This window comes from Streptomyces sp. NPDC028722, assembly GCF_040637655.1.
In the GTDB taxonomy this organism is placed as follows: Bacteria; Actinomycetota; Actinomycetes; order Streptomycetales; family Streptomycetaceae; genus Streptomyces.
This window is the reverse complement of sequence record NZ_JBEZWU010000007.1, coordinates 168,501-280,791: the sequence shown is the minus strand read 5'-3', so window position 1 is coordinate 280,791 and position 112,291 is coordinate 168,501. Positions and strand designations below refer to the sequence as shown.

106 protein-coding genes, 5 tRNA genes and 1 riboswitch (1 of these 112 running past the window's edge) are annotated in these 112,291 nt (G+C 72.6%); of the genes, 67 read left to right on the top strand and 44 right to left on the bottom strand.

Going from position 1 to position 112,291, the window contains the following annotated elements:
- Both AB0F03_RS14605 and AB0F03_RS14600 read right to left on the bottom strand, forming a co-directional pair.
- A protein-coding gene (locus tag AB0F03_RS14605) for a nitrate/nitrite transporter (protein WP_361990679.1) crosses the window boundary here: on the bottom strand, positions 1 to 1,185 show its 5' portion. Its footprint begins 189 nt before the window's first position; only the first 1,185 of its 1,374 coding nucleotides appear in the window; its start codon is at positions 1,183 to 1,185; the stop codon falls past the left edge of the window.
- 159 nt (positions 1,186 to 1,344) lie between these two features.
- Entirely contained in the window at positions 1,345 to 2,172 is an 828-nt protein-coding gene (locus AB0F03_RS14600) for a putative immunity protein (protein ID WP_361990676.1), read from the bottom strand.
- 189 nt (positions 2,173 to 2,361) lie between these two features.
- On the opposite strand from AB0F03_RS14600, the gene AB0F03_RS14595 reads away from it, so the two are divergent.
- From AB0F03_RS14595 to AB0F03_RS14570, 6 genes are all read left to right on the top strand, one after another.
- Positions 2,362 to 2,955, top strand: coding sequence for an ABATE domain-containing protein (locus tag AB0F03_RS14595; protein WP_361990673.1), 594 nt, complete (start codon positions 2,362 to 2,364; stop codon positions 2,953 to 2,955).
- 248 nt (positions 2,956 to 3,203) lie between these two features.
- On the top strand, positions 3,204 to 3,788 hold the full coding sequence (locus AB0F03_RS14590) for a sigma-70 family RNA polymerase sigma factor (protein ID WP_030167252.1): 585 nt from the start codon (positions 3,204 to 3,206) through the stop codon (positions 3,786 to 3,788).
- A gap of 62 nt (positions 3,789 to 3,850) precedes the next feature.
- Entirely contained in the window at positions 3,851 to 4,618 is a 768-nt protein-coding gene (locus AB0F03_RS14585; RefSeq protein WP_361990670.1) for a zf-HC2 domain-containing protein, read from the top strand.
- 138 nt (positions 4,619 to 4,756) lie between these two features.
- A complete protein-coding gene (locus AB0F03_RS14580; RefSeq protein ID WP_361990667.1) occupies positions 4,757 to 7,138 on the top strand; it encodes a UvrD-helicase domain-containing protein in 2,382 nt (793 codons plus the stop codon).
- Positions 7,139 to 7,512: 374 nt separating this feature from the next.
- Positions 7,513 to 8,928 (top strand): NAD-dependent malic enzyme, encoded by a 1,416-nt coding sequence (locus AB0F03_RS14575; protein WP_361990664.1) that lies wholly within the window; start codon positions 7,513 to 7,515, stop codon positions 8,926 to 8,928.
- 293 nt (positions 8,929 to 9,221) lie between these two features.
- Positions 9,222 to 9,503, top strand: a complete 282-nt coding sequence (locus tag AB0F03_RS14570; protein ID WP_023550134.1) for an HU family DNA-binding protein — start codon at positions 9,222 to 9,224, stop codon at positions 9,501 to 9,503.
- A 171-nt stretch (positions 9,504 to 9,674) separates the two neighbouring features.
- Here AB0F03_RS14570 and murA read toward each other — a convergent pair whose 3' ends face one another.
- A complete protein-coding gene (murA, locus tag AB0F03_RS14565) occupies positions 9,675 to 11,015 on the bottom strand; it encodes a UDP-N-acetylglucosamine 1-carboxyvinyltransferase (RefSeq protein ID WP_361990661.1) in 1,341 nt (446 codons plus the stop codon).
- 266 nt (positions 11,016 to 11,281) lie between these two features.
- Between murA and AB0F03_RS14560 the strand changes: the two genes are divergently transcribed.
- The 10 genes from AB0F03_RS14560 to AB0F03_RS14515 all read left to right on the top strand — a co-directional run bounded on the left by AB0F03_RS14560 (position 11,282) and on the right by AB0F03_RS14515 (position 22,283).
- Complete coding sequence (locus AB0F03_RS14560) at positions 11,282 to 11,854, top strand: YqgE/AlgH family protein (RefSeq protein ID WP_361990658.1); 573 nt, start codon at positions 11,282 to 11,284, stop codon at positions 11,852 to 11,854.
- 29 nt (positions 11,855 to 11,883) lie between these two features.
- Positions 11,884 to 12,177, top strand: a complete 294-nt coding sequence (locus AB0F03_RS14555; protein WP_121791220.1) for a DUF3039 domain-containing protein — start codon at positions 11,884 to 11,886, stop codon at positions 12,175 to 12,177.
- A 197-nt stretch (positions 12,178 to 12,374) separates the two neighbouring features.
- Complete coding sequence (locus tag AB0F03_RS14550) at positions 12,375 to 14,012, top strand: beta-N-acetylhexosaminidase (RefSeq protein WP_361990655.1); 1,638 nt, start codon at positions 12,375 to 12,377, stop codon at positions 14,010 to 14,012.
- Between the two features lie 224 nt (positions 14,013 to 14,236).
- Complete coding sequence (locus AB0F03_RS14545; RefSeq protein WP_361990652.1) at positions 14,237 to 15,130, top strand: FAD binding domain-containing protein; 894 nt, start codon at positions 14,237 to 14,239, stop codon at positions 15,128 to 15,130.
- On the top strand, positions 15,127 to 17,379 hold the full coding sequence (locus AB0F03_RS14540) for a 2Fe-2S iron-sulfur cluster-binding protein (RefSeq protein WP_361990649.1): 2,253 nt from the start codon (positions 15,127 to 15,129) through the stop codon (positions 17,377 to 17,379). The genes AB0F03_RS14545 and AB0F03_RS14540 overlap by 4 nt, the downstream gene beginning before the upstream one ends.
- On the top strand, positions 17,376 to 19,685 hold the full coding sequence (locus AB0F03_RS14535; RefSeq protein WP_361990646.1) for a molybdopterin cofactor-binding domain-containing protein: 2,310 nt from the start codon (positions 17,376 to 17,378) through the stop codon (positions 19,683 to 19,685). The genes AB0F03_RS14540 and AB0F03_RS14535 overlap by 4 nt, the downstream gene beginning before the upstream one ends.
- The gene (locus AB0F03_RS14530; RefSeq protein WP_356946018.1) at positions 19,682 to 19,807 is read left to right on the top strand and encodes a hypothetical protein; all 126 of its coding nucleotides are present in this window, start codon (positions 19,682 to 19,684) and stop codon (positions 19,805 to 19,807) included. Before AB0F03_RS14535 ends, AB0F03_RS14530 begins: the two co-directional genes overlap by 4 nt.
- 131 nt (positions 19,808 to 19,938) lie before the next feature.
- Entirely contained in the window at positions 19,939 to 21,096 is a 1,158-nt protein-coding gene (locus tag AB0F03_RS14525) for an SUKH-4 family immunity protein (RefSeq protein WP_361990643.1), read from the top strand.
- Between the two features lie 108 nt (positions 21,097 to 21,204).
- Complete coding sequence (locus tag AB0F03_RS14520) at positions 21,205 to 22,080, top strand: helix-turn-helix transcriptional regulator (protein ID WP_361990640.1); 876 nt, start codon at positions 21,205 to 21,207, stop codon at positions 22,078 to 22,080.
- A complete protein-coding gene (locus AB0F03_RS14515; protein ID WP_361990637.1) occupies positions 22,077 to 22,283 on the top strand; it encodes a DUF397 domain-containing protein in 207 nt (68 codons plus the stop codon). Before AB0F03_RS14520 ends, AB0F03_RS14515 begins: the two co-directional genes overlap by 4 nt.
- Positions 22,284 to 22,354: 71 nt before the next feature.
- On the opposite strand, the gene AB0F03_RS14510 is transcribed toward AB0F03_RS14515, so the two are convergent.
- A tRNA-Cys gene (locus tag AB0F03_RS14510) sits at positions 22,355 to 22,426 on the bottom strand.
- A gap of 177 nt (positions 22,427 to 22,603) precedes the next feature.
- Here AB0F03_RS14510 and AB0F03_RS14505 point away from each other — a divergent pair.
- From AB0F03_RS14505 to AB0F03_RS14490, 4 genes are all read left to right on the top strand, one after another.
- On the top strand, positions 22,604 to 24,046 hold the full coding sequence (locus tag AB0F03_RS14505) for an MFS transporter (RefSeq protein ID WP_361990634.1): 1,443 nt from the start codon (positions 22,604 to 22,606) through the stop codon (positions 24,044 to 24,046).
- A gap of 257 nt (positions 24,047 to 24,303) precedes the next feature.
- A complete protein-coding gene (locus AB0F03_RS14500) occupies positions 24,304 to 26,103 on the top strand; it encodes a DEAD/DEAH box helicase (RefSeq protein ID WP_361990631.1) in 1,800 nt (599 codons plus the stop codon).
- A gap of 336 nt (positions 26,104 to 26,439) precedes the next feature.
- On the top strand, positions 26,440 to 27,081 hold the full coding sequence (locus tag AB0F03_RS14495) for a helix-turn-helix domain-containing protein (RefSeq protein ID WP_361990629.1): 642 nt from the start codon (positions 26,440 to 26,442) through the stop codon (positions 27,079 to 27,081).
- A 601-nt stretch (positions 27,082 to 27,682) separates the two neighbouring features.
- The gene (locus tag AB0F03_RS14490) at positions 27,683 to 28,474 is read left to right on the top strand and encodes a S16 family serine protease (RefSeq protein WP_361990626.1); all 792 of its coding nucleotides are present in this window, start codon (positions 27,683 to 27,685) and stop codon (positions 28,472 to 28,474) included.
- A gap of 128 nt (positions 28,475 to 28,602) precedes the next feature.
- Here the strand turns inward: AB0F03_RS14490 and AB0F03_RS14485 are convergent, their stop codons facing one another.
- Entirely contained in the window at positions 28,603 to 29,073 is a 471-nt protein-coding gene (locus AB0F03_RS14485; protein ID WP_356823882.1) for an Lrp/AsnC family transcriptional regulator, read from the bottom strand.
- A 122-nt stretch (positions 29,074 to 29,195) separates the two neighbouring features.
- Between AB0F03_RS14485 and hppD the strand changes: the two genes are divergently transcribed.
- Positions 29,196 to 30,344 carry a 4-hydroxyphenylpyruvate dioxygenase gene (gene hppD, locus AB0F03_RS14480; protein WP_361990622.1) on the top strand — a complete coding sequence of 383 codons (1,149 nt, stop codon included), beginning with the start codon at positions 29,196 to 29,198 and terminating at the stop codon, positions 30,342 to 30,344.
- A gap of 35 nt (positions 30,345 to 30,379) precedes the next feature.
- On the top strand, positions 30,380 to 31,228 hold the full coding sequence (locus AB0F03_RS14475) for a Teichoic acid biosynthesis protein C (Precursor) (protein ID WP_361990619.1): 849 nt from the start codon (positions 30,380 to 30,382) through the stop codon (positions 31,226 to 31,228).
- Between the two features lie 28 nt (positions 31,229 to 31,256).
- Here the strand turns inward: AB0F03_RS14475 and AB0F03_RS14470 are convergent, their stop codons facing one another.
- Positions 31,257 to 32,726: a tetratricopeptide repeat protein gene (locus AB0F03_RS14470; RefSeq protein ID WP_361990616.1), complete on the bottom strand. Its 1,470-nt coding sequence runs from the start codon at positions 32,724 to 32,726 to the stop codon at positions 31,257 to 31,259.
- Positions 32,727 to 32,818: 92 nt separating this feature from the next.
- Between AB0F03_RS14470 and AB0F03_RS14465 the strand changes: the two genes are divergently transcribed.
- A complete protein-coding gene (locus AB0F03_RS14465) occupies positions 32,819 to 34,225 on the top strand; it encodes an FAD-linked oxidase C-terminal domain-containing protein (RefSeq protein ID WP_361990853.1) in 1,407 nt (468 codons plus the stop codon).
- 14 nt (positions 34,226 to 34,239) lie between these two features.
- Here AB0F03_RS14465 and AB0F03_RS14460 read toward each other — a convergent pair whose 3' ends face one another.
- Positions 34,240 to 34,653, bottom strand: a complete 414-nt coding sequence (locus AB0F03_RS14460; protein WP_361990614.1) for an SsgA family sporulation/cell division regulator — start codon at positions 34,651 to 34,653, stop codon at positions 34,240 to 34,242.
- A 233-nt stretch (positions 34,654 to 34,886) separates the two neighbouring features.
- On the opposite strand from AB0F03_RS14460, the gene AB0F03_RS14455 reads away from it, so the two are divergent.
- Both AB0F03_RS14455 and AB0F03_RS14450 read left to right on the top strand, forming a co-directional pair.
- A complete protein-coding gene (locus tag AB0F03_RS14455) occupies positions 34,887 to 36,884 on the top strand; it encodes an RDD family protein (protein ID WP_361990611.1) in 1,998 nt (665 codons plus the stop codon).
- 75 nt (positions 36,885 to 36,959) lie between these two features.
- Positions 36,960 to 37,538 carry an RDD family protein gene (locus AB0F03_RS14450; protein WP_361990608.1) on the top strand — a complete coding sequence of 193 codons (579 nt, stop codon included), beginning with the start codon at positions 36,960 to 36,962 and terminating at the stop codon, positions 37,536 to 37,538.
- A 70-nt stretch (positions 37,539 to 37,608) separates the two neighbouring features.
- On the opposite strand, the gene AB0F03_RS14445 is transcribed toward AB0F03_RS14450, so the two are convergent.
- Positions 37,609 to 37,845: a hypothetical protein gene (locus AB0F03_RS14445; RefSeq protein WP_361990605.1), complete on the bottom strand. Its 237-nt coding sequence runs from the start codon at positions 37,843 to 37,845 to the stop codon at positions 37,609 to 37,611.
- A gap of 360 nt (positions 37,846 to 38,205) precedes the next feature.
- On the opposite strand from AB0F03_RS14445, the gene AB0F03_RS14440 reads away from it, so the two are divergent.
- Both AB0F03_RS14440 and AB0F03_RS14435 read left to right on the top strand, forming a co-directional pair.
- On the top strand, positions 38,206 to 40,563 hold the full coding sequence (locus tag AB0F03_RS14440) for an immune inhibitor A domain-containing protein (protein ID WP_361990602.1): 2,358 nt from the start codon (positions 38,206 to 38,208) through the stop codon (positions 40,561 to 40,563).
- 121 nt (positions 40,564 to 40,684) lie between these two features.
- Positions 40,685 to 41,011, top strand: a complete 327-nt coding sequence (locus tag AB0F03_RS14435; protein WP_361990600.1) for a hypothetical protein — start codon at positions 40,685 to 40,687, stop codon at positions 41,009 to 41,011.
- A 13-nt stretch (positions 41,012 to 41,024) separates the two neighbouring features.
- On the opposite strand, the gene AB0F03_RS14430 is transcribed toward AB0F03_RS14435, so the two are convergent.
- Complete coding sequence (locus AB0F03_RS14430; protein WP_361990597.1) at positions 41,025 to 41,612, bottom strand: nicotinamidase; 588 nt, start codon at positions 41,610 to 41,612, stop codon at positions 41,025 to 41,027.
- 101 nt (positions 41,613 to 41,713) lie between these two features.
- Entirely contained in the window at positions 41,714 to 43,060 is a 1,347-nt protein-coding gene (locus tag AB0F03_RS14425; protein WP_361990594.1) for a nicotinate phosphoribosyltransferase, read from the bottom strand.
- A gap of 55 nt (positions 43,061 to 43,115) precedes the next feature.
- Between AB0F03_RS14425 and clpS the strand changes: the two genes are divergently transcribed.
- The 8 genes from clpS (at position 43,116) to AB0F03_RS14385 (ending at position 48,480) form a co-directional block, all read left to right on the top strand.
- On the top strand, positions 43,116 to 43,433 hold the full coding sequence (clpS, locus tag AB0F03_RS14420; protein ID WP_301973997.1) for an ATP-dependent Clp protease adapter ClpS: 318 nt from the start codon (positions 43,116 to 43,118) through the stop codon (positions 43,431 to 43,433).
- Positions 43,434 to 43,446: 13 nt separating this feature from the next.
- Positions 43,447 to 44,052 (top strand): DUF2017 domain-containing protein, encoded by a 606-nt coding sequence (locus AB0F03_RS14415; protein ID WP_361990590.1) that lies wholly within the window; start codon positions 43,447 to 43,449, stop codon positions 44,050 to 44,052.
- A gap of 327 nt (positions 44,053 to 44,379) precedes the next feature.
- The gene (locus AB0F03_RS14410) at positions 44,380 to 45,816 is read left to right on the top strand and encodes an amino acid permease (protein WP_361990588.1); all 1,437 of its coding nucleotides are present in this window, start codon (positions 44,380 to 44,382) and stop codon (positions 45,814 to 45,816) included.
- Between the two features lie 155 nt (positions 45,817 to 45,971).
- Entirely contained in the window at positions 45,972 to 46,403 is a 432-nt protein-coding gene (locus tag AB0F03_RS14405) for a M67 family metallopeptidase (protein WP_361990585.1), read from the top strand.
- A gap of 95 nt (positions 46,404 to 46,498) precedes the next feature.
- Positions 46,499 to 46,594 (top strand): putative leader peptide, encoded by a 96-nt coding sequence (locus AB0F03_RS14400; RefSeq protein WP_328363763.1) that lies wholly within the window; start codon positions 46,499 to 46,501, stop codon positions 46,592 to 46,594.
- A 119-nt stretch (positions 46,595 to 46,713) separates the two neighbouring features.
- Positions 46,714 to 46,992, top strand: a complete 279-nt coding sequence (locus AB0F03_RS14395; RefSeq protein ID WP_356823868.1) for a MoaD/ThiS family protein — start codon at positions 46,714 to 46,716, stop codon at positions 46,990 to 46,992.
- 17 nt (positions 46,993 to 47,009) lie between these two features.
- Complete coding sequence (locus tag AB0F03_RS14390; RefSeq protein ID WP_361990581.1) at positions 47,010 to 47,960, top strand: cysteine synthase; 951 nt, start codon at positions 47,010 to 47,012, stop codon at positions 47,958 to 47,960.
- Positions 47,961 to 48,030: 70 nt separating this feature from the next.
- On the top strand, positions 48,031 to 48,480 hold the full coding sequence (locus AB0F03_RS14385) for a hypothetical protein (protein ID WP_361990579.1): 450 nt from the start codon (positions 48,031 to 48,033) through the stop codon (positions 48,478 to 48,480).
- A 9-nt stretch (positions 48,481 to 48,489) separates the two neighbouring features.
- On the opposite strand, the gene AB0F03_RS14380 is transcribed toward AB0F03_RS14385, so the two are convergent.
- Complete coding sequence (locus AB0F03_RS14380; RefSeq protein ID WP_361990577.1) at positions 48,490 to 48,948, bottom strand: type II toxin-antitoxin system PemK/MazF family toxin; 459 nt, start codon at positions 48,946 to 48,948, stop codon at positions 48,490 to 48,492.
- A 236-nt stretch (positions 48,949 to 49,184) separates the two neighbouring features.
- On the opposite strand from AB0F03_RS14380, the gene AB0F03_RS14375 reads away from it, so the two are divergent.
- Entirely contained in the window at positions 49,185 to 49,937 is a 753-nt protein-coding gene (locus AB0F03_RS14375; protein WP_361990574.1) for an MBL fold metallo-hydrolase, read from the top strand.
- Between the two features lie 69 nt (positions 49,938 to 50,006).
- Here the strand turns inward: AB0F03_RS14375 and AB0F03_RS14370 are convergent, their stop codons facing one another.
- On the bottom strand, positions 50,007 to 51,275 hold the full coding sequence (locus AB0F03_RS14370) for a PTS transporter subunit EIIC (RefSeq protein ID WP_361990571.1): 1,269 nt from the start codon (positions 51,273 to 51,275) through the stop codon (positions 50,007 to 50,009).
- 180 nt (positions 51,276 to 51,455) lie between these two features.
- Positions 51,456 to 52,766: a PTS transporter subunit EIIC gene (locus AB0F03_RS14365; RefSeq protein WP_361990568.1), complete on the bottom strand. Its 1,311-nt coding sequence runs from the start codon at positions 52,764 to 52,766 to the stop codon at positions 51,456 to 51,458.
- Between the two features lie 186 nt (positions 52,767 to 52,952).
- Here AB0F03_RS14365 and AB0F03_RS14360 point away from each other — a divergent pair, with 186 nt between their 5' ends.
- The 3 genes from AB0F03_RS14360 to AB0F03_RS14350 all read left to right on the top strand — a co-directional run bounded on the left by AB0F03_RS14360 (position 52,953) and on the right by AB0F03_RS14350 (position 54,761).
- Positions 52,953 to 53,186, top strand: coding sequence for a PTS glucose/sucrose transporter subunit IIB (locus AB0F03_RS14360; RefSeq protein WP_356823861.1), 234 nt, complete (start codon positions 52,953 to 52,955; stop codon positions 53,184 to 53,186).
- 94 nt (positions 53,187 to 53,280) lie between these two features.
- On the top strand, positions 53,281 to 54,018 hold the full coding sequence (gene rph, locus AB0F03_RS14355) for a ribonuclease PH (RefSeq protein ID WP_361990565.1): 738 nt from the start codon (positions 53,281 to 53,283) through the stop codon (positions 54,016 to 54,018).
- Positions 54,019 to 54,353: 335 nt separating this feature from the next.
- Positions 54,354 to 54,761, top strand: a complete 408-nt coding sequence (locus AB0F03_RS14350) for a hypothetical protein (protein ID WP_361990562.1) — start codon at positions 54,354 to 54,356, stop codon at positions 54,759 to 54,761.
- Between the two features lie 44 nt (positions 54,762 to 54,805).
- On the opposite strand, the gene AB0F03_RS14345 is transcribed toward AB0F03_RS14350, so the two are convergent.
- From AB0F03_RS14345 to AB0F03_RS14330, 4 genes are read right to left on the bottom strand one after another with little or no spacing between them, the layout of a single operon-like run.
- On the bottom strand, positions 54,806 to 55,597 hold the full coding sequence (locus AB0F03_RS14345; protein ID WP_361990559.1) for a DUF1707 domain-containing protein: 792 nt from the start codon (positions 55,595 to 55,597) through the stop codon (positions 54,806 to 54,808).
- A gap of 9 nt (positions 55,598 to 55,606) precedes the next feature.
- Complete coding sequence (locus tag AB0F03_RS14340) at positions 55,607 to 56,569, bottom strand: ABC transporter ATP-binding protein (protein ID WP_361990556.1); 963 nt, start codon at positions 56,567 to 56,569, stop codon at positions 55,607 to 55,609.
- A 1-nt stretch (position 56,570) separates the two neighbouring features.
- On the bottom strand, positions 56,571 to 57,416 hold the full coding sequence (locus AB0F03_RS14335) for an ABC transporter permease (protein ID WP_361990553.1): 846 nt from the start codon (positions 57,414 to 57,416) through the stop codon (positions 56,571 to 56,573).
- On the bottom strand, positions 57,409 to 58,209 hold the full coding sequence (locus AB0F03_RS14330) for an ABC-2 family transporter protein (protein ID WP_361990550.1): 801 nt from the start codon (positions 58,207 to 58,209) through the stop codon (positions 57,409 to 57,411). The genes AB0F03_RS14335 and AB0F03_RS14330 overlap by 8 nt, the downstream gene beginning before the upstream one ends.
- Positions 58,210 to 59,313: 1,104 nt before the next feature.
- Between AB0F03_RS14330 and AB0F03_RS14325 the strand changes: the two genes are divergently transcribed.
- Positions 59,314 to 62,112 carry a transglycosylase domain-containing protein gene (locus tag AB0F03_RS14325; protein WP_361990850.1) on the top strand — a complete coding sequence of 933 codons (2,799 nt, stop codon included), beginning with the start codon at positions 59,314 to 59,316 and terminating at the stop codon, positions 62,110 to 62,112.
- Positions 62,113 to 62,114: 2 nt separating this feature from the next.
- Here AB0F03_RS14325 and AB0F03_RS14320 read toward each other — a convergent pair whose 3' ends face one another.
- The 3 genes from AB0F03_RS14320 to AB0F03_RS14310 all read right to left on the bottom strand — a co-directional run bounded on the left by AB0F03_RS14320 (position 62,115) and on the right by AB0F03_RS14310 (position 63,343).
- Positions 62,115 to 62,435 (bottom strand): SMR family transporter, encoded by a 321-nt coding sequence (locus tag AB0F03_RS14320; protein ID WP_361990547.1) that lies wholly within the window; start codon positions 62,433 to 62,435, stop codon positions 62,115 to 62,117.
- 37 nt (positions 62,436 to 62,472) lie between these two features.
- A riboswitch (guanidine-III (ykkC-III) riboswitch) is annotated at positions 62,473 to 62,540 on the bottom strand.
- 58 nt (positions 62,541 to 62,598) lie between these two features.
- Positions 62,599 to 62,958: a co-chaperone GroES gene (locus AB0F03_RS14315; RefSeq protein WP_361990544.1), complete on the bottom strand. Its 360-nt coding sequence runs from the start codon at positions 62,956 to 62,958 to the stop codon at positions 62,599 to 62,601.
- Positions 62,959 to 63,013: 55 nt separating this feature from the next.
- Positions 63,014 to 63,343 (bottom strand): DUF3618 domain-containing protein, encoded by a 330-nt coding sequence (locus AB0F03_RS14310; RefSeq protein ID WP_361990541.1) that lies wholly within the window; start codon positions 63,341 to 63,343, stop codon positions 63,014 to 63,016.
- A gap of 93 nt (positions 63,344 to 63,436) precedes the next feature.
- Between AB0F03_RS14310 and bcp the strand changes: the two genes are divergently transcribed.
- Entirely contained in the window at positions 63,437 to 63,904 is a 468-nt protein-coding gene (gene bcp / locus AB0F03_RS14305) for a thioredoxin-dependent thiol peroxidase (protein ID WP_361990538.1), read from the top strand.
- A 116-nt stretch (positions 63,905 to 64,020) separates the two neighbouring features.
- Positions 64,021 to 64,104, top strand: a tRNA-Leu gene (locus AB0F03_RS14300).
- A 56-nt stretch (positions 64,105 to 64,160) separates the two neighbouring features.
- Here AB0F03_RS14300 and rdgB read toward each other — a convergent pair.
- Positions 64,161 to 64,763, bottom strand: coding sequence for an RdgB/HAM1 family non-canonical purine NTP pyrophosphatase (gene rdgB / locus AB0F03_RS14295; RefSeq protein WP_361990536.1), 603 nt, complete (start codon positions 64,761 to 64,763; stop codon positions 64,161 to 64,163).
- Between the two features lie 26 nt (positions 64,764 to 64,789).
- Positions 64,790 to 66,133, bottom strand: a complete 1,344-nt coding sequence (locus AB0F03_RS14290) for an SGNH/GDSL hydrolase family protein (RefSeq protein ID WP_361990533.1) — start codon at positions 66,131 to 66,133, stop codon at positions 64,790 to 64,792.
- 196 nt (positions 66,134 to 66,329) lie between these two features.
- On the opposite strand from AB0F03_RS14290, the gene AB0F03_RS14285 reads away from it, so the two are divergent.
- Together AB0F03_RS14285 and AB0F03_RS14280 are read left to right on the top strand one after the other, a co-directional pair.
- Positions 66,330 to 67,643 carry a DUF445 domain-containing protein gene (locus tag AB0F03_RS14285; RefSeq protein WP_361990531.1) on the top strand — a complete coding sequence of 438 codons (1,314 nt, stop codon included), beginning with the start codon at positions 66,330 to 66,332 and terminating at the stop codon, positions 67,641 to 67,643.
- Between the two features lie 317 nt (positions 67,644 to 67,960).
- The gene (locus AB0F03_RS14280) at positions 67,961 to 69,436 is read left to right on the top strand and encodes an MFS transporter (RefSeq protein WP_361990528.1); all 1,476 of its coding nucleotides are present in this window, start codon (positions 67,961 to 67,963) and stop codon (positions 69,434 to 69,436) included.
- Positions 69,437 to 69,479: 43 nt separating this feature from the next.
- Here AB0F03_RS14280 and AB0F03_RS14275 read toward each other — a convergent pair whose 3' ends face one another.
- Positions 69,480 to 70,034 (bottom strand): hypothetical protein, encoded by a 555-nt coding sequence (locus tag AB0F03_RS14275; protein ID WP_361990525.1) that lies wholly within the window; start codon positions 70,032 to 70,034, stop codon positions 69,480 to 69,482.
- 152 nt (positions 70,035 to 70,186) lie between these two features.
- On the opposite strand from AB0F03_RS14275, the gene AB0F03_RS14270 reads away from it, so the two are divergent.
- A complete protein-coding gene (locus AB0F03_RS14270; protein WP_361990522.1) occupies positions 70,187 to 71,143 on the top strand; it encodes a helix-turn-helix domain-containing protein in 957 nt (318 codons plus the stop codon).
- 64 nt (positions 71,144 to 71,207) lie between these two features.
- Here the strand turns inward: AB0F03_RS14270 and AB0F03_RS14265 are convergent, their stop codons facing one another.
- Entirely contained in the window at positions 71,208 to 71,510 is a 303-nt protein-coding gene (locus AB0F03_RS14265) for a hypothetical protein (RefSeq protein WP_361990519.1), read from the bottom strand.
- 171 nt (positions 71,511 to 71,681) lie between these two features.
- Here AB0F03_RS14265 and AB0F03_RS14260 point away from each other — a divergent pair, with 171 nt between their 5' ends.
- On the top strand, positions 71,682 to 72,107 hold the full coding sequence (locus AB0F03_RS14260) for an Hsp20/alpha crystallin family protein (RefSeq protein ID WP_361990848.1): 426 nt from the start codon (positions 71,682 to 71,684) through the stop codon (positions 72,105 to 72,107).
- A 355-nt stretch (positions 72,108 to 72,462) separates the two neighbouring features.
- The gene (locus tag AB0F03_RS14255; RefSeq protein ID WP_361990517.1) at positions 72,463 to 72,954 is read left to right on the top strand and encodes a DUF2267 domain-containing protein; all 492 of its coding nucleotides are present in this window, start codon (positions 72,463 to 72,465) and stop codon (positions 72,952 to 72,954) included.
- Between the two features lie 64 nt (positions 72,955 to 73,018).
- Here the strand turns inward: AB0F03_RS14255 and AB0F03_RS14250 are convergent, their stop codons facing one another.
- The gene (locus tag AB0F03_RS14250) at positions 73,019 to 73,546 is read right to left on the bottom strand and encodes a Scr1 family TA system antitoxin-like transcriptional regulator (protein WP_361990514.1); all 528 of its coding nucleotides are present in this window, start codon (positions 73,544 to 73,546) and stop codon (positions 73,019 to 73,021) included.
- Positions 73,547 to 73,620: 74 nt separating this feature from the next.
- A complete protein-coding gene (locus AB0F03_RS14245; protein WP_361990511.1) occupies positions 73,621 to 74,625 on the bottom strand; it encodes a hypothetical protein in 1,005 nt (334 codons plus the stop codon).
- Between the two features lie 357 nt (positions 74,626 to 74,982).
- Here AB0F03_RS14245 and AB0F03_RS14240 point away from each other — a divergent pair, with 357 nt between their 5' ends.
- The 4 genes from AB0F03_RS14240 to dcm all read left to right on the top strand — a co-directional run bounded on the left by AB0F03_RS14240 (position 74,983) and on the right by dcm (position 80,560).
- Positions 74,983 to 75,681 carry a hypothetical protein gene (locus AB0F03_RS14240; protein ID WP_361990508.1) on the top strand — a complete coding sequence of 233 codons (699 nt, stop codon included), beginning with the start codon at positions 74,983 to 74,985 and terminating at the stop codon, positions 75,679 to 75,681.
- 128 nt (positions 75,682 to 75,809) lie between these two features.
- Positions 75,810 to 77,171, top strand: a complete 1,362-nt coding sequence (locus AB0F03_RS14235) for a hypothetical protein (protein ID WP_361990505.1) — start codon at positions 75,810 to 75,812, stop codon at positions 77,169 to 77,171.
- Positions 77,168 to 78,973, top strand: a complete 1,806-nt coding sequence (locus AB0F03_RS14230) for a DEAD/DEAH box helicase (protein WP_361990502.1) — start codon at positions 77,168 to 77,170, stop codon at positions 78,971 to 78,973. Before AB0F03_RS14235 ends, AB0F03_RS14230 begins: the two co-directional genes overlap by 4 nt.
- Before the next feature lie 231 nt (positions 78,974 to 79,204).
- Positions 79,205 to 80,560, top strand: a complete 1,356-nt coding sequence (dcm, locus tag AB0F03_RS14225) for a DNA (cytosine-5-)-methyltransferase (protein ID WP_361990499.1) — start codon at positions 79,205 to 79,207, stop codon at positions 80,558 to 80,560.
- On the opposite strand, the gene AB0F03_RS14220 is transcribed toward dcm, so the two are convergent.
- The 3 genes from AB0F03_RS14220 to AB0F03_RS14210 form a co-directional block, all read right to left on the bottom strand.
- Positions 80,486 to 80,953, bottom strand: coding sequence for a very short patch repair endonuclease (locus AB0F03_RS14220; RefSeq protein WP_361990496.1), 468 nt, complete (start codon positions 80,951 to 80,953; stop codon positions 80,486 to 80,488). The two genes, dcm and AB0F03_RS14220, sit on opposite strands and share 75 nt — an antisense overlap.
- Before the next feature lie 24 nt (positions 80,954 to 80,977).
- The gene (locus AB0F03_RS14215; RefSeq protein WP_361990493.1) at positions 80,978 to 81,988 is read right to left on the bottom strand and encodes an SEC-C metal-binding domain-containing protein; all 1,011 of its coding nucleotides are present in this window, start codon (positions 81,986 to 81,988) and stop codon (positions 80,978 to 80,980) included.
- Positions 81,989 to 82,150: 162 nt separating this feature from the next.
- On the bottom strand, positions 82,151 to 83,455 hold the full coding sequence (locus tag AB0F03_RS14210; RefSeq protein WP_361990845.1) for an MFS transporter: 1,305 nt from the start codon (positions 83,453 to 83,455) through the stop codon (positions 82,151 to 82,153).
- Between the two features lie 288 nt (positions 83,456 to 83,743).
- Between AB0F03_RS14210 and AB0F03_RS14205 the strand changes: the two genes are divergently transcribed.
- The 4 genes from AB0F03_RS14205 to AB0F03_RS14190 all read left to right on the top strand — a co-directional run bounded on the left by AB0F03_RS14205 (position 83,744) and on the right by AB0F03_RS14190 (position 86,485).
- Positions 83,744 to 84,283 carry a helix-turn-helix domain-containing protein gene (locus AB0F03_RS14205; RefSeq protein ID WP_361990490.1) on the top strand — a complete coding sequence of 180 codons (540 nt, stop codon included), beginning with the start codon at positions 83,744 to 83,746 and terminating at the stop codon, positions 84,281 to 84,283.
- A 37-nt stretch (positions 84,284 to 84,320) separates the two neighbouring features.
- Positions 84,321 to 84,644, top strand: coding sequence for a DUF6412 domain-containing protein (locus AB0F03_RS14200; RefSeq protein ID WP_361990487.1), 324 nt, complete (start codon positions 84,321 to 84,323; stop codon positions 84,642 to 84,644).
- 97 nt (positions 84,645 to 84,741) lie between these two features.
- The gene (yidC, locus tag AB0F03_RS14195) at positions 84,742 to 85,452 is read left to right on the top strand and encodes a membrane protein insertase YidC (RefSeq protein ID WP_361990484.1); all 711 of its coding nucleotides are present in this window, start codon (positions 84,742 to 84,744) and stop codon (positions 85,450 to 85,452) included.
- A gap of 175 nt (positions 85,453 to 85,627) precedes the next feature.
- Positions 85,628 to 86,485, top strand: coding sequence for a fumarylacetoacetate hydrolase family protein (locus AB0F03_RS14190; RefSeq protein ID WP_361990482.1), 858 nt, complete (start codon positions 85,628 to 85,630; stop codon positions 86,483 to 86,485).
- A 10-nt stretch (positions 86,486 to 86,495) separates the two neighbouring features.
- Here AB0F03_RS14190 and AB0F03_RS14185 read toward each other — a convergent pair whose 3' ends face one another.
- Positions 86,496 to 86,984 carry a heme-degrading domain-containing protein gene (locus AB0F03_RS14185; RefSeq protein WP_361990479.1) on the bottom strand — a complete coding sequence of 163 codons (489 nt, stop codon included), beginning with the start codon at positions 86,982 to 86,984 and terminating at the stop codon, positions 86,496 to 86,498.
- Complete coding sequence (locus tag AB0F03_RS14180; RefSeq protein ID WP_361990476.1) at positions 86,984 to 88,057, bottom strand: Gfo/Idh/MocA family oxidoreductase; 1,074 nt, start codon at positions 88,055 to 88,057, stop codon at positions 86,984 to 86,986. The genes AB0F03_RS14185 and AB0F03_RS14180 overlap by 1 nt, the downstream gene beginning before the upstream one ends.
- A gap of 57 nt (positions 88,058 to 88,114) precedes the next feature.
- Here AB0F03_RS14180 and AB0F03_RS14175 point away from each other — a divergent pair, with 57 nt between their 5' ends.
- The 5 genes from AB0F03_RS14175 to AB0F03_RS14155 all read left to right on the top strand — a co-directional run bounded on the left by AB0F03_RS14175 (position 88,115) and on the right by AB0F03_RS14155 (position 93,289).
- On the top strand, positions 88,115 to 89,272 hold the full coding sequence (locus tag AB0F03_RS14175) for an ROK family transcriptional regulator (protein WP_361990473.1): 1,158 nt from the start codon (positions 88,115 to 88,117) through the stop codon (positions 89,270 to 89,272).
- A gap of 455 nt (positions 89,273 to 89,727) precedes the next feature.
- Positions 89,728 to 90,765, top strand: coding sequence for a hypothetical protein (locus AB0F03_RS14170; RefSeq protein ID WP_361990470.1), 1,038 nt, complete (start codon positions 89,728 to 89,730; stop codon positions 90,763 to 90,765).
- A 369-nt stretch (positions 90,766 to 91,134) separates the two neighbouring features.
- Entirely contained in the window at positions 91,135 to 91,914 is a 780-nt protein-coding gene (locus AB0F03_RS14165; protein WP_361990467.1) for an HAD-IIA family hydrolase, read from the top strand.
- A gap of 140 nt (positions 91,915 to 92,054) precedes the next feature.
- On the top strand, positions 92,055 to 92,609 hold the full coding sequence (locus AB0F03_RS14160) for a hypothetical protein (protein ID WP_361990464.1): 555 nt from the start codon (positions 92,055 to 92,057) through the stop codon (positions 92,607 to 92,609).
- 8 nt (positions 92,610 to 92,617) lie between these two features.
- On the top strand, positions 92,618 to 93,289 hold the full coding sequence (locus AB0F03_RS14155; RefSeq protein ID WP_361990462.1) for a class F sortase: 672 nt from the start codon (positions 92,618 to 92,620) through the stop codon (positions 93,287 to 93,289).
- An 8-nt stretch (positions 93,290 to 93,297) separates the two neighbouring features.
- Here the strand turns inward: AB0F03_RS14155 and AB0F03_RS14150 are convergent, their stop codons facing one another.
- Both AB0F03_RS14150 and AB0F03_RS14145 read right to left on the bottom strand, forming a co-directional pair.
- The gene (locus tag AB0F03_RS14150; protein WP_361990460.1) at positions 93,298 to 93,987 is read right to left on the bottom strand and encodes a FadR/GntR family transcriptional regulator; all 690 of its coding nucleotides are present in this window, start codon (positions 93,985 to 93,987) and stop codon (positions 93,298 to 93,300) included.
- A 72-nt stretch (positions 93,988 to 94,059) separates the two neighbouring features.
- Positions 94,060 to 94,133, bottom strand: a tRNA-Lys gene (locus AB0F03_RS14145).
- A gap of 184 nt (positions 94,134 to 94,317) precedes the next feature.
- Here AB0F03_RS14145 and AB0F03_RS14140 point away from each other — a divergent pair.
- From AB0F03_RS14140 to AB0F03_RS14125, 4 genes are all read left to right on the top strand, one after another.
- Positions 94,318 to 95,592: a peptidoglycan-binding protein gene (locus AB0F03_RS14140; RefSeq protein ID WP_361990457.1), complete on the top strand. Its 1,275-nt coding sequence runs from the start codon at positions 94,318 to 94,320 to the stop codon at positions 95,590 to 95,592.
- Between the two features lie 93 nt (positions 95,593 to 95,685).
- Positions 95,686 to 96,822 carry an SPFH domain-containing protein gene (locus tag AB0F03_RS14135; RefSeq protein WP_361990454.1) on the top strand — a complete coding sequence of 379 codons (1,137 nt, stop codon included), beginning with the start codon at positions 95,686 to 95,688 and terminating at the stop codon, positions 96,820 to 96,822.
- A 114-nt stretch (positions 96,823 to 96,936) separates the two neighbouring features.
- Positions 96,937 to 97,542, top strand: a complete 606-nt coding sequence (locus AB0F03_RS14130) for a lytic polysaccharide monooxygenase (RefSeq protein ID WP_361990451.1) — start codon at positions 96,937 to 96,939, stop codon at positions 97,540 to 97,542.
- A gap of 118 nt (positions 97,543 to 97,660) precedes the next feature.
- Complete coding sequence (locus tag AB0F03_RS14125; protein ID WP_361990449.1) at positions 97,661 to 98,125, top strand: DUF3592 domain-containing protein; 465 nt, start codon at positions 97,661 to 97,663, stop codon at positions 98,123 to 98,125.
- Between the two features lie 64 nt (positions 98,126 to 98,189).
- On the opposite strand, the gene AB0F03_RS14120 is transcribed toward AB0F03_RS14125, so the two are convergent.
- The 3 genes from AB0F03_RS14120 to AB0F03_RS14110 all read right to left on the bottom strand — a co-directional run bounded on the left by AB0F03_RS14120 (position 98,190) and on the right by AB0F03_RS14110 (position 100,394).
- A tRNA-Lys gene (locus tag AB0F03_RS14120) sits at positions 98,190 to 98,263 on the bottom strand.
- Positions 98,264 to 98,363: 100 nt separating this feature from the next.
- Positions 98,364 to 99,116 (bottom strand): IclR family transcriptional regulator C-terminal domain-containing protein, encoded by a 753-nt coding sequence (locus AB0F03_RS14115; RefSeq protein ID WP_361990446.1) that lies wholly within the window; start codon positions 99,114 to 99,116, stop codon positions 98,364 to 98,366.
- A gap of 333 nt (positions 99,117 to 99,449) precedes the next feature.
- Positions 99,450 to 100,394: a D-2-hydroxyacid dehydrogenase gene (locus AB0F03_RS14110; protein WP_361990443.1), complete on the bottom strand. Its 945-nt coding sequence runs from the start codon at positions 100,392 to 100,394 to the stop codon at positions 99,450 to 99,452.
- A gap of 238 nt (positions 100,395 to 100,632) precedes the next feature.
- On the opposite strand from AB0F03_RS14110, the gene AB0F03_RS14105 reads away from it, so the two are divergent.
- Together AB0F03_RS14105 and AB0F03_RS14100 are read left to right on the top strand one after the other, a co-directional pair.
- On the top strand, positions 100,633 to 101,364 hold the full coding sequence (locus AB0F03_RS14105; RefSeq protein ID WP_361990441.1) for a decarboxylase: 732 nt from the start codon (positions 100,633 to 100,635) through the stop codon (positions 101,362 to 101,364).
- Positions 101,365 to 101,490: 126 nt separating this feature from the next.
- Positions 101,491 to 102,588 (top strand): LLM class flavin-dependent oxidoreductase, encoded by a 1,098-nt coding sequence (locus AB0F03_RS14100; protein WP_361990438.1) that lies wholly within the window; start codon positions 101,491 to 101,493, stop codon positions 102,586 to 102,588.
- On the opposite strand, the gene AB0F03_RS14095 is transcribed toward AB0F03_RS14100, so the two are convergent.
- Positions 102,567 to 104,372: an EAL domain-containing protein gene (locus AB0F03_RS14095; RefSeq protein WP_361990436.1), complete on the bottom strand. Its 1,806-nt coding sequence runs from the start codon at positions 104,370 to 104,372 to the stop codon at positions 102,567 to 102,569. The two genes, AB0F03_RS14100 and AB0F03_RS14095, sit on opposite strands and share 22 nt — an antisense overlap.
- 320 nt (positions 104,373 to 104,692) lie before the next feature.
- Here AB0F03_RS14095 and AB0F03_RS14090 point away from each other — a divergent pair, with 320 nt between their 5' ends.
- Positions 104,693 to 105,952: a M6 family metalloprotease domain-containing protein gene (locus AB0F03_RS14090; protein ID WP_361990433.1), complete on the top strand. Its 1,260-nt coding sequence runs from the start codon at positions 104,693 to 104,695 to the stop codon at positions 105,950 to 105,952.
- A 75-nt stretch (positions 105,953 to 106,027) separates the two neighbouring features.
- Here the strand turns inward: AB0F03_RS14090 and AB0F03_RS14085 are convergent.
- The 7 genes from AB0F03_RS14085 to AB0F03_RS14055 form a co-directional block, all read right to left on the bottom strand.
- Positions 106,028 to 106,101: transfer RNA gene (locus tag AB0F03_RS14085), tRNA-Lys, on the bottom strand.
- On the bottom strand, positions 106,092 to 106,667 hold the full coding sequence (locus tag AB0F03_RS14080; RefSeq protein WP_361990430.1) for a bifunctional DNA primase/polymerase: 576 nt from the start codon (positions 106,665 to 106,667) through the stop codon (positions 106,092 to 106,094). Before AB0F03_RS14080 ends, AB0F03_RS14085 begins: the two co-directional genes overlap by 10 nt.
- Before the next feature lie 136 nt (positions 106,668 to 106,803).
- A complete protein-coding gene (locus tag AB0F03_RS14075; RefSeq protein ID WP_356823818.1) occupies positions 106,804 to 107,172 on the bottom strand; it encodes a hypothetical protein in 369 nt (122 codons plus the stop codon).
- Between the two features lie 134 nt (positions 107,173 to 107,306).
- Positions 107,307 to 108,668, bottom strand: coding sequence for an AAA family ATPase (locus tag AB0F03_RS14070; RefSeq protein WP_361990427.1), 1,362 nt, complete (start codon positions 108,666 to 108,668; stop codon positions 107,307 to 107,309).
- The gene (locus AB0F03_RS14065; protein WP_361990424.1) at positions 108,665 to 110,254 is read right to left on the bottom strand and encodes a hypothetical protein; all 1,590 of its coding nucleotides are present in this window, start codon (positions 110,252 to 110,254) and stop codon (positions 108,665 to 108,667) included. The genes AB0F03_RS14070 and AB0F03_RS14065 overlap by 4 nt, the downstream gene beginning before the upstream one ends.
- Positions 110,245 to 111,327 carry a hypothetical protein gene (locus AB0F03_RS14060; protein ID WP_361990842.1) on the bottom strand — a complete coding sequence of 361 codons (1,083 nt, stop codon included), beginning with the start codon at positions 111,325 to 111,327 and terminating at the stop codon, positions 110,245 to 110,247. Before AB0F03_RS14060 ends, AB0F03_RS14065 begins: the two co-directional genes overlap by 10 nt.
- Position 111,328: 1 nt before the next feature.
- Positions 111,329 to 112,273: a phosphatase PAP2 family protein gene (locus tag AB0F03_RS14055; RefSeq protein ID WP_361990421.1), complete on the bottom strand. Its 945-nt coding sequence runs from the start codon at positions 112,271 to 112,273 to the stop codon at positions 111,329 to 111,331.
- Between the last annotated feature and the right edge of the window lie 18 nt (positions 112,274 to 112,291).

The following is a 112,291-nucleotide window of genomic DNA, read 5'->3' as shown; positions in this document are numbered from 1 at the left end:
GATGCCGACTCCGCCGAGCGCGCCGACCGCGCCGATCAGGCCCATGGAGGCGCCGGACAGCCGCCGGCCCTCGGCGACGGCCGCCTCGCCCTCCAGGCCCTGGGCCAGGGCCTTGGCCTGGAAGATGCCCGGGATCATCTTGTACGTCGACCCGTTCCCGAGGCCGCTGAGCACGAACAGGACGACGAACACGGACACGAACAGCGGCAGCGACTGCCGCATGCTGGCGGCCACGAGGACGGCGGTGGCGGCGGCCATGCCGACGTAGTTCCACAGGGTGATGCGGGCGCCGCCGTACCGGTCGGCGAGCCGGCCGCCGACGGGGCGCACGAGGGAGCCGAGCAGCGGTCCGACGAACGTGAGGTACGCCGCCTGGAGCGGGGTCCGGCCGAACTGGATCGTCAGCACCTGGCCGAACGCGAAGCTGTAGCCGATGAACGAGCCGAACGTGCCGACGTACAGGAACGCCATGATCCAGGTGTGGGCGTCCTTCGCCGCGTCCCTGGCCGCGCCGGTGTCGTTGCGCACCGACGCCAGGTTGTCCATGAACAGCGCGGCGAGCACGGCGGCCACGACGATCAGCGGGATGTAGATCCCGAGCAGCACGCGCGGGCCGCCGCTCGCGCCGATGACGGCGAGCGCCACGAGCTGGATGACGGGCACGCCGATGTTGCCGCCGCCGGCGTTCAGGCCCAGCGCCCAGCCCTTCTTCCTGAGCGGGAAGAAGGCGTTGATGTTGGTCATCGAGGAGGCGAAGTTGCCGCCGCCGATGCCGGTCAGCAGGCCCACCAGGAGGAAGGTGGAGAAGGACGTCCCCGGTTCCATCACCCAGAACGCGGCGACCGTCGGGACGAGCAGGAGAGCGGCCGAGATCACCGTCCAGTTCCGGCCGCCGAAGACGGCGACGGCGAAGGTGTACGGCACGCGGGCGACCGCGCCCACCAGGGTGACCATCGAGGTCAGCAGGAACTTGTCGGCGGGAGTGAGCCCGTACTCGGGCCCCATGAACAGCACCAGCACCGACCACAGGGTCCACACGGAGAACCCGATGTGCTCGCAGAGCACGGAGAACCACAGGTTGCGGCGCGCGATCCGCTCCCCGGTCGCCGCCCAGAATCCCTCGTCCTCCGGATCCCAGCGATCGATCCAGCGGCCACTGCGACGGGTTGGGACTGGGGCTGTCATCGCGCCTCCACGGTGCTCCGGCTGCTCGGTCTGCCGACCACTGACTGAGCCCGAAGGTAGGGAGGCCGGGTTTCCGGCCTGTGGCTGTGGGTGACCGGAAGGGAACGTTGCTCTCACTCGCCCGCCCGGCGGTCCGTGAGGCGGCCGGTCCGGGCGCCCTCAGCCGCGGAGGGCGGCGTCGAGGTCGCGCATGATCGCACCCACGCGTCCGCCACCGGCCGGCGCACCGGGCAACCGGCCGAGCACCACGGCAACGGCAGCGGGCACCCCCCGCCCCACCGAACCCCGGCCGTCCGCGACGGGTCCTGCGGCGCGGGCGACAGGGAGGTCGTCCGTGGCTGCCGGTCCTGCGGCGCGTACGTCCGGGCGGTCGGCGGCCACCGGTTCCACGGCGCGTGCGTCCCGGGCGTCAGTGGCTGTGGCGTCTGCGGCGCCGATGCGTGCGTCCGCGCTGTCCGCGGCTGCCGGTTCCCGGGCGCCGAGGCGTGCGGTGGGGGCGTTCGCGGCTGCCGCCTCTGCGGTGCCGGCGCGGGTGTTCCGGCCGGTGGTGGCTGTCGCTCCCGGGGCGCCGGCGCGGGCGTTCGCGGCGTCCGTGGCTGCCAGTTCTTCCGCCCGGATCGCGTGCGCCGCCGCGCCCAGTATGTGGCGGACCTGGTGAGCGCTTGCCCTGGGGTGCAGGAAGGCGGCGCCGGCCGCGTGGCTCGCCGCCCGTGCCGCCTCGGCCGCCGCGGGCGAGGCGGCCTCCCGCGCGGCCCGGTACGCCGCCCAAGCGCTCTGCCGCAGCGCCGCCGTGCGCCGGCCGCCCGCCGCGAAGGCGCGGGCCGCGTCGATGGCCTCGCGAGGACGCGGATCGCCCGGGACGCTCTCCTCGAAGAGCGCCAGGACGCCGAACGCGCAGTCCGCGGCGTAACCCGCGATCTCCCGCAGCTCGCGTGCGCTCAGCTCGATCGTGGCCGGTCCGGCCGGTCCGTTCGGTTCCGTGGACATGGCCCGATCCTGCCGCGGCCCGCCAGCCCGGCGCCAGGACGGAATCGGGGCGCCGGCGGTGACGCGAACCGGACGCGGGGGGTTCCGGCGCCCCCCGCGGGCGGGCACTGTGTGAGGAGGGGACGGAACGGTCCCCCAGCATGCTCGCGCATGGCTCCGCGCGGTTCCTGCCTAGGCGGTGACTGGCACATGGCACTCGGTGGCGCCACGCCCCCGTACGAGCTGCGGTTCGACGCCGGGCGGGTGTGTCTGGACCTCCTCGCCACCACGCATCCGGTCGAACGGCTGGACGGGACGGGCCCGTTGTGCGCGTGGATCATCGGCGTGGGGATCGTGCCGGCCGGTACGGCGCTGGACCACGCCGACGCCTCCTGGCCGACCGGGTTCCGGGAACTGCGCGGGAGCATAGGGACGTTGGTGCGGGAGCCGCAGGCCGGGGGCACGGCGTCGTACGGGCGTGCGCTGCGGCGGGTGAACGAGGCCGCAGGGGTCGCGGTCCCGGTCGTCGTCGCCGTACGGGGGAGGGACGGCGGCCTCGTACGGGAGCTGGCCGCGCCGCCCGGCTGTGCCGCGCTGCTCGCCGTCGTGGCCCGGGACGCCGTCGAGCTGCTCACCGACCCCGTGGCGAGAGCCGCCGTGCGCGAGTGCGAGGGGGACACCTGCCCCCTGGTGTACCTCGACACCTCCCGTGGGCGCCGTCGCCGCTGGTGCTCCAGCGAGGTGTGCGGGAACCGGGAGCGGGTGGCCCGGCACCGGCGGCGGACGGCGCCGGCGCGGACCTGAGGGGCCGGACGCGCCCCGGACCTGGAGTGATTTGCGCAACACCAGGTTTTAGTTGCCGTATACACGGTCATCCTCGGGCCGTTTCGGCGATGTGCCGTAAATGTAAAGATCAGCTGGTGGGAATGTGCACCCATGTCCCGCTCGTCACGTCACTCCAGGGAAATCTGTCACTCCGGTTTGAACACCGGGCCGCCCCTGTCCGTACGGGTGGGCGAGCGACCGACTGGGGGAACCCCCGGACACCGGAGGTGGGCGTGCGCAAGGATGCGGCCGTGGCCAATGAACGTGGATCGAGGGCCCGACATCGCATGTCCTCACAGCCCTCGGAACCTGACGAGGAGCTGATGCGTGCCCTGTACCGGGAGCACGCCGGACCTCTCCTCGCGTACGTCCTGCGACTGGTCGCCGGCGATCGGCAGCGTGCCGAGGACGTCGTGCAGGAGACGCTCATCCGTGCCTGGAAGAACGCCGGTCAGCTCAATCGGGCGACCGGTTCGGTACGCCCCTGGCTGGTGACGGTCGCGCGCCGCATCGTCATCGACGGCCATCGCAGCCGGCAGGCCCGGCCGCAGGAGGTCGATCCGTCGCCGCTGGAGGTCATCCCCGCGGAGGACGAGATCGACAAGGCGCTGTGGCTGATGACGTTGTCGGACGCGCTCGACGACCTGACCCCGGCCCACCGGGAGGTCCTCGTCGAGACGTACTTCAAGGGGCGTACGGTCAACGAGGCGGCCGAGACACTGGGCATTCCGAGCGGCACGGTCCGCTCCCGGGTGTTCTACGCCCTGCGGTCGATGAAGCTGGCACTGGAGGAGCGGGGGGTGACGGCGTGATGAGCAACGGCTACGGGGGAATGCCAGGATTCGGACCGGGTGGTCCGGGTATGTCTGGCCCCATGAACCCCAGGCAGGGATCTTCGGTGCCGAGCGAGCACGAGACCGTCGGCGCCTACGCCCTCGGGATTCTCGACGACGTCGAGGCAACCGCTTTCGAGGCGCATCTCGCCGGCTGCGAGTGGTGCGCCCAGCAGCTCGACGAGCTGGCCGGGATGGAACCGATGCTGGCCGCGCTCGCGGACCTGCCCGGCTCCGGCAGCACGCCCGCGATCGGTGAGTCGCTGTCCGCCCGGCCCAGCCCGCGGCTGGCGGAGAAGCTGGTGGACGAGGTCGCCGAGCGGCGCGCCCAGAAGCGCCGGCGCAGCTTCTACATGGTCGCGGCGGCGGCCGCGCTGATCATCGCCGGACCGCTGGCCGCCGTGGCCGTGAACGGCGGCTCGGACAGCGGCCGGCAGGTCACCGCGACGCCCGCCCAGGCGACCTTCGAGACCATGTCCGACAAGAAGTCGGCCACGGACCCGTCGACCTCGGTCAGCGCGACCGTCGGCATGGCCCGCAAGGACTGGGGCACGCAGGCGGTCCTGGAGCTGAAGAACGTCAAGGGCCCGCTGAAGTGCTCCCTGGTGCTCGTCGCCAAGAACGGGCAGCGCGTGACCATGTCGTCGTGGTCGGTCCCGAACTGGGGGTACGGCATCCCGGGCGCGAAGACCGAGGAGTCCAAGAAGCCGCTCTACATCGGCGGGGCCGCGGCCTTCCAGCCGAACGAGATCGACCACTTCGAGATCGTGACCTTCGAGGGCAAGAAGCTCGTGCAGGTCGACGCCTAGGCGTCGCGGCGGGCTCGGTGAGCCCCTTCTTTCCGGCGTTCCCGGGTGATCCGGGGGCGCCGGACCGACGTGCCGTAGCCTGCGCCCGCTCCCTTCGCGTACGGTTGACGGCTGCCCAGCACGTCAGAAGGGGGCCCGGTGGCCGCTCAGGTTCAGCAGTCCGCGGTCGGCTCGGTACAGGACGCACGCGATTCCGTCCGCGACCGGGAGATCAGCGTCGAACAGGAACACCTGGACCGGGTGTACCGGCGGCTCGAGGAGAAGATCCACGAGGCCGAGTTCCTGATGCACGACGCGGCCCAGCGGGGCCAGGTCGGCACGCCCGGCGCGCTCGCCGAGCGCGACGCGCAGGTGTTCCGGGCCGGTGTCCATCTCAACCGGCTCAACAACGAGTTCGAGGACTTCCTCTTCGGCCGCATCGACCTGCTGCCCGGCAGGGACGGAAAGAAGGGGCCCGACGGCGCGTACACCGCGGTGGAGCCCGCCGAGGGCGCGGTGCGCGAGGACAACACCGCCGACATCGCCGAGACCCTGCACATCGGGCGCATCGGTGTGCTGGACGCGGACTACTCCCCGCTGGTCATCGACTGGCGCGCACCCGCCGCCGCGCCCTTCTACCGGGCCACCCCCGTGGAGCCGGGACGGGTCGTGCGGCGCCGGGTCATCCGGTCCAGGGGGCGCCGGGTGCTGGGGGTCGAGGACGACCTCATGCGCCCGGAGCTGACGGCGTACCTGGGCGGTGACGAGCTGCCCGTCATCGGGGACGGCGCCCTCATGGCCGCCCTCGGCCAGGCCCGCGGCCACACCATGCGGGACATCGTCTCCTCCATCCAGGCCGAGCAGGACCTGGTCATCCGCGCCCCCGCCGCCTCCGTCACCTACGTCGAGGGCGGGCCGGGCACCGGGAAGACCGCCGTCGCCCTGCACCGCGCCGCCTACCTGCTCTACCAGGACCGGCGCCGGTACGCGGGCGGCATCCTGATCGTCTCGCCGACCCCGCTGCTCGTCGCCTACACCGAGGGCGTGCTGCCCTCGCTCGGCGAGGAGGGCCAGGTCGCCGTCCGTGCGATCGGTTCACTGGTCGACGGCGCGGAGGCCACGCTGTACGACTCCCCGGCCGTGGCCCGCGCCAAGGGCTCGTACCGGATGCTGAAGGTGCTGCGGAAGGCGGCCCGGGGCGCCCTGGAGCTGGGGTCCGGCGCCCCGGCGGGGCAGCTCGCCCTGGACGACGACGCCGACGACGCCGGGAGTGCCGGGGCGGGCCCGGCCGGCGGTCCGCCCACCCGTCTGCGGGTGGTCGCCTTCGGGCGCCGGATCGAGCTGGAGGCCGGCGAGCTGGACCGCATCCGCCGTACCGTTCTCGGTGGCACCGCGCCCGTCAACCTGCTCCGTCCGCGCGCCCGCAGACTGCTCCTGGACGCCCTGTGGGCGAGATCCGGCGCCGCCGGCCGGCACGCCGACCCCGAACTGGCCGCCGAACTGCGCTCCTCCTTCGACGAGGACGTCAGCACGGAGGACAGCTTCCTCGGCTTCCTCGACGCCTGGTGGCCCGAGCTGACCCCGAAGGCCGTGCTCGCCGCCATGGCCGACGAGAAGCGGCTCGGCCGCTGGGCCCGGCGGATCCTCAACCCCGGCGAGGTCCGCAAGGTCGCCCGCGCCCTGCGGCGCGACGGCCACTCGGTGCACGACATCGCCCTGCTCGACGAGCTCCAGGCGATCCTCGGCGCGCCGGCCCGGCCGCGCAGGAAGCGCGAGCTGGACCCGCTGGACCAGCTCACCGGCCTGGAGGAGCTGATGCCGGTGCGTGCGGAGTCGCAGTGGGAGCGCGCCGAGCGCCTGGCGCAGGAGCGCACCGAGTACGCGCACGTCATCGTGGACGAGGCGCAGGACCTCACGCCGATGCAGTGGCGCATGGTCGGCCGCCGCGGCCGGCACGCCACCTGGACGGTGGTCGGGGATCCGGCTCAGTCGTCCTGGTCCGACCCGGACGAGGCGGCCGAGGCCCGCGACGAGGCCCTGGGCACCCGGCCCCGGCGCCGTTTCCAGCTCACGGTGAACTACCGCAACCCGGCGGAGATCGCCGAGCTGGCGGCCAGGGTGCTGGCCCTGGCCATGCCGGGTGCCGAGGCGCCGACCGCCGTGCGGTCCACCGGCGTCGAGCCCCGCTTCACCGTCGTACGCGACTCCCTCGAGCGGACCGTGCGGGCCGAGGCGGAACGGTTGCTCGCGCTGGTGGACGGCACGGTCGGCGTGGTCGTCGCGATGAACCGGCGCGAGGAGGCCCGGCGCTGGCTGGCCGGGCTCGGCGACCGGGTGGTGGCGCTGGGCAGCCTGGAGGCCAAGGGCCTGGAGTACGACGCGACGGTGGTCGTCTCGCCCGCGGAGATCGCCGACGAGTCGCCGGCGGGACTGCGTGTGCTGTACGTGGCGCTGACCAGGGCCACCCAGCAGCTGACGGTGGTGTCGGGGGAGCGGGACGAGCCGGACGGGGCGGGGGTCCCGGACCTCCTCAGGGACTGAGCGGAGAGGTTTTCCGGTGAACTCGGCGCAGCAGGAATGGTCCCGGGCAACTCTTTGTTAGCCTTGACGTGGCACCGGCCCGATCCAAGCCCCCGGGCCCAACCTTCGTCGCTACGAGCGACCACTTGCCGCGAGGCGAGCATGGCGGGTCGGTGTCATGAACGTGGGAGGCCCACGTCACGGAAGTGACGTGGGCCTCTTTCCTTGCCCGAGTAACTCTCGTATGGTGGAAGTCGTTTTCCGAAAACGAGCAGCTGTCGATCGGGTCCGTGAACACAACGTCCGCAATCCAGGGCGACTACCACGTACTGATCGGTAGGTGCGACGATCGGACGGCACAACTAGCGACACGGTGAAAGCAGAGGAAGTCGGCCATGGCAACGGCGCCCAGCGTCTCCTACTCGATGACGATCCGGCTGGAGGTGCCCGCGAGCGGAACCGCCGTCTCGCAGCTCACCAACGTCGTGGAGTCCTCCGGAGGCTCGGTGACCGGCCTCGACGTCACCGCGTCCGGTCACGAGAAGCTCCGTATCGACGTCACCATCGCGGCCACCTCCACGGCCCACGCGGAGGAGATCGTCGAGAAGCTGCGGGGCATCGAGGGCGTCACGCTGGGCAAGGTCTCGGACCGTACGTTCCTCATGCACCTCGGCGGCAAGATCGAGATGGCGTCGAAGCACCCCATCCGCAACCGTGACGACCTGTCCATGGTCTACACGCCGGGTGTCGCCCGCGTCTGCATGGCCATCGCCGAGAACCCCGAGGACGCCCGCCGTCTCACCATCAAGCGCAACTCCGTTGCGGTCGTGACGGACGGCTCCGCCGTGCTCGGCCTCGGCAACATCGGCCCCATGGCCGCGCTGCCCGTCATGGAGGGCAAGGCGGCCCTCTTCAAGCGCTTCGCCGGTATCGACGCCTGGCCGATCTGCCTGGACACCCAGGACTCCGACGCCATCGTGGAGATCGTCAAGGCGATCGCCCCCGGCTTCGCCGGCATCAACCTCGAGGACATCTCCGCCCCCCGCTGCTTCGAGATCGAGGCCCGGCTGCGCGAGGCCCTGGACATCCCCGTCTTCCACGACGACCAGCACGGCACCGCCATCGTCGTCCTCGCCGCCCTGACCAACGCACTGCGCGTCACGGACAAGGCCATCGGGAGCATCCGGGTGGTCATGTCCGGCGCCGGCGCGGCCGGTACGGCGATCCTCAAGCTGCTGATCGCCGCCGGCGTGAAGAACGCCGTCGTCGCCGACATCCACGGTGTCGTCCACGCGGGCCGCGAGGACCTGGTGGACGCCCCGGCCGACTCGCCGCTGCGCTGGATCGCCGACAACACCAACCCCGAGGGCCTCACCGGCACCCTGAAGGAGGCCGTGCGCGGCGCCGACGTCTTCATCGGCGTCTCCGCCCCGAACGTCCTGGACGGCGACGACGTGGCCGCCATGGCCGACGGCGCCATCGTGTTCGCGCTCGCGAACCCGGATCCCGAGGTGGAGCCCGCGATCGCCCGCCAGACGGCCGCCGTCGTGGCCACCGGCCGCTCCGACTTCCCCAACCAGATCAACAACGTGCTGGTCTTCCCGGGTGTCTTCCGCGGCCTGCTGGACGCGCAGTCCCGTACGGTGAACACCGAGATGATGCTGGCCGCCGCGAAGGCGCTGGCCGACGTCGTCAGCGAGGACGAGCTGAACCCGAACTACATCGTCCCCAGCGTCTTCAACGACAAGGTCGCGGGCGCCGTCGCCGGCGCGGTCCGCGAGGCCGCCAAGGCGGCCGGCGCAACGGCCTAGACACGGCGCACGGCTCGGTGCGCGGGGCTGTGAGCATCACCACGGCGGCCCCCCGCACCGGCGCGTCGTGGAACCGACCGATGCCGGGCGCACTCTAGGGTGACGGCCGAGCAGGCGCTTTTCGTGTGACTCCCCAGGGTGTTCTCACGACTCCTACGGGTGCCGGATTGGCTTTCCCGCCGCAGGTAGGGGCAGGATGCGTCCCTGGGCGCGAGCGCATCGGCATCGCAGTGCCTCGGGCGACGGCGCCGCGTGGCACACCCCAACGGCAAGAAATACACGGGAGTAACAACATGAACCGCAGTGAGCTGGTGGCCGCGCTGGCCGACCGCGCCGAGGTGACCCGCAAGGACGCCGACGCCGTGCTGGCCGCGTTCGCCGAGACTGTCGGCGAGATCGTCGCCAAGGGCGACGAGAAGGTCACCATCCCCGGCTTCCTGACCTTCGAGCGCACCCACCGTGCCGCTCGCACCGCGCGGAACCCGCAGACCGGCGAGCCCATCAACATTCCGGCCGGCTACAGCGTGAAGGTGACCGCGGGCAGCAAGCTCAAGGAAGCCGCCAAGGGCAAGTAAGCGTAAGCGCTCCGCTCTGAGCGCCGTCCCACGTGAGTGTCGTGGGCGACTGCGGGTCCGATGTGGCTGGTCGCGCAGTTCCCCGCGCTCCTCCGGGGCGCCTCAGCCGAAGACGCCGAAAAGGGCGGCCCCCTCCCATCGAGGGTGCCGCCCTTTCGCCGTGGGTGGGGCCTAGCCGAGGGCCTTGCCCGGCAGCTCCACCTTCGCGCCGAGTTCGACGAGCTTCTCCATGAAGTTCTCGTAGCCGCGGTTGATGAGGTCGATGCCGTGGACGCGGGAGGTGCCCTCGGCGGCCAGGGCCGCGATCAGGTACGAGAAACCGCCGCGCAGGTCGGGGATGACCAGGTCGGCACCCTGGAGGCGGGTGGGGCCGGACACGACCGCGGAGTGCAGGAAGTTGCGCTGGCCGAAACGGCAGTCCGAGCCGCCCAGGCACTCGCGGTAGAGCTGGATGTGCGCGCCCATCTGGTTCAGGGCGGAGGTGAAGCCGAGGCGGGACTCGTACACCGTCTCGTGGATGATCGACAGGCCCGTGGCCTGGGTGAGCGCCACCACCAGCGGCTGCTGCCAGTCCGTCTGGAAGCCGGGGTGCACGTCCGTCTCCAGGGCGATGGACTTCAGCTGGCCGCCGGGGTGCCAGAACCGGATGCCCTCGTCGTCGATCCGGAAGGCACCGCCCACCTTGCGGTAGGTGTTCAGGAACGTCATCATCGAGCGCTGCTGGGCGCCGCGGACGTAGATGTTGCCGTTGGTGGCGAGCGCCGCCGACGCCCAGGACGCGGCCTCCAGCCGGTCGGCGAGGGCGCGGTGGTCGTAACCGCCGAGCTTGTCCACACCGGTGATGCGGATCGTCCGGTCCGTGTCCATCGCGATGATCGCGCCCATCTTCTGCAACACGCAGATGAGGTCCTCGATCTCCGGCTCGACGGCCGCGTTGGACAGCTCGGTGACGCCCTCCGCGAGCACGGCCGTCAGCAGCACCTGCTCGGTCGCGCCGACCGACGGGTACGGCAGCCGGATCTTGGTGCCGCGCAGCCGCTGCGGCGCCTCCAGGTACTGGCCGTCCGCCCGCTTCTCGATGGTCGCGCCGAACTGCCGCAGCACGTCGAAGTGGAAGTCGATGGGCCGGCCGCCGATGTCGCAGCCGCCCAGGCCCGGGATGAACGCGTGGCCGAGACGGTGCAGCAGCGGGCCGCAGAAGAGGATCGGAATACGGCTGGAACCCGCGTGGGCATCGATGTCGGCCACGTTGGCGCTCTCGACGCGCGTCGGGTCGAGCACCAGCTCGCCGGGCTCCTCACCCGGGCGGACCGTCACCCCGTGCAGCTGGAGCAGGCCGCGGACGACCCGCACGTCACGGATGTCCGGAACATTGCGCAGTCGGCTCGGCTCACTGCCCAGCAGGGCGGCGACCATGGCCTTCGGCACGAGGTTCTTCGCACCGCGGACACGGATCTCGCCCTCCAGCGGGGTTCCGCCGTGGACAAGCAGGACATCGTCGTTGACGGTCATGAATCTCGCGTTCCGATGAGTTGGTCAGGGGCCGGCCGATCACTGTGCGCAGGGGCCGGGAAGACAGGGTAATCGCCGATCACCCCTCGCCCGTAAGCCCGAGGACCGCCCGGTCGGGTCATGACCGTGTCACAACACGAACGGTTCCCCTCCGGGCACTGCGGGTCACCGAGCCGCCGTACGCGCCGGGGTGGCTCCCCGTGCCCTGAGCTGCGTCCACCTGATTGGCTCCCCACGCGAGGGGAAGATGCGGGATCATGTCTGGCATGACCGAGGTGTCCTCGCTCACAGGGCGGCTGCTCGTGGCCACGCCCGCCCTGGCGGACCCGAACTTCGACCGTGCGGTGGTGCTCCTTCTCGACCACGACGAGGAGGGCTCCCTCGGTGTCGTGCTCAACCGCCCCACACCGGTGGACGTGGGCGACATCCTGGAGGGCTGGGCCGGCCTCGCCGGCGAGCCCGGCGTCGTCTTCCAGGGCGGTCCCGTCTCGCTGGACTCGGCGCTCGGCATCGCGGTGATCCCCGGCGACGCGGACGGCGACGACGCCCCGCTGGGCTGGCGCCGGGTGCACGGTGCGATCGGGCTGGTCGACCTGGAGGCCCCGCCGGAACTGCTCGCCTCCGCGGTCGGCTCGCTGCGCATCTTCGCCGGCTACGCGGGCTGGGGCCCGGGTCAGCTGGAGGACGAGGTGGTGGAGGGCGCCTGGTACGTCGTGGAGTCCGAGCCGGGTGATGTCTCCTCGCCGGCCCCGGAGCGGCTGTGGCGCGAGGTGCTGCGCCGGCAGCGCAACGAGCTGGCGATGGTGGCCACCTATCCGGACGACCCTTCGCTCAACTGATGCGTGTGAGCTTCAGTACCCTGGGCGGTATGAGCACTCTCGAGCCCGAGCGCGGGACTGGTACGGGGACCCTCGTAGAGCCGACGCCACAGGTGTCCCACGGCGACGGTGACCACGAGCGCTACGCCCACTACGTCCAGAAGGACAAGATCATGGCGAGCGCCCTCGACGGCACGCCCGTCGTGGCGCTGTGCGGCAAGGTCTGGGTGCCGGGCCGCGACCCGAAGAAGTACCCCGTGTGTCCCATGTGCAAGGAGATCTACGAATCCATGGGCAGCGGCGGCGACGACAAGGGCAAGGGCGGCAAGGGCGGCGACAAGTAGGCCCGGCCGGCAGTTGGGCGGTGAGATCCCCGGGACGCGCGTGAGGCGCGTCCCGGGGATCTCCGCGTTTCCGCGCAGTTGACTGGTCCAGACCTCTTGTGGGGGTGCCGCCGCAGTCCCTAGCCTTCGATGCGTTGTGCGCAGAGAAACCGCCGTTGCGCAGAGCGCAACGCGCCACTGGGTGAGGGGTTGAGGTCGTGGAACTGATTCCGGCGCCGCGCGCCGTCGAGGAGCCGGCGGACGGCGGCGTGCCGCTCGGCCCCGCCACCACACTGTGGGCCGGCCCGGGCACGGAACGCACCGAACGCTGGCTGCGCGCGACGCTCGGCGCCGCCCTGGGCCTGCCGCTGCGCCCCGGACCCCGGGACGCCCCCGACGGCGTACGGCTGCTCGTGGACGGCACCCTGGAGCCGGAGGCGTACCGGCTCGGCGCCGTCGCCGGCCAGGGCGTCGAGATCCGCGGCGGCGGGCCCGCCGGAGTGTTCTGGGGCGCGCAGACGCTGCGTCAGCTGCTCGGCCCCGACGCCTTCCGGCGTGCCCCCGTACGGCCGGACGCCGCCCTCGGCGTCCCCTGCCGGACCGTCGAGGACGCCCCCCGGTTCCGCTGGCGCGGCCTCCTCCTCGACGTCGCCCGGCACTTCATGCCCAAGGACGGCGTGCTGCGTTACCTGGACCTGATGGCCGCGCACAAACTCAACGTCCTGCACCTCCACCTGACGGACGACCAGGGCTGGCGCATCGAGATCAAGCGCTATCCGAAACTGACCGAAAAAGCCTCTTGGCGGCCACGGACGAAGTTCGGCCACCGCGCCTCACCGCTCTGGGACGAGAAACCGCACGGGGGTTACTACACCCAGGACGACATCCGGGAGATCGTCGCCTACGCCGCCGAACGGCACATCACCGTCGTCCCGGAGATCGACGTACCGGGCCACTCGCAGGCCGCCATCGCCGCCTATCCCGAACTCGGCAACACCGACGTCGTCGACACCACCGCCCTCGCCGTCTGGGACACCTGGGGCATCTCCGCCAACGTGCTGGCCCCCACCGACACCACCCTGCGCTTCTACGAAGGCGTCCTCGAGGAGGTCCTGGAGCTGTTCCCCGCGGACGCCGCCGGCTTCTCGGAGTTCGTCCACATCGGCGGCGACGAGTGCCCCAAGGGGCAGTGGGCCGAGTCCGTGACCGCCAAGACCCGCATCACGGACCTCGGCCTCGACGGCGAGGCCGGCCTGCAGTCCTGGTTCATCGGGCACTTCGACGCCTGGCTCGCCGCGCGCGGACGCCGCCTCATCGGCTGGGACGAGATCCTGGAGGGCGGGCTCGCCCCGGGCGCGGCGGTCTCCTCCTGGCGGGGCTACGCGGGCGGGGCCGCCGCCGCCCGGGCCGGCCACGACGTGGTGATGTGCCCGGAGCAGTACGTGTACCTGGACCACCGGCAGGCCCCCGGCGCGGACGAGCCGGTGCCGCTCGGCTTCGTACGCACCCTGGAGGACGTCTACCGCTTCGAACCCGTGCCGGCCGGGCTCACCGGCCAGGAGGCGCGGCACGTGCTGGGCACTCAGGCCAACGTGTGGACCGAGGCGTTGGAGGACTCCGCCCGTGTGGACTACCAGGCGTTCCCCCGGCTCGCGGCCTTCGCCGAGGTCGCCTGGAGCCGGCTGCCCGCCCCGGCGGAGCGGGACTACGCCGACTTCGAACGCCGGATGACCGCGCACTACCGGCGGCTTGACGCGCTCGGCGTCGGCTACCGGCCACCCGCCGGCCCCCGGCCGTGGCAGCGCCGCCCCGGCGTGCTCGGCCGCCCGATCGAGGGACCGCCCCCGAACAGGTAACGGAAAAACCCCGGCAGCATCACCGAAGAGTGGCAATCCGCGCGCACCGGTGATGCCGCCCGAAACCGGACCATCTCCCCAGTGAGATGGGCGAATGCCTCCTAGCGGACCCCCGCGTTCGAGCCTTGCGAAGATGTGCCAGAGTTGCGTCGTCCGCCCTGTCAGCACGTACCGTACGGCAGCACAGGCGGGACCAGGTGGGGCAGCGGGAAGGGGCAGCCGGTTTGACCACGCACGCACCGCAGGCGGCGCAGGCCGTCACGCTGCCCACGACACTGGACGAGGCGGTGGCGGCCCTCGCCGCCCTGCCCGCCGCCGTCCCCGTCGCGGGCGGCACCGACCTGATGGCCGCCGTCAACTCCGGCCAGCTCAGGCCCGCCGCCCTGGTGGGCCTCGGCCGGATCAGCGAGATCCGCGGCTGGCAGTACCAGGACGGCCACGCCCTGCTCGGCGCGGGCCTCACCCACGCCCGCATGGGCCGTCCGGACTTCGCGGCCCTGATCCCGGCGCTCGCCGCCGCGGCGCGCGCCGCCGGCCCGCCGCACATCCGCAACGCGGGCACCCTGGGCGGCAACATCGCCACCGCCGCCCCCACCGGGGACGCCCTGCCGGTGCTCGCCGCCCTGGAAGCGACCCTGATCATCGCGGGCCCGGGCGGAGCCCGCCGGGAGATCCCGGTGTCGCACCTGCTCGCCGGCATGGAGCTGCTGCGCGGCGGCGAACTCATCGGCTACGTGCGCGTGCCGCTGCTGCACGCCCCGCAGGTCTTCGTGAAGGCCACCGGGCGCACCGGCCCCGGCCGCGCGCTGGCCTCCGTCGCCCTCGTCCTCGACCCCGCCCGGCGCGGCGTGCGCTGTGCCGTCGGGGCCATAGCGCCGATGCCGCTGCGGCCCCTGGAGGCCGAGCAGTGGGTGGCGCAGCTCATCGACTGGGACAACGACCGCGCCCTCGTACCGGAGGCCCTGCGCGCCTTCGGCGAGTACGTCGCCGCGGCCTGCATCCCCGACCCGGTGCCCGAGCCCGACGGCTCGGTGACCCCGCTTCCGCCCGCCGTACTGCACCTGCGGCGCACCGTCGCCGCGCTGGCCCGACGAGCACTGGGGAGGGCGCTGTCGTGACCGACGACCAGCACGGAGAGGGCGCGCCCCGCAGCGGCGGCCGCTGGGACCCGCTGCCCCAGGGCGACTACGACGACGGCGCCACCGCCTTCGTCAGGCTCCCCGAGGGCGGCATCGACGCCCTGCTGTCCGGCGACAGCCCGCTGGCCGCGCCCGGACACGGCTATGTACCGCCGCGGATCACGGCCACGAACCCCGACGGCACCCCGGACGACTGGCCCGCGCCCGAGGGCGGCGCCCACTGGCCCGACCCGAACGCCGCGCCGGCCCCGCCGCAGGCCACGGACGACCGTTTCGCGTACCGGCCCGGTGCCACCCAGCACTGGACCTTCGAGGAGCCCGCGGCACCGGCCGCCCCGGGGCACGACGTCACCGGGCAGTGGTCCATCCCCGTCGCGGGCGGCGACCTGCCGGACGAGTCGGGCGAGTTCACGACGTCCTCGCTGGTCGAGCAGTGGGGCGGCACCCCGCCGGCCACCCTGCCCGGCGGCGCGGCCGCGCCCTGGGCGACGGACGGCGCGGGCCACCCCTGGGACGGCCCCCCGGCCCAGCCGGCGGCCCCCGGCCACCCCGGCCCGCCCGACCACACCGGCACCCACCCGGCCGGCGCCGCCACGGCGCCCGCCCCGGAGGCGTACGTCCCGGAGGACGGGTTCGCACGGGAGGACGGGTACGTCCCGGACGACGGGTACGTCCCCGAGGACGGGTACGTGCCGGAGAACGGATACATCCGGCAGGACGGGCACGTCCGGCAGGACGGGTACGGGCAGGGCCCGGCCGGTCACGCGGAGGACGGCCGGGACGGGACCGGTCACGACGACTTCGGTCCCGCCGGAGCGGCTCCCGCCGGGAGCGCGTTCGAGGACTTCGACCACGCCGACACCGGTCATGGCGACCCCGGTCCCACGGAGGCCGGTCACGCCGGGAACGGTCACGCGGACGGTGCCCGGGGAGACGGCGGTCACCGCGACCCCGGTCACCCGGACGGCGCTCCGGCCGAGCCCGGCCGCACGGACGCCGGTGTGGACGACGACCCGCACGCACAGCCCGCTGCCGCCCCGGAGGCGGAGGCCCACGGCCTCGCCGAGGCCCCTGAACGCCCCGGTGACGCTCCGGCGGGCCACGAGGAGCCCGCGGACCCGGCGACCGCCCCCGGGCCCGCGACAGCGGCGGCCACGGCCGCCCCCGCGGACTCGGACGCCCCCGCGGAGCAGTACCCCGCGGACGCGGACGACCCCGCGACCCCGCGGCCCGCCGACGCGCCCGACCCGGCCGGCCCCGAGGACTCCGCCCAGGACGCCACAGAGGCCCAAGAGGCCACGGACGCCCAGGACATACAGGACGCCCCGGACTCCGCCACAGACGACACCGGGGAACCGGCCGCCGTACCCCTCCCGCCGCACGACGACCACCCTCTGGCCTCCTTCGTGCTGCGCGTCAACGGCGCCGACCGCCCGGTCACCGACGCCTGGATCGGCGAGTCGCTGCTGTACGTGCTGCGCGAACGGCTCGGCCTCGCCGGTGCCAAGGACGGCTGCTCGCAGGGCGAGTGCGGGGCGTGCAACGTGCAGGTCGACGGCCGGCTCGTGGCCTCGTGCCTGGTCCCGGCGGTCACCGCGGCCGGCAGCGAGGTCCGTACGGTCGAGGGCCTGGCCGCCGACGGGGAGCCCTCCGACGTCCAGCGCGCCCTCGCCCGCTGCGGCGCCGTGCAGTGCGGCTTCTGCGTGCCCGGCATCGCGATGACCCTGCACGACCTGCTGGAGGGCAACCCGGCGCCCACCGAGCTGGAGACCCGGCAGGCCCTGTGCGGCAACCTGTGCCGCTGCTCCGGCTACCGCGGCGTGCTGGAGGCCGTCCAGGAGGTCGTCGCCGAGCGCGAGGCGTCCCAGGCCGGTCCCGGCACGGACGGGGACGAGGCACGCATCCCGCACCAGGCGGGCCCCGGCTCCGGCGGCATCCACCCGTCGGCGTTCGAGTCACCGGGAGCGTTCGGCACGCCGCGCGCCCACCACGCGCCGCCCGCCTTCGACGCCACCCCCGACGGGTACGGCGACGCGCGGGACGCGTACGGCGACGCCCCGGACGCGTACGGCGACGCCCCGGACGCGTACGGCGACGCCCCGGACGGGTACGGCGCCACCGCCGACGGCTACGGCGACGCGCAGGACGCGTACGGCGATGCCCCGGACGCGTACGGCGCGCCCGGACCGCAGGACCAGCACTACGGGCAGGACGGAGGCCAGGCGTGAGCAACGAGGCCGGCATCGCGACCACCGCGGCGGAACCCGTTCCCGAGGCCGAACCGTCGCCGCACGGCCTCGGCGTCTCCCTGCCGCACGCCGACGCCCGCGCGAAGACCGAGGGCACCTTCCCCTACGCGGCCGACCTGTGGGCCGAGGGCCTGCTGTGGGCGGCCGTGCTGCGCTCCCCGCACGCGCACGCGCGCATCGTGTCCATCGACACCACCCACGCGCGTGAGATGCCCGGCGTCCGCGCCGTCATCACCCACGAGGACGTGCCCGGCACGCCGCGCCACGGCCGGGGCACGCCCGACCGGCCGGTGTTCGCCTCCGAGGTCGTACGCCACCACGGCGAGCCCATCGCCGCGGTCGCCGCCGACCACCCGGACACCGCGCGGATGGCCGCCGCCGCCGTCATCGTCGAGTACGAGGTGCTGGACCCGGTCACCGACCCGGAACAGGCCTTCGAGGCCGAGCCGCTGCACCCCGACGGCAACCTGATCCGGCACATCCCGCTGCACCACGGGGACCCGGAGGCGGCCGGCGAGATCGTGGTCGAGGGCCTGTACCGCATCGGCCGCCAGGACCCGGCCCCCATCGGCGCCGAGGCCGGCCTCGCCGTGCCCCGCCCCGACGGCGGCGTCGAGCTGTACCTGGCCTCCACCGACCCGCACAGCGACCGCAACACGGCCGCCGCCTGCTACGGCCTGTCCCCCGACCGGGTGAAGATCGTGGTCACGGGGGTGCCCGGCGCCACGGCGGACCGTGAGGACCAGGGCTTCCAGCTCCCGCTCGGCCTGCTCGCGCTCCGGACCGGCTGCCCGGTGAAACTCACCGCGACGCGCGAGGAGTCCTTCCTCGGCCACGTCCACCGCCACCCCACCCTGCTGCGCTACCGCCACCACGCCGACGCCGAGGGCCGGCTGGTCAAGGTCGAGGCGCAGATCCTGCTGGACGCGGGCGCGTACGCCGACACCTCCGCGGAGGCCCTGGCCGCCGCCGTCTCCTTCGCGTGCGGCCCGTACGTGGTACCGAACGCCTTCATCGAGGGCTGGGCCGTCCGCACCAACAACCCGCCCTCCGGCCACGTACGCGGCGAGGGCGCCCTCCAGGTGTGCGCCGCCTACGAGGCGCAGATGGACAAGCTGGCGAAGAAACTCGGCCTGGACCCGGCCGAGCTGCGCCTGCGCAACGTCCTCGCCACCGGTGACGTGCTGCCGATCGGGCAGACCGTGACCTGCCCCGCGCCGGTCGCCGAACTCCTCCAGGCCGTCCGGGACGCCCCGCTGCCCGCGCTGCCCAAGGACATGCCCGAGGAGGACTGGCTGCTGCCCGGCGGCCCCGAGGGCGCGGGCGAACCCGGCGCGGTGCGCCGGGGCGTCGGCTACGGCCTGGGCATGGTGCACATGCTGGGCGCGGAGGGCGCCGACGAGGTGTCCACGGCGACGGTCAAGGTCCACGACGGCATCGCGACCGTGCTGTGCGCGGCCGTGGAGACCGGACAGGGCTTCACCACCCTCGCCCGGCAGATCGTGCAGGAGACCCTCGGCATCGAGGACGTCCACGTCGCCCCGGTCGACACCGACCAGCCGCCGGCCGGCGCGGGCTGCCGGAGCCGGCACACCTGGGTGTCGGGCGGCGCGGTGGAGCGGGCGGCGAAGATGGTCCGCACCCAGCTGCTCCAGCCCCTCGCCCACAAGTTCGGCATGTCCACCGAGCTGCTCCAGATCACCGACGGCAAGATCACGTCGTACGACGGTGTGCTGTCCACGACGGTCACCGAGGCGCTGGACGGCAAGGAGCTGTGGGCGACGGCCCAGTGCCGCCCGCACCCCACCGAGCCGCTGAACGCCGCCGGCCAGGGCGACGCCTTCGTCGGACTCGCCTTCTGCGCGATCCGCGCGGTGGTCGACGTCGACATCGAGCTGGGCTCGGTCCGGGTGGTGGAGCTGGCGGTGGCCCAGGACGTCGGCAGGATCCTCAACCCGGCCCAGCTGACGGCCCGGATCGAGGCCGGCGTGACGCAGGGCGTCGGCATCGCGCTCACCGAGAACCTCCGCACCCCGCGCGGCCTGGTCCGCCACCCCGACCTGACCGGCTACGCCCTGCCGACCGCCCTGGACGCCCCGGACATCCGCATCGTCAGACTGGTCGAGGAACGGGACGTGGTCGCCCCCTTCGGCGCCAAGTCGGTCAGCGCGGTCCCGGTGGTGACGGCCCCGGCGGCGATCGCCTCCGCCGTCCGCGCGGCCACCGGCCGCCCCGTCAACCGCCTCCCGATCCGCCCCCAGGCGGCCGTGGTCACGGACCGGTGAGTACTCCCGGGCAGGAGCCCCGCTACGAACCCCCGCCCAGCGCGGGCAAGCTGATCCTCTGGATCCTGCTGTTCGCCGCGGCGGCCGTGGCCGTCGTGCTGGGCGGGATCTACCTGACCTGAGGCGTCCTTCCTGGTGAGGGCCGTTGTCAGTGGGGCGGCGTAGTGTGCGGAGCAGTCGGGGCACCTGACCGGGGGCCGCGTACGACGGGGTACGCACGCCTGTCACGCACAGGGGAGATCGCGGGGGAGCGATGAGCACGACCGAGGCCGGGATGCCGGCGATCACACTGACCGAGGCGGAGCTGGACCGCTACGTCACCCACGCACCGACGCGCGGCCTGCTCGCCGGCCCCGGCCTGCCCGCGGACACCGGCCTGCTGACCTTCTCCCCGCTGCGCACATACGGCCTGCGCACGCTCGCCGACGCCACGGACGGCCCCCTCGGCCTGGCGGAGGAGCTGCGTAGCCGCCTGGTCATAGGCGAACTGCTCACCCCGGCCGGCATGGCACGCGAGTCGATCCTGCTCGACGGCGTCACGGGCGAGCTGACGACGGCCCACCTGGTCGCCCCGTCCGCCCCCCGCCCCTTCGCGCCCTCCCTGCACACACTGCTGCGCTTCGCCGCCGTCACCGAGGAACTCGCGGGCCTGCGCGGCCGGTTCGCCACCCTGGCGGGACGGTACGGCCCCGAGACGGCGACCGAGGCCTCCCGCCGCCTCCTCGCCCTCTTCGAGGAGGGCACGGGCGGCGAGGTCCCGCCGTACTGGAAGGCGGCGGCACTGATCCGCCCCCTCTCCCTCGTCGCCGGCCCCGGCACGGCGTCGGGCCTCACCCTCGACCTTCCCGCTCGCCTCCTGGACCAGCAGTTCGGGTACGGCAGGGTGGCCCGCTTCGAGGAGGTCGACTTCCCGGCGACGCTCACCCACGAACCGACGCGCCGCTTCCTGCGCGGGACGGGGCTGCCGGAGGAGGCGGTCTTCTTCCACGCCGACACGGACGTGCCGCTGCCGACGCTGCGGGAGTACGTCACACAGGAGCACACCGGCTACCCCACGGACCGGCTCCCGGCCCACTGCGACCACCTGATCCGCCTCGGCTGCCTGCCGGAGGAGACCAGCCTGCTGGTCGACGGGCGCACGGGCGCGGTCCTCACCTTCGACGAACCCGAGGCGACGCTCCACCCCCTCAACACCGACGTCTCCACCATGGCGTTCGCCCTGTGGCTCGTCCACCACGAGCGCACCATCGACGCCCACCTCGGCCACGAACTGGCGACCCGCGCCTACGACCACTTGGCCGCCGCCATGATCGAAACCCTCAACACCCTGGACCCCACCGGCACCCTGCCGTCCACCACCTGGCACTACTGGACGGACCTCTTCCAGGACGAGACGAGCGCGGTGTTCTGAGACGCCGGGTTCCGGTGAATTTCCCCGCATCGGCTCACTTGGCCCGCCCCACCCTCCCTACCGTTGCGCGTGACGAGGTCGGCACACACGGTGATGAAGGGGGTACGGATGACGGTCGACGCGGACGTGGAGCCGCTCAAGGACGAGGTGAGCGAACAGGGCTGGGAGGTGGACCCGGACGACGAGTGGGGAGTCGCGGTCATCGCCACGGTCGGCCGACAGCTGAAGCTCAGGCGTGAGGCGGCGGGCATGCGGGCCGGCGACTTCGGCAGGGCCGTCGGCTACGGCAAGGACATGGTCTACAAGATCGAGAGCGGCAAGCGGATCCCCCGCCCCGAGTATCTCGACCGAGCGGACACGCTGTTGGGCGCGGGCGGACTGCTGTCGGCGATGAAGGAGGACGTGGAGAAGGTCCGTTACCCGAAGAAGGTGCGGGAACTGAAGGAACTCGAAGCCAAGGCCGTCGAGATCGGCGTGTACGAGTGCAGCAGCGTCCACGGACTCTTGCAGACCCCGGCGCACGCTCGAACCCTGATCGAGGCAGCGCAGCCGCCGTACTCGCCGGACGATGTGGACCGCATGGTGGCAGCACGTCTGGACAGGCAGTCGGTCTTCTCCGGCATCCCGGCCCCTTCGATCCACTTCGTGCTGGAAGAGGCGGTCCTGCGCCGACCGGTCGGAGGCACAATGGTGTGGCGACAGCAGCTCGAACGCCTGTTGGAAGTAGGGCGGTTGCGGAACGTCACGCTTCAGGTCATGCCGACCGAGACTGATGCCCACCCCGGGCTGGACGGGAAGATCGAGCTGCTGAAGTTCTCGGACGGGAAGGCGGTGGGCCGCTCTGACGGCGCGTTCAACGGGCGCCCGATCGCCGACCCGAAACAGCTGCGCATCCTTGAGTTGCGCTATGGCACGATCCGAGCGCAAGCCCTCCCGCCGCGGGAGTCACAGGCCTTCATCGAGAAACTGCTGGGAGAAACATGATCCCCAAGGTCGCCGAGAGCGCCTCAGGACTGGCGTGGTTCAAGAGCAGCTACAGCAGTGGCACCGACGGCGAGTCCTGCGTCGAGATAGCCACCACTCACGCCACGGTGCACGTCCGCGACTCCAAGCACACCACCGGCCCCCGGCTCACCCTCACCCCGACCGCCTGGTCGGACTTCGTGGCCCACACGTCCCGGAGCTGACGACGGACGGCGAGAAGGGCGGCATCCCCCGCGGGTGCCGCCCTTCTCGCCGTACCTGGTCGGACAGTCAGAGGCCGTGGCGGGAATCGAACCCGCGTAACTCGCTTTGCAGGCGAGTCCCTGAACCACTCGGGCACACGGCCGTGTTCGTGAGACGAACGTACGGGGGTGGGGGTGAGCGGCTCAAGGGGGACGGGCGGGCTGCAACGGGACTGCCATACGGCGTTCATGAGGGGACTCGGGGCGTAGGACCAAGGGCGGAGGGACGGTCGGGCTCCTGACAGGGGCGAAGGTCCGTTGCGGGCCTTACTCTGGCCTTCATGAGTGCCCTCGAATCCCGTGACCCCGCTGTCCTCGAACCACCCGTCGGGCGTGACGACGGCGTGCTGGGCCGGGCCTACCGGGCGCTGAGTGTCGGGATCGTGTCCGTCGTCGTGCTCATCGCGTTCGAGGCGACAGCCGTGGGCACCGCGATGCCCGTCGCGGCGCGGGAACTCGACGGCGTGGCGTTGTACGCGTTCGCCTTCTCCGGGTACTTCACGACCAGCCTGTTCGGGATGGTCCTCGCGGGACAGTGGTCCGATCGGCGTGGCCCCCTGGGTCCGCTGACCGCGGGTATCGGCGCGTTCGCGACGGGCCTGGTCGTCGCCGGGACGGCCCAGGTGATGTGGGTGTTCATCCTGGGTCGGGCCGTGCAGGGGCTGGGGGGCGGGCTGGTGATCGTGGCCCTGTACGTCGTCGTCGGCCGCGCCTATCCCGACCGGCTGCGGCCCGCGATCATGGCGGCCTTCGCGGCCGGCTGGGTCGTACCGTCCATCGTCGGTCCCCTCGCCTCCGGCGCCGTCACCGAGCACCTCGGCTGGCGCTGGGTGTTCCTGGGCATCCCGGCGCTCGTCGTGTTCCCCCTCGCGCTCGCCCTGCCGCAGATACGGCGGCGGGCGTCCGGCGCGGTGGACGAGGAGACCGGGGCGGGCGGTTTCGACCGGCGGCGCATCCGGCTCGCCCTGGGCATCTCCCTGGGCGCCGGGCTGCTCCAGTACGCCGCCCAGGACCTGCGCCCCCTGTCGGTGCTCCCGGGGCTGGCCGGTGCCGCGCTGCTGGTGCCCGCCGTCCGCGGGCTGCTTCCCCGCGGCACCTACCGGGCGGCCCGCGGCCTGCCCTCCGTGGTGCTGCTGCGCGGGCTGTCCGCCGGGTCGTTCATCGCCGCCGAGTCCTTCGTGCCGCTGATGCTCGTCACCCAGCGCGGGCTGTCGCCGACGCTGGCCGGTTTCTCGCTGGCGGCGGGCGGCGTCACGTGGGCGCTGGGCTCGTTCGTGCAGTCGCGGCCGCGCGTGGCGCCGTACCGGGAGCGGCTGATGACGGCGGGGATGGTGATGGTCGCCGCCGCGATCGTGACCGCCCCGAGTGTGCTGGTGCACTCCGTGCCCGTGTGGACGGTCGCCGCCGCCTGGGGGGTGGGCTGCTTCGGGATGGGGCTGGTGATCTCCTCCACGAGCGTGCTGCTGCTCCAGCTGTCCGCCCCGGAGGAGGCCGGCGCGAACTCGGCCGCCCTCCAGATCTCCGACGCGCTGTCGAACGTCGTCCTGCTGGCCGCGACCGGCGCGGCCTTCGCGGCCCTGGGCGGCGGCAGCACGGCGGCCACCACCACCACGGCGACGGCGGCCGGCACCGGTCATCCCGCCGCCTTCGCGGCCGTCTTCCTGCCGACGGCGGTGGTCGCACTGGCCGGTACGTGGGTGACGCGCCGCCTGCGGCAGCGGTGAGGCTGCGGGGCGGGAGCCGGCCGGCGGGCGGGGTGTGACGTACGCCCTGTTCAGCGGCGTACCGTCCGGCAGGAAGCGGAAAGCGGCGGTGACCGTGCGGCTGTGACGTGGGTCCCACCCGGGGCCGGCCCGGCGTCGTCCGGGCGTGGCCGGCCCGGCGGCGCCGGTAGGGTGGCCCGGTTGTCCTGCGTAGCCGAGCCGCCCGCCCGTCACCCACCGCGCGCGGCCCCCTCGATTCGACCTCATTGCCGGAGACCGTGACTACCACCGCCGCTTCCTCCGCCCACTCCCACCACCTGTCGCCCGCGTTCCCGGGCCGGGCCCCCTGGGGCACCGCCGGCAAGCTGCGCGCCTGGCAGCAGGGGGCGATGGAGAAGTACCTCCAGGAGCAGCCGCGTGACTTCCTCGCCGTCGCCACGCCCGGCGCCGGCAAGACCACCTTCGCGCTGACCCTCGCCTCCTGGCTGCTGCACCACCACGTCGTGCAGCAGGTGACCGTGGTCGCGCCCACCGAGCATCTGAAGAAGCAGTGGGCGGAGGCCGCGGCACGGATAGGGATCAAGCTGGACCCCGAGTACAGCGCGGGCCCGCTCGGCCGCGAGTACGACGGGGTGGCCGTCACCTACGCCGGTGTCGGTGTCCGCCCGATGCTGCACCGCAACCGCGCCGAGCAGCGCAAGACCCTCGTCATCCTCGACGAGATCCACCACGCCGGCGACAGCAAGTCGTGGGGCGAGGCCTGTCTGGAGGCGTTCGAGCCCGCCACCCGCCGGCTGGCGCTGACCGGTACGCCGTTCCGGTCCGACACCAACCCCATCCCCTTCGTGACGTACGAGGAGGGCCTGGACGGCATCCGGCGATCCGCCGCGGACTACACGTACGGCTACGGCTCCGCCCTGTCCGACGGGGTCGTCCGGCCGGTCATCTTCCTCTCCTACAGCGGCAACATGCGCTGGCGCACGAAGGCCGGTGACGAGGTCGCCGCCCGGCTCGGCGAGCCGATGACCAAGGACGCGGTCAGCCAGGCCTGGCGTACCGCCCTCGACCCGCGCGGCGACTGGATGCCGAGCGTGCTGCGCGCCGCCGACCAGCGGCTGACCGAGGTCCGCAAGGCGATCCCCGACGCGGGCGCGCTCGTCATCGCCTCCGACCAGGACTCCGCGCGCGCGTACGCCAAGCTGATCCGGGAGATCACCGGTACGAAGGCGACGCTCGTCCTCTCCGACGACGTCGGCGCCTCGAAGCGGATCGACGAGTTCAGCGACGGCGACGACCGGTGGATGGTCGCCGTACGCATGGTGTCCGAGGGCGTCGACGTGCCGCGGCTCGCGGTCGGGGTGTACGCCACCACCATCTCCACCCCGCTGTTCTTCGCGCAGGCCGTCGGGCGTTTCGTGCGGTCCCGGCGGCGCGGCGAGACCGCGTCCGTGTTCCTGCCGACCGTGCCCGACCTGCTGACCTTCGCCAACGAGATGGAGAAGGAACGGGACCACGCCCTCGACAAGCCGAAGAAGGAGGGCGAGGAGGACCCGTACGCCGACTCCGAGAAGGAGATGGAGGAGGCGAACAAGCAGCAGGACGAGGACACCGGCGAGCAGGACATGCTGCCCTTCGAGGCGCTGGAGTCCGACGCCGTCTTCGACCGGGTGCTGTACGACGGCGCCGAGTTCGGCATGCAGGCCCACCCCGGGAGCGAGGAGGAGCAGGACTACCTCGGCATTCCCGGACTGCTGGAGCCGGACCAGGTGCAGATGCTGCTCCAGAAGCGGCAGGCCCGGCAGATCGCGCACAGCCGGAAGAAGCCGGACACCGAGGCCGACCTGCTGGAGGTGCCGGCCGAGCGGCGGCCGGTGGTCACGCACAAGGAGCTGATGGAGCTGCGCAAGCAGCTCAACACGATGGTCAGCGCGTACGTGCACCAGAGCGGCAAGCCGCACGGGGTGATCCACACCGAGCTGCGGCGGGTGTGCGGGGGCCCGCCGAGCGCGGAGGCGACCGCGGGGCAGTTGCGGCAGCGCATTGCGAAGGTGCAGGAGTGGGCCACGCGGATGCGGTGACGTCCCCGCACGAGGTGCAGGAGAGGGCCGGCCGGACGCGGTGACGCCCGCCCACGTCGGGGGCCGTGCGTATCCGGACGAATGCAGGCAGGCCGGCTCCGGGCCTGCCCGGATTCTGGACGAAGCCTTCCGCTCAGCGAACCGGCTTCGCTACTGTCCCGCTACGCACACGCCCCGTGGCAGCGCCGCCGCGGAGCGCAGCCGTGAAGCGACTCGGCCCGCCAGCCGCCGGGCCGTCCTGCCGATCGGCGGCCTCTGAAGCGCGTCGCCGACGGGACTCGACGACGCATCCGCCGCTCAGGGGCCGCCGGCCTCACCACCAAAGGAGTGGGCGTCGTGACCGCGGAGACCTCTCAGACGCTCGACCGGGGACTGCGTGTCCTCAAACTGCTCGCCGACACCGACCACGGACTGACCGTCACCGAGTTGTCCACCAAACTGGGCGTGAACCGGACCGTGGTCTACCGGCTGCTGGCCACCCTGGAACAGCACGCGCTGGTACGGCGGGACCTGGGCGGCCGGGCCCGGGTCGGGCTCGGGGTGCTGCGGCTGGGCAGGCAGGTGCATCCGCTGGTACGGGAGGCCGCGCTGCCCGCGCTGCGCTCGCTCGCCGAGGACATAGGGGCGACCGCGCACCTGACCCTGGTGGACGGCTCCGAGGCGCTGGCCGTGGCGGTGGTGGAGCCGACGTGGACGGACTACCACGTGGCCTACCGGCCCGGATTCCGTCACCCCCTGGACCGGGGCGCGGCCGGCCGGGCCATCCTCGCCGCGCGGCAGTCGCCGTCCGCCGATCCCGGGTACACGCTCACCCACGGTGAGCTGGAGGCGGGGGCGAGCGGGGCGGCGGCGCCGCTGGTCGGGGTCACCGGGGTCGAGGGAAGCGTGGGCGTGGTGATGCTGACGGACTCCGTGCCGGAGCGGGTGGGACCGCGGGTGGTGGAGGCGGCACGCGAGGTCGCGGAGGCCCTGCGCTGATCCCGCCCCGGCCGCCGGCGCCCTTGCCGGCCCGGCCGCCGGCGCCCCTGCCGGGCCGAGCGCCAGCGCTTGCCGGGCCGCGCGCCAGCGCTTGCCGGGCCGCGCGCCGCCCCCGGCCGTATATCGGCCCCACCTCGGGATCGTGCACTGCCCCTCCTCGGGCCCGTGCACCGGCTCCGTCCCGGCTCGCGCACCGGTCATTCCTCGGGCCCGCGTACCGGCCCTGCGCCGGGAGCGCGCACCGGCCCCTCCTCGGCCCCGCGTACGGCCCCGCCCCGGGCCTGCGTACCGGCGCTTGTCGGACCGCGCGCCGCCCCCGGAACCGGCGCGCCGCCCCCCGGACCGCGCGCCGCCCCTCGGGACCGCGTACCGGCCCCGCCTCGGGACCGCGTACCGGCCCCGCGCCGGGACCGCGCGCCGCCCCCCTGGCCGTGTACCGGCCCCGCCCCGGGCCCCCGCCCCGGCCCCGCCCCGGCCCCGCGCCGGTTCCACCCGGACCGCGCGCCGGTCCGGATCGGACCGGTCTGACCGTGCGCCCCGGCCGGTGCGCGTGCGGTCCGTGCCGGGCGGGTCGGGTGGAGGCGCACGTTAGATTGACTCCGTGCTCTCACGTCTCACACGCTCCCAGGCCCTCACCGTCTGCGCGCTGCCCGTCGTGGCCCTGATCGCCACGGCCGTGTTCGCGCCGCTGCCGTTCTCGGTGGCGCAGCCCGGCATGACGGCGAACGTGCTCGGCGAGAACAAGGGCACTCCGGTGATCACCGTCTCCGGCGCGGCGACCCGCAGGACCAGCGGGCAATTGCGCATGACCACGATCGAGGCGACCGGCCCGGATGCCCGGGTGTCCCTCGCCGACGTGCTCGGCAACTGGTTCCGCACCGACCGGGCCGTCATGCCGCGCGGCTCGGTCTACCCGAGCGGTGACACCGTCAAGGAGATCGAGAAGCACAACGCGGCACAGATGCGGCAGTCCCAGGACGCGGCGGCCCAGGCGGCGCTGAAGTACCTGCATCTGAGCGCGGGCAAGGTCAGGGTCTCGCTGAAGCTCGCCGACGTGGGCGGGCCCAGTGCGGGGCTGCTGTTCACCCTGGGCATCGTCGACAAGCTGGACGGTGACGGCGGCGGCGGCGATCTCACGGGGGGCCGCACGATCGCCGGTACGGGCACGATCGACGCCGACGGCAAGGTCGGCGCGGTCGGCGGGGTGGCCCTGAAGACGCGGGCCGCGCGCCGGGACGGGGCCACCGTCTTCCTGGTGCCGAAGGCGGAGTGCGCCGACGCCGGGTCGGAGCTGCCGAAGGGGCTGCGGCTGGTCCCGGTGACCACGCTGAAGGGCGCGGTCGACTCCCTGGTGGCCCTGGAGAAGGGCAAGGGCCCGGTCCCGAGCTGCTGAGTCTCTACGGGGCGTCCACGGCAAGGATGATCCCCACGCCGCGCTGCCGGGCCGCTACTTCACGACTCCCTCCTCCCGCGTCCGGGCCGGCGCCACGGCTGAGGGTCTGCGGGGCGCGCCCCGCCGGCTCACCCACCGAGGGCCGCCTGCTCCACCAGCGGGATGATCCGCAGCGGAACGGGGTTCTCCATGACGATCGTCGTGGACGCCCGGACAATGCCGTCGAAGCCGACGACCCGGTCGATCACCCGCTGGAGATCGGCGTTCGAGCGGGCCACCAGCCGGCACAGCATGTCCCCGTTGCCGGTGGTGGTCAGCAGCTCCAGGACCTCCGGAACGCTCGCCAGGTGGGCCCGTACGTCGGCCCCTTGGCCCTGGCGGATCTCCAGCGTGGCGAACGCGGTGACCGGGTAGCCGAGGGCCGCCGGGTCCACCTGGGGGCCGAATCCGCGGATGACTCCGTTCGACTGAAGCCGGTCCAGGCGCGCCTGCACCGTGCCCCGGGCGACGCCCAGCCGCCGGGACATCTCCAGCACCCCGATGCGCGGCTCCTCGGCGAGCAGCACGATGATGCGGCCGTCCAGATGATCGATCGCCACGGGACCCCCCGAGATGGTCAGCCTGTACAGAAAGTCCGCCGGAACGGGCGTACCACTGGTCTGATTGCCCAGTGAAGACGCGAACTATTGCGCAGCTTGCAGAGCAGCGCGACTCTTCCGCTATGACGCAGACCACAGACCACACTCCCGAGACGACCGCCCGGCAGGCCGACCCCTTCCCGGTCAAGGGAATGGACGCGGTCGTCTTCGCCGTGGGCAACGCCAAGCAGGCGGCGCACTACTACTCCACCGCCTTCGGCATGCGGCTGGTCGCCTACTCCGGACCGGAGAACGGCAGCCGCGAGACCGCGAGCTACGTGCTGGAGAACGGCTCCGCCCGCTTCGTCCTCACCTCGGTGATCAGGCCGGTCACCGACTGGGGCCACTTCCTCGCCCAGCACGTGGCCGAGCACGGCGACGGCGTCGTCGACCTGGCCATCGAGGTCCCCGACGCCCGCCGCGCCCACGCCTACGCCATCGAGCACGGCGCCCGCTCGGTCGCCGAGCCGTACGAGGTGAAGGACGAGCACGGCACGGTCGTCCTCGCCGCCATCGCCACCTACGGCGAGACCCGCCACACCCTGGTCGAGCGCACCGGCTACGACGGCCCCTACCTGCCCGGCTACACCGCCGCCGCGCCGCTCGTCGAGCCGCCCGCCCAGCGCACCTTCCAGGCCGTCGACCACTGCGTCGGCAACGTCGAGCTCGGCCGGATGAACGAGTGGGTGCGGTTCTACAACACGGTCATGGGCTTCACGAACATGAAGGAGTTCGTCGGCGACGACATCGCCACCGAGTACAGCGCGCTGATGTCGAAGGTCGTCGCGGACGGCACCCTGAAGGTGAAGTTCCCGATCAACGAGCCGGCGATCGCCAAGAAGAAGTCCCAGATCGACGAGTACCTGGAGTTCTACGGCGGCGCCGGCGTCCAGCACATCGCGCTCAACACCAACGACATCGTGCAGACGGTCCGCACCATGCGCGCGGCCGGCGTCGAGTTCCTCGACACCCCCGACTCCTACTACGACACCCTCGGCGAGTGGGTCGGCGACACCCGCGTGCCCGTCGACACCCTGCGCGAGCTGAAGATCCTGGCCGACCGTGACGAAGACGGCTACCTGCTCCAGATCTTCACCAAGCCCGTCCAGGACCGGCCGACCGTCTTCTTCGAACTCATCGAGCGGCACGGTTCGATGGGCTTCGGCAAGGGCAACTTCAAGGCACTGTTCGAGGCGATCGAACGCGAGCAGGACAAGCGGGGCAACCTGTAACCGCCGGGCCCCCGCCGGGCCGTCCAGGGGGGACCGTGGAGGAACGCATCGACCTCGCCGCACCGGCCGTCCGCTGGCTGCGGCAGAAGGACACGCTGCGCGAACCCACGGTCCTCCAGTCGTTCGCCTTCGACGAGGTCCACCACCACCTCTACGTCCTCCAGCTCACCCGCGGCGGCCGGGACGCCGGCGACCTGTGCCTCAACCGCCTCGACCTCCAGGGCCGGCGCCTCGGCCACATGTACCTCAGGGGCTTCGGGCACGGCGTGAGCATGGGCGTCCAGCACGACACCGACGGCACGGTGTGGCTCTGGACCGAGGCCGACGCCGCCGGCGGCTACGGCCGGGGCGTCACCCGCTTCCGGTTCGCCGACGGGGCCACCCGCACGGCCGGGGACGTCCGGGTCCGCCACCCGGTCGAGGGCTCGCACGGCAACCAGCCCACGGTCTGCCCGGCCACCGGCCGCCTGGCCGTCCGCTACCGCCTGCGCGGTACCCCCCGCTACCGCGTCTGGGACCTGGCCGCCTTCACGGCCCGCGACTACGGCTCCCCGCTCGCCGACCTCCCCCAGACCGGCGCCCATCCCGACCCGGCCGCCCCCTTCCAGGGGTACGCCCTGCACGGCGACCACCTCTACCAGCTCGCGGGCTCCGCCTACGACCCGCGCACCAATCCGCCCGCCGGGCACGGCGACACCCACCTGTCCTGCCTGGACATCCGCACCGGTGAACTCCTCGCCCGCCACCGCACCGAGGCGGCGTACTCCCTCGACCACCGTGAGCCGGAGGGCCTCGCCGTCCGCCGCACCGGCACCCCGCGCCTGTACCTGGGGTTCGCGTCGGGGCGGGAGGGCGCCCGCAGGTTCTCGATCTACTACAAGTGATCCCTCATCGGCGCGGCTCCCCGCCCTCCTAGCCCTCCCAGCCCTCCTCGCCGGGGGGTTCGCCGGGTGGGGGTTCGCCCAGTGTCCGCAGTGCCCTCCGGGCCGCCGGTACGCCCAGGGGCGAGAAGTACGGATTGATCCGCAGCGCCTCCTCCAGATGCCGCCGCGCGGGCCCGTACCGGTCCAGCTCGCCCTCGATCATGCCCCGGTGGAACGCGTACAGCGCGCTGCGCACCCCGCCGCCCTTGGTCTTGTCCGTCGCCGCGGTCGCGTAGCTCAGCGCCTCCGAGTCCTCCCCGGCCCGGTGCAGCGCCCAGCCCAGCGCGTCGGCCACCTCGGTCCCCGGCTGCCGCCGCCACTCGTCCCGCAACCGTTCCACGGCGTCCGGCGCCTCCCCGTGGTCCGCCTCGAACCGCCCGATCAGCAGCTCCTCGTCGACCCCGCCCGCCACCGCCTGCTCCACCGCCGTCCGCAACCGCGCGTACTGCTCCGCGGCGAGCCGCTCCTGCCCCCGCGACTCGTACAGCTCACCCAGCTCCAGCAGGACCGCCGGGTCCGGCTGCCGGGCGAGGGCCGCGCGGTACCCGCTCAGCGCCTCCGTCGTACGCCCCAGCGCGGCCAGCGTCCGGGCCCGCCCGACCGATGCCGCCGACTGCTCAGGGTCGAGGCGCAGCGCCGCCTCGAAGTGCCGCAGCGCGTCCGGCAGGTCCCCGCGCTCCCAGGCCAGCTGCCCCACCCCGGTCAGCCACGCCGCCCGCTCGGCCGGGGTGCGGGCGGCGGCCGCCGCGTCGGTCAGCTGGGCCACCGCGTCCTCGCGCCAGCCCCGGTCCCGGTACACGGCCGCGGCCCGCGCCATCACGGCCGGCCGCTCCTGAGCGCCGGTGCGCAGCCCCAGCAGCTTGTCCAGGGCCTGCTGGGCCGCCTTGTGGTCACCGAGCCCGGTGTACGCGTCGATCAGCGGCGGATACGCCGACCACCGCTTGGGCGCCGCCTTCAGCGCCTCCTCGCCGTACCGTTTCGCCGCCGGAAAGTCCCGGCGGGCCAGCGCCAGCGCGGCCAGCCCGTCCAGCGCCTCGGTGTTCCGCGTGCCGCGGACCTCCAGCGAGGTCCGCAGCGCCCGGTCGGCCCGCGGATAGTCCGCCGCGTCACCCGTCCGGCGGCCCCGCTCCGCGTACGCCGCCCCGAGCACCGCCCACGCCCGCGCGTCCCGCGGCTGCGCCCGCACCCGCTGCTCCTGCCGGGCCACGAGCGCCGCCAGGCCGGGCAGCGCGGCCGGCACCCCGTAGGTCACCGCCGTCAGCGCCGGTGCCTGCCGGGGCGGGCCCGCGGCGGGGGGCACAGCGGGCTGCGGCCGCTCCTGCGGCAGCAGCATCAGCACCACGCCCGCGGCGGCACCGCCCGCGAGCGTGGCGACCAGCACCCGCCCCAGCGTCCGCCGGAAACGGCGCCGCGGCCCGGCCGGCCGGGACGTACCCGGCTCGCACAGTCGGTCGTTCACAAGGCCTACTGTGCGTCAATATGACGAACACATCCGGGTGGCCCAAGGGCGGCGCGGACGGGGTTCACACCGATGGCCGCGAGTGCGAACCTGTGATCATGAGCCGTATCGAAGCGACGCACGACGCGGAGACGAGCACTCTCACCGACCGGCTCCTGGCCGGCCTGCCGCCCGAGGCCGTCCTGACCGACTCCGACGTCACCGCCTCCTACTCCCACGACATGGCGAGCTTCTGCCCGGCCGGCGCCCCGGCTGTCGTCGTGCTGCCGCGCACGGTCGAGGAGGTGCAGCACGTCATGCGCACCGCCACCGAGCTGCGCGTCCCCGTCGTCCCCCAGGGCGCCCGCACCGGCCTGTCCGGCGGCGCCAACGCCACCGACGGCTGCATCGTGCTCTCCCTCGTGAAGATGGACCGCGTCCTGGAGATCAGCCCCGTCGACCGGATCGCCGTGGTCGAGGCCGGCGTGGTCAACGCGGTCCTGTCCCGCGCGGTGGAGGAACACGGCCTGTACTACCCGCCGGACCCCTCCAGCTGGGAGACGTGCACCATCGGCGGCAACATCGGCACGGCCTCCGGCGGGCTGTGCTGCGTCAAGTACGGCGTGACCGCCGAGTACGTCCTCGGCCTGGACGCCGTCCTCGCCGACGGCCGCCTGCTGTCCACCGGCCGCCGCACCGCCAAGGGCGTCGCCGGCTACGACCTGACCCGCCTCTTCGTCGGCTCCGAGGGCTCCCTCGGCATCGTGGTCCGCGCCGTCCTCGCCCTGAAACCCCGGCCGCCCCGGCAGCTCGTCCTGGCCGCCGAGTTCCCCTCCGCGGCCGCCGCCTGCGACGCCGTCTGCCGCATCATGGCGGGCGGTCACGTCCCCTCCCTCCTCGAACTGATGGACCGTACGACCGTCAAGGCCGTCAACTCCCTCGCCCGCATGGGCCTGCCGGAGACCACCGAGGCGCTGCTGCTGGCCGCCTTCGACAACCCGGACCCCGCCGCCGACCTGGCCGCCGTCGGTGCCCTGTGCGAGGCGGCCGGCGCCACCCAGGTCGTCCCCGCCGAGGACGCCGCCGAGTCCGAACTGCTGCTCCAGGCCCGGCGGCTCGCGCTGACCGCGCTGGAGGCGGTCAAGGGCACGACGATGATCGACGACGTGTGCGTGCCCCGCTCCCGGCTCGGCGCCATGCTGGAGGGCGTCGAGCGGATCGCCGCGGCGTACGGCCTCACCATCGGCGTCTGCGCGCACGCCGGTGACGGCAACACCCACCCCACCGTCTGCTTCGACGCCGGCGACCCCGACGAGTCCCGGCGGGCCCGCGAGTCCTTCGACGAGATCATGGCCCTGGGCCTACAACTGGGCGGCACCATCACCGGCGAACACGGCGTCGGCGTGCTGAAGAAGGAGTGGCTCGCCCGCGAGATCGGCCCCGTCGGCGTGGAGATGCAGCGGGCGGTGAAACAGGTCTTCGACCCGCTCGGCATCCTCAACCCCGGCAAGCTCTTCTGACCGTCGGGCCGCGGTCACCGGGCGAGCAGCTCCTCGAGTGCGCCGTCGATGCCCAGCCGGCCGCCCTCCGTCCCCGGCGGCACCACCCGCAGCGTCCGCTCCAGCCACGCCGACACCTGCGCGACCGGTGCCCGCAGCAGCGCGTCGCCGTCCGGGGAACTCAGCGCCAGCAGGACGACCCGGTGCCCGTCCGCCCTCGCCGGCCACACCCGTACGTCCCCGTCCCCGCACGGCCGGAACACCCCCTCCACCAGCAGCTCGCGGGCGAACGTCCAGCTGACCGGGTCCTCGGAGTCGATGTGGAAGGTGACGTGGACGGCGTAGGGATCATCGGAGCGGTAGTCCAGCCGGGCGGGGACCGGGATACTCCGTTCCGGCGACAGGATGAGCCTCAGCTCCAGCTCCCGTTCCACCACGGTGTGTCGCATGACCTGGGTTCCTCTCCGGTCGGGGCCGCTCGGACCGGGCCCGTACCGGGGGAGAGGCGGCGGAGACCGGGTCATTACGCGGGTTCGGGGGGTTTCTCGGCGCCGTGCCCGGGGGACGGGCACGGCGTTACCCGGAAAGGAGTGGGTCCTGCGGGAGTGGCGGTGGGGGATGCCCGGGTCTGATAGATGTGGAGGCTCCCATCCCACCCCCGAGCAGATACGGGACGACGGACATGAGCGCCCCAACCCCGGCCGCAGGTGACGACAGGCCCCGCGAGGGCTACTACCCGGACCCGTCCATCCCCGGCTACGTCCGGTACTGGAACGGCACCTCCTGGATGCCCGGCACCAGCCGCCCGGCGCCGCGGGACGGCGAACAGCTCATCCCGCCGGCCGGCATCCGCCCCGCGGCCCCGTCCGTCGAGGAGACGGGCCCCCACTTCTTCGACGAGGACCCGGCCGAACCCGTACGGCAGCCGCACTCCGGCCCGACCGGTCCCGCCGCCCCGTGGCCCCACACGGACGACGAACAGGACGCGAAGAGCGCGCAGTGGGGCCGGCCGGCCGATCCGGGCGGGTCGGACGGGCCGGGGACGTTCGGCGCGTCCGCCGGGGGCGGGGCGTTCGGCGGCACCGGTGGGTCCGGTGTGCCCGGTGGGTTCGGTGACACCAGCGGGTCCTTCGCGTCCGGAGCGGGTGGTGCGCCGGGTGGTGCGCCGGGCGCGTCCGGCGTCCCGGGGCCGGGAGAGCAGTGGAGCGGGGGCGGACAGCCGGACGGACCGGCCCAGCCCGGCCACCCGGGCCTCCCGAGTCAGTCCGGCCACCAAGGCCATGCGGGCTTCCCGGGTCAGTCCGGCCACCCAGGTCACGCGGGCCTCCCGGGTCAGTCGAGCCACGAAGGTCACGCGGGCCTCCCGGGTCAGTCCGGCCACCCTGATCACCCCGGCCACCCGGGCCTCCCCAGTCAGTCCAGCCACCACGGCTTCCCCGCCCAGTCCGGCCACGCCGACCATCCAGGCCTCCCCGGCCTCCCGAGTCAGTCCAGCCACGCCGGTCACAGTGCTCACCCCAGCCTCCCCAGTCAGTCCGGGCATCCCGGCATCCAGGGTGACGCCGGGCGGGCCGACGGCTGGGGGGTGGATCCCCGAGTCCCGGCCGGGCCGGCCGATGGCCGGGTCGGCGCCCGTACCGAAGGCGCCGCGACACCCCCGGCGGAGGACGAGGCCCCGGACCCCGGCACCTTCCTCTTCCGGCGCCCGATCCCCGGCCCGGCGGCCCGCACGGACGACGGCACGATGACCTTCCGCCCGGTACCGCCCGGCCCGGCCGGGGCGACCGGCGCGGAGGGCGGCACGTCCGGCGGCCCGGATTCCGGTCCGGCCGGTTTCGGCACCCAGGGCCCGGTCGGCGCACCCCCGCCGACGACCCCCGCCTCCTCGCCCCCGGCCGGCAACCACGGCTTCGGCGCCGGAAAGGCCGCCGCCGCCCGCGCCACCGCCGTCCCGGCGGCCGAGGCCCCGCAGAACGTGCAGGGCGCGCGGCCGGGCCCGGGCGCCCCCGCCGTCACCCCGCCCGTGCCCCCGCAGCCCGGTGCCCCGGCCACCCCGCTGACCAGCGGCGCCGGCGGCGGCCAGTCGTCCTGGGCGCAGCAGGTGCACCGGCTGGCCGGGGGCGGGGACGAGCAGCCGCCGGCGCCGTGGAAGCCTCCGGTGGAAGACGTGTTCCAGGCCGCCGCCCGCCGCCAGGCGGCCGCGCGGCCCGCCGGGCTCGGCAAGCGGTTCGCGGCCCGGCTGATCGACCTGCTGGTGCTGGGGGCCGTGACGGCCGCCGCCGCGGTGCCGCTCGGTCTGCGGGCCGCGGACCACGTGCAGCAGAAGATCGACGCGGCCAAGCTGTCCGGCCGTACCGTCACCGTCTGGCTGCTCGACGGCACGACGGGTACCAGCCTCGGCATCGTCCTCGCCGTCCTGCTCCTCGCCGGAGTCCTCTACGAGGTGCTGCCCACCGCTCGCTGGGGCCGCACCCTCGGCAAGAAGGTGTGCGGCCTCCAGGTGCGGGACATCGAGGGGCACGAGCCCCCGGCGTTCGGCCCGGCGCTGCGCCGCTGGCTGGTGTTCAGCGTGCCGGGGCTGCTCGTCGTCGGTGTCGTGGGCATGCTGTGGTGTCTGTTCGACCGGCCGTGGCACCAGTGCTGGCACGACAAGGCGGCCCACACGTTCGTCGCCGGCTGACGCGGCACGGACGGCCGTAGTCCGTACGGCCGCCCTCCGGATGCGGCGCCGGAAGGGCCGCGGTGCACTCGGGCCATGATCAGCGAACCGCCCTCCGGCTCCGGATATCCGCCCCCGCCGTCCGGCGGCGGCCCGACACCCCCGTACGGCGGCGGCCCGTACGACGGCGGTGGCGGCCCCGGTCACCCCGGCGACCCCCTGGCCGGCATGCCCCCGCTCGCGGACAGCGCCCGGCGGACGCTCGCGAGGATCATCGACATGGTCCTCGTCCTCGTCCTCGTCTGGCTGCTCACCTGGGCCTTCGGACTGCGGGCGTACTCCGTCGACAACGACCGCATGCAGGTCGGCCGGTCCTTCGCCCCGGCCGTCATCATGGCCGTGCTCTACGTCCTCTACGACACCGTCATGATCAGCAGATCGGGGCAGACCCTCGGCAAGAAGTGGCTCGCCCTGCGGGTGGCCGACCTGGCCGACGGCACCACCCCCTCCGTGCGGACCGCGCTGATCCGCTCCCTGGTGCTGTGGCTGCCGTTCGCCTTCTGCTGCTGCTGCCTGTGGACGGCGATCGCGGGCGGATGGAGCTTCTTCGACAAGCCGTACAAGCAGGGTCTGCACGACAAGGCGGCCAGGACGGTGGTGGTCAGCACCGGTTGAGACCGGCCGGCCGGTCGCCGGGAGGGGCGCGCGGACACCGCGGGGGTGAGCGACCGCGCGCGGGGTCGGGTCAGAAGGACGTGGGGACGCGCTCCTCGGCCGGTGCGGTCTCGGCGGGTGCCTGCGCCGGGCGGGACCGCGGGGCGGGGGCCGTCAGGGCGACCAGCAGGCCCAGGGCGAGGGCGGCGAGGGCGATGACGCTGATCCCGACGACCGAACTCGCCTGCGACAGCAGCAGCATGGCGAACGTCGAGAGGATCACGGTGCAGACACCGTAGGCGAGCTGTGCGGCGGTCGGACGAGGCATGGCAATCGGTCCTCGGCGGTTTCGGGGATGGGGTGCCGTGGGGCTCTCTTGGCGTGCATGCCCGAGCGGGACGCCCGGTAAGCGCGGCCTAACCCACGGTACCGGTGCACAGGGGGCGCACGGAGACATCCGTCTCGCCGGACGGGCGGCTCCCTGCGCCGGTCGCCGGGGCGACACGTGTCCGTAAAGCGAACGCCACCTCCGCATAGTGCAGTTGTTCTGCTCAAGTCAAGGTCTGTCTTTTCCGTCAAACCTCTAGTCAAATGTCGTCACTTGATACACGCGTTGATCGAGCGCGCACGGATTCCTCCATGCCCTGGAAACCCCTGTCCGTGCGCGCGGCGCGGGGGAGGAACTCAAGTGACCAGCAGATCCTGGACGTTCAGAGCGGCCGCCATCGGCGTGACGCTCGCGGCGGCCTCCGCCACGTTCGCCACCTTCGCCGTCGCGGAGGCGGGCACGCAGCGCCCGGCCGCGGCCGCCAACCGGCACGACCCGGCTCCGGTGAAGCAGCAGAAGCACGACCTGGACGGCCCCCTGAGCAAGACCCAGGACGCCCAGCGCCAGGAGGCCTTGAAGCAGCTCATATCGGGCAAGGCCACCGCGCAGGACCGTAACGGCTCCAAGGTCGTCAAGCTCAAGAGCAGCAAGAGCCGGAGCAAGTACGTCGAACTGAGCCGCGAGAAGACCGACAAGATCTTCACGATCCTCGTGGAGTTCGGGAACCAGACGGACCCCAAGTACGGGGGCACCGCGGGCCCGCTGCACAACACGATAGCCGCGCCGGACCGCAAGAAGGACAACTCCACGGCCTGGCAGAAGGACTACGACCAGAAGCACTACCGGGACCTCTACTTCGGCACCGGCAAGAAGACCGAGTCGCTGAAGAAGTACTACGAGAAGCAGTCCTCGGGCCGCTACTCGGTCTCCGGTGAGGTCACCGACTGGGTCAAGGTCCCCTACAACGAGGCCCGTTACGGCAACAACGCGTGCGGCCAGACCAACTGCCCGAGCGTGTGGAACGTCGTCAGCGACGGTCTGAAGGCCTGGGTCGCCCAGCAGAAGAAGGCGGGCAAGTCCGACGCCGACATCAAGGCGGACCTGGCCAAGTACGACCAGTGGGACCGCTACGACTACGACGGCGACGGCAACTTCAACGAGCCCGACGGCTACGTCGACCACTTCCAGATCGTGCACGCCGGTGAGGACGAGTCCGCGGGCGGTGGCGCGCAGGGCAAGGACGCCATCTGGGCGCACCGCTGGTACGCCTTCGGCACCGACGCCGGCGCCACCGGCCCCACCAGCAACAAGCTCGGCGGCACGCAGGTCGGCGACACCGGCATCTGGGTCGGCGACTACACCATCCAGCCGGAGAACGGCGGCCTCGGCGTCTACGCCCACGAGTACGGCCACGACCTCGGTCTGCCGGACGAGTACGACACCGCCGGCGGCGACAACTCCACCGGTTTCTGGACCCTGATGTCGTCCGGCTCCTGGCTGGGCACCGGCAAGGAGTCCATCGGCGACCTGCCCGGCGACATGAACGCCTGGGACAAGCTCCAGCTGGGCTGGCTGAACTACGACAGCGCCAAGGCGGGCAAGCAGTCCACACACAAGCTCGGCCCCGCCGAGTACAACACGTGGGACAAGCAGGCCCTCGTGGTGTCCCTGCCGGACAAGGCCGTCACCACCACGATCACCCAGCCCGCCGAGGGCTCGACCCAGTGGTGGAGCGGCAGCGGCAACGACCTGAAGAACACGCTGACCCGGACCGTGGACCTCACCGGCAAGTCGTCGGCGAACCTCAGCCTGGACGGCTGGTGGGCCACCGAGGAGGGCTACGACTACGTCTACACCGAGGTGTCGACGGACGGCGGCGCCAACTGGACGGCCCTGGACGGCACGGCGGACGGCCAGGCCCTCCCGCGTGACGCCAGCGGCAAGCCGGCGCTGACCGGCTTCTCCCAGACGCACAAGAAGCTGTCGTTCCCGCTCGATGCCTACGCGGGCAAGAAGATCGACGTGCGCTTCCGCTACGCCACCGACGGCGGTGTCGCGGAGAACGGCTTCACGGCCGACGAGATCACCGTGACCGCCGACGGCGCCCCGGTCTTCTCGGACAACGCCGAGACCGCGGACGCCGGCTGGACCGCGGCCGGCTTCTCCCGGGTCGGCGCGTCGTTCACCAAGAACTACGCCCAGTACTACATCGCCGAGAACCGCCAGTACGTGTCGTACGACAAGACGCTCAAGAGCGGCCCGTACAACTTCGGCTTCGCGTCGCGCCCCGACTGGGTGGAGCACTACCCCTACCAGAACGGCCTGCTGGTCTGGAAGTGGGACACCTCCCAGGCGGACAACAACACGAACGAGACCAACGGTCACCCGGGCACCGGTCTGATCCTGCCGGTCGACTCGCACCCGAAGGCGCTGAAGTGGGCCGACGGCACGCTGCTGCGCAACCGCGTCCAGGCGTACGACTCCCCGTTCAGCCTCTACGGCACGGACGGCATCACCCTGCACAAGGCCGACGTCGCCCTGAAGATCAAGGCGTCGAAGGGTGTCCCGGTCTTCAACGACCACACCGGCACCTACTACGACGCCTCGAACCCCACCGGTGGCGTCAAGATCACTGACACCAACACCAAGATCGCGATCGTCAAGGAGGCCAAGGACGGCTCCACGATCCAGCTCAAAGTCGGCCCCGCGGTGAAGTAGTCCACATCACCGCAGGTCACAGGCGTATCGGCGGCAACCCCCTGGCGGGTTGCCGCCGGTCGTGTTTAGGTGCGTCCTGTGGACCGCTTATTGACACCGACCCGGACGGGGATGTGACCGCATGGCCGCTGGAGGCTTCTGCAAGCTGCCGGACGCCACGGTGGTGGTGGCACTGAACCTGCCGAGCCCTGCCGGAGTGCCGGCCGGGGTGCGGGTCCTGGTGCACGCCCGGAACCGGGCCCGGGCCCTGACCCGGCTGCGCAACCTGGGGCTGCGGGCGGTGTACCTGCGGGGCAACGCGCTGCCTCCCACACCGGACGAGGTCACGGCGGTGCTGCACCATCCCGACGGCCTGATATGGCGCACGGCCGCGGACAACGGTGTCACCGTGACGGAGCTGTGGCAGCCGATCAGGGCCCTGCTGCGCCGGCCCGCCGCGCGCGCCTGAGCCCGCCGCCCGGTCAGACGGCGGGCTTGCCGGTCAGCTCCACGCCCGCCTCGCGCAGCTCCCGCAGGGCGCGCGCCGTGGTCTCCTCGGCGACGCCCGCGGTCAGGTCCAGCAGCACGTGCGTACGGAAGCCCTCCCGCACGGCGTCCAGCGCGGTGGCGCGCACGCAGTGGTCCGTGGCGATGCCGACGACGTCCACCTCGTCGATCTCCCGGGAACGCAGCCAGTCGGCGAGCCCGACCCCGTTCTCGTCGGTCCCCTCGAACCCGCTGTACGCCGCCGCGTACGCCCCCTTGTCGAACACGGCGTCCACCGCGCCGGAGGCGACGGCGGGGGCGAAGTTCGGGTGGAAGCCGACACCCTCCGTGCCCGCGACGCAGTGCGCGGGCCAGGAGCGGACGTAGTCGGGGTCGTCCGCGAAGTGGCCGCCGGGCGCGATGTGATGGTCCCGGGTGGCGATCACATGGCGGTATCCGGTGCCCGCCGCCTGGCCGATCAGCTCGGTGACGGCGGCGGCCACGTCCGCACCGCCGGACACCGCGAGGCTGCCTCCCTCGCAGAAGTCGTTCTGGACGTCTACGACGATCAGGGCGCGGCGCATGGCGGGTGTCCTTCGAGTGAGGAGGCAGGTGACTGAGACTAGGGACTTACCGGCCGGTGCGGGAGGGGGCGGACGGCGCTCCCGCTCCCGGCCGTGTCGTCCTAGCTACCCGAGCCCCCGTGGACGTACTCCGTCGGAAGGACGGGTTCCCCCCGGGACAGCTGGGTGGCGGACAGCGGCAGCTTCGCGCGGACCGCGATGTGGCGGTCGCGCGGCACGTCCAGCGGCTCGCGGGCGATCACCTCGCCGCCCTTGACCAGCTGGACCTGGAGCTCGCGGCCGGCCAGTCCGGGCGGGACCGGCCCGGTGCCGACGACCTCGGCCTCCGGGACGCCCTCCGCGTCGGTGCGGCGCGCGGCCCACTTGCGTCCGCCGATGGAGGTCTTGCCGCCGCTGGACTTCTTCGCGACCGGCACCAGCGGCGCCTTCGGGTCGGCGGTCTCGGCGCGGGCGACCAGCTTGTAGACCATGGACGCGGTCGGGTGCCCGGAGCCGGTGACCAGCTGGGTGCCGACGCCGTACGCGTCCACGGGCGCGGCGGCCAGCGAGGCGATGGCGTACTCGTCCAGGTCGGAGGTCACGACGATCTTGGTACCGGTCGCACCCAGCTCGTCCAGCTGCTGGCGCACCCGGTGGGCCACCAGCAGCAGGTCGCCGGAGTCGATGCGGACGGCGCCCAGCTCGGGTCCGGCCACCTCCACCGCCGCACGGACGGCCTCGGTGACGTCGTAGGTGTCCACCAGCAGGGTCGTGCCACGGCCGAGGGTGTCGACCTGCGCCTGGAAGGCGTCGCGTTCGCGGTCGTGCAGGAGAGTGAAGGCGTGGGCCGAGGTGCCCACGGTCGGGATGCCGTAGCGGAAGCCCGCGGCCAGATCGGAGGTGGTCGTGAAGCCGCCGATGTACGCGGCCCGCGCGGCGGCCACGGCGGCCAGCTCGTGGGTGCGCCGGGCGCCCATCTCGATCAGCGGGCGGTCACCGGCGGCGGAGGCCATGCGGGAGGCCGCCGCGGCGATCGCCGAGTCGTGGTTGAGGATGGAGAGGATCACGGTCTCCAGCAGGACGCACTCGGCGAAGCTGCCCTCGACGCGCATGATCGGCGAGCCCGGGAAGTAGACCTCGCCCTCGGGGTAGCCCCAGACGTCGCCGCGGAAGCGGTAGCCGGCCAGCCATTCCAGGGTCTCTTCGTCGACGATCCCCTGCTCGCGCAGGAAGCCGAGCACGCCGGCGTCGAAGCGGAAGTTCTCGACCGCGTCCAGGACACGCCCGGTGCCGGCCACCACGCCGTAGCGCCGCCCGTCCGGCAGCCGCCGGGTGAAGACCTCGAACACGCTCCGCCGTTCGGCGGTGCCAGCCCTCAGCGCGGCCCGCAGCATGGTCAACTCGTACTGGTCCGTGAAGAGTGCCGTCGAGGGAACATCCACCGGCAGCCCAAGGTCCGCTGTGTTCATGGCAAGATAGTACCCCCATCTCGTCAGTGTGACGATTTATCGCGCGCGTGGCAGCATGGGCCCTGTGACGTCACCCGCGCCCGTAGAGACCGAACGCACCGAGTCGGCGGAGGAGGTCTTCGCCGTACCCGAGCCCGACGTCCCCTGGGTCACGATCGTCCACAACGACCCGGTCAACCTCATGAGCTACGTGACGTACGTCTTCCAGACGTACTTCGGCTACTCCAAGGACAAGGCCACCAAGCTCATGCTCGATGTCCACCACAAGGGCCGGGCGGTCGTCTCCAGCGGGAGCCGCGAGGAGATGGAACGCGACGTGCAGGCGATGCACGGTTACGGTCTGTGGGCCACCCTTCAGCAGGACCGGAAGTAGCGACCGACCACATATGTCCGGACACTTCGAACCGCTCCCCGGCGGCGGCGCGGCCGTCGCGCTCGACGACGTCGAGATCTCCATCATCCGGTCCCTGGCCGTTCAGCTCCTTGAGCTGATCGGCCCCGGCCCCGGTGCCGACACCCCCGACGACCCGCTCGCCGAGCTGTTCGCCGAGGGGCCGAGCGAGCCGCCCGCGGACCCGGTGCTGCGCCGGCTCTTCCCGGACGCCTACACCGATCCCGAACAGGCCCCCGCCTCACCGGCCGACGCCGAGGAACGGCAGGCGCACTCCGCCGAGTTCCGCCGCTTCACCGAGAACGACCTGCGCGCCGGCAAGCGGGAGAGCGCGCTGACGGTGATCCGGACCCTGGACGCGCTCGCCCCGGTGGACGAGGGCGGGGCGGTGCTCGAGCTGTCCCCGCAGGAGTCCCGGCAGTGGCTCGGCGCCCTCAACGACCTCCGGCTGGCGATCGGCGCCCGCCTGGAGATCACCGACGAGGACGACACCGACCTGCTCTACCGGCTCCCGGAGGAGGACCCACGCAAGCCGATGGTGCTGGCCTACCTGTGGCTGGGCGGTCTCCAGGAAACCCTGGTCACGACCCTTATGCCGTAATCCGGTCATTTCTCTCCGTTACCGTTCGCTCAGAGGACGCTCAAATCCGGATAACGATCCCGTCACCGTTGCGGCCGGTTTTGACGCGTTCGGGCTCTTTTTGTCCGCTTCTTCTTGTGTGATGCACCACACCGCACCCCTGTGATCAGTGTTGCGGCCGTGATAAATCTTCACGACCGCCCGGCGAAGACCACCCATGTCTCGGCCGGGTGCGCCACCGAGCCGACGACCGTCGGCCAGGCAACAGCTCCAGAAATCCAGGGGGATCGAGACCCGGTCCGAGGCCGACGAAAGGCCCGGATCGGCATGGAGAAAGGCGCACCACACATGACCTCAGCGCAGGTCGACCAGCATCGCGACGGCAATGAGGCCGTGCGGGCCGAGGATCACGAGGGCGGCGAGGGGTATCAGCGCGGGCTCGGTTCCCGCCAGATCCAGATGATCGCCATCGGCGGTGCCATCGGCACCGGCCTGTTCCTCGGCGCGGGCAAGGGCATCTCCAAGGCGGGCCCCAGCCTCATCCTGGCGTACGCCATCGCGGGCCTCGTCATCTTCTTCATCATGCGGGCGCTCGGCGAGCTGCTGATGTACCGCCCGGTGTCGGGTTCGTTCTCGGAGTACGCGCGCGAGTTCATCGGTCCGTTCGCCGGCTTCGTCACCGGCTGGACGTACTGGCTGTTCTGGGTGGTCACGGGCATCACCGAGGTCACCGCGGCCGCCGCCTACATGACGTACTGGTGGAACATCCCGCAGTGGATCTCGGCGCTGATCTTCACCGTCGTCCTGTACGGCGCCAACCTGATCTCCGTGAAGCTCTTCGGTGAGCTGGAGTTCTGGTTCTCCATGGTCAAGGTCACCGCCATCATCGGCATGATCCTGATCTGCGCCGGCATCCTCACGATCGGCTTCTCCGACGCCGGTGACACCGCCTCCGTCAGCCACCTGTGGAACGAGGGCGGCTTCTTCCCGCACGGCGTCGGCAGCACCCTGATGACCCTCCAGATGGTCATGTTCGCCTTCCTCGCCGTCGAGCTGGTCGGTGTGACCGCGGGCGAGTCCAAGGACCCCAAGACCGTGCTGCCCAAGGCGATCAACACCGTGCCGTGGCGCATCGCCGTCTTCTACGTCGGCGCGCTGATCATGATCCTGTCGGTCGTGCCGTGGACCGCCTTCCACCCGGGTGTCAGCCCGTTCGTGGCCGCGTTCCAGAAGATGGGCCTGGCCGCCGGCGCCGGCATCGTGAACTTCGTCGTGCTCACCGCGGCGCTGTCCTCCTGCAACTCCGGCATGTACTCCACCGGCCGCATGCTGCGCGACCTCGCGCTCAACAGCCAGGGCCCGAAGGTCTTCACCCGGCTGACGTCCAGCGGCACCCCGCTCGTCGGCACGTCGGTCTCCGCCGCGCTGATGCTGGTCGGCGTGTGGATCAACTACCAGTGGCCGGGCAAGGCGTTCGACTACGTGGTGTCCTTCGCCACCATCTCCGGCATGTGGGCGTGGATCGTCATCCTGTTCTGCCAGATCCGCTACCGCGCCAAGTCCGACCGCGGTGAACTGCCCCGCTCGGAGTTCCGTGCGCCGGGCGCCCCGTTCACCAGCTGGTTCGCGCTCGCCTTCATCGGCATGGTGATCGTCATGATGGGCATCGACAAGGACGCCCGGGTCTCGCTGTACTGCGCGCCGCTGTGGGCCCTGATCCTCGGCGTCGCCTACCTGGTGCTCAAGCGCCGCAACCCGGAGGCCGCGGCCTTCCGCAAGCGCTGAGGACCCGAGGCACCCCGGAGCACACCTCCCCGGGACGTCCGGCCGCCGGGAGCACTCGTGGCGCCCCCGGCGGCCGCCGCTCAGGACGTCCGGCATGTGGGCCGTCCCGTACCGACCCCCGGTACGGGACGGCCCCTCTGCTTATCCTGACCCCCATGCTGACCATCACCCAGGCCCTGTACGACCGCATCGTCGCCCACGCGCGCGAGGACCACCCCGACGAGGCGTGCGGCGTGGTCGCCGGCCCGGCGGGCTCCGGCCGCCCCGAGCGGTTCGTCCCGATGCTCAACGCGGCCCGCTCGCCCACCTTCTACGAGTTCGACTCCCAGGACCTGCTCAAGCTCTACCGCCAACTGGACGACCGCGACGAGGAGCCGGTGATCATCTACCACTCCCACACCGCGACCGAGGCCTACCCCTCCCGCACGGACATCTCCTACGCCAACGAGCCCGGCGCCCACTACGTCCTGGTCTCCACGGCCGACACCGACGGCGCCGGCGAGTTCCAGTTCCGCTCGTTCCGCATCCTCGCCGGTGAGGTCACCGAGGAGGAGGTCAAGGTGGTCGAGGCGTACCCCTCCCCGTGACCCCGGAAGCGCCTCGTCTCACGAAGTGAACGAATCACGTCCGGGATATGGGAACACCCTCCGGGAAACGTCGCGGGAATCGATACGATGAGCCCATGGTTTTCCACGACGTGAGCGAGAAGACGCCGGGCACGCTGCTCGTGGCGCGGCTGCACGTCGACCTGTGCAGGCTCGCCAGCGCCATCTGTTGACGCCGGCCCTGCCGCCGTACGGCCGTGAGCCGCGGCGTCCAGACCCGCGTACGCCACCCGTGCGCCCCGCGCCGCCGCGCGCCCACCGACCCGACACCTTCCGACAGGAGCCCTGAGCCATGGCCATCGAGGTCCGCATCCCCACCATCCTCCGCACGTACACCGACGGCCAGAAGGCGGTGGAGGGCAGCGGGAACACTCTCGCCGAGCTGTTCGCCGACCTCGAGGCCCGGCACGCGGGCATCCAGGCCCGCATCGTGGACGGCGACCAGCTGCGCCGCTTCGTCAACGTGTACCTCAACGACGAGGACGTCCGCTTCCTGGACGGCATCAACACCAAGCTGTCCGACGGCGACAACGTCACGATCCTGCCGGCCGTGGCCGGCGGCATGCGCTGATCGGCCGCTGACCAGCGATGCGTTACGACTCCCCGCTGGCCGCGGTGGGCAACACCCCCCTGGTGCGCCTGCCGCGGCTGTCGCCGTCCTCCGAGGTCCGCCTCTGGGCCAAGCTGGAGGACCGCAACCCCACCGGCTCGGTCAAGGACCGTCCCGCCCTGCACATGATCGAGCAGGCGGAGAAGGACGGCCGGCTGACCCCGGGCTGCACCGTCCTGGAGCCCACCTCCGGCAACACCGGCATCTCCCTCGCCATGGCGGCCAAGCTCAAGGGCTACCGCATGGTGTGCGTGATGCCGGAGAACACCTCGCAGGAGCGCCGCGAGCTGCTCGGTATGTGGGGCGCCGAGATCATCCCCTCACCGGCCGCCGGTGGCTCCAACACCGCCGTACGCGTGGCCAAGGAGCTGGCCGCCGAGCACCCGGACTGGGTGATGCTCTACCAGTACGGCAACCCGGACAACGCGGGCGCCCACTACGCCACGACCGGCCCGGAGATCCTCGCCGACCTCCCCTCGATCACCCACTTCGTGGCCGGGCTCGGCACCACCGGCACCCTCATGGGCGTCGGCCGCTACCTGCGCGAGCACAAGCCGGACGTCAAGGTCGTCGCCGCCGAACCCCGCTACGACGACCTGGTGTACGGGCTGCGGAACCTCGACGAGGGCTTCGTCCCGGAGCTGTACGACGCCTCCGTGCTCACCACCCGCTTCTCGGTCGGCTCCGCCGACGCGGTCACCCGCACCCGCGAACTCCTCCAGCAGGAAGGCATCTTCGCGGGCGTCTCCACCGGCGCGGCCCTGCACGCGGCGATCGGCGTCGGCAGGAAGGCCGTCCAGGCGGGCGAGAGCGCCGACATCGTCTTCGTCGTGGCCGACGGCGGCTGGAAGTACCTCTCCACCGGCGTCTACACGGCGGCCACCACCCAGGAGGCCATCGAGACGCTCCAGGGCCAGCTCTGGGCGTAGGGGATCCGACCGCGCCGGTGGTACGTCACATCCGTACCAGGGACCGGACACCGGCAGAAAGGCGGACCCCATGCGCCGTACGACGCCCCTCGCCCTCACGGCGGCAGCGCTGCTCCTCGCGGGCTGCGGCTCCGGGCAGGCGGACACCGGGAGCGGCGGCAAGGCGTCGGCGCCGCCGTCTCCCACCCGGTCCGCGGGGAACTGCACCGGCCACGCGGAGCTGACGGCCGCCGACCACGGCCGTACCGTCTGCGTGGCCCGGGGCGGTGAGCTCCGCCTCACCCTGGACGGCACCCGGGCCCGCCCGTGGAAGCCGGTCAGCGCGAGCGGTACCGCACTGCGGGGCATCGACGCGGGCTTCGTCCTGCGGCCGGGTGACGCGACGGCCGCGTACCGGGCGGTGGCCGCCGGCACGGTGCGGCTCACCTCGTCCCGCCCGCTGTGCGCCGAACCCACCGCCCCGCACCAGGTCTCCTGCAAGGGCATCGAGGAGTGGACGGTGACCGTGCGGGTGGGTTAGCCCGCCGGATCAGCCCGCGAGGTGGCGTACCTGGTCCCACAGGACCGGGTCGACCACGCCCACCCGGCGCCGGAAGTGGCCCACCGGGACCTCGCGCAGCTCGTCGGTCTCCAGGAAGCTGGGCCGGCCCCGGGCGTCGCCGACCGCGCCCGGCGGCAGCGGGATCACCCCGCTGCGCTCGTCGTGGTACTTGCTGGTGATCTTCGCGACCGTGGCCCGGTCGCCGCGCACGGCCAGCACCAGGCAGGGCCGGTCCTTCACCGCGGCCCGGTCCTCGTAGGGCACGTCCGCCCACCAGATGTCGCCGGGGGAGGGCCGTGCCGCGTGCGCCGTCCGCGTGCCCGCCCGGCCCGGGGGCCGCAGCCGGCGCCCGCCCGGCCGGCGGCCCCGGCCCCAGCCGTCGACGAGCGTGGCGACCAGCGCCAGCAGTACCACCGCCGCGAGCGCCAGCCACCAGGACGTGTCCATACGACGACGTTACCGGCGCGCGCCGCACATTGCGCGCCCTCCGGTGAATCCCCCGCCCCCGGTCCAGCCGAACCGGTGACAGCACAGGTGAGTTCGCCCACAACGGCCCCTGGCGAAGGAGCGACCCGTGCTCGCGCGCCTTACGCTCGACGCACCGCACGACCCCCGTCAGCCCCCATCCTGACCGGCCTTCCCGTCCCGCCCACCGGTTTCCCGCCAGCGGAGGTTTCTGCTTCATGAAGCTCACCGTCGTCGGCAGCTCGGGGTCGTTCCCGTCCGCGGAATCGGCCTGTTCGAGCTACCTCCTCGAGGCCGACGGCTTCCGGCTGCTTCTCGACATGGGCAACGGCGCCCTCGGCGAGCTCCAGCGCCACTGCGGTCTCTACGACCTCGACGCGATCTTCCTCAGTCATCTGCACGCCGACCACTGCATCGACATGTGCGCCTACTTCGTGGCGCGCTACTACCGCCATGACGGCGGCCGGTGCGGGCCCGTCCCGGTCTACGGCCCCGAGGGCACCGAGCACCGGCTGACCACGGCCTACGCGGACACCCCTTCCGCCTCCTCCATGAGCGAGGTCTTCGACTTCCACACGGTCAAGCCGTCCACGTTCGACATCGGCCCGTTCACCGTGCACACGGAGCGGGTCCGCCACCCCGTGGAGGCCTACGGCATCCGGGTCGAGCACGGCGGTACGTCGCTGACGTACTCCGGCGACACGGGCGTCACCGCGACGCTGGACGAGCTGGCCCGGGACACCGACCTGTTCCTGTGCGAGGCCGCGTTCACGCACGGCAAGGAGAGCATTCCCGACCTGCACCTCAACGGCCGCGAGGCGGGTGAGACGGCGGCCCGCGCGGGCGCCCGCCGCCTGGTGCTCACCCACATCCCGCCGTGGACCGACCCCCTGGTCAACCTGCGGGACGCCCGCGAGGTGTTCGCCGGGCCGGTGGCGCTGGCGGCGCCGGGACAGACGTACGACATCTGAAGCCGGCATGCGCGGGGCCCCGGAACCGTCCCGGTTCCGGGGCCCCGCGCGCTGTCCGGGCCGGCCGGGCTACTTGCCCTCGGCCTTCTGGAGTTCGGCCAGTTCCTCGTCCGACTCGCGGCCCGGCGTGGGCAGATCGAACCGGGTGATCGCGAAGCGGAAGACCACGTAGTAGACGACCGCGAAGCACAGACCGACCACGACCAGGCCCCACGGGTTGCTGGCGATGCCCAGGTTCAGGCCGAAGTCGACCACGCCCGCCGAGAAGCCGAAGCCGTCCTTCATGCCCAGCGCCCAGGTCAGCCCCAGCGAGAGGCCGGTGAGGACCGCGTGGATGGCGTACAGCACCGGCGCGATGAACATGAAGGTGAACTCGATGGGCTCGGTGACGCCGGTGACGAAGGACGTCAGCGCCAGCGAGAGCATCATGCCGCCGACGACCTTGCGGCGCTCGGGCCGGGCGCAGTGGACGATGGCCAGGCAGGCGGCCGGCAGGGCGAACATCATGATCGGGAAGAAGCCGGTCATGAACTGGCCCGCGTGCGGGTCGCCGGCCAGGAAGCGCGCGATGTCACCGCTCTTGCCGTGGTACTCGCCCGCCTGGAACCACGGGAACGAGTTCAGCAGGTGGTGCATGCCGATCGGGATCAGCGCACGGTTGGCGACACCGAAGATGCCCGCGCCCACCGCGCCCGAGCCGACCAGCCACTCGCCGAAGTTGTGCAGGCCCGTGCCGAGGACCGGCCAGATGTAGCCGAAGACGATGCCGAGGAGGAGACCGGCGAAGGCCGACAGGATCGGGACGAGACGACGGCCGCCGAAGAAGCCCGCCCAGTCGGGCAGCTTGGTGCGGTAGAAGCGCTGGTACAGCAGGGCCACGACTATGCCCATCACCACGCCGCCGAGCACCTTGGCGTCCACCGGGGCGTCCACCATGGCGACCTTGCCGTCGACGACGGTGGCCACCTTCGGCAGGTTCTTGTCGGTGAACGTGCCGAGCACGTTCTTGAAGACCAGGTAACCGGTGACCGCGGCGAGGGCGGTCGAGCCGTCCGACTTCTTCGCGAAGCCGATGGCGATGCCCACCGCGAACAGCAGCGCCATGTTGTCGAGGATGGCGTTGCCGCCGGCGGCCATGAAGGACGCGATCTTGGTCAGGAAGGCCGGGAAGGACGGTCGTCCCAGCATGTCGGTGTTGCCGAGGCGCACCAGCAGGGCGGCGGCCGGCAGCACGGCGACCGGCAGCATCAGGCTGCGCCCGATACGCTGGAGGACGGCCATCACACCGGCGCCCTTTTTCTTCTGGTCGGCCGCGGGAGCGGCGCTGGCCGTGGTCACAACTTCCTCCGGTAGGCAGGGCGCCGCCCGGGAACCGAGGAGGGGGACGGCAGCGTCTCTGGTCTACACCACTCAGTGGTGTAGACCTGTTGTAGCACGATGAACGCGGGATAAGGAACCCACGATTTCGCGGTCGCGGCGCTACACCGCGTACTCGTCCGACCGGCCGCCCGGCCCCGCTCACCGCACGTTGTCGCGGTCCATCTCCTCCGCCACCTCGGCCGGTTCCCGTCCCGGCGTCCGCAGGTCGAACCGCGTGATCGCCAACCGGAAGACGGCGTAGTACACGGCCGCGAAGGCCAGGCCGATCGGGATGATCGCCCACGGCTTCGTCGCGAGGTTCCAGTTGATGACGTAGTCGATCAGGCCCGCGGAGAAACTGAAGCCGTCGTGCACCCCGAGCGCCCAGCTCGCCCCCAGGGAGACGCCGGTGAGCACCGCGTGGACGGCGTACAGCGCGGGCGCGACGAACAGGAAGGAGTACTCCAGGGGTTCGGTGATGCCCGTCACGAACGACGTCAGCGCGACCGAGAGCATCAGGCCGCCGACCTCCTTGCGGCGCTCCGGCCGGGCGCAGTGCGTGATCGCCAGCGCGGCGGCCGGCAGCGCGAACATCATGATCGGGAAGAAGCCCGTGGTGAACTGGCCGGCGTGCGGATCGCCCGCCAGGAACATGTTGATGTCCCCGTGCACGGGTTTGCCGCCCGGTGGCGTGTAGGTGCCGAACTGGAACCAGACGGGCACGTTCAGGAACTGGTGCAGGCCGATGACGAGCAGCGCCCGGTTGGCCAGGCCGAACAGGCCGGCGCCCCACGCGCCCAGGTCCCGCAGCCAGTGCGCGAAGCTCTCCAGGGCGTCGCCGACCGGCGGCCAGACCCACAGGCACAGGGCCGCGAAGACGATCGCGGCGAACGCCATGATGATGGGGACGAGCCGGCGGCCGTTGAAGAAGCCGAGCCAGTCCACCAGCCGCGTGCGGTGGTAACGGGCCCAGAAGAAGGCCGTCAGCAGACCCATCACGATGCCGCCGAACACCCCGGGGTTCTGGAAGGCGAACGGCGTCACCGCGCCGACGCCCGCCCCCACGCTCACCTGGCAGCCGACGTCCGGGACCGTCGTGGAGCCGCCCGGGCACCGCTGGGGGAACTGGTGCAGGACGTTGTAGTAGACGAGGAACCCGGCCACCGCCGCCAGCGCCGTGGAGCCGTCCGACTTCCTCGCCATGCCGATCGCGACGCCCACGCAGAACAGCAGCGGCAGGCCGAGGGAGCCGTCGAGCAGCGCGCCGCCCGCCCCCTTCATGACCTTCGAGACGTCGGTCCAGCCCAGGCCCTGGGCGCCGAACACGTCGGGCTGGCCCAGCCGGTTCAGGATGCCCGCGGCCGGCAGCACCGCGATGGGCAGCTGAAGGCTGCGGCCCATCTTCTGGAGGCCCTGGAACAGCCGGTTGACGTGGACCCGGGCGGGGCTCACCGCGCTCTCGGCACTCATGGCGTCCTTTCCGGGGCGCCCGACCGGGAGGCGGTTTGGCGACCTTCCCCAGGGTGGTGTAGACCAGTCGGCGGACGGTTCCGCTGTCGTGAACGCCATCATTCGGCACGGACGGCATGACCGCTCGCGAAGATGGGCCAACTGTGGGTTACTGCGACAAAGCGGTTCGGATCAGGGAGAAGGAACATGGCCAGCAAGGCTGAGAAGATCGTTGCCGGGCTCGGCGGCATCGACAACATCGAGGAGATCGAGGGCTGCATCACCCGGCTGCGCACCGAGGTGTCCGACCCCGAACTCGTCAACGAGGCCGCCCTGAAGGCCGCCGGTGCGCACGGCGTCGTCCGGATGGGCACCGCCATCCAGGTCGTCATCGGCACCGACGCCGACCCGCTCGCCGCGGAGATCGAGGACATGATGTGAGCACCCCGGCTCACCGGTGAACCCGGTTCACCCCCGAGGGGCTCTTCCCGATACGGGAGGAGCCCCTTCCGCCTGTGCCGATAGGCTCGTCGGCATGTCTCGCATCGACGGCCGTACCCCCGAACAGCTCCGCCCGGTGACCATCCAGCGAGGATGGAGCAAGCACGCCGAGGGCTCCGTCCTCGTCTCCTTCGGTGACACCCGGGTCCTCTGCACCGCCTCCGTCACCGAAGGCGTCCCGCGCTGGCGCAAGGGCAGCGGCGAGGGCTGGGTCACCGCGGAGTACGCCATGCTGCCCCGCGCCACCAACACCCGCGGCGACCGCGAGTCCGTCAAGGGCAGGATCGGCGGCCGCACCCACGAGATCTCCCGGCTCATCGGCCGCTCCCTGCGCGCCGTCATCGACTACAAGGCGCTCGGCGAGAACACCGTCGTCCTCGACTGCGACGTCCTCCAGGCCGACGGCGGCACGCGCACGGCGGCCATCACCGGCGCCTACGTCGCCCTGGCCGACGCCGTCGCCTGGGCCCAGGGCAGGAAGCTCGTCAAGGCCGGCCGCCAGCCGCTCACCGGCACCGTGAGCGCCGTCTCCGTCGGCATCGTCGGCGGCGTCCCGCTGCTCGACCTCTGCTACGAGGAGGACGTGCGCGCCGAGACCGACATGAACGTCGTCTGCACCGGCGACGGCCGCTTCGTCGAGGTCCAGGGCACCGCCGAGGCCCAGCCCTTCGCCCGCGCGGAACTCGACGCCCTGCTCGACCTCGCCGTCGCCGGCTGCGCCGACCTGACCACACTCCAGCAGGCCGCCCTGGCACGGACCCAGGAGAGCTGAGCGGTTCCGTCCGGCGGCGGGCGCGGACGCCGCCGGACGGGCGGTGCCACCGGCGGGCGCCGGGGCCGGACGGTATCCATTCCCAGCCGCTCGGCCCCGGCGCCGGGGGCATGGAGGGCCGCCGTCACCGGGTGACGTTCCAGCGGCCGTCGGTGCCCGGCACGCCCGGGGAGACGGTCAGGGCGCGGTCGGGGGTGCGGCCCGTCCACCGCGCGGGACCTCGAACCCCCGGACGCCGGTGGCAACCCGGCGGGGCTCCGCGGCGTCCCTGTGAGTACGGGCGCGCGTGCCATCGGCGTGCGCCCGGCCAGCCGTACCAGGGAGGGGACCCCATCATGGCCGCCAGCCGACGCGCACGCCGGCGCCGCGTGACCGCCATCGCCGCCGCCGTGGCCGCCGCCGCGCTCACCGCCGGCCTCACCACCGGCTGCGACGCCGTGAACAAGGCCCTGGACTGCGTGCAGTCCGCCGACGCCATCGCCGACAGCGTCACCGACCTCCAGCAGGCCGTGGAGAACGCCGCCGACGACCCCTCCCGGACCGACGCCTCGCTCGACTCCATCGAGAAGAGCCTGCGCAAGATCGGCGACAAGACGGACGACACCGACGTGAACAAGGCCGTGGACGACCTGAACCAGGCCATCGGCAACGTCCGCGCCGCCATCCGCGACGGCGACCACACCCCCGACGTCGGCCCCGTCACCGACGCGGCCGGCGAACTGACCAAGGTCTGCACGTCGTAGCGGCGTAAGGGGGGCCGTGGGCGCCCGCGTCGGTGCGGGGCGCCTCAGTGCTCCCCGCCGCGGTACCGCTCCCGCTCCGGCCGTGCGTCCCGGCGCCCGGCCCGGCGCGCCCGGCCCAGCTCGTGCCGCTCGGCGCGGCGCGCGTGCCGCAGCTCGTGCCGGGACTCCCTGCGCTCCAGTTTCTCCCGGCGCCGCCGCTCCCTCAGCAGCTGCCGCTCCGCGCGCGAAAGCTTGCGTTCCACACCGACCCCGCCCCAGAACGCGAAACCGCCGACGACCACCCGCGGGGCGTCCGGCGCGGGCGGACCGCCGTCCGCCGGATGCTCGAAGGCGCCCATCACACCGATCCCGCGCACGACGACCTCGACCTCCGGCGGCACGACGATCTGGAGGCCGCCCATGACCGCCACGCACACGATCTCGACCTCACGGTCCGCGAAGTCCGCGTCCCTGAGATCGATGACGCCGCCGCCCATGAACGCGAAGCAGCTGAACCGTTTCGGCATCGTCCAGCGGCCCTTGCGCTCGAACCCCGACAGGATCGCGACCGCCGTCGAGGACGCCGGCCCCCCGGTGATCCGCTGCGCCCAACGACCGTCTCCCACCGGCGCCTTGGTGAAGGAGACCGGGGCCGGCGCCACGGTGCCGGCCCCGGGCAGATCGCGGGTCAGCGGTGCCAGCTCCCCGTACGTCCGCGCGGTGTAGGCCGCCTCCAGCCGCTCCTCGAACTCCTCCATGACGAGCCGTCCCTCGGCCAGGGCGTCCCGCAGGATCTCGGCGACTCGCTCACGGTCGGCGTCGGACGCGCGGAGGTCCGGGGCTGCGTCGTCGCTCATGGCGACACCCTACGAGACGGCCCTCTCCGCGTACATCCTGGCGATGACGGCCTCGATGTCCGGTTCCCGCACCGACAGATCCACCAGCGGGTACCGGGCCGCCAGATCCGCCACCAGGGGCGCCGCCGACTGCCCCGCCGGGAACGCCAGCCACTGCCGCGGCCCCTCCACCCGCACCACCCGCGCCGACGCCACCTCGACCGGCGGCAGTTCCCGCTCCAGGTCCACCACCAGCGTCCGCTCGCTCTCCCCGGCCTCGTGCAGCCCGTCGAGCGAGCCGTCGTACACCAGCCGCCCGTGGTCGATCACCATCACCCGCGAACACAACTGCTCGATGTCCTGGAGGTCGTGCGTGGTCAGCAGCACCGTCGTACCGCGCTCGGCGTTCACCTCCCGCAGGAACTCCCGCACCCTGGCCTTCGACACGACGTCCAGACCGATCGTCGGCTCGTCCAGGTACAACACCTCCGGATCGTGCAGCAGCGCCGCCGCGATGTCCCCGCGCATCCGCTGCCCCAGCGACAGCTGCCGCACCGGCACGTCCAACAGGGCTCCCAGATCCAGCAGTTCCACCAGCCGGTCCAGGTTCTGGCGGTAACGGGCGTCCGGGATGCGGTACATGCGGTGCGCCAGCCGGTAGGAGTCGGCCAGCGGCAGGTCCCACCACAGCGTGGTCCGCTGCCCGAACACCACCCCGATCCGGTGCGCCAGCCGCGCCCGCTCCCGCGCCGGGTCGATGCCGGCCACCCGCAGCCGCCCCGCGCTCGGCGTCAGGATGCCGGTCAGCATCTTGATCGTGGTCGACTTGCCCGCGCCGTTCGGCCCGATGTACCCGACCATCTCCCCGCGCCCCACGGTGAACGAGATCGAGTCCACCGCCCGCACCTCGTGCCGCTCCCGCTTGAGGAACCCGGCCTTGCGGCGCACCTCGAAGACCTTCTCGACCTTCTCCAGTGCGATGAACTCACTCACGCTAACTCCCTGTGCCGCGATACGAACTCAGTCCCGCCCGCCAGGCCAGCCCCGCCAGCGCACAGCACCCCACCGCCACCAGCGGCGAGGTGAACGCGGTCCACGTCGGCAGGTCCAGCGGATACGGCCGCCCCAGCACGTAGCACGCGGGCAGCCAGTTGACGAAGGCCAGCGGCAGCACGAACGTCACCCCGCGCACCAGCTCCTTCGCGAACACCGACGGCGGATACTGCAACAGCGTCGTACCGCCGTAGGTGAAGGCGTTCTGCACCTCCGAGGCGTCCTGCGCCAGGAACTGGAACGCCGCCCCCGCCACGAACACCGCGGCGAAGATCCCGAAGCCGCTCACCACGATCACCGGCATCAGCAGCACCTTCGGCACCGTCCACGCGATGTCCAGGCGGGTCAGCGACCAGCCCAGCACCAGCGCCCCCTGCGTCACCCGGCCCAGCCGGCGCAGCGCGAACCGGTCGGCCGCCACCTGCGCCAGCACCGGCGCCGGCCGCACCAGCAGCGTGTCCAGCGTGCCGTCCCGCACCCGCCGCCCCAGCCGGTCCATCGAGCCGATCACCAGATCCGCCAGCCCGAACGAGGTCCCGGACAGCCCGTACAGGAACGCCACCTCGGGCAGCGAGTAACCGCCCAGCGTGTCCACCCGGGAGAACATCAGCATGATCGTGACGAAGTCGAAGAAGGTCGCCGCGAAGTTCCCGAAGGTGGTCATGGCGAACGACGCGCGGTAGGCCATCGTCGACCGCACCCACATCCCCGCCACCAGCCGGTACGCCCGCACCCACGCGGCCAGGCGCTCCAGCGCCCCCGGCACCGCCGGACTCCCCTCAGCCACCCTGCACCACCACCCGGCGCGTCGCCGCCGACTGCACCAGCCGCCCCGCGCCCAGCAGCACCGCTGCCCACGCCGCCTGGAACAGATAGGTGGGCAGCGGGTCCCCGTGCCCCAGCAGGATGTCCGCCGGCGCCTGGAGCAGCGAGGACCACGGCAGCGCCCGTACGACCTCGCCGAACGCGCCCGGGAACACGTTCAGCGGCAGCAGCATCCCGGAGCAGAAGTACCCCAGCAGCCACGCCATCTGCCCCACGCCGGTGCCGTCCAGCAGCCAGAACGCGCTCAGCGCCACCAGGTACCGGATGCCGAAACCCACCAGCATCGCCAGCAGCACGGCGACCAGGAAGGCCACCCAGGTGCCGGCGTCGGACGGCAGGTACACCGGGAAGCACAGCGCGCCGAACAGGAACGGCACGAGCCCCCGGCCGAGCAGCTGGAACAACGCCCGGCCCAGGTCGGCCGCCAGCCACCACAACTGGAGGTCGGCCGGCCGGTACAGGTCGATCACCACGTCCCCCGTACGGATGCGCTCGATCAACTCCTCCTCGACGCCGCCGCCCCCGATCGCGAGCGTCGACAAGAACGCCTGGCCGAGCCAGACATAGGTGACGACCTGCGCCTGGTCGTACCCGCCGAGGTGCGGCTTCTGGTCCCACAGCGCGCGGTAGGTGTAGACGAGGATCAGCCCGAAGGCCGTGTTCGTGAACACCCCTGCCGCAGTGGCGGCCCGATAGGTCGCGTACCGTCTGAAGCCCCCTGCCGCGACGGCCGCATACAACCGTCCCGCACCCACGCCAGTCGACCTCCCCGGACTGCTCGACACCGAAGCGCAGGAGCCTAGTCCGGAGCCCCGGCGGTCGGCCACGCATTATCCGGCCGGAAGCGTGCCGGAATCCGGGAACGGAACGCCAGGTGCGAGAGTCTTCAAACAGGGGGCGCAGAAGGCGTAAGGCGTACGAGGCGTACGGGAACGTACGACGCGAAACAGGAGTCCGTGCACGACATGAGCGACGAGCCGCAGCCGCAGCAGCCGAACGAGGGCGCGGCACCGAAAAAGCCGCTGCCGGCTGAAGGGTCCGGGAATCCGGGGCGCCGCGAGCCGGGCGGGGGGACGAGCGGGTCCGACGACACCGCGGGGCGGCCGCCCCGCGAGTCCGCCGCCCGCCGCCCGCACACCACGACCGGCCCGGCCGGCCCCACGAGCTCCGGCAGCGGTGCCGGTCCCGGGCCCCGCGGTGCCGAGGGCACCCGGGCGGGCACCCCCGGACCCGACGCCGACCCCGGCACCCCGGGAGCACCCGGCCCCGGTTCCGGTCCGGGGGGCTCGTCGTCCCGGTCCGGTTCCGGCTCGGGCTCGGGAGCCCAGGACCGTACGGCGTCCATGGCCCGTGCCCGTCAGGCGGCCCGGGCCCGGACGGAACAGTCCGAAGCCGGGGACACCGGCAGGCCCAGAAGCACGGGTGCCCCTGCGGGCTCCGGTGGCGCCAAGGGCTCTGGAGGGGCTGCCGGTTCGGGTGGCGCGGGCTCCGGTGGGGCCGTGGGCTCCGGTGGCGCCGAGGATTCCGGCGGGGCTGCCGGCAAGCGGTTCGGCGCCGGTGAGGCGGGCGCCTCCGGGGGTGCCTCCGTGCCGGAGCAGGCTCAGTCGGCCGAAAGCACCCAGGTGCTCCGGCGCATCACCCCGTCCAGGGAGTCCGAGGCGTCCGCGGCCGGGTCCGCGTCCTCGGCGCGGTCCGGGAAGGACCGCGGGCAGCCGCAGTCCGGTCAGGCGCCCGGTGCCGCCGAGGCATCCGGCAAGGCGGCCGGTGCCGCCGCGGGTGCCGGAACGGCTGCCGCTTCCGGCAAGACGCCCGGTGCTGCCCAGGGTTCCGGCAAGACGCCTGGTGCCGGTGGGGCGCCGGTGGCCGAGACCACGCAGGTGCTGCGGCGGGTCGGTGCTCCTCGCTCGGGGGAGCCCGGCGAGGCCGGCGCCTCCTCGGCGGCGAAGCAGGACCCCGCCGGACGCGCTCCCCGTCCCTCCGTGCCCCGCCCGGCCGGCCAGAACTCCGGCACCGGCACCGGCGCCAAGAGCACCGGCGCCGCCGCCGGTTCCGCCGCCGCGTCCTCCCCGGCCGCCGCACGGGCCGCCCGCGCCGCACGAGCGGCCGGTGCCGTCGGGGCAGCCGGTGCGGCCGCCTCGGCCGCCGCTCAGGCGTCCCCGGCCGGTGCCGCCGCCCCCCGTCCCGGCTCTTCCGAGGCCGGGACCACCGCGCTCGCCGCCACCGACGGCCCGACCGCCGCAGGCAGCGGCGGCGGCAGCGGTGACGGCAACGGCGGTGGCAAGGCCAAGAAGGGCAAGCGGCCCAGGCGGACCGGGTGGCGGCGGCTTCTGCCGACGTGGCGCATGGTGCTCGGCACCTTCGTCGTCGGCGTACTCCTCGTCATCGGTCTCTTCTTCGTCGGCTACTCCCTGGTCAAGATCCCGTCGGCCAACGCCTTCGCCACCAAACAGGCCAACGTCTACCTCTACGCCGACGGCTCCCAGATCGCCCGCGACACACGCGACAGCCAGGTCAACCGCGAGAACGTCGGTCTCGCCGGGATCTCCAAGGACGCCCAGCACGCCGTACTGGCCGCCGAGGACCGCGACTTCTACACCGAGTCCGCCGTCGACCCCAAGGCGATGCTCCGCGCGGGCTGGAACACCGCGACCGGCAAGGGCAAGCAGTCCGGCTCCACGATCACCCAGCAGTACGTCAAGAACTACTACCTGGGCCAGGAGCAGACGCTCACCCGCAAGGCCAAGGAGTTCTTCATCTCGGTCAAGCTGGACCGTGAGAAGTCCAAGAACGAGATCCTCGAGGGCTACCTCAACACCAGCTACTTCGGCCGCAGCGCCTACGGCATCCAGGCCGCCGCCCAGGCCTACTACAACCGTGACGCCGCCGACCTCGACCCGGCCCGCGCCGCCTATCTCGCCGCGCTCGTCAACGCGCCGAGCGAGTACGACGTCGTGGCGCACCCGGAGAACAAGAAGGCGGCCGTCGCCCGCTGGAACTACGTCCTGGACGGCATGGTGAAGAAGGGCTGGCTCAGCGCGTCCGAGCGCGCCGGCGTGAAGTTCCCCATGCCCAAGGAGCAGATACTCTCCACGGGCCTGTCCGGTCAGCGCGGTTATCTCGTCGAGGCGGTCCGGCACTACCTGATCACGAACAAGATCGTGACGGCCGACCAGTTGCAGGCCGGCGGCTACCGCATCACCACCACCATCCAGAAGAACAAGCAGGACGCCTTCGTCAAGGCCGTCGACGACCAGCTGATGAAGAAGCTGGACAAGAAGAACCGCAAGGCCGACACCTACGTCCGGGCGGGCGGCGCCTCCGTCGACCCCAGGACCGGTGAGGTCGTCGCCATGTACGGCGGTGTCGACTACGTGAAGCAGTACACCAACGGCGCGACCCGCGGTGACTTCCAGGTCGGCTCGACGTTCAAGCCGTTCGTGTTCACCGCGGCGGTGGAGAACGGCTCGACCACCCAGGACGGCCGCACGATCACCCCGAACACGATCTACGACGGCACCAACAAGCGCACCGTCCAGGGCTGGAGCGGCGCGCCGTACAACCCGGAGAACGAGGACCAGAAGTCGTACGGTCCGATCACCGTCGGCAAGGCCACCGACCTGTCGGTGAACTCGGTCTACGCGCAGATGGCCGCCGACGTGGGTCCCGCCAAGGTCAAGCAGACCGCGGTCGACCTCGGCATCCCCGCCGGCACCCCGGACCTCTACCCGTCCCCGTCCATGGCCCTCGGCACCGCCAACGCCAGCGTCCTGGACATGGCGGAGGCCTACGCCACGCTCGCCAACCACGGCAAGCACGGCACGTACACCCTGGTCCAGAAGATCACCAAGGAGGGCACCGCGGCGATCGAGCTGCCCGGACGCCGGGTCAGGCAGGCCGTCAGCCGGGAGGCCGCCGACACCACCACCTCCGTGCTGCGCAGCGTGGTCCGGAGCGGCACCGCCACCGCCGCGCAGGGCGCGGGCCGGGCGGCGGCCGGCAAGACCGGTACCGCCGAGAGCGACACCGCCGCCTGGTTCGCCGGCTACACCCCCGACCTGGCCACCGTGGTGTCCGTCATGGGCCAGGACCCGGTGACGGCCAAGCACGTACCGCTGTACGGCGCCCTCGGCGTGGCCCGTATGAACGGCGGCGGCCCGCCCACCCAGATCTGGGCGCAGTACACGCGCGACGCGCTGAAGGGCAAGCCGGCCGGCGACTTCGACCTCCGGCTCCAGAGCGGCGCCGACCAGCCGCAGCCGCCCGGCTCCACCGCCCCGACCCCGCCCGGCACGGACGCCGGCCAGGGCACCGGCGGCACCGCCACGGACGGCGGCACGGACGGCGGCGGCACGACCGCCACCCCGACCGACGGCGGCACCACCGGCAGCACCCCCACCGACGGCGGCACGACCACCGGCGGGGGCACCCCCACCGACGGCGGCACGACCACGGGCGGAGGGACCACCACCACCGGCGGTGACCCGACCGGCGGCGGTGGTACGGCCACGGGCGGGGGCACCCCCACCGGTGGCGGCACGACCGGCGGCGGTGGTACGGCCACCGGGGGCGGTGACGGTGGCACGACGGGCGGTGGCGGCCCCCAGGGCGGCAACGCCACCGGTACCGACACGGGCGACGGCGGCTTCCCCGGCACCTGACGTCAGTGGCCGCCGGTCGCCTTCAGTCCCACCACGGCGACCAGCAGCAGACACACGAAGAACACCCGGGCGGCGGTGACCGGCTCACCGAGCACCATCATGCCGAGCACCGCCGCACCGGCCGCGCCGATGCCGACCCACACGCCGTAGGCCGTGCCGATGGGCAGGGACCTCGCGGCGTACGACAGCAGGACCATGCTGGCGACGATGCCGGCCCCGGTGAACAGACTCGGGACCAGCCGGGTGAACCCCTCGCTGTACTTCATCCCGACCGACCAGCCGACCTCCAGCAGACCGGCGACGACGAGCAGAACCCAGGCCATGACAGGCACCTCCGAGACGCGGCGTTCGAATTGCGCGGGTGCGTCGTCTTTGCCTTCGGCCCGGTACGGCGCGTCTCGTCGGGTTCCTTGTCGAACATAGCAAAACACGGCGAAGAGGGCCGGTGACGATGGTCACCGGCCCTCTTCGCGCTGCTCCGCGGAGTCAGAGGTAGAGGCCCGTGGAGTCCTCCGACCCCTCGAACCGGTCCGCGGCGACGGCGTGCAGATCACGCTCGCGCATGAGCACGTACGCCACGCCCCGCACCTCGACCTCCGCCCGGTCCTCCGGGTCGAACAGGACCCGGTCCCCGGGCTCCACCGTCCGCACGTTCTGGCCGATCGCGACGACCTCGGCCCAGGCCAGCCGCCGTCCGACCGCCGCGGTGGCGGGGATCAGGATGCCGCCCCCCGACCGCCGCTCGCCCTCACCGGTCTCCTGCCGCACGAGAACCCGGTCGTGCAGCATCCGGATGGGCAGCTTGTCGTGATGGGGGGTGCTGTGCTGGTTTCTGTTGGCGCTCACGCTGTGAACCTACCTGTCCTCGCCCCGCCCGTACGTGCCCGGGTCACCGCTCCCCTCAGCCCCGGCGCCGCCGGGACGTGAGGGCCAGCAGGCCCACGACCCCCACGGCGACGAGCGCGGCCGGCACGACCCGCTCCAGCCGGGGGGCGCCCTCCTCGTCCACGAACTGCGCCCGTACCTCGCTCACCAACCGGTTCACCTGCACGTATGCGCGTCCGACCGTGTGATCGACGTTCGCGACGACCTTGGCCTTCGCGTCCCCGACGATCGTCTTCGGGTGTACCCGCACCCCGATCTCGTCGAGCGTCTCGGCCAGCACTTCACGGCGGCGCCTGATGTCCGCCTCGATCTGCGCCGGGGTTCTGGTGTCCGACGTGTCCGCCACCGTACGGCCTCCGAAGTCTGCTGATGCTGTTCCGGACAGTCTGTCAGCTCCTGCCCGCGCCGCACCGCAAGGCCCCCCGGTTACGCTGGTCCGATGAGCGAGCGACTCCAGCCCGGGGACGTTGCCCCCGCCTTCACCCTCCCCGACGCCGACGGCAACGACGTCTCCCTGTCGGACCACGAGGGCCGCAAGGTCATCGTCTACTTCTACCCGGCCGCCCTGACCCCCGGCTGCACCAAGCAGGCCTGCGACTTCACCGACAACCTGGAGGTCCTGGCCGCCGCCGGCTACGACGTCATCGGCATCTCCCCCGACGAGCCGGAGAAGCTCGCGAAGTTCCGCGAGAAGGAATCCCTGCGGATCACCCTGCTGGCCGACCCCGACAAGCGGGTCACCGAGGCCTACGGCGCCTACGGCGAGAAGAAGAACTACGGCAAGACGTACCTGGGGGTCATCCGCTCCACGGTGGTCGTCGACGAGCGGGGCAAGGTCGAACGGGCCCTGTACAACGTCCGCGCGACGGGTCACGTAGCGAAGATCATCAAGGACCTGGCCATCTGACCGCCCCGCTCCGCGCCCCCACGGCCCGTACCGCCGCGACGCGGTGCGGGCCGCTCTTTCGTTCGCCGGGAATCCCCCGTGGCGCGGTATCCGTGACCGGTAGCATGTGCGTGCACGCGGCCGTGGCGGAATTGGCCTACGCGCAACACTTAGGATGTTGTGGGAGAAATCCCTTGAGGGTTCGAGTCCCTCCGGCCGCACACGTGTGAGGCGAAGGCCCGCCCAGGACCCCTGGGCGGGCCTTCGCGCTCCCGGGTCAGCCCACCAGCTCCCGGACCACCGGCACCAGCGCCCGGAACGCCTTGCCCCGGTGGCTGATCGCGTTCTTCTCCCGCGGGCTCAGCTCGGCGCACGTACGGGTCTCGTTCTCCGGCTGGAGGATCGGGTCGTAGCCGAAGCCGTTCGTACCGGCGGGGGCGTGCCGCAGGACCCCCCGCAGCCGGCCCTCCACCACCCGTTCCGTGCCGTCCGGCAGGGCGAGGGCGGCGGCGCACGCGAAGTGGGCGCCGCGGTGTTCGTCGGCGATGTCGGACAACTGGGCCAGGAGCAGCTCCAGGTTGGCGCGGTCGTCGCCGTGCCGGCCGGCCCAGCGGGCGGAGAGGATGCCGGGCGCGCCGCCCAGGACGTCGACGCACAGGCCGGAGTCGTCGGCGACGGCCGGCAGGCCGGTGGCGCGGGCGAGGGCGTGCGCCTTCAGCAGGGCGTTCTCGGCGAAGGTGACGCCGGTCTCCTTGACGTCGGGGATGTCGGGGTAGGCGTCCGCGCCGGTCAGTTCGTGCGGCAGGCCTGCCTCGGCGAGGATCGCCCTCAGCTCGGTGATCTTTCCGGCGTTGCGGGTGGCGAGGATCAAGCGGGTCATGCCCGCCAGTATTCCTCGCCCCCCGGTCACAGCTCCGTCTGCCCCGCCCCGCGCAGCGTGCGCAGGTCGAAGACCTCGGCCATCCTGGCGAAGCCCAGGTCGCTGGGGTGCAGATGGTCGCCGGAGTCGTACTCGGCGCGCAGCCGGCGGGGGTCGTAGGGATCCCGCAGGGCCCGGTCGAAGTCGACGACGGCGTCGTACACCCCGCCGGCCCGGATCCGGGCGTTGATCTGCTGGCGTACGGCCTCGCGGGCCGGGGTGTAGCCGCGGTGGCCGCGGAACGGCATCAGGGTGGAGCCCACGGCCTTCAGGCCGCGGGCGTGGGCCTGGCGGACCAGGGTGCGCAGGCCGGTGACGACGCGGTCGGGGTCGGCAAGCTCGCGGTTGCGGAGGATGTCGTTGACACCGAGGTCGATGACGACGGCCCTGGCGTTGGTGCGGGAGAGCGTGTCGCGGCCGAACCGGCCGAGGCCGCTCTGGTTCTCGGCGGGCCGCCCGAGTCCGTCGGCGAGGACCTGGTTGCCGCTGATGCCCTCGTTGACGACGCTGTAGCGCGGCAGTTGACGCCCGCTCTCCAGGGCGCCGCGCAGCCGGCCGGCGAGGATGTCGGGCCAGCGGTGGTTGGCGCCGGTGGTGGAGGTGATGCCGTCCGTGATGGAGTCACCGAAGACGACGACGGTGCCGTCGGCCTCGTTGCTGAGGACGTCGAGCGCCGTCAGATACCGCCAGTAGGGGGTCTGTTCGGTGTACGGGGCTCCGGTCACGTCCTCGGCGCGCTCGCCGTCGGCGACGAAGGACGTCTGGCGGGCGTGGGGGTGGTAGGTGACCGGCCCGGAGGGGGTGGGGGAGTAGGTGGTGACGAGGACGTCGCTGCCGCGCGGGATGAGGAGCCGCACGGCGTCGCTGACGATCTGTCCGCCCGCGGGGATGACGACGCCGGTGGCGCCGTCGAACGTGAGGCGCCGCATCGTCGACGCGTCGGCCGCCGCGGTGCCGTCCCCCGCCGAGAGCGCGATCGTGGCGTGGGTGAGGGTCAGCGGTGACTGGCCGTACAGATTGGAGAGCGTGATGCGGGCACTCGTACCACCGGTGGCCGTGTGGACGACGTTGCGGACGGAGCGGCCCGCCATGCCGGCCGCCTCGGTGCCGGGTTCGCCGCCGACCGGGGCGGTGGCCCAGGCGCCCACCCAGGTGCCGGTGGAGGCGGGGGCGGCGGCGCTGTCGCGGTGCGGGCGGCTGTCGGCGAGGGTGCCGCGGACGGCGCCGGGGGCGCCGTCATCGGCCGCCACGGTGACGTAGATGGCGGCGGACAGGGCCGCGACCAGGGCTACGAGTGCGCACAGGACGGCATAACCATGACGCTTGGTCATGCTTGTGTTGTTCTCCTCGGGAGATGGGAGCCCGAGGCTCCGATCTTGCTGAGCCCATGATCCGTCATGGGCCGGGGAGATCTGACAGGACCCTGCCACTACTCCCGTCCAGACAGACGCCGGGAACTCCGGTTTCGTTCCGGGAATCGGCCGGACGGGGACAATTGTGTGCGGGATCACCGAACGGGTGGAGCAAATGAAACCTACCGATACGGGAACGCCGGGACGGGGCACGTCGTACCGGACCATGACCGCCTTCACCCCGGCCGACGAGGAGCGCCGGCGCGGGGTGCGGCGGATGAAGCTCACGGCGGCGGGGCTGCTGCTGCTCGTGGCCGTGGTGTACGTGCTGGCGAAGGTGGCCGGCCAGGCGGGAGCCGGGACGTGGACGGGGTATGTGGCGGCGGCGGCCGAGGCGGGCATGGTGGGCGCGCTCGCCGACTGGTTCGCGGTCACGGCCCTCTTCCGGCATCCGCTGGGCCTGCCCATCCCGCACACCGCGATCATCCCCAACAAGAAGGACCAGCTGGGCGTCTCGCTGGGCGAGTTCGTCGGGGAGAACTTCCTCTCCGAGGACGTCGTACGGCAGCGGCTGCACGCCGTCGGGATCGGCAGCCGGCTCGGCACCTGGCTGGCCGAGCCGGAGCACGCCGACCGGGTGACGGCGGAGCTGGCCACCGCGCTGCGCGGCGCGCTGACGGTGCTGCGGGACTCGGACGTGCAGGCGGTGGTCGGCGAGGCGATCACCCGGCGGGCGGACGCCCGGGAGATCGCGCCGGGACTCGGCAAGATGCTGGAGAAGGTCGTCGCCGACGGCGGGCACCGGCGCGTGGTCGACCTGGTGGTGAGCCGTGCCCACGACTGGCTGGTCCTGCACCGCGACGACGTGATGGTGGCCGTGGAGGGCGGCGCCCCCGGCTGGACCCCGCGGTTCGTGGACCGCAAGGTCGGCGAGCGGGTCTACAAGGAACTGCTGCGCTTCGTCACCGAGACGCGGGACATGCCCTCCCATCCGGCGCGCGGCGCCCTCGACCGTTTTCTCACCGACTTCGCCGCCGACCTGCAATCCGACACGGACACGCGCGCACGGGTGGAACGGCTCAAGACCGAGGTGCTGGCCCGTGGCGAGGTGCAGGAGCTGATCGCTTCCACGTGGACGGCCGTACGGTCGATGATCGTGGCGGCGGCGGACGACGAGCGCAGTGAGCTGCGGCTGCGGGTCCGGGCCGCCCTGCTGTCACTGGGCACCCGGATGGCGACCGAGGCGAAGGTGCAGGGGAAGGTCGACAGCTGGGTGGAGGGCGCGGCGGTGCACGTCGTGACGACGTACCGCAAGGAGATCACCTCGCTGATCACGGACACCGTGGCGGGCTGGGACGCCGAGCACACCACCCGCAAGATCGAGGCGCACATCGGCCGCGACCTCCAGTTCATCCGGATCAACGGCACGGTCGTGGGCTCCCTGGCCGGGCTGCTGATCTACACGGTGTCACGCGGGCTGGGGGTCTGACGGGCCCGACCGACCGGGGGCGGCCCCCTCCGTCCGGGCGGGCCGGGGCTCTGTCGTCCGGGCGGGCCGGGGCCCTGCGGCCGGGTGGAGCGGGGCTCTGTCGTCCGGGCGGGCCGGGGTTCTGCGGCCGCGTGGACCGGGGTTCTGCGGCCGGGTGGACCGGGGGCCCTGCGGCCGGGTGGACCGGGACCCCGCGGCCGGGCGGGGCCCTTCCAGTCGGGTGGGCCGGGTCCCTTCCGGCCTGGGCGAACGCCGGACCGGACTGTTCCGGCGGGCTCAGGGCACCCGGTATCCCGTCCTCGGCGAGGAGGGAGCCCATGAGCACAGCGCAGGCCGCGAGAGGCCGGACCATCACCACCGACATACCCGCCCGGCTGGACCGTCTGCCCTGGTCCCGCTGGCACTGGACCATCGTGATCGGCCTGGGAACCGTATGGATCCTGGACGGTCTGGAGGTCACGGTCGTCGGCAACATCGCCAGCCGCCTGTCCGAGCCCGGCAGCGGCCTGTCGATCAGCTCCGGACAGGTCACCGGCACCGCGGCCGCGCTGTACGTGGCGGGCGCCTGCGTGGGAGCGCTGTTCTGGGGCAGGCTGACCGACCGGTTCGGCCGGAAGAACCTCTTCATGATCACCCTGGCGGTGTACCTCGCCGCGACGGCCCTGACGGCCGTCTCCTGGGAGGCCTGGTGGTTCTTCCTCTTCCGCTTCCTCACCGGCTTCGGCATCGGCGGTGAGTACGCGGCGATCAACTCCGCGATCGACGAGCTGATCCCGGCGAACTACCGCGGCCGGGTCGACCTGATCATCAACGGCAGCTTCTGGCTGGGCGCGGTCGGCGGCTCCCTGCTGTCGATCGTCGCGCTCGACACCGACCTGCTGGCCGCCGACGTCGGCTGGCGGCTGACCTTCGCACTGGGCACCGTCCTCGCCCTGGTCATCCTGCTCGTACGACGGCACGTCCCGGAGAGCCCGCGCTGGCTGCTGATCCACGGCCGGGACCGGGAGGCGGAGGAGATCGTCACCGACATCGAACGCCGGGTGGAGGCCGACAAGGGCGAGCGGCTCCCCAGGCCCGAGGGCGAGCTGGAGATCCACCAGCGCGAGAACGTGACCTTCCTGGAGATCGCCCGCACCGTCTTCGGCCAGTACCGCAAGCGGGCCGTCCTCGGGTTCTCCCTCTTCATCGGCCAGGCGTTCCTGTACAACGCGATCACCTTCGGCTTCGGCGCGATCCTGACGAAGTTCTTCGACGTGCCCGCCGACCGCACCGGCTACTACTTCGCGGTCATCGCCATCGGCAACTTCTGCGGCCCGCTGCTGCTCGGCAGGTTCTTCGACACGGTCGGCCGCCGGGTGATGATCTCCTCGACGTACATCCTGTCCGGTCTGCTGCTGTTCGGCACGGCATGGCTGTTCGACCGGGGCTCGCTGAGCGCGGCCACCCTGACCGCCTGCTGGTGCGCGGTGCTGTTCTTCGCCTCCGCGGGCGCCTCCAGCGCCTATCTGACGGTGTCGGAGATCTTCCCGATGGAGACGCGGGCGATGTCGATCGCCTTCTTCTACGCCCTCGGCACCGCGGCCGGCGGCATCAGCGGCCCGCTGATCTTCGCCGACCTCACCAGCACCGGCCGGGTCGGCGACACGGTCCTCGCCTTCTCGATCGGCGCGGGGCTGATGTGCGCGGCCGGCCTGGTCGCGGCGGCCCTGGCGGTACGGGCCGAACGCCGCTCCCTGGAGGACGTCGCCCGCCCGCTGAGCGCGGTCGCCGGCCGGGCGAAGACGACGGCGTAGAGCGCCCGGTGGGTGCCCGGGCGGCGTCGGACGCCCTGACCCGCTAGGCGCCCGTCGTGGAGCCCGGCCGGACGATCATCAGGACCGTCACGGCCGCCCACAGCAGGTTGAACAACCCCGTGCACATGGCGAGCCGCACGGTCAGCCCGGCCCGGTCCGCGCTCCCCTCCAGGAGCGCGGACTGGGCCGGCAGCACGAACACGGCCAGCACGACCGCGGCCAGGACGGTCAGCCCGATCGACACGACCAGCCAGGCACTGCCGAGCACGCCCAGCTCACGGGCGGTGGCGAACCCGAAGACCGGGACGACGACGCCGACGAGGGCGTACACGCGGCAGATCCGGTGCAGCAGGAGGAGAACGGTGGTGCCGGCGTCGGTGCCGGTGGTGGCGCCGGGGTCGCCGGTGGTGCTCGCAGCGGTGGCGCTGCTCGCGGTGCTGGCGGCGCTGGCGGGGCTCGGGACGCCGGGGTCGCGGGTGGTGCCGGGGACGGCCAGGACGCGGCGCGCGGCCGGCGGGAACATGCTGGCGGCGACGGCGACGGGCCCGACGGCGAGGATCGCGGCGAGGACGTGGACGGCGAGGAGGAACTTGGTCACGGGGTGACCGTAGGCGCGGCGCCGATCTCGCAGGAGTGGCGGAAATGCCGACTGCCGACGGATTCCCGCCAAGCGGTGCCACCAGCGCCCGCACCGGGCAGCACCGCTGCCGCACGGTCGGCGGCAACCCGTCGTACGGCTAGATTCCTGCCATGCACACCGTGGCCGTACTGGCGCTGGACGGCGTCATCCCGTTCGACCTGTCCGCCCCCATCGACACCTTCGGCCGCTCACGGCTGCCCGACGGCCGGACGCCGTACCGGGTGCGGGTCTGCTCGGTGCGGGAGGAGGTGAGCACCGGCGCCTTCACGATGCGGGCGCCGTACGGCCTGGACGCGCTCGCGGAGGCCGACACGATCATCCTGCCGGGTGTCGCGGAGCCCCCGGAGGCACTGCCGCCGGCCGTCGCGGAGACCCTGCGCGCGGCGGCGGCGCACGGCACCCGCATCGCGTCGATCTGCGTGGGCGCGTTCCTGCTCGCGGCGACGGGCCTGCTGGACGGCCTGCGCGCGACGACCCACTGGTCGGCGGCCGGACACCTGGCCGAGCGGTACCCCGAGGTGACCGTCGACCCGGACGTCCTCTACGTCGACAACGGCCAGTTCCTCACCTCCGCGGGCGCCGCCGCGGCCCTCGACATGTGCCTGCACATGATCCGCCGGGACTTCGGCTCGGCGGTCGCCGCGCACGCCGCCCGCATGTCGGTGATGCCGCTGGAACGGGAGGGCGGCCAGGCCCAGTTCATCGTCCACGACCTGCCCCCGGCCCCTGCCGGCGCGACCCTGGAGCCCCTGCTGACCTGGCTGGAGGCCCACTGCGACCGCGATCTCACCCTGGGGGAGATCGCGGCGCGGGCGGGCATGAGCGCCCGCACCCTCAACCGCCGCTTCCGTGACCAGACGGGTACGACACCGCTGCGCTGGCTGCACCGGGCACGGGTACGGCGCGCCCAGTACCTGCTGGAGACCACGGACCACCCGGTGGAACGCATCGCCGGCCGGACGGGCTTCGGCTCCCCCACCACCTTCCGCGAACGCTTCCGCCGCGTGACGGGAACCAGCCCCCAGGGATACCGGCGGGCGTTCCGGACGGAGGAGGGGACACGGTGAGGCCGTAGGCGGCCCGCACCCGCAGCCGGCCGCCGCGTGCGATGCCCGAGCCGCCGGCGGCCGTCTAGGCCTTGCGGTCGGCGACGGCCCAGGAGGTGAGGGCGACGGCACCGGCGACGCCGAGGACGGACGGCCAGGCGCCGACCTTCTTGGCGAGCGGATGCGAGCCGGCGAACGCGGCGACGTACGCGGCGGTCAGCGCACCCGCGGCCGTCCCGCCCGCCTGCCGCCGCCACTGCCGCGCCGCGGCGGCACCCGCCACGGCCAGGACCACTCCGCCCAGCTGCCGCTTCTTCGTCCAGCGGGCGACGCCGTAGCCGCCGACGAGCCCGGTCGCGGCGACGACCGCACTGGGAACCCTGGCCATGAGTGCCTCCTCCTGTGTCCCTGCTGCTGCCCCGAGGTCTGCTCCGAGGCTAACGCGCGGCACGCCACGAGACCCGGACCTGAGTCGAGGCTTGTCAAGTTTCCGGCGGAGAGTTATATAAGAACGCGTAGGGCATCGCACCCCGGTTCCCGAAGAGAGGAGTGACCCGTGATGCTCATGCGTACCGACCCGTTCCGCGAATTCGACCGGCTCGCGCAGCAGGTCCTCGGGGCGAACGCCCGTCCGGCCGCGATGCCGATGGACGCCTACCGGTCCGGCGACGACTTCCTCGTCCACTTCGACCTGCCCGGCATCGACCCCGCGTCGATCGAACTCGACGTCGAGCGCAACGTCCTCAGCGTCCGCGCCGAACGCCGTGGCGCCGCACCCGAGGGCGCCGAGATGCTGGTCGCCGAACGGCCCACGGGCACGTTCACCCGCCAGCTGTTCCTCGGCGAGACCCTCGACACCGAGCGCATCGACGCCTCGTACGAAGCCGGGGTCCTCACCCTGCGCATCCCGGTGGCCGAACAGGCCAAGCCGCGCCGCATCCAGATCAGCGGCGGGGGCGGCGACCGCAAGCAGCTCAGCGGCTGACGTCGGCCGACGAACCCCCGTCCGGGCGACCGGCACCGGCCACACCCACGCGTCCCGCGGCCCGAGCAGGGCCCGGGACGCGCGCCTGCCCACGCGGCACGAGTGCGCCGCGCGGCACGAGTGAGCCGCCACGGCGTGCCACCGCCGGCGCCGGCCCCCACGCCAGGCGCCCCGTACGCCGTACCACCCACACACCAACACGGCCCGCAAGCCACCACGGCCCGCAAACCGAGTCACCCCATGGCACACATCACGCCACATGCCTCATCATGGCCGAACTCCCGCTCATGCCCGCCGCATTACGGGGTACCGGGCTTGCGGTGCCCCGAAGCGTTCCGGAGGAGGAGCCAGCACGATGACCGTGACAACCCCGCAGCCGAGAACCACCATCCCCACCCCGTCCCCCTCTCCGTCCCTGCGCGTCTGCGTCAAGGACGTGACCGAGGACGCCGGCTGGCGGGAACTGACCGACGCGGTGCGTGAGGCGGGCCAGTACCCGACGAGGACGGAGGCGGAACACGTCACCCGTACCGTCCTGTCGGCCCTGGGCGGCCACGTCACCGGCGAGGAGCGCGTGGCCCTGGCCCAGGCCCTCCCCCTGGAGGCGGGCCGGCTGATCGCCTCCCAGGTCCCCGAGACCGACCCCCTGACGGCCCGTGAGTTCGTCGACTCGGTGGCGACCCGCATCGAGGGCTCGACCCCCGCGACGGCCCGCTGGGACGTCAGCACCGTCCTGAGCGTCCTCTCGGACCACATCGGCGAACCCCTCACCACCCGCGTCCTGACCCAACTCCCCCCGGGCTACGCCCTCCTCTTCGGCCGAGCGGACCTGGCAGCGACGGCGTAGGTAGTACGAGGATGCTGGGCGCCGCGATATCCATGGGCGGCGCCCAAGGCAATGTTCCGAGACGTCAGCCCTTGCTCCAGAATGCCAGGGCTTTACTGATCAGGTCACCGGCGGCATCTCCGTAACTGGCCGCACTGCTCAGGGCGGCGAAGGCCCGGTCGTGCAGGGCGACCTCATCAGGGTCGGTCACGTCCACGCCGGACGAGACGAGCTCGTAGTGGACTCGCTGGCCGTCGTACATGTTGAAGCCGGGCATGGGGACGACGCCCACCTCGGTGGTGGTCGGCAGGATGCCGAGATGGAGCGAGGACAGGTCCAAGTCGCTGAGCAGGCGCTCCATCTGCCCACGCATGACCTCCGGTCCTCCGACGTTCGTATAGAGGGCCTGCTCGTCGAGGATCACGTCGTAGTGATGCTCTCCGTCGTAGTGAACTTGCTGACGCTCCATGCGTTTGGCCACCCCGGCCGCCACGTCGTCCGGCACTCCAAGGAAGGTGACGACCCTGCGGAGGATCACACTCGCGTAGGCGTCGGTCTGGAGTGTGGCCCACATCATGCCGGGGACGTACGCCTTGCCGTGCCGCGTCTGCATTCTCGACCGCGCCCAGATGCACTACGAGGCCGAAGTGAACCCGGCCTGACCGGTGGCTCCCGAACGCCGGCGCGTCAGCCAAGCGCGGCTCGCAACATGGCGCCGGCATCATCTGGCGCACCTTTCTCGTGCAGCTCCAGGGCTACCGCCATGACGTCCTGAGTTTCCTGGTCCCGGCCGTAGACGTGGATCAGGTCGTCGGCCAGCCGGTCCCGCTCGCGGTATCTCAGCTCGGCCACCACTAGCGCGGTCTCAGGCGGGCTGAACAACTCTGTCGTGCTCTGCCGGAGCAGGGTGAAGGCGAGGTCTTCCCGGCCGGATTTGTCCAGCTCTTCGGCCTGTGCCACCAGCTGCCGTGCCGCCGACACGTCCTTCGGGCTCAGCTGCCGGTCCCCCGGCCGACGGGGGACCGGCAGCTGAGCCCTGGCACCCTGTGCCGCCGCCAGACGTTCCCGCAGGCCGGCCTCACTCGCTGATTTTTCAGCCAGCTCGGTCTTCAAATCAGCCACGGTCACCTTCAGCTCGGCCACTGTCATCCGCAGTCTCGCCCCTTCTGTCCTGGCGGACCGCAGCCGGGCGGCGAGCTGTTTGCGCTGCCGCCGACGGGCTTCCTGCTGCCGCTGGTGGGCCTCGCACGCCGGGCAGGGAGCGTTCAGCTGCTGGATGAGTGCATCGACCCGTCCTCCCGTCTCCAGGCAGTACTCGCAGTCCCGCTGTTCCCCTAGGGCGCTGGCACGGAGACCCAGCAGTGCTTGGAGGCTGATACCGGCGTCCTGACCGCTGACGACGGCGTCAGCGCAAGCCTCCTTGTACAGGCACTCAAGGAAGTCCTGGGGGGGAATCCTGTGGTCGTTCAGATAGCGCGACAGATCACCAGCGTTGCAGCCTAGCCGTTTTGCCGCCTCTGCCTGCTTAAGAGGCTGCCTTCCCGTTTCCCCCGGATCGTCCGACCGCAGGAGGCGGCACAAGGACCGGAGCGCCAAGCCGAGACGGCGTTTTCCGGGGCGTACGCCCTCCTTGAACTTCTTGCCGGGGTCCAGCCAGCCGCCTGTGACCGGGCTGCGTCCAGCTGATGACATGCAGGTACCCCTCCCTGGATCGCTCGGGTGCGGCCAGTGCTGCCGCCCCAAGCCCTGTCTGTGACTGGGCAATTGTGCCCTCATCCTGGCCTTTCTGCGCCAGCCTTTTCTGTCATCTTTCCGTGGGCTGGACTTGCTCACAGCGAGCAAGTCCAGCCCACGGAAAGATGCTTGGCCCGCGCAAGTCAGGAAGGGGCTGGACTTCCGCGCTGATGTGGTGTCAGCTGGATTAGCCGCTGAGAGGCGGGGGGAGCGCGGGGCTTTGCGCTGTGCACTGTCAGTTGCGGCTATAGCACTCTCCGGAGCACTCTGCGGAATAAAAGCCCTGTTTATCGTCACGAGTTCACGGAGGCGTTAGTGGAAGAAATCCCGTCCTACGAGGACAAGAAGTTCGGAAGCATGGTGCGGGCGGCACTCTGGCTGGTCGGTGTCGTGGGGGAGGGCCAGATCTTCACCAAGGCCCAGCTGCGTGAGGCCTTCCCGGACGTCGCGCAGATCGACCGCAGGCTGCGGGACCTGCGTGACCACGGCTGGCGGATCGACACGAACCGCGACGACCCCTCCCTGCTCCAGCAGGAGCAGCGGTTCGTGACCAGGGGTGCCGACGTCTGGATCCCCGGCAAGTCCAAGGCGCCGAAGCACAAGGCCAGCCTGACCCCTGCCCAGCGTGCGAAGGTACTCCAGGACGACAACCACCTGTGCCGCTCGTGTGGCATCGGTGCCGGCGAAGCGTACGAGGACGGCGGGATCGATCTCGCGAAGCTCAATGTCTCCCGGCGTAAGGTGCTCCAGTCTGACGGCACCGCTGAATACCAGCTCGTGACCGAGTGCAAGAAGTGCGGGACCGGGGGCGGGGCCGACCGCGAGGTCGACCTCGGGGCTCTGCTGGAGCTTGTGGAGAACCTCTCGTCGGTCGAGCGGCGCCTCTTCGGGAAGTGGATCGACGCCGATCAGCGGTCGTTCAGCCCGATCGAGAAGGTCTGGGGCATCTACCGGACGCTGCCCCAGCAGTCGCGCACCGCAGTGGCGCAGGCCATCGGCGACCTGGCCGACTGATCCAGGTCCGGCAACCCAAGCTGACAGGACCGGCAACAGAAGGGACGGGGAAGGACATGGTGCGGGAGTTCCCGCCGCCACCGCGCGCGCAGATGGTCAGTGGGCTGATCAGTAAGAGGCTGGAGGAGGTGAGGGCCTCCGGAGGCACCCGGGAAACCGTCACGGTCGACTGGAATGGACAGCAGATCCATGTCGATGTAATCGACCTGCCGCTGAACGACCTCTACCTCAACCCGGGCACGCACCGGATCCGTGCCCAGCGCAGCCACCGGCCGGACCAGGACCGGAATCTGGACGAGGACCCCTTCGGCGAGGCTGGCCAGGACTACCTGCGCAGCCTGCTCCAGGCCAAGCCTTCTGACCCTGATCTGCGAGATCCCGACTTCGACAAGCTCAAGGAGGATCTGGACAAGTTCGGCCAGAACGAGCCGGGGCTGGTCACCCACCACGGCGTCCTGGTGAACGGCAACACGCGTGCGGTCGCCCTGCGGGAGCTGGGCAAGCAGTCGATGAGGGTGGGCGTGCTCCCGTCGTCGTTCACGCAGGCCGACATTGACGCCGTGGAGCTGGCGCTCCAGCTCCGCCAGGACCAGCGGCGCGACTATTCGTACATCAACCGTCTGATCGCCATGGAAGAGCAGGCGGCGATGGGCCGGACGCCCGAGCAGATCGCCAAGGAGTTCCGGATCCGGACGGCGACGTACCACCAGGAGCGGTGGATCCTCAGCACGATCAAGGAGTTGAACGACCGCAGCGCGAGCGGCGGGGGAGTCGCGCTCCGGCTCGTTGACTGGGAGGGGGCACAGGAGCGTCTCAAGGAACTCCAGCGTTTGTACGCGAAGTGGGAGACCCTGGACCGGGACCAGGCCGAAATCGTGAAGGAGCGGCGTTTGGCCGCCATCCTGCTGAACTTCTCGAAGACGGACCTGCGTCACATCGACGAGGCGTTCCTGAAGGAGGGGTACCTGGAGAAGGTGCTGCCACCGGAGCTGGCCGAGAGCGGGACCGCCGCCCAGCCCGAGTCGGTGTCCATCCCCGGACTGGACCTGGAGGTGCCGGCGGCCACATCGGCCGTATCGGGGGCCCGTGCGCTTAACGACCGTATCCTCCGGGCGGCAGCTACGGTCCGCGATACGGCCGCGGGGCTGCCCGACAGCGAAAAGGCGACGGCTCAGACCCTGCTCGACCAGGCCAAGGAAGCTTTTGACCTGGCGATTGAGAACGCTGGCCGTGACGCCCGGCTCCGCAAGCGCAAGCAGCTCGCGCCGGCCCGGCTCGCGGACGCCTGCGTCAACATCGACCAGTGCGTCATCGAGCTGGTTCAGGCCCGCACCTCGAACAGCCTGGACGAGGAGGCCTTCGACGAGGCCGTACTCAAGCTCCGGGGCAGCCTGCGCAAGCTGGCCCAGCAGGCCGGGCGCGGCATCCCGAACCCCGGCGACGGTGTCTCCTGGCTCCTCGCAGCCGCCACCGCGGAGGGCACCCAGTGACGGAAACGTCTCTGCACCTCGGGTTCGACGATTCGCGTACCCGTGTGGTCCTGCGGACCACAGAGCAGTACCGGCAGGATCTCGTCCAGCTGGCCGGCCGGTTCCGTACCGGCGGCCAGTTGGGCCCGCTCTCCGCTTCGGTGGCGCTGGACGAACTCCTGGTGAACCTGCCCGTCCTCAGCAACTGGCCCGACCGGGCCGGTGTCGAGTGGGCCCCGGAACTCCGGAACCTCGTCTCTGGAGTGGTCAAGGACTCCAAGCTGGTCGAAGAGCGGCTGGTCGGCTCCGCGGCGCCTCCGGAGGTGGCTGCCGATGACGTGCTGAGCATGCTCGGAGACACGTGGAAGGAAGACCTCAACGCCTTCCAGCGCCGGGATGTCGCCAAGCTGCTCTCGCTCGGGCACGGCGCGAACTTCAGCGTGCCCGGCGCCGGCAAGACCCGTGTGGCACTCGCGGTCTACGCCGCTCAGCGGGCCCGGGGCGCCGCCAGCAGGCTGTTGGTCGTCTGCCCCAAGTCGGCCTATGAGTCCTGGCGTTACGAGACCGCTGTCTGCTTCAACTACCCGCTGCGCACCCATGTGCTCGACGGCTCGCTGGATGAGTGGGCCGAGGTGCTCATCGTCAACTATGAGCGCCTGGACCGCTCGCTCCCGCTCCTGGCGAACTGGCTGAAGGCCGCCCCCTCGATGATCATCCTCGACGAGGCCCACCGGATGAAGCTCGGTGCGCGCGGCACGTACGGCGCCGCGTGCATGGCGCTGGGTCCGCTCGCCGAGCGTCGGCTCATCCTGACCGGAACGCCCGCTCCGAACGGGGCCAAGGACCTGGAGAACCTCATGGGCTTCGTCTGGCCGGGGCACGGCCAGCGAGCGGTCACCAGGGCGGTAGCGGGCGGAGACCTGGCCTACGCGAGCACGGTCCTGCGGCCGCTGTTCACCCGGACGACCAAGCAGGAGCTCGGCCTCCCGCCGATGACCTTGCGAATGCGCTACGTCGACATGCCGGCCCTGCACGCCGAGATCTACAGCTCTCTGGTGGGCGGCATGTCCAACGGCACCGCACGCGATGACCTCAGCGCGCTCGGCAAGACAGCGCTGCGACTGCTGATGGCGGCAACCAGCCCGGCCCTGTTGCTGGAAGGCGCCACCAAGCACGAGCCGCTCGCCTATCAGCTGCCTCCGCTGGAGATCCCGGCCGGCAGTTCCCTGTATTCGCTGATGCAGAACCTGCCGGACTACGAGCTGTCCCCCAAGTACAAGGAAGCGCTGGCAATCATCGCGGAGAATGCCGCGCAGGGCCGCAAAACTCTGGTGTGGACGACCTTCGTGCGCAGCTTGACCACTCTGGCCCAGATGCTCGAGAAGTACAGCCCGGCTGTGGTGTACGGGGGTACGCCCGACCGCGAGGAGCAGCTGCGCCGCTTCCGTGAGGATCCCAGCTGCATGGTGCTGATCTCCAACCCGGCGACCCTGGGAGAGGGGATCAGTCTCCACCACGTGTGCCACGACGCGGTGTACGTGGACCGGGACTTCATGGGCGGCCGCTACCTGCAGAGCCTGGACCGGATCCACCGCCTCGGCCTCGCGCCCGGCACGGAAACAAGGGTCACCGTGATCGCGGCACGCGGGACGATCGACGAGGTCGTTGAGGTGCGGCTGGACCAGAAGCTCGAATTCATGGGGAAGATCCTTGATGACCCTACGGTCCAGCAACTGGCCGACCTGGAGGAAGAGCCATCTGTAGCGGCTGGACTGGCGCCCGGCGACATCGAGGCGCTGCTCCGGCACATCGGTGGTGTGTGAGGCGGATCCCGGCCTCGAGCCGCGCCGTGCCGGTGGGTTCACCGGCACGGCATCCGCTTGGTGAGCGAAATCACAGACGCGCGAAGTGTTCCAGGCCTCAGCCCTGGCCCCTCGGTTGCCAGGGCTGAGACAGTGGGAGACTCATGGGCGTCAAGTGTTCAAGGGCCAGCAAGCCAGCATGCTCTCTGGGACACTTGACCTCCGCTTTGAGTCAATCCTGGAAGGAACACTATGAGTGCCAGCGGTCGTGAGCGTCCGCGGTTCGCCCGGCCACTGACCTCGGTGGAGATCTGTGCCGGTGCGGGCGGGCAAGCCGTTGGGCTGCATAATGCGGGGTTTGACCACCTAGATCTCGTGGAGTGGGACCAGTATGCGGTGGCCACCCTCCGGGCGAATGTGAGTGACTGGCCGGGGTGGGGCGAGGGGCGAGCCGGTGAGCTTAAGCCCATGGATGTGAAGGAATTCCTCAAATCCGGGGGGAACGCTGCCTCCGGGATTCAGGACGCCAACTTGGACCTCCTGGCCGGCGGCGTGCCCTGTCCGCCGTTCTCGCTGGCCGGGAAGCGCTTGGGGAAAGATGACGAGCGTGACTTGTTCCCGGATGCGCTGAGGATTATTGACGAACTGCGCCCGAGGGCGGTCATGATTGAAAACGTCCGGGGAATTCTTGAACCTCCGGAGGTTTTCATTGACTATCGTCGGGACATTCTCGGCACACTGCGAGATCTGGGTTATGTAGTTCCCGAAATCAAGGCAAACTGGTCCGCTGTAGAGCAGGATCGCGTCATGCGTAAGGTGTGGCGCCGGATCGATGCAAGCAATTTCGGCGTGCCGCAGCTCCGTCCACGGGCTATTCTCGTCGCAATCCACGAAAGTGCGCTGAATGAGTCCGGTGTGGAATTTATGTGGCCATCCAGACTCAAAGGCAAGCAGGCGACGGTAGTCGCCGAGCTCGCCGCCAGCATGGAGGCGCGCTGCCGGAAGTACTGGAATAAGAACCAGCACGGAGAGCAGGCGAAGCCGGGAGAGCGCACCGGGGAACAGGTGTACCTGGAGTGGCTGCGCAAGGCCACCGAGGCCGCGGAGCTGGGCCGGGGCGTCGCTCCGACGCTCGTGGGAGGCTCGAGGAAGCACGGCGGCGCTGATCTTGGGCCAACCAGGGCTAAGCGGTCCTGGGCACAGCTGGGCGTGGACGGGATGGGCGTAGCCAACGAGCCCGAGAAGTGCGATCCGGAGCGCGACCTTTTCCGTCCGTCCGGCCCCATGCTGACGGTGGAGCAGGCCGCGATCATCCAGGGATTCCCGACGGAATGGAAATTCCAGGGCCGGAAGACAGCTCAGTACCGGCAAGTGGGCAATGCCTTCCCGCCTCCCGTCGCGGAGGCGGTCGGCCGTGCAATTGCTGCTGTGCTGCGGCCTGAGCACCGCGATGAGCTGCTCCGTGAGTACGAACTCGACGCTTACAGCGCCGGTCTGGACCTGCCACAGTCGGAGCAGATGATCCTGCCTGTGTCAGCTGCCCCCGGAACCAGCAGCCCTTCGGCGCCGGTGCACAGCCGCGGCGATCTTATCCGCGCAGGTGTCTGACGGCTCGTGCTCCCAGAAGCGGAGCACGAGCCATCCGGCATTCTCCAGACGCTGGTCGGTGTCCCGGTCCCGCTTGACGTTGCGGACTACCTTTTCGGACCAGTAGCCCGAGTTGGTTTTCGGCGGGACGTAATGTTCGGGGCAGCCATGCCAGTAGCAGCCATCGACAAACACCGCCACCTTTGCCGGACCGAAAACCATGTCCGCCGTCCGGCGGAGGTCCGGCAAAGGGCGTGCGGCAACGCGATAGCGCAGCCCCCGGGCGTGCACCAGCCGCCGGATTAGCGTTTCCGGCTTGGTGTCCCGGCTACGGATCGCCTGCATATTGCGACGACGTGCCGCCGATGAGGCCCAGGAGCCTGGCGGCGGTTTCCACGGAAGCTCTTCGGACACGTTGACAAGCCTAGCCCGCTGACTTCAGACGCCATGACACTCTGCGTAGGTTTGCCCGGCCCCGCACCAGCACTCCGCCCCCCGCTGCGGCGGCCAGGCGATGGCCCGGCCGCGGGCTGCCAGGGTCGTCGCGTACTGCGGTAGCAGGGTGGTGTCCGTCGGGGGGGTGGCTTCCGAGGCGGCGAAGGCCTCGTAGGACGGAACCGTGCCGGTGACGATGCCGAGGTTGGGGGTGCCGGAGGCGCCGAGTTCCCGGAGGGCGGACTCTATGGTCGCCAGGTGCTCTGAGTGGGACGGGTACTCCGTGGACAGCGCCGGGTACGCCGACACCAGTTCGGTCAGCTCCGGGGCCGGCCAGTGCAGGACGGCCACCGGGAAGGGGCGGGAGAGGGCCTCGCGGTAGGCGCCCAGCTCCGCCCGGAGGCGGGAGATCTCCGCTGCCAGTTCGGCCGGGTTGTCCGAGCCGAGGGACCACACGCGTTTCGGGTCGTGGAGTTCGTCCAGGCTGACCGGGGACGTGTGGAGGGTGTCGGCGAGGGCGTCCCAGTCGTCGTGCGGCAGGCCCCGCATGCGGCGGACGCGGTGGCGGCCGTAGAGGAGGGGGTGGGTCGAGGGAGCGGGCTCGGCCGAGTCCGTCAGCAGGAGGCGGGCCGCCTCGCTGAACGTCTCCTCCGCCGCCTCCAGCTCGTCATGGGCCTCCAGCGCCTCCGCGATGATCACCCAGGGCGCCGGGTCGCGCGGGGCGGACGTGCGCAGGCCCTCGATGATCGCCCGTGCCTCCGCCTCGTGGCCGTACTCCCACAGGTTCGACGCCTTCAGGGCGCGGACGAGGGCGGGGTTGTCCAGGCCTTCGCCGGACGACAGGAGGCGGTCGTAGAGGGTGGTCGCCGCGGGGCGGTCGCCGGACAGTTCCAGGTGGGCCGCCGCCCGGAGGAGGAGGACCTCGGCGTCCTCGGGGTACAGGCCGGCGGTCCGCTCCAGGCGTGCCGCTTCGGCGGTGTGGTCGACGTTCTCGGCAGGCGTGTCGGGGCGCATGGGGGACACCGTACTGCCGGCCGGTGACGAAGGTGAGGTGTGGTGGGGCCGTGGAGGGGGACGGCGGCTGCCCCGGGAGTGGACTTCCGGCCGGTGTGCGGACCCGGTCGTACGGTGGCGCCGTCCACCTCGCCCAGGTACCGGAGGAGTGAACCCCCGTAATTACGCCCCCCGTTCGCGCAGCCCCAGTACGCTCGCCGCGCCCGCCAGCGCCAGCCCCGCCGACACCAGCAGGGCGAGATCCGCGCCGTGGGCCGGGCTGCCGGACGTCGTGGCGAGGGCGATGGTCAGGGCCACGCCGGCGCTGGAGCCGATGTAGCGGAAGGTCTGCTGGGCGCCGGAGCCCATCGCGGCCCGCTCGCGGGGCACGGACTCGACGGCGAGCAGGGGCAGGGCCCCGTTCAGCAGGCCGCTGCCGATGCCACCGGTGATCAGGCCGGGCAGCAGGCGGGTCCAGGAGCCGGAGCCGACGGCGCCGAGCATCGTCCCGACGGCGATCGCGTGCAGGACGAAGCCGAGGGCGAGTTGGACGCGCGGGGAGACGCGGCCGGCCAGGTGCTTGACCTGGAGGGCGACCGCGAAGCTCAGGCCGGACCAGAGCAGGAACAGCCAGGCGGTGCCGAGCGGGGACATGTGCAGTGCCTGCTGGAGCAGGGCCGGCAGGAAGCTGAACAGGCCGATCACCGCGAGACCGGTGAACAGGGCGCCCGCGGAGGAGGCGAGGAAGCGGGGGCGGCGCAGCAGGCCGAGGTCGATCATCGGGGTGCCGGTGCGGCGTTCCACCGCGACGAACACGGCGACCAGCAGGACGGCCGCCGCGAGGAGCAGACCCACCGGGGCGCGCAGCCAGCCGTCCCGGCCCAGCGTCAGGGCCGCGACCAGGGCCACCAGGGCCAGCCCGAAGGTCAGGGCGCCGAGTACGTCCGGCCGGCCGCCGCGCGGGGCGCGTGACTCGGTCAGCGCCCGGCGGCCGAGCGCGGCCACGAGGAGGGCGGCGGCGCCCAGGACGCCGTAGACCGTCCGCCAGTTCGGCAGGGCGCCCCCGAGGAGCGGGCCGAGGGCGATGCCGCCGCTGACGAAGGCGCCCCAGACGCCGGTGGCGTGCAGCCGGCCGCGCGGGCTCGGGAAGGCGTGCACGAGCAGCCCGAGGCTGCTGGCCAGCAGGGCCGCGCTGGCCGCGCCCTGGGCGACGCGGGCGAGGGTGAACATCCAGGTCGACGTGGCGAGGGCGCCGAGGGCGGTGGTGAGGCCGAGGGCGAGGGTGCCGGCGAGGAAGACCCGGCGGCGGCCGTGGTCGTCGGCGAGGCTGCCGGCCACCAGCAGGAGCGCGGCGAGGCCGAGCGGGGTGCCGTTCAGCAGCCAGGCCTGGGCGGAGAGCGGGGTGTGCAGCGCGGCCGCGGTGTCCGGGAGGGTGACCATCGGGGCGGTGTACGTCATCAGGGCGACGGCGGTGGCGGCGCTGGTCAGGGCGAGGGTGGCCCGGGGGCGTGCGGGGGCGTGCGGGGGCGTCGGGGGTGGTGGTGCCGCGTACGGCCGCGGGGGTCGCCGCGGCGTCGAGACCGGTCATGGCCCGTCCTGTCCTGTCTTCGCGCCGCCCGGCGTGGTGCCCGGCGGCAGCGCCTGCACCGGGCCCCTGTCCTGTTCACCGGGACCCGCGGCTTTCGGTTCGGTCATTGAACCGACCTGTCTCCGCCACCGTAGCACCGCGAGTTCGTTCATTGAACCCACTTCGGCCGGATGGATACAGTGGACGGCATGGCACTGGGCAAGGATTACGTGACGCAGGAGTGCGCCGTCGCCCGCGCGCTGGAGGTCGTCGGTGAACGGTGGACGCTGCTCGTCGTCCGCGACGCGATCTACGGCGTCCGGCGCTACAACGACTTCCTCGTGCACCTCGGCATCCCGCGCGCCGTCCTCTCCGCCCGGCTCAGGACGCTCACCGAGGAGGGCGTCCTCGAGAGGCGCCGCTACCAGGAGACGCCGCCCCGGGACGAGTACGTCGTCACCGAGCGCGGCATCGCCCTGTGGCCCGCGCTGCGCGCGCTGGGGCAGTGGGGGCGCGAGTACGTCGAGGAGACCCGGCAGCGCTCGTTCCGGCACGCGGACTGCGGCGGGGACGTCGGGCCGTACGGAATGTGCGCGGGGTGCGGAACTCTCGTGCCGGTCCCGGACGTTGTCATGATGCCGGGGCCGGGACTCGATCCCGCGCCGGCGGATCCGGTGAGCAGGGCGCTGCTGCGGCCGAAGCGGCTGCTGGAACCCCTGGTGCCGGATCCGGTGCACCAGGCACACTGACGAAGGTCCGAAGAGAAGGTCGAAGGGGGGAGTGCCGATGCGCGGCCGGGCTGCCGTCACGCGTCCCCTCGTCCTCGCGCTGCTCCTCGTGCACCTGCTGCTGCTCCAGGCCGCGTTGCTCGGTACCGGTGGCCTGTCCACCGCCGTCGCCCTCGCCGCGACCGCCACCGTCGCCGCCGGCCTCGCCGCGAGCGCCCTGCTCGCCGCCCGCCGTGTCCCCGCCCTACCGCCCACCCGCGTCCGCGAGGCGATACGCGACCGGGCCCGCCGTACGGCCTTCCTGTCCCAGCGTGACCCCGACGCGCCCGGCCGGCGGCGGCCCAGAGCACCGGGACCCGCCCGTCCGGCGACCGCCGCGTAGGGCACGTTCACCCGCACGCCAGCGCGTGACCCCGCGCGGGTCGTCCTGCCGATCTCCCTTCACTTCCGGCACGACGAGACCCCCGGAGGGCTCAGCCATGTCCGTTGTCAGTCACCTGGTCGAGCAGCTCGCCCATCTGCTCACCCCGCTCTTCCACGCCTCCGCGGCAGCCGCCGCGATCGTCCTGTTCACCGCGCTCGTACGGCTCCTCGTCCACCCGCTGTCCCGGGCCGCCGCCCGCGGCCGGCGCGCCCGCACCGCGCTCCAGCCGAGAGTCGCCGCGCTGCGCGCGCAGCACGCCGGCGATCCGCGGCGCCTGAAGCAGGCGGTGCTGGACCTGCACGCCGAGGAGAAGGTCTCGCCGCTCTCCGGCCTGCTGCCCGGCCTGCTCCAGCTCCCCGCCTTCTTCGTCCTCTACCACCTCTTCTCCAGCTCCACGATCGGCGGCGAGAGCAACGGCCTGCTCAGCCACCGCCTCCTCGCGGCACCGCTCGGCGGACGCTGGTCCGACGCGCTGGCCGACGGCGGGGTGTTCGGCCCGGCCGGGCTGGTCTACGCCGGCCTCTTCGTCCTCGTCGCGGCCGTCGCCGCCGTCAACTACCGGCGCGCCCGGCGGACGATGGCCGAGCAGCCGGTACCGGCGGGCGCGGGTGACGCGGTGCCGGGGCTCGACGCGGCCACCCGCGTGCTGCCGTTCCTGTCCTTCTTCACGCTCATCACCGTGGCCGTCGTCCCGCTCGCCGCCGCCCTGTACGTGGTGACCAGTACGGCGTGGAGCGCCGCGGAACAGGCCCTGTTGTCCCGCTGACCAGGCCCCCTTGTCCCGCTGAGCAGGCCCTGGCCACGGGCCGGTCCGGGCCGCGGTCCCGGTCCAGTCCGTGAACAGGGTCTTGCGGACTGGACGGCGGAATTGGAGGATCGTCCAGCCCTTCCGGCGGCTGCACCCGCCGGCCGGGCGCCCGCGATCGAGGGAGATTGTGACCATGAAGCTGCTGCGAGTCGGTACGGCAGGGGCCGAGCGCCCCGCGCTGCTCGACGCCCGGGGGACCCTGCGGGACCTGTCGGGCCTCGTGGACGACATCGACGGCGCGCTCCTCGCCGACGACACCGCGCTCGACCGGGTGCGGGCGGCGGCCGAGGCCGGTGAGCTGCCCGTGCTCGACGCGGCCGGACTGCGGATCGGGCCACCGGTCGGCCGCATCGGCAAGGTCGTCTGCATCGGGCTCAACTACCACGACCACGCCCGCGAGATCGGCGCCGAACCGCCGCCCGAGCCGGTGGTGTTCCTCAAGGCGCCGGACACGGTCGTCGGGCCGTACGACACCGTGCTGGTGCCGCGCGGCTCGGTCAAGACCGACTGGGAGGTCGAACTCGCCGTCGTCATCGGCCGTACGGCCCGTTATCTGGAGTCGGCGGAGGAGGGCCTCGCGCACGTCGCCGGGTACGCGGTGGCGCACGACGTCTCCGAGCGGGAGTACCAGATCGAGCGGGGCGGGACCTGGGACAAGGGCAAGAACTGCGAGACGTTCAACCCCCTGGGCCCGTGGCTGGTGACGGCCGACGAGGTGCCGGACCCGCAGCGGCTGTCCCTGAAGCTGTGGGTGAACGGGGAGGTCGAGCAGGACGGTACGACCGCCGAACAGATCTTCCCCGTGGGCGAGGTCGTGCGCTACCTCAGCCGGTTCATGACGCTGTATCCCGGAGACGTCGTCAGCACGGGGACGCCGGCGGGGGTGGCCATGGGCCGGCCCGAGCCCAAGCCGTACCTGCGGGCCGGGGACGTGGTGGAGCTGGAGATCGAGGGGCTCGGGCGGCAGCGGCAGGAACTCAAGGACGCCTGAGCCCCCACCGTCAGACGGACAGGAACTTCTCCAGGGCCTCCACCACCAGCTGGTGGTCCTGGAGTTGGGGCAGGCCCGAGACCGTGACCGCGCCGACGACACCCACGTCCTCGACCCGGACCGGGAAGGAACCGCCGTGCGCCGCGTACGTGTCGGGGTCCAGGCGGGAGGAATCCTCGAACGTCGTTCCCTTGGCGCGGAAGCGGGTCCCGACCAGGTAGGAGGAGGCGCCGTAGCGCTCCACGACCCGGCGTTTGCGGGCGATCCAGGCGTCGTTGTCGGGCGTGGAGCCCGGCAGCGCCGCGTGGAAGAGCTGCTGGCCGGCGCGGTGGATGTCGATGGCGACCGGCGCCCGGCGCTCCCGCGCCAGCCGCACCAGGAGTGAGCCGAGAGCCCAGGCGTCGTCGTGGGTGAACCGCCGGAAGACCAGGCGGCGTTCCTGTGCCTCCAGCTCCTCGGGGCCCGGGGTGAGGTCGGGGGTGGTCTGCGGGTGGGTCATCAGAGGGTCACCGTCACCTTGTCGCGGGCGGACCTGCGGGCCGCTTCCAGCACGTCGAGCGCGGCGGCGGCTTCCAGGGCCGTCACCGGGTTGGGGCCGGCGCCGGTCAGGGCGGCGGCGACGGCCGCGTAGTAGGCGGGGTAGTCGCCGGGGAGCGTCGGCACGGGGGTGCCGCCGCCGGTCAGCGGGGACTCCCCGGAACCGAGGCGGCCCCACAGGGCCTCGTCCTCCGCGCCCCAGTCGGGCACGGTGCCGGGACGGCTGCCCTCGCGCAGGGCCGCCTCCTGCGGGTCCAGGCCGTACTTGACGTATCCCGCGCGGGAGCCGAGCACCCGGAAACGGGGGCCGAGCTGGGCGGTCGTCGCGGAGACGTAGAGGTGGGAGCGGACGCCGTTCGCGTGGGTGAGCGCGAGGAAGGTGTCGTCGTCGGTCTCGGCGCCGGGGCGGCGGACGTCCGTCTCGGCGTAGACCTCGGTGACCGGGCCGAAGAGGACCAGGGCCTGGTCGACGACGTGGCTGCCGAGATCGTAGAGCAGGCCCCCGATCTCCGCCGGGTCGCCGGACTCGCGCCAGCCGCCCTTGGGCTGCGGGCGCCAGCGCTCGAAACGGGACTCGAAGCGCCAGGCGTCGCCGAGTTCGCCGTCGGCCAGGAGCCCGCGCAGGGTCAGGAAGTCGTTGTCCCAGCGGCGGTTCTGGAAGACCGACAGCAGCAGACCGCGCTCGTCGGCGAGGGCGGCGAGGCCGCGCGCCTCCGCCGCCGTGCCGGCGACCGGCTTGTCCACGACCACCGGCAGGCCCGCTTCGAGCGCGGCCGTGGCCAGCGGTACGTGCGTCTTGTTCGGGGAGGCTACGACGATCAGGTCCAGCTCGTCGGCGCGGTCGAACAGTTCGTCGGGGGTGGTGGCGAACCGGACGTCCGGGAACTCGGCGCGGGCCTGCTGCTGCCGTTCCGGCTGGGAGGTGACCACCGTGTCCAGGGCGAGGCCCTCGGTGGCGGCGATCAGCGGGGCGTGGAAGACGGAGCCGGCGAGGCCGTAGCCGATCAGGCCGACGCGGAGGGGGGCAGTAGTCATGACACCCACTTTGGCAACGCTGTTGCCAAAGTGCAAGCGGCGGGGACAATGGGTCGTGTGAACAGGACGAGGAACGGCGGACCGGCGGGAGCGAACCTGGGCGCGGTGCGCAGTCACAACGGCGCGCTGGTGCTGGGGCTGCTGCGGGACGCCGGGGCGGAGGGCATCAGCCGCCTGGAGCTGGCCGAGCGCACCGGGCTCACCCCGCAGGCCGTCAGCAAGATCACCGCGCGGCTGCGGGAGGAGGGCCTCGCCGCGGAGGCCGGACGGCGCGCGTCGACCGGTGGCAAGCCGCGGACCGTGCTGCGGCTGGTACCGGAGGCCGGGCACGCGGTGGGCGTCCACCTCGACCGCGACGAGCTGCGGGTGGTACTGGCCGACCTGGACGGGGCGGTGGTGGGGGAACGCCGCACCGCGCTGGACCTGGGGGCGGGCGCGCGGGCGGTACTGGACGCGGTGTGCGGCGCGGTCGAGGAACTGGTGACGGAGAGGCCGCCGGGCGGGCCGGCGGCCGGTGAGGGAGGGCTCCCCGGGGTCGGATCATTGCTGGGGGTGGGGGTCGCGCTGCCCGGGCCGCTGGACCATGTCCGCGGGGTACTGCACCGGGTCACCGGGTTTCCCGAGTGGGACGGCTTCCCCCTGCGGGACGCGCTCGCGGAGCGGCTGGGGGTGCCGGTGGTGGTGGACAAGGACACCAACGCCGCCGCGCTCGGACTGGCGGTCGGCAACGAGGACGGAGCCACGGCCGGCTCCTTCGCGTATCTGCACCTCGGCACGGGACTCGGCGCCGGTCTGGTGATCGGCGGGAGCGTGCACCGGGGGGCGCGGACCGGGGCCGGTGAGTTCGGCCACCAGGTGATCCAGCTGGACGGCCCGCTGTGCGAGTGCGGCAACCGCGGGTGCGTCGAGGTGCTGTGCCTGCGGGCCGCGGCGCGGGGGGAGGTGGCCGAGGCGGCACGCGTGCTGGGGGTGGCGGCCGGGAACCTGGTGGGACTCCTGGACATCGACGTGGTGCTGCTCGGAGGCCGTACGGTCGCGGGCGCGCCCGAGGTGTACGTGCGGGGCGTGGGCGAGGTGCTGGCGACACGGGCCCGCCGGGAGGGAGCGCGCACCGGGGGCGTACCGGTACGGGTCGCTCCGCGCGGGGAGCGGGCGGTGGCCGAGGGAGCGGCCCAACTGCTGCTGGCCCCCCTGTTCGGCCGCGGAGAAACCTGACCGACATCAGGAACCCCCTCCAACCCCACCCCCACCGGCTCAAGGCCCGGATACGAACTCCGCCCACCCCGTCCGTCGTCCCTACGCGCCGGAGGCCGGGTCGGCAGACAGCCCCACACCTCCCGGTCCCCCCGGCCTCCGGCGCGCATGCAGGGCGCCTGGCCCCAGCCCCCAGGGGCGCGGGAAACTGCGCGACCAGCCACCACGCACCCGCGGCCCGAAAGGCCCATCACCCCCCCGCCCGCCGACGCCCCGGCCCACCCCGCCTCCGGCGCCCATACGGCGTGCGCCACTCCCAGCCCCGCAGGGGCGCGGGGAACGGCGCGCGCAACCACCACGCACCCGCGGCCCGAAACAGCGGCACAAACCCCGGCTGCGCTGATCGAGCGGATTTGACCCCCGCCCCGGAGCGTCGGCACCGTACCTCCCGCCCCACCCGGCATGGTCATGTGTTCATGCGACTGCGCACGTCCCTCTCTCTCTGCCTCGCCACCGGCGCCGCCACCGCCACCGTCGTCGTGCCCGTGTCGCCGGATGCCGCCTTCGCCGACCCGGCCCCCTCCTGCGCCGGCGCCGACGCGCGGACCTTTCCGCTGGCCACCCGGATCCGCGGCGGCCCCGACTCCTACGAGGCGGGCGGCGGATACGGCACCTGGTACATCGATCTGACCAACACCACCCCCCGGGCCTGCGCCCGTATCCACCCGGTCGTCGTCCTGACCGACGACCGGCGCGCCCTGCGGCCGGAGCAGCCCCAGCTGGACTTCTACGAGGGCTCCCGCGTCCGGCCGGTCACCTTCGAGAGCACCGACGCGCACGAACTGGTCGGCGTGCTGGACGGCGCCGGGTTCGACGGGTTCACCGTGCCGCCCGGAGGCACGGTGAGCGTCCGGGTCCGCCTCGCGCTCACCTCCGACGCGCACGCCGGGAAGGTCACCGCCAACGCCGCCGCCGTGCAGCGCCGGGGCCAGGACGGGGACTGGGTCGGGGAGTCCAACCCGTACCGCTTCTCGATCGACGCGGACGGGGAGGACACACAGGACACCGGGGAGCCGACGGCCACCGCGTCCGGCAGCGCCCCGGCCAGCCCCACAAGCACCGCCACCCCGCCTTCCTCCCCGCCCTCCGCCCAGGAGGCTCAGCAGACCCAGGAGCCTCAGCAGACCCAAGAAGCTCAGCAGACCCAGGAAGCTCAGCAGACCCAGGAAGCTCAGCAGACCCAGGAGGCCCAGAAAACCCAGGAGCCACAGCAGGAAACGCAGGAAGCGCAGGAGACCGGGGCGGCGGACGCGGCAGACGCGGCCCAAGAAGCCGAGGATGCCGGAGAGGCCCAAGTGGCGCACGCGGCCGAGGAGGCCCAGGAAGCCGGGGAACGGGCGCGCGAGCTGGCGCGTACGGGACCGGGACTGGCCCGGGGGCTCCTCGTGGCCGTCGTGGCGCTGTTCGGCGCAGGCGCCGCCGCCTTCCTGCTGGTCCGAGGCCGCCACCGCTGAGGAACGGACTCGCGGGCGCCGCTCGGCGGGACCCCGTGTCCCGCCGAGCGGCGCCCGCGAGACCGTGCGGCGGCCCCGCGAGATGCCGGAGCCACGAGAAGGAAGACCGTCACCGGCCCGCTGTCGACAGGCGCGGCGGGCCGCCTGCCGGAGCCGGACCCCGGTCCCCGACGGTGACGTACACGCACTTGGGACCACTCCGCTCCCCGTCACCCGGCGATGCAGCCCCCCGTCGCCCGGAGGGGGCGCCCACCACCCGGTGATCGGCAGGGTACGGATCACGCCATGCTGACTAGGCTGGGGCCGTCGGTACGCCGTGGTTCCGGCGCCCCCGCTTCTCGCCCGTACGTACGCCTGGAGACGCTCAACATGGCAGACCGCAAGCCCATCGAGTCATGGCTCACCGACATGGACGGCGTCCTGATCCACGAGGGGGTGCCGATCCCCGGTGCCGAGGCCTTTCTGAAGCGGCTGCGCGAGTCCGGCCGGCCCTTCCTGGTGCTCACCAACAACTCCATCTACACCGCCCGTGACCTGCACGCGCGGCTGCGCCGCATGGGTCTGGACGTGCCGGTGGAGAACATCTGGACCTCGGCGCTGGCGACCGCCCAGTTCCTGAACGACCAGCGGCCCGCCGGCAGTGCCTATGTCATCGGCGAGGCCGGTCTGACCACGGCCCTGCACGACATCGGTTACATCCTCACCGACCACGAACCCGACTTCGTGATCCTCGGCGAGACCCGCACCTATTCGTTCGAGGCCCTCACGAAGGCCGTCCGCCTCATCAACAACGGCGCCCGGTTCATCGCGACCAACCCCGACAACGTCGGCCCCTCCGTCGAGGGTGACCTGCCCGCCACCGGCTCGGTCGCCGCGCTGATCACCGCCGCGACGGGCAAGAAGCCGTACTTCGTGGGCAAGCCGAATCCGCTGATGATGCGGGCCGGTCTGAACGCGATCGGCGCGCACTCGGAGACGTCCGCGATGATCGGCGACCGTATGGACACCGACGTGCTCGCCGGGCTGGAGGCCGGGATGCGGACGTTCCTGGTGCTCAGCGGTGTGACCCGGCCGGCCGACGTGGACCGCTACCCCTTCCGTCCCTCCCAGGTCGTGGACTCCATCGCGGACCTCGTCGACCTGGTCTGAGGAGTCCCGCAGCCCCGGTCCGTCCCGCTCCGCCCCGGCCGGCCGAAACCCGGTGTCACCCGTTCGGAGCAGCACAGCGTGTTCCTGGGATGCGCGGGGGCCCCGCGCGGGGGAGCCTCCTTGGTGACTGGAGGTTCACGATGGGCTCACTTCGCCTCACTCTCTGTACCGGATTCGTGGCCGTGGCCGCGCTCGTCCCGGCGGCCCACGCCGTCGCGGCGGACGGCGGCTCCGTCTCCGTGACCCCCGCCGCCCCGGCGCCGGGCGCCGATGTCACCCTGCGGGTCACCGGTTGCTCGGGCCGGCAGGGCACCGCCGCCTCGGCCGCCTTCGTCGCCGACGCCCGGCTGGCCGGTGCCCAGGGGAGCCTGTCCGGTGAGACCCGGGTCCGCACCTCCATCGAGCCCGGTGCGTACGAGGTGCGCATCACCTGCGCCGACTACGCGGTCACCGGCAGGATCACGGTGACGCGGGCGGGAGCCGGCCGGCGGGAGGAGACCGTCCGGCTGCCCGGCGCGGCCGCCTCCCCCGTCGCCCCGGTCCCCGCGGGCGGCGGCGGCACCGCGCACTTCGCCACGGTGGCCAGCACCGGCTCCGGGCCCGGCACCGCCCAGGCGGCCACCGGGCTGGCGCTCGCCGGCATCGCCGCGGTCGCCGTCGGGCTCCGGGCCCGCCGGAGCCGGGGTACGCGCTGAGACCCGCCATGGGCGACGACCACGGACGCACCACCAACGCCGGGCGGCTCGTCACCGGCCTGGCCTGGGCGGTGCTGCTGTGCGGGCTGTGGCTGTGGGGGCGGGGGGTGACGGGTGTACCGCACGGCGCGGACGGCCCCGCCACGGGCGATGTCTTCGGCGCCGGCCGTCCCGCCGACCCGGCCCGGCTGCCGCCCCCGGCGTCCCCCCTGCGCGCCGCGCTGCCGCAGCGCATCGACATCCCCCGGATCGGCGTCCAGGCACCGGTGGTGGCCCGGGGCCTGGACGCCCGTGGCGCCGTGGACCCGCCGCCCTACGCCCAGCCGGGCGTGGTCGGCTGGTACGGCGCCGGTGCCACGCCCGGAGCCCGGGGCGTGGCCGTGCTGGTCGGCCACGTCGACACCCGGACCCGCCCCGCCGTCTTCTACCGGCTCAGCACCCTGAGGGCGGGCGGGACGGTCCGGGTGGTCCGCGCGGACGGCAGGGTCGCCGAGTTCACCATCGACGACATCCGGGTCCTGCCCCGTGAGGACTTCGACGCCCGGCAGGCCTACGGCCCCCGCGAGCCGGGCCGCGCCGAACTGCGCCTGATCACCTGCGGCGGCTCCTTCGACCGGGCCACCGGCAGCTACACGGCGAACGTGGTGGTCTCCGCGTATCTCACCGGCACCGGCGACTGAGGAGGCGCCTACCCGCTGGCGGCGGCCACCAGGGACAGGCGGGTGCGGATGTTGCCGAAGTGGTCCCGTATGGCCCGTTCGGCCCGCAGGGAGTCGCCGGAGCGCACCGCGTCGAGAATCTCCCGGTGCTGGCGGCAGGTGACCCGCGGGTCCTGCGGCAGGTCCACGAGGTCCCGCTGCACCCGGTGGAAGGCGTCCCAGAACGCCTCCAGCACCTCGCCCAGCAGCACATTGTCCAGCCCCCGGTACAGGGTGGCGTGAAAGGCGCGGTCGGTGTCGGCGAGGCCCGCCCCCTCGGCTGCCTCCCGTTCCATGCGGTCCACGAGCGCCTCCAGTGCCGCCAGGTCCGCCTCCGGTAGCCGCCCGGCCAGCCGCGACACCAGTCCCGTCTCGACGGCCTCGCGCAGTTCGAGCAGCTGGAGCAGGGAGTCCTCGCCGCGGCGGTGGCCGGCGACGGTCCGGAAGGCCAGCCCCTCGATCATCGGCGCGAACGACATCGCGCCGACGTACGTCCCGAACCCGTGCCGGATCTCCACGATGCCGACCGCCTGGAGCGCCTTCAGGGCCTCCCGCACCGAGTTCCGGCTGACCCCGAGGAGCCGCATCAGCTCGGGCTCGGTGGGCAGCGGGGCACCCGAGGGCAGCCGCTGGTCCACGATCAGTTTCTTGATCTGTTCCTGAAGGTCCCGGGCTGCCATGGCGAGAGGGTATCCGGCCATTGTGGGGCATGCGGAAGGCCCCCCGCTCGCGCGAGGGGCCTTTCCGGTCGGTGCGCCGCCAGGGACTCGAACCCCGGACCCGCTGATTAAGAGTCAGCTGCTCTAACCAACTGAGCTAGCGGCGCCTGCTGACGAAGAGAACTCTACCCGACCCGCCGACGTGCTCCGACCACCCCTGGAGGCGCAGCAACCGGCCCCGGGACGGCGTACATCATTCGGACCGTCAACATGCGCGTCCCGCCGACAGTTGGAAAACTGATCAACGTGCACACCCGCGGACATATCACCCCTGAATGTGAGGCGGATCGCATGACCGCTCCGGTGTTCGAGGACATGGACCCGGCGGGCGACTGCGACTGTCCCGGCTGCGGCCTCCGGCGGCGGACGGACTCCCGTACGCGGCCCGCCCGCCTCGGCGGTCACCCGGCGGCCCGTGGGGTCGTGGTCGTGGCCGCCGCGTCCGCCTCCCTCGGCGCGGTCCCCCCGGCAGCCGCCCTCACCCCCGGCCACTTCCCGCACCGGCAGGCCCTGCCCGGCGACGGCGGGCCCAGCACCCCTCAGGGCACCAAGGCCCCGCTGCACGGGCCGGCGGCGAAGCCCCCCTCGGGGCCCGCCGCCGCTCCCGTCCCGGCCACCACCCGGACCGAGATCATCAACCGGGCCAGGACCTGGGTGGCCGCCCAGGTGCCGTACAGCATGGACGACTACTGGCCCGACGGTTACCGGCAGGACTGTTCGGGCTACGTCTCGATGGCCTGGGGCCTGCCGGACAACGAGTGGACGGGGAGCCTCGACCAGTACGGGGTGCGGATCACCAGGGAGGAGCTCCGGCCCGGCGACATCCTGCTCCACCACAACCCCGACGACCCCGAGCGCGGCTCCCACGTCGTGATCTTCGGCGGCTGGACCGACTACACGCACACCTATTACACGGTCTACGAGCAGACGCCCCCGGGTACCCGCCGCCAGGCCACGCCCTACCCCTACTGGAGCAACACCGACAAGTACGTCCCCTACCGCTACCAGGGCGTCACGCCGGCGACGGCCGGCGCGACCGCACCGATGGCCTATCCGGGCGCGGTCTCCTTCGGGCCGGGCGCCGACAACGGGTACGTCACCCTGCTCGGCCGGATGCTGACCGCCCGGGGCGCCGGCGCCTACTACCCCAGGGGCCCGGGGCCGGTCTGGGGCGATCCGGACCGGCAGGCCACCCAGGCGTTCCAGCAGGCCCAGGGCTGGACGGGCGCCGACGCCGACGGGCTGCCCGGTCCGGGCACCTGGGAGCTGCTCGTCACCGGCGGGGGCGAGGACATCACGGCCGGGGCGGCCGGGCCCCCGCGGCAGGTGCCCGGCTACCCGGGCCGGCGCTGGTTCCGGCCGGGCGCGGCCAACGACCACGTCACCCGGCTGGGCGCGCAGCTGGTGCGGAAGGGATTCGGCCGGTTCTACCCGCTCGGTCCGGGTCCGCACTGGGGCGACGCGGACCGGCGGGCCGTGGCCGCCTTCCAGCGCGCCCAGGGCCGGCGCGGCGGCGCGGCGGACGGCTACCCGGGCCCGGACACCTGGCACCGCCTGTTCGCCTGACCCCCAGCATCCCCCGGCACCCCCACGTATGACGCACGCGTACGACCCGTTCCCCTGTTCATGACGCATCTGGCGCGGAGGCTGGAGGCTCGCATGAGTACCACCACATCGCACACACCGCCCGAATCCGAGGGGCATCCGGACGGCGGCGCCGCAGGTCCCGTCGCCCGGCCCGCCCGCCTCATCCAGAACGAGGCGACCACCGAGATCCCCGTCCATCTGCTGTTCCGGGACGATCCCGACCCGGTGCAGGTGCCGCTGAGGCCGGCCGTCGTGGCCCGCCGGCAGGGCACCGGCGAACAGCCCCGCCAGCGCCACCCGGCCCCGGTGCGCGGGCGGCCCCGGCCGGAGGTCGACCCCGGCCTGGTGGAGCGCCCGGCGCGGGTGCTGCCCGGGGCGGCCGGGGTGCTGGCCGGGGTGTGCGGGCTCACCGGCTGCCTGGCCGCCACCTGGTGGGCAGGCATGCTGCCGCCGTATGTGTCCCAGGCGCTGCGGCTGCCGGCGTACGCGGGCGTGGGCCTCGGCCCGGCGCAGTGGGCGGCGTACGCCGGGGCCGGGGCGCTCGGCGCGTTCGGCTTCAGCGGGCTGACCCGGTGCCGGACCGGGCGGGCCTGGGTGCTCGGCCTGTTCGGCCGCTACCGGGGGACGGTCCGGCGCACCGGGCTGCTCTGGGTGAATCCGCTGGTGCGGCGCCGCCTGATGGACGTGCGGCTGCGGCACTGGCGCAGTGAGGCGATGACGGCGGCGGATCCCGACGGGATGGCCCTGCGGGTGGTCCTGCTGGTGGTGTGGCGGGTGCGGGACACGGCGCGGGCCCTGCTCGGGGTCGAGGACCACGAGGGCTATCTGCGCGAGTGCGTGGAGGCGGCGCTGGCCCGGGTGCCGGTGGAGCCGGCGGGCGGGACGCGGGGCGGGGTGACGGCAGCCGGGGACGCGCTGACCCGGCTGGTGGCGACGGAGACGGCGCCGGTGGGCATGGAGGTGTTCTCGGTGCGGCCGGTACGGGTGGAGTACGCCCCCGAGGTCGCCCCCGCGATCCACCGGCGCCGGATGGCCGCGCTGGACGCCCGGCAGCGGGCCAGCATGCTCAACTCGGTGGTCGACTCGGTGGAGGACACGGTCACCCGGCTGACCGTGCGCGGGCTGGTCGAACTCGACGACTACGAGCGCAAGGTGCTGGTCCGTGACCTGACGGTGGCGTTCTGCTCGGGACGCGGCGAACCGGTCTAGGGCAATCGCCGATTGGTATGGACATGTTCAACTAACGGCAATATCCTGGGTCTTGGTCTAGACCTACCCTGCACCAGCTCATCGAACTCCCCCACGTTCTCCAGGAGCGGCAGCATGCGCACCAAGACCAAGTTGTCCGCAGTCGTGCTGGGCGCGGTGACCGCGGGAGCCTTCGCGCTCTCCACCGGCGGCGCCAGCGGGCACGGCTACACCGATCTCCCCATCAGCAGGCAGAAGCTCTGTCAGAACGGCACCGTGGCGAACTGCGGCCAGATCCAGTGGGAGCCGCAGAGCGTCGAGGGCCCCAAGGGCTTCCCGGCCGCTGGACCCGCCGACGGCCAGCTCTGCAACGCGGGACAGGGCCAGTTCTCCCAGCTCAGCGCGCCCACCACACCGTCCGGCGCGGCGTGGCCGACCACCAGGGTGACGGGCGGTCAGTCGTACACCTTCCGCTGGCAGTTCACGGCCATGCACGCCACGACCGACTTCAAGTACTACGTCACCAAGCCGGGCTGGAACCAGAACCACGCGCTCACCCGCTCGGACCTCAACCTCACGCCGTTCCTGACGGTGCCGTACAACGGCCAGCGCCCGCCGTCCACCCTCAGCCACAGCGGCACCCTGCCGTCCGGGCTGAGCGGTCACCACGTCATCCTCGCGGTGTGGACGGTCGCCGACACGGGCAACGCGTTCTACGCCTGCTCGGACGTCACCTTCTGATCCACGTCCGGGCACGATCCGGAAACTGAGCTTCCCCTGAGGTCGGCGGACCGGCCGACCGGATAGGTTCCGGCCACGCCGACCGACCGTAACGGCGTACCGACCTCGGGGGAATCTCATGCAACTGTTCTTCTACGCCGTGCCGAGCCTGATGCTCGCCGCATTCGCGTTCGCCGCGTTCCGCCTGGTGCGCCGCGCCCGGCGGATCAACAGAACCTGGGCGAACGGCCTGACGGCCGAGGCGCGCTGCCTGCGGATGTACACGACGACCGGCGGCGGTGGCGGGGACACCTCGGTGCGCACCACCCTGCACCACGTCTACGAGTTCACCACCCGCGAGGGACGCACGGTCCGCTTCGCGGAGGAGGACGGCCCCGCGACCGTCCTGGAGGGCGACTTCACGACCGTCCGCTACCTGCCGGAGGCCCCCGAGCGGGCCACCGCGCTGCCGCCCGCGCCCGGCAGGCTCGCGGCCGGCACCGGCTGCCTGCTGGTCTTCCTGGGCGTGGCCGCCACCATCTGCGTCGGCTTCATCTTCCTCGCCCATTCGATCTTCACGATGTCGGACGGCCTGATGCCGTAGCCCTCAGGGGGCCGCCGGAAACGGCGAAGGGCCCCTTGCTCGCGCGAGAGGCCCTTCATCCGTGTGCGCCGCCAGGGACTCGAACCCCGGACCCGCTGATTAAGAGTCAGCTGCTCTAACCAACTGAGCTAGCGGCGCGTGACTCCCGCCGTCCGCTGCACGCGGCCGGCGACGAAGAAAATAATACCTGGTCCGGTCGGGTGCCGGTGACCACCCCGGGGCCGCCCGGGAGAGGCGCTCAGAGCGCCATCGAGAGCAGGACCGGGGCCACGCTGCGGTTCAGGGTCCGCGCCGCCTGCCTCAGCCGGTGCGCGTCCCGCACCGGCAGCGACAGCGCCAGACAGCCCACCGAGGAACCCGCCGTGATCGGGACGGCCGCGCAGACCGTGCCGACCGCGTACTCCTGGAGGTCGAGCACCGGCACCGTCGGCGGCTGGGACTCCAGACGGGACAGCAGCAGCTTGTCGCTGGTGATGGTGTGCGAGGTCAGACGGGCCATCCGGTGCCGGGAGAGGTGGTCGCGGCGGCCGTTGTGGTCCAGCTGGGTCAGCAGGCTCTTGCCGACCGCCGTGGCGTGCGCCGAGCAGCGGAAGTCCACCCATTCGTTGACCGCCGGGGTGGCGGGCCCGGCGGCGTACTGGGTCACCCGGACCTCGCCGTCGACGTACCGGCTGAGGTAGACGGCCGCGCCGACCGCGTCCCGCAGCCGGTCCAGGGTGTGCTGGAGCTTGTCGCGCAGAGCCGGCTCCCGGCCGTGCGCCGAGGTGAGCCGGCGCAGGGTGTCGCCGGTGACGTACGCCCCGCCGGTGATCTGCTCGACGTAGCCCTCGCGGCGCAGCATGCGCAGCAGCGCGGTGAGCCGCCCGGGGCCGAGCGCGGTGCGGCGGGCCAGCTCGGTGTCGGTGACGCCGGCGGGGTGCCGGGCCACGGTCTCCAGGACGCGCAGCGCGTCCTGGACGGAGTGGTACGGGGTGGTCGGCTCGATCCTCATGGCGCTCCCCCTCGGCCGCGATCCGGGTCGGCGGATCCTCACCACGATAGCCGTCGGACACCCTCCGGGAAGAGGGGCTTGGTGAGATCACGTCCGTGCGTTCGACCGCCCGGCCGGAACCCGGCTCCTCCTCCCCGCGCGCCGTGTCGCAGAGGACCGCGCCGAGGAACTCCCGGGACGCATCTCCTGGGTCACGCACAGCATGGTGATGTCCGTGCCGGGCGATCGCCACCCGCTGCTGCCGGCCGCCGGAGAGCCGGGTGGGCCTGGCGTCGCGCTTGCGACGGCCACCCCGGTTCCCGGCGGTCTCCGTCACGTGCACCCCTCCCGGGGTCAGTGACCGGGCACGTAGCCGCGCGTCTTGTCGACCACGTTCGGCAGCGGCCGGCCCGCCGCCCACCGCTCGTACGACTCCACGAACTGCGCGCCCAGCTCGTCGCGCCAGCCGGCCGTGTCCCCGCTCATGTGCGGGGACACGATCAACCCCGGCAGCTCCCACAACGGGCTGTCCGCGGGCAGTGGTTCGGCGGCGAACACGTCCAGGGCCGCGCCCGCGATCCAGCGCCGGGCCAGCGCCCGGGCGAGGGCCTCCTCGTCGACCAGCCCGCCCCGGCCGACGTTCACGAAGAACGCCGAGGGCTGCATCACGCCGAACCGGTGCGCGTCGAACATGCGGTACGTCTGACCGGTCAGCGGGGCCGCCGCGATCACCCAGTCCGCGCGGGCGATCAGCCGGTCGAGGTCGGCAGGGCCGTGCACGCCGGTCCGCGGCACCCGCCCGACCAGCGCAGGCGTCACCCCCAGGGCCTTCAGCGTGCGGGCGGTGGCCCGGCCGATCGGGCCGGAGCCGACCACGCACGCGCGCGTGCCCGCCACCCGCCGGCCCTCCCGGTGCCGCCAGGTCCGCTCCCGTTGCAGTTCCAGGGTGCGCGGCAGATCCTTGGCGACCGCCAGGACGAGGGCCGCCACGTACTCGGCGACCGGCTGGTCGAAGATGCCGCGCGCGTTGGTGACGACCGTGTCGGACGCGGCCAGTTCCGGGCACATCAGATGGTCGACACCCGCACTCGCGGTGTGCACCCAGCGGGGCCGGGGCCCGTCACCGGGCCAGGCCTCGCGCACCGCGTGCGAGGTGAAGTCCCAGACCAGCAGCACGTCCGCGGCCGGCAGCCGTTCGGCCAGGTGCGCGGCGTCCGTGTGCACGATGCGGGCGCGGCCGGTGAGACGGCCCAGCCGGGGCGGCGGATCGGCGTCGAGGACGAGGACGGTCGGCGTCATGCGGGGCGGCTCCCGGCGTCTGGCCTGCGCGGACGGCCCACGCTCGCACCCGGGCCCACGGTCGTCAACACGGCCGATGGCGCCATCCGTCGCCCACCGCTCCCGGCGCGTCCGCGACGGCGATGTGGGCAGCACCGCGCCGAAGGGGTATCCGCACCATGAGGCTTTACCGGGCGCCGCCGCACGCGGCTGCCCGGCCATGGCCCGTACCGCCCGACGCGCAGCAGGAAGGCTGGACATGACCGCACTCGGACTCCTCACCCCGGGCCACTCGGCAGAGGACGACTATCCACGCATCGAGCAGCTCCTGGGCAGCGACATCCGCGTGGACCTGGCGCACACCGGCATCGGCGACGACACGCGCCGCGGGGACACGCCGGGCGGGACGGACTCCGCCGAGCGGCTCGCCGAAGGAGTGGCGGCGCTGCGGCTGGCCGGGGTGGAGGCGGTGGTGTGGGCGTCCACCAGCGGCAGCTTCGGGCACGGCTGGGAGGGCGCCCAGGAACAGGTGCGGACCCTGGCCCGGCTGGCCGGGATGCCGGCGTCGTCGACGTCGTTCGCCTTCGTGCACGCGGCCCAGGAGATCGGCGTCCGGCGGGTCGCCGTCGGCGCCACCTACCCGGCGGACGTGGCCGAGCTGTTCGCCCGGTTCCTGCGGGCCGGGGGTCTGGAGGTGACCGGGGTGCGGTCCTCGGGGGCCCGCACGGCCGCGGAGGCCGCCACCTGGGAGGAGGAGGACCTGCTGACGCTGGCCCGCGCGGCCGACACCGCCGACGCGGAGGCAGTGCTGCTGCCGGACACGGCCCTGCACACGGCCGCCCACCTCCCGCTGCTGGAGAAGGCGCTGTCCAAGCCGGTGCTCACGGCCAGCCAGGTGACGGTGTGGGAGGGGCTCAGGCTGGCGGACCGGCGGGTGAACGCGCCGTCGCTGGGGACCCTCTTCACCCGGGAGCCCCGGGTCCAGGCGTAGCGACCGCGTACGGCCGGGGGACGCCCGCGGAATAACCGGAGACCGCCTCCTGTTAGCCACGGCGGGACGGCACACGCCTGCCGTCCCACGCCTGACAGCACCGCCCGATCACAGGAGGCCCCCACCGTGTCCGCAGCCGAGGCAGACGAGATCCGGGGCACGACGCACGGCACCGCGCCCGCCCCCCTGTCCGTACTGGACCTGGTGACCGTCGGCGCGGGCAGCACCGCCACCGACGCGCTGCGCACCAGCGTCGCGCTCGCCCGGTTCACGGAGTCCCGCGGCTTCCACCGGTACTGGGTCGCCGAGCACCACTCGATGCCCGGTGTGGCCTCCTCCTCGCCCGCCGTGATCCTCGCCCACCTCGCCGCCCACACCGACCGCATCCGGCTCGGCTCGGGCGGCGTCATGCTCCCCAACCACGCCCCGCTGGTGATCGCCGAGCAGTTCGGCACGCTGGAGGCGATGGCGCCGGGCCGCATCGACCTCGGCCTCGGCCGGGCGCCGGGCACGGACGGCGCCACGGCCGCGGCCCTGCGCCGTACCGCCACCCTCGACGAGGGCGCCGACGACTTCCCGCAGCAACTGGCCGAGCTGACCCGCTTCCTGGACGACGACTTCCCCGACGGCCACCCCTTCCGCCGCATCCACGCGATCCCCGGCCCGGTCCAGGGGAGCACGCCCAGCGGTGTGCAGTCCCCGCACCGCCCGCCGGTCTGGCTGCTCGGCTCCTCCGGCTTCAGTGCCCGCCTGGCCGGGACGCTGGGCCTGCCGTTCGCCTTCGCGCACCACTTCTCCGCGCAGAACACCCTCCCGGCCCTGGACTTGTACCGGCAGACGTTCCGCCCCTCCGCGGTCCTCACCGAGCCGTACGCCGTCATCGGTGTCTCCGCGCTCGCCACCGACGACGAGCGGGAGGCCCGCCGCCAGACCCGGGCGATGGCGCTGAACATGATCCGGCTGCGCACCGGCCGCCCCGGTCTGTTCCCCGACCCGGAGGAGGCCGCACGGCACGAGTTCAGCCCGATGGAGGAGGAGTTCGCCGCCTCCTGGACGACCAACGTCGTGCACGGCACGGCCGACGAGGTCCGCGCCGGCCTGGACGACCTGCACAAGCGCACCGGCGCGGACGAGCTGATGCTCACCTCCCACGCCCACCGCGGCGAACTCCGCCTGCGCTCCTACGAACTGATCGCCGACGCCTACGGGTTGCCGACCGCGTAGGTCTGCGCCTCCAGCAGCTCGGAGATACGGTCGGGCGGCACCGGACGGGAGTACAGCCAGCCCTGTCCGGTGTCGCAGCCGATCCGGCGCAGCCGGGTGGCCTGGGCGGAGGTCTCCACGCACTCGGCGGTGACCGTCAGGCCGAGGCGGTGGGCCAGCTGGATCATCGCCTCCACGATGACCTCGTCGGCGGGGTTGGGGGCCAGCGCCTTCTTGTCGCCCTCGTACTGGAAGCCGCGCACGAAGGAGCCGTCCAGCTTCAGGACCGAGACCGGCAGCCGGCTGAGATAGGCGAGGTTGGAGTAGCCGGTGCCGAAGTCGTCGATGGCGATGCGCACGCCCATGTCGCTGAGGGCCTGGAGCGCCTGGAGCGGGCGGCCCGCCGAACCCATCACCGCCGACTCGGTCAGCTCCAGCTGGAGCAGTTGCGGGGCGAGCCCGGTCTCGGCGAGGGTCTGCGCCACGTCGGCGACCAGGTCGGAGTCCCACACCTGGCGTACGGCCACGTTCACGCTGACGAAGATGGGCGGCTCCCCGGGGTTGTCCGTCTGCCAGCGGCGGGCCTGCCGGCAGGCGGTGGCCAGCGCCCAGCGGCCGAGCTGCACGATCGAACCGTCCTCCTCGGCCAGTCCGATGAACCGATTGGGCGTCAGCGTGCCGAACTGCGGGTGGTTCCAGCGCACCAGCGCCTCCACGCCGCTGAGCCGTCCGTCCTCCATGCCGACCAACGGCTGGTACTCCAGGGCGAACTCGCCGCGTTCGACGGCGGGGCGGAGCGTGGACGACAGGGCCTGACGGGTCATGCGGTGGGCGTTGCGCTCGGGGTCGAACAGCGTCCAGCGGCCCTTGCCGTCGGCCTTCGCCCAGTACAGGGTCGTGTCCGCCGCCTGCATCAGACCGGTCGCGGAGGTCCCCGCCGCATGCCGTTCGACGACACCGATGGACGCGGTCGACGACAGCCGCTGCCCGCCCAGGTCGAAGGGCTCCTCCAGCGCCCTCAGCGCCGACTCGGCGAGATCGGCGAGTTGTTCGGTGCCGGTGGAGTCCTCCACCAGCAGGGCGAACTCGTCACCGCCGAGCCGGGCGACCAGGGGAGTGGCGGCCCGTGCGCGCCCGGCCTCGTCGGCGACCCGGGTCAGGCGCTCGGCGACGGCCGCGAGGAGCCGGTCGCCGAAACGATGGCCGAGAGTGTCGTTGACGGCCTTGAATCCGTCGAGGTCGAGATAGCACAGGCCGATCCGGCCGGTGCCGCTGCGCTCGTACGACTCCGCCTCCAGCGCGGCCGTCAGCCGCTCGAAGAACAACGCGCGGTTGGGCAGCCGGGTCACCGGGTCGTGCATCTCCAAGTGCCGCAGCCGGGCCTGGAGTTCGCGCCGGGCGCTGATGTCGGTGGCCGACATCAGCACGCCGGGCTCGCCGCCGGCCAGCGGGGCGACGGTGACCTGTACCCACACCGAGTGCCCCTGGGGGTGCTTGAGCCGGCGGGTGCAGCGCAGGCGGCCCTGTCCGTCGCGCAGCACCTCGCCGTAGGCGTGCCGGCTGCGGGCGTCCGAGGCCAGGCCGACCAGGCCGGCGGCGGGCCGCCCGGTGAGCGTCGCCGGATCGGCGCCGATCAGCTCGCCGAAGGCGGCGTTGGCGCTGACGACGAGTCCCTCGGGGTCCACGACGGCCATGGCGAGCGGGGCCGCCGCGAAGACACGATGGTAGGAGATATGGTCACTGACTGTGACGGCTGACCGGTCGAGGTCTGCCGCGGGCGTCGGCCCTTCGGACGTTCCGCTCACCGCTCGCTCCCGCAGTGCACTCGATCTCTGTCCGTGCCGGAAAGTGTGCCGATCATAGAGGCTGGCCCCCCGCCCTTCCAGCCACTGTCCAGTGTCCCGGACGGGACACAGGTTCTGACAGATCGTTTCTGCCCGCACCTGGACGGGTTCTTCAGGCCTCCGACCGGTTGTGACGTTCCGTGAGTGTTTCGGGGTGTCGGGCGCCGAAATGCGTCGGCGGCCGACGGCGGGACGCTCACCCTTCTGGTGCAGGCAAACGCGGCAAAACATGACAAACAGCAGCAATCTGGGTGCGGGTCCCCGAACCGTGTCCGGAGGTCATGTCCGTGCCCAAGCTGCGCAGCACCGCCGCCGTGTTCACCACGATGTCGGCGCTCGCCGCGACCTCGATCCTCACCGGCCCGTCGGTCGCCGAGCCCTTCTCGACGGCGCCCTGTGCCCTGCACCGGACCGAGGCTCACCACTCGGAGGGCCTGGACACCTGGAACACCGCCTACGCCCGCCCCACCGGCACCGTCGACGCCGTCCTGGTCTTCCTCTCCTTCCCGGACGCCACCCCGCGCACCAGCCCCGCCCAGCTGACCGCCGACCACTTCCCCGTCACCAGCCGCTTCTTCGCCCAGGCGTCCTACGGCCGGTTCGCCCTGCGTCCCCATCCGCTCCCGCGCTGGCTGCGCATGCCGCGCTCGTCGACGGCGTACGCCATGCGGCGGGACTGGAGCGCCGAGGACCGGGCCGCCTATCTGCGGGACGCGTTCGCCGTGGCCGACGAGCAGGTCGACTTCTCCCGCTACCGGGTCGTCTATTTCGTCGCCGACCCGGACGCGCCCGGCGTCGACTCCGACGCCACGAAGGTCGTGAACCTCGACACGCCCCTGCACGTGGACGGCACCGACATCCGCCGGGTCGTCACGGTGTTCGAGAAACACCCGCCGGACCGTCTCGTCCTCGCCCACGAGACCGGCCATGTCTTCGACCTGCCCGACCTCTACCACCGCCCCGTCGACGGCAAGGGCGACTGGGACACCTACGTCGGCGACTGGGACCTGATGGGCAGCCAGTTCGGACTCGCCCCGGACCTCTTCGCCTGGCACAAGTGGAAACTCGGCTGGCTCGATCCGCGGCAGGTGGTGTGCGTGCACGGCACCGCGCCGACCCGCCTCACCCTGGAGCCCCTCGCGGCCGGGCCGGGCGTCGCGGTGCAGGCCGCGGGCGGCGCCCCCGCCTTCGGCCTCGGGCACGGCGCCAAACTGGCGGTCGTGCGCACCGGCCCGGACAGCGCCCTGGCCTTCGAGGCACGGGGCGCGGCCGGCAACGACCGCGCCTCCTGCCGGCAGGGCATCCTGGTCTACCGGGTTCGCGGCGGCGCCGAGTCCGGCGGCGGCCCGGTGGAGGTCGTGGACGCCCACCCGCGCACCGAGGCCTGCTGGGAGAACTCGGTCTATCCGCCGCTGGCCGACGCGCCGGTCTCCCTCGGGGAGAGCTTCACCGTGCCCGGGGAGGGCGTGCGGGTGGAGGTGGAGGACCGGACGGCCTCGGGGGCGTGGACGGTGCGGATCACCCCGGCGATGAGTGACTGAACCCCCGGCCGGCACGGGAACGGGAAAGGCGGGCCACATCCGGCACCAAACCGGTTGTGACCCGCCCTCGTCATGTGCGCCGCCAGGGACTCGAACCCCGGACCCGCTGATTAAGAGTCAGCTGCTCTAACCAACTGAGCTAGCGGCGCCTGCTGACGTCGTAGACCTTAGCATCCTGGTCGGCAGGAGGAAAAATCGATATCCGCACGGCCGCCCGGGCCGCCCGGACGGCCGCCCAGAGCAGGGTCTCGGGTCCGGGCAGCCAGGGGTGCCGGGCGTCGGGGGCGACCAGCCAGCGGGAGACGCCGGGGGTGTCGTTCCCGGCCGGGGCGGGGGCCGGCACGGTCACCGCGTCCCCGGTGCCGTGGCACAGCAGCGGCGGCACCGCCCGCGTCCGCCGGGACCCCCACTCCTCCCAGGCCAGCAGGGAGGGCAGCCGCTGGGCCGTGCCCGGGGCGGTGAACATCAGGGCCCGGCCCCGGAACACCGCGACGGGCCCCGACCCCGGGCCCTCGTCCCACAGCCGGTCCAGCATCCGGCGCCCGAAGGCCACCGGGGCGCTGACCACGTCGAAGACGGCACCGCAGGGCAGGACGACCGGGGCGTTCGGATGCTCCTCCCACAGGGCCAGGGTGCTGCGCGGGTACGTTCCTGCCGAGGCCAGCCAGGCGATGCCCTCGGCACTGACACGGGTGACGTTCGGTGCGCTGCTCATGTGACCCAGGTGTACAGCCAGTGAGCGGACGGTTCTCCAGAGTTGCCGAAAGCTGGGACAGGGGCCGGAGGGGAGGAGTATCTTGCCCGCCTGGCATATGCCTGGGAGGTACCCGGGTGCCGGGCGCGGCGTGCGGCTACCCGGGATCGACGGGCGTCCGCCCCTCGACGTTCCCCCGCAGCAGGTCCCGCCCGAACTCCACCATCTTCTTCGCGTAGTCCTCGGTCCACTCCGCGCGCTCGGCGATGTCCGCCGTCGTCAGCCGGTCGAACCGGCGCGGGTCGGCGAGCTGGGCCGCCGCGAGAGCCTGGAACTCCACGGCCCGGTCGGCCGCCGCGCGGAACGCCTGGGCCAGCTCCGTCGACCGCGCCAGCAAGGCCCGCGGATCCTCCATCGACTCCAGATCGAAGAAGTGTTCCGGATCGGCAGCCGCCTCCGCGGGCTCGAAGAGCAGGGGCGCGGGGCGTAGCCGCGGTTCGTTACGACGCGGCGTGGGCTCCGCCATGTTGTGTCTCCTCCTCGTACGGTTCGCTGGGCACCGCCATCAGGTGGGCCACCGTCCATTGTCCCGCGCCCCCGCAAGGGCCCGTCGGCACACTCACGACCACCGAACGGCCGAACGGGCGCCGCAGGCTGTCGTCAGGGGCGCCAGTCCACTCGGTGTTCGGCGAGGTGGGCCAGTACCGCGTGGTTCGCCTCCCAGCCGTCCGGGAACTTCACCAGGGTGCCCAGCTGGACCGGTTCCGTGGACGGGTAGTCGTCCAGGAGGTCGCTCACGCCGGCGCGGCAGACCACGATGCACGCGTGGCGGTGGCGGGAGGCCAGGACGCACAGGCGGCCGGTCTCCAGGTGGAACGCGGTGGCGTCGGGGCGGCCGGAGAGCGGGTGCAGGACGACCGTGACGTCGTACTCGCGGCCCTGGAGGCGGTTCGCGGTGTCGACGGTCACGTCCGCGACACCGAGGTCGGCCAGGGCCGCGCGGACCGCCGCCGCCTGGTCGCGGTGGGCCGTGCCCACGGCGACCCGGTCGGCGGTGAGCGGCGTGGCGCCGCTCCCGGCCGGCGGACGCGGGGACGGGGGCGGCTCCGAGACCGCCGCACCGCCGCGGTCCAGCAGGCGCCGGACCACCGCCGCCACCGCCCGCACGGCCTCCGGGTCCGTGCGCGGGGTGTGCCGGGCGGGCAGCTCCAGCAGGCCCCAGCCGGTCTCCGCCGCCTCGTCGATGACCCGGTCGGGGCCGGAGCCGTCGGAGCGGACCGCGAAGGTGAGGCGGCGGTCGCCGTGGTCCGTGCCGCTGCGGAACGGGGTGTACGGGTAGAAGGCGCGCGAGACCAGGGGGGCCGCCGAGGCCGGCAGCCGCCACGACACCGGCAGCCGGTGCTGAGGCAGGCCCGGGTTGTGCGCCAGCAGGGTGGTGACCGCGGACGCCGACGGGTCGTACGACAGGCCCGCCCACTGGTCGCCGCCGACGGTGGAGAACGGGTCCAGCTGGCCGGGATCGCCCACGAAGAGCGCCCGCTCGAACAGGCCGGCCACGGCGAGCAGGGAGTCCGAGCGCATCTGGTACGCCTCGTCGACGATCGCGTGCCGCCACGGCTCGTCCACCGTCACGTGCGCCCACTTCGCGGCGGTGGACAGCACCACCGGCAGGCCGTTCAGGTCGGCGGCCTTCGCGGACGTACGGACGTTCGGCAGGGCGTCCAGCGCCGTGTCGTACGGATCGCTGTCGCTGCTGTGCAGGCGGCCGACCGGCAGCTCCGGCTCCTTCGCGGCGAGGCGCAGGACGAGGTCGTCCACCTGGGCGTTCGTCTGGGCGACCACCATCAGCGGGCGGCCCGCGCCGGCCAGCTCCAGGGCCGCGCGGACCACCAGCGTGGACTTGCCGGCGCCGGGCGGGGAGTCGACCACCACGCCCCGCTCGGTGCCGTGCAGCGTGTCGTGGAGGATCGCGTCGGTGGCGCGGGCGGCCGCGGCCGCGGGGTCGGAGCCGACGGTCGTCACAGCACGTCCTCCTCGGTCACGGTGTCGGGTGTCTCCGCCACGGGCTCGCCCGGCGGCCCGCCGTGCGTCCACGGGGTCTCCTCCGGGCCGGGCAGCTTCGCGCCGCCGCGCTGCTCGTGCTCGAAGAGCGTGAAACACACCCGGTCGCCCTTCTTGGGCACCGACCCGGGCTCGGGCTCCTTCCCCCGGCCCATCCGGTCCAGGATCCGCAGCACCAGCACGCCCTCGCCCTCGGCGCCGGCGAACTCCGCCGACTGCGGCCTGCCGCCCACCGATCGGTACACCCGGGCCCGCTCCCCGAGATGCGGCCGGTCCTCGGTGCGGACGGTCACCAGCGGGCGCGGGCTCGGCCGCCTGCTCTCGCTGTACGCCATCACCACCTCGGTCACCTCACCGGCGAACGCCTCCCCGGCCAGCCGCCGCCCCGCCATCACCAGCGGATCGTCCAGCGCCTCCTGCGCCTCCAGGCGGGCCTGCTCGCGCTCGCGCGTGGCCAGCTTGTTCGCGGCCGTCACCGCGTCGTCCCGGCGCGGCTGCGGGGGCTCCCCGGCCAGCACCCGGTCCCGGTGCCCGGTGAACGACCAGCGGTCCCGTGTCCAGCGCTCCTCGGCATGGGCGCCCTCCGGCAGCGCCCGCAGCAGGTCCAGGCCCCGCCACACCGCGTCCCAGGTGGGCCGGGTACGGCTCTCGACGAGAGCGCGGACGTCGCGTTCGGCAGCGGTGAGCGCGGCCAGCCGGTCGTCGGCCTCCAGCGGGTCCTGGGCGGCGGCCAGGGCGGTACGCGCGCGGTCGTACCGCTCGATCGCCGGGGCCAGCAGCCTGTTGTCGAACGCCGGATCGGTCGCGGGGCCGGCCGGCGGGCACAGCAGCTGTCCGGCCGCGTCCCGCGCCAGTTCGGCCCGGCGCGCGGCGTCCGCGCCGCTCTCGCCCAGGGGCGGGTCGATCCAGGCGAGCAGCGCGCCCAGATGCTGGTCCTCCAGGCCGGACTGGCCGGTCGCCCAGTGCCGGGCCAGCAGGTCGGTCAGGGCCAGGAGCAGGGAGGAGCCGGGCACCCGGGACCGCTCGCCGTAGTGGGTCAGCCAGCGGCCGAGCAGCGGCACCCGGGGCGGCGCCGGGTAGGGCGCGTCCGGATCCTGCTCGGCGGTGCGGCGAAAACGCGTCGAGCGGCCGAGGAGCCGTACGAAGTCCAGGCCCGCGCGGCTCGGCACGATCAGCTGGGGCGCGTCCGCGCACAGCTCGGCCTCCACCTTGACCCGCTTGCCGGTCTCCGGATCGGTCTCCGTGCGCTCGGCCGGCTGCACCGACTCCGCGAAGGAGTCCAGGTACGGCAGGACGGCGTCGGCCAGGTCGGCGAGGAACGTGAACCGCAGGTCCCGGTCGCGGGGCTGCGGCACGGCCAGCAGCCGGGGCGCGTCCCGGTCGGTGCCGACCAGCGCGCCGAGCGGGGCGCCGGTCTCACCGGCCGTGGTGAGCGGCACGAACACCAGCGGACGGTCGGACAGATGCCGGTGCCGGACGGTCGCGGCGGGCTGCGCCCGGCCGCTGCCGACGGCTTCCAGCCGGGCGAGGGTGTCGATCAGGGACACGTGGCCACCTCCCGGGCGGCCGCCAGGGCCTCCGCGCGCAGCCGGGCCGCCCGGCGCAGGGCCGCCACCGCCGGGTCGTCGGGGTCGCCGCTCTCGCCGCGGGCCGCCGCGAGGACCTCCTCGACGGTGGCCAGGCCGCCCAGTTCGGCCCGCAGGGGCCGGCCGAGGCGGGTGACGGCGCCGGCCGCGCGGGCGCGCTCCCGGCAGTGGAAGGCGAGTTCGCAGGCGGACAGGCACTCGGGCGCGTACGTCGCCGGCACCGCCTCCACGGCCGCCGTCAGCTCCTCGGCGGGCCGGTCGGGCGCGAAGCACGTGCCCTCGGGCAGCGCCCCGGCGATCTCCTCGACCCGGGTCAGCCGGGCGAGCTGGCGGGCGGTGACCGCACGCTGCTTGCGGACGTCCACGGCACAGCCCGCGGGCAGGTTGGAGAAGTCCTTCGGGCACACCAGCAGCACCCGGTGACGTACGCGCGGGGCGGGATCGAGACGGGCGGCGACGTCCTCCAGGGCGAGCACGTACACCGCGGCCTGCCGGGCCGCCGCGCCCACCTTCGACGGGTCCGCGGAGCCGTCCACCATCGGGAACGACTTGATCTCCACCACCGACCAGCTGCCGTCGGGGTGCACCACCACCGCGTCCGGCTCCACGAAGGCGAGCGAACCCGCCACGTCCAGGGCCAGCATCGGATGATCGAGGAGCGTCCAGCCGCCGGACCGGGTGGCCTCGCGCAGCGCCAGCGCCGTACGGGCCGTACGCCCCTGCGGACCGTGCGCGGTCAGATCGGGCAGGGCCGCCTCCGCGGGCGGTTCGGCACCCGGATCGAGGCGGGCGTGCGCCAGCCGCAGCAGTTCCGCGCCGCCGTCCGCCTTCACCCGCGCCTCGAAGGCGTTGCCCCGGGTCAGGGCGAACTGCGACTGCCCGAAGCCGGAGGGCGCGCCCAGCGCGGTCGCCAGCCGGGCCTTGTCCACCCCGGCGCCGTCCAGGATCGCACGCCGGGAGCAGCCGGGGTTCGCGGCGAGCGCCGCGAGGGCGCGCGCGTCCAGGGCCTTGGCCGGTACGTCGGGACCGCGCAGCTCAGCGAGCCGGTGCCGGAGCCCCTTCTCCCGCGCCGGTGGGGGAGACGTCCGGTCCGGCCGCGAGGTCGGGCGATGACGCGCGCTGCCGTGGAATTCGCTCACCCGCGGAAGTCTGGCATCCGGCACTGACAATCGGGGAACCGGTGGCGCCCGTGACCACCGGGGCGGGCCGGGACAGACGGGACCGGACCAGGTCAGCGGCCCGCGTCACCCGCGGCGCCAGCAGGAGACCGGCGCCCATCACGGCGACGCCCGCGACCGCGTCCAGGAGGTAGTGGTTGGCGGTGCCCATGACCACGAGCGCGGTCAGCAGCGGGTAGGCCACGCCGAGGATCTTCGTCAGGCGTGAGCCGCCGTACCGCCACAGCATCACCCCGCACCACAGCGCCCAGCCCACGTGCAGGCTCGGCATGGCCGCGTACTGGTTGGTCATGCCGCCCATGCCGCGCGGCGCGCTGGCCTGGCCGCCCCACCAGCCGTACGTGCTGTACTGCGCCATCGTGTCCACGAAGCCGTGGCCGGCGGAGAGCAGGCGGGGCGGGCAGGTCGGCAGCAGCGTGAAGCCGATCAGCCCCATGAACGTGGACGTCATCAGCCAGGTGCGGGCCGCCCGGTAGTGCCGGGCACGCGCGCGGAACATCCAGATCAGGACGGCGGGCGTGACGAGGTAGTGCAGCGAGGCGTACCAGAAGTCGGCCGGCACGCCGAGCCAGGTCTCCCGGGTGAACAGCCGGTTCAGCGGGTGTTCGGCGTTCAGGTGCAGGGCCTGCTCGATGCGCAGGATCGCCAGTCCGTGGTCGACGGCGCTGGTGACGTCACCGCGCGCGAGGAGCCGGCCGGCCGAGTAGCAGCCGTACACCAGCAGGATCAGCGGCAGTTCCGTCCACCAGCGCAACCGGGATCGCGGGGCCTCCTCGGTGCCCGGTGTCTCGGTCTGCGGCATCCGATCGCCCTCCCCCTT

Coding starts and splice junctions, on each gene's coding strand:
- AB0F03_RS14600 (WP_361990676.1), bottom strand. CDS start 2,172: ATGTCCACGGAACCGAACGGACCGGCCGGACCGGCCACGATCGAGCTG.
- AB0F03_RS14595 (WP_361990673.1), top strand. CDS start 2,362: ATGGCACTCGGTGGCGCCACGCCCCCGTACGAGCTGCGGTTCGACGCC.
- AB0F03_RS14585 (WP_361990670.1), top strand. CDS start 3,851: ATGAACCCCAGGCAGGGATCTTCGGTGCCGAGCGAGCACGAGACCGTC.
- AB0F03_RS14575 (WP_361990664.1), top strand. CDS start 7,513: ATGGCAACGGCGCCCAGCGTCTCCTACTCGATGACGATCCGGCTGGAG.
- AB0F03_RS14570 (WP_023550134.1), top strand. CDS start 9,222: ATGAACCGCAGTGAGCTGGTGGCCGCGCTGGCCGACCGCGCCGAGGTG.
- murA (WP_361990661.1), bottom strand. CDS start 11,015: ATGACCGTCAACGACGATGTCCTGCTTGTCCACGGCGGAACCCCGCTG.
- AB0F03_RS14560 (WP_361990658.1), top strand. CDS start 11,282: ATGACCGAGGTGTCCTCGCTCACAGGGCGGCTGCTCGTGGCCACGCCC.
- AB0F03_RS14555 (WP_121791220.1), top strand. CDS start 11,884: ATGAGCACTCTCGAGCCCGAGCGCGGGACTGGTACGGGGACCCTCGTA.
- AB0F03_RS14525 (WP_361990643.1), top strand. CDS start 19,939: ATGAGCACGACCGAGGCCGGGATGCCGGCGATCACACTGACCGAGGCG.
- AB0F03_RS14520 (WP_361990640.1), top strand. CDS start 21,205: ATGACGGTCGACGCGGACGTGGAGCCGCTCAAGGACGAGGTGAGCGAA.
- AB0F03_RS14515 (WP_361990637.1), top strand. CDS start 22,077: ATGATCCCCAAGGTCGCCGAGAGCGCCTCAGGACTGGCGTGGTTCAAG.
- AB0F03_RS14505 (WP_361990634.1), top strand. CDS start 22,604: ATGAGTGCCCTCGAATCCCGTGACCCCGCTGTCCTCGAACCACCCGTC.
- hppD (WP_361990622.1), top strand. CDS start 29,196: ATGACGCAGACCACAGACCACACTCCCGAGACGACCGCCCGGCAGGCC.
- AB0F03_RS14460 (WP_361990614.1), bottom strand. CDS start 34,653: ATGCGACACACCGTGGTGGAACGGGAGCTGGAGCTGAGGCTCATCCTG.
- AB0F03_RS14455 (WP_361990611.1), top strand. CDS start 34,887: ATGAGCGCCCCAACCCCGGCCGCAGGTGACGACAGGCCCCGCGAGGGC.
- AB0F03_RS14450 (WP_361990608.1), top strand. CDS start 36,960: ATGATCAGCGAACCGCCCTCCGGCTCCGGATATCCGCCCCCGCCGTCC.
- AB0F03_RS14445 (WP_361990605.1), bottom strand. CDS start 37,845: ATGCCTCGTCCGACCGCCGCACAGCTCGCCTACGGTGTCTGCACCGTG.
- AB0F03_RS14435 (WP_361990600.1), top strand. CDS start 40,685: ATGGCCGCTGGAGGCTTCTGCAAGCTGCCGGACGCCACGGTGGTGGTG.
- AB0F03_RS14430 (WP_361990597.1), bottom strand. CDS start 41,612: ATGCGCCGCGCCCTGATCGTCGTAGACGTCCAGAACGACTTCTGCGAG.
- AB0F03_RS14425 (WP_361990594.1), bottom strand. CDS start 43,060: ATGAACACAGCGGACCTTGGGCTGCCGGTGGATGTTCCCTCGACGGCA.
- clpS (WP_301973997.1), top strand. CDS start 43,116: ATGGGCCCTGTGACGTCACCCGCGCCCGTAGAGACCGAACGCACCGAG.
- AB0F03_RS14415 (WP_361990590.1), top strand. CDS start 43,447: ATGTCCGGACACTTCGAACCGCTCCCCGGCGGCGGCGCGGCCGTCGCG.
- AB0F03_RS14410 (WP_361990588.1), top strand. CDS start 44,380: ATGACCTCAGCGCAGGTCGACCAGCATCGCGACGGCAATGAGGCCGTG.
- AB0F03_RS14405 (WP_361990585.1), top strand. CDS start 45,972: ATGCTGACCATCACCCAGGCCCTGTACGACCGCATCGTCGCCCACGCG.
- AB0F03_RS14400 (WP_328363763.1), top strand. CDS start 46,499: ATGGTTTTCCACGACGTGAGCGAGAAGACGCCGGGCACGCTGCTCGTG.
- AB0F03_RS14395 (WP_356823868.1), top strand. CDS start 46,714: ATGGCCATCGAGGTCCGCATCCCCACCATCCTCCGCACGTACACCGAC.
- AB0F03_RS14390 (WP_361990581.1), top strand. CDS start 47,010: ATGCGTTACGACTCCCCGCTGGCCGCGGTGGGCAACACCCCCCTGGTG.
- AB0F03_RS14385 (WP_361990579.1), top strand. CDS start 48,031: ATGCGCCGTACGACGCCCCTCGCCCTCACGGCGGCAGCGCTGCTCCTC.
- AB0F03_RS14380 (WP_361990577.1), bottom strand. CDS start 48,948: ATGGACACGTCCTGGTGGCTGGCGCTCGCGGCGGTGGTACTGCTGGCG.
- AB0F03_RS14375 (WP_361990574.1), top strand. CDS start 49,185: ATGAAGCTCACCGTCGTCGGCAGCTCGGGGTCGTTCCCGTCCGCGGAA.
- AB0F03_RS14365 (WP_361990568.1), bottom strand. CDS start 52,766: ATGAGTGCCGAGAGCGCGGTGAGCCCCGCCCGGGTCCACGTCAACCGG.
- AB0F03_RS14360 (WP_356823861.1), top strand. CDS start 52,953: ATGGCCAGCAAGGCTGAGAAGATCGTTGCCGGGCTCGGCGGCATCGAC.
- rph (WP_361990565.1), top strand. CDS start 53,281: ATGTCTCGCATCGACGGCCGTACCCCCGAACAGCTCCGCCCGGTGACC.
- AB0F03_RS14350 (WP_361990562.1), top strand. CDS start 54,354: ATGGCCGCCAGCCGACGCGCACGCCGGCGCCGCGTGACCGCCATCGCC.
- AB0F03_RS14345 (WP_361990559.1), bottom strand. CDS start 55,597: ATGAGCGACGACGCAGCCCCGGACCTCCGCGCGTCCGACGCCGACCGT.
- AB0F03_RS14320 (WP_361990547.1), bottom strand. CDS start 62,435: ATGGCCTGGGTTCTGCTCGTCGTCGCCGGTCTGCTGGAGGTCGGCTGG.
- bcp (WP_361990538.1), top strand. CDS start 63,437: ATGAGCGAGCGACTCCAGCCCGGGGACGTTGCCCCCGCCTTCACCCTC.
- rdgB (WP_361990536.1), bottom strand. CDS start 64,763: ATGACCCGCTTGATCCTCGCCACCCGCAACGCCGGAAAGATCACCGAG.
- AB0F03_RS14290 (WP_361990533.1), bottom strand. CDS start 66,133: ATGACCAAGCGTCATGGTTATGCCGTCCTGTGCGCACTCGTAGCCCTG.
- AB0F03_RS14285 (WP_361990531.1), top strand. CDS start 66,330: ATGAAACCTACCGATACGGGAACGCCGGGACGGGGCACGTCGTACCGG.
- AB0F03_RS14280 (WP_361990528.1), top strand. CDS start 67,961: ATGAGCACAGCGCAGGCCGCGAGAGGCCGGACCATCACCACCGACATA.
- AB0F03_RS14270 (WP_361990522.1), top strand. CDS start 70,187: ATGCACACCGTGGCCGTACTGGCGCTGGACGGCGTCATCCCGTTCGAC.
- AB0F03_RS14265 (WP_361990519.1), bottom strand. CDS start 71,510: ATGGCCAGGGTTCCCAGTGCGGTCGTCGCCGCGACCGGGCTCGTCGGC.
- AB0F03_RS14260 (WP_361990848.1), top strand. CDS start 71,682: ATGCTCATGCGTACCGACCCGTTCCGCGAATTCGACCGGCTCGCGCAG.
- AB0F03_RS14255 (WP_361990517.1), top strand. CDS start 72,463: ATGACCGTGACAACCCCGCAGCCGAGAACCACCATCCCCACCCCGTCC.
- AB0F03_RS14250 (WP_361990514.1), bottom strand. CDS start 73,546: ATGCAGACGCGGCACGGCAAGGCGTACGTCCCCGGCATGATGTGGGCC.
- AB0F03_RS14245 (WP_361990511.1), bottom strand. CDS start 74,625: ATGTCATCAGCTGGACGCAGCCCGGTCACAGGCGGCTGGCTGGACCCC.
- dcm (WP_361990499.1), top strand. CDS start 79,205: ATGAGTGCCAGCGGTCGTGAGCGTCCGCGGTTCGCCCGGCCACTGACC.
- AB0F03_RS14215 (WP_361990493.1), bottom strand. CDS start 81,988: ATGCGCCCCGACACGCCTGCCGAGAACGTCGACCACACCGCCGAAGCG.
- AB0F03_RS14205 (WP_361990490.1), top strand. CDS start 83,744: ATGGCACTGGGCAAGGATTACGTGACGCAGGAGTGCGCCGTCGCCCGC.
- AB0F03_RS14200 (WP_361990487.1), top strand. CDS start 84,321: ATGCGCGGCCGGGCTGCCGTCACGCGTCCCCTCGTCCTCGCGCTGCTC.
- yidC (WP_361990484.1), top strand. CDS start 84,742: ATGTCCGTTGTCAGTCACCTGGTCGAGCAGCTCGCCCATCTGCTCACC.
- AB0F03_RS14190 (WP_361990482.1), top strand. CDS start 85,628: ATGAAGCTGCTGCGAGTCGGTACGGCAGGGGCCGAGCGCCCCGCGCTG.
- AB0F03_RS14185 (WP_361990479.1), bottom strand. CDS start 86,984: ATGACCCACCCGCAGACCACCCCCGACCTCACCCCGGGCCCCGAGGAG.
- AB0F03_RS14180 (WP_361990476.1), bottom strand. CDS start 88,057: ATGACTACTGCCCCCCTCCGCGTCGGCCTGATCGGCTACGGCCTCGCC.
- AB0F03_RS14170 (WP_361990470.1), top strand. CDS start 89,728: ATGCGACTGCGCACGTCCCTCTCTCTCTGCCTCGCCACCGGCGCCGCC.
- AB0F03_RS14165 (WP_361990467.1), top strand. CDS start 91,135: ATGGCAGACCGCAAGCCCATCGAGTCATGGCTCACCGACATGGACGGC.
- AB0F03_RS14160 (WP_361990464.1), top strand. CDS start 92,055: ATGGGCTCACTTCGCCTCACTCTCTGTACCGGATTCGTGGCCGTGGCC.
- AB0F03_RS14155 (WP_361990462.1), top strand. CDS start 92,618: ATGGGCGACGACCACGGACGCACCACCAACGCCGGGCGGCTCGTCACC.
- AB0F03_RS14150 (WP_361990460.1), bottom strand. CDS start 93,987: ATGGCAGCCCGGGACCTTCAGGAACAGATCAAGAAACTGATCGTGGAC.
- AB0F03_RS14140 (WP_361990457.1), top strand. CDS start 94,318: ATGACCGCTCCGGTGTTCGAGGACATGGACCCGGCGGGCGACTGCGAC.
- AB0F03_RS14135 (WP_361990454.1), top strand. CDS start 95,686: ATGAGTACCACCACATCGCACACACCGCCCGAATCCGAGGGGCATCCG.
- AB0F03_RS14130 (WP_361990451.1), top strand. CDS start 96,937: ATGCGCACCAAGACCAAGTTGTCCGCAGTCGTGCTGGGCGCGGTGACC.
- AB0F03_RS14125 (WP_361990449.1), top strand. CDS start 97,661: ATGCAACTGTTCTTCTACGCCGTGCCGAGCCTGATGCTCGCCGCATTC.
- AB0F03_RS14115 (WP_361990446.1), bottom strand. CDS start 99,116: ATGAGGATCGAGCCGACCACCCCGTACCACTCCGTCCAGGACGCGCTG.
- AB0F03_RS14110 (WP_361990443.1), bottom strand. CDS start 100,394: ATGACGCCGACCGTCCTCGTCCTCGACGCCGATCCGCCGCCCCGGCTG.
- AB0F03_RS14105 (WP_361990441.1), top strand. CDS start 100,633: ATGACCGCACTCGGACTCCTCACCCCGGGCCACTCGGCAGAGGACGAC.
- AB0F03_RS14090 (WP_361990433.1), top strand. CDS start 104,693: ATGTCCGTGCCCAAGCTGCGCAGCACCGCCGCCGTGTTCACCACGATG.
- AB0F03_RS14080 (WP_361990430.1), bottom strand. CDS start 106,667: ATGAGCAGCGCACCGAACGTCACCCGTGTCAGTGCCGAGGGCATCGCC.
- AB0F03_RS14075 (WP_356823818.1), bottom strand. CDS start 107,172: ATGGCGGAGCCCACGCCGCGTCGTAACGAACCGCGGCTACGCCCCGCG.
- AB0F03_RS14055 (WP_361990421.1), bottom strand. CDS start 112,273: ATGCCGCAGACCGAGACACCGGGCACCGAGGAGGCCCCGCGATCCCGG.